Source organism: Runella salmonicolor (genome assembly GCF_024158025.1).
Classification (GTDB): domain Bacteria; phylum Bacteroidota; class Bacteroidia; order Cytophagales; family Spirosomataceae; genus Runella; species Runella salmonicolor.
In genome coordinates this window covers 115,343-230,685 of sequence record NZ_JAMZEL010000002.1, presented here as the reverse complement: position 1 = coordinate 230,685, position 115,343 = coordinate 115,343, and the positions used below count along the sequence as shown (strand labels likewise).

Here is a 115,343-nt window from a genome sequence, read left to right as displayed (position 1 = left end):
ACTTCCCAGCAAAAAATTAATCTGCGGATATTTGGGGTTATAGCGCAAAACTTTCTCAAAGCTTTTAATGGCCAACGGCAAACTGTTCCACTTCAAATAAATAGTACCGGCCTGAAAATCAGCCGCGTAATTGGTTGAGTCAAATTTAATGGCCGCCCGATACGCAATCAGCGCACTGTCTAGCCGTTTTTGACTGTGGTACATTACCCCACGCGAATAATAAAGCATCGACTCTTTGGGAAAATAACGCAAGCCCTGGTCGTTGATGTCTTTTGCCTGAATGTAATCGTGCAAACGGGTATGGATGTTGGTCAGCTCCACATATGCAGGCACAAAGCGCGGTTTTAATTCCACCGCCCGCTGCATCAGCGCAATCCCCGACAGGGTATCTCCCTGACGAGCATCCAAAAGTCCATTATAAAAATAGGCTTCTCCTTCGTAAGGAGCCATTTGCAAGGCTTTAGATAAATACAACTTTGCCTGACGGTATTGCTTTTTTTGTTGGGTCAAATCTCCCAATAAAATATACAACTCGGGCGTATCTTGTTGCAACACTTCTGCCTGCCGCGCCGCCGCCAGCGCTTCGTCATAGCGCTTAATTTGCCGCAAAATTCGGGCTTTAGTGAGCAGAAAAAGCCCATTACTGGGGCTGATTTCAAGGGCGTCATTTATGTCCGTCAAAGCCGCAGGAAAATCCTTAAGGACGATGTACAACTCGGCTCTTTTGTGGTAATTTAGAGCGTTACGCGGACTACGTCGAATGATGGCACTCAGGTACTCAACGCCGACTTCCGCCCGTTTAAGAGCATCGTCGGAAGGGAGCGGAGGAATACGGGTGCTCTGACGTTCGTCGCTGCTGCACCCGCCCAGCCACATTGCCAAACAAATACTTACTATATACGTTAGGGCTTTCAAGTTGCTCTGTACTGTTATTGATGTTTTTAAAAAAGTCATTTTATTACTTCAAAAACACCTGACAATGAATGCATTATTAAAATCAGCAAGTTACAACGGCACATCATCCTGACCGTTGACTCACTCATTGATGCAAAGTACGGGAAAGTTTTGGGGAAATGCACGATTAACCACCGCTTAAACGGAAGCGAAACGATAAAAAATACCCAGGGGAAGTTTGCGTTGTTTGTGGTCGGCAAGGTAGAGTTCACCGCATTGGGCATTCGTCATTTTACCAAATCGGTCCAGCACCAAATTTTCGGCCATCAAAGCCGAAAAGCCCAACGAATACAAATTTAGAATAAATACATGGTGAACAGGGTCCAACAACTCAGCACAGGATTTGAGTAGCTCATTCAATTGCTCCTCCAAAATCCACTTTTCACCCGCAGGCCCACGGCCATAAGCAGGTGGGTCGAGAATGATGCAATTGTATTTTTTTCCACGACGCACTTCACGCTGAACAAATTTAAAAGCATCTTCTACCATCCATCGGATATTGTCGGCGTCGCTTGCCTCCATATTCTCCCGCGCCCACGTGACAACTGGTTTAATTGAATCAACGTGTGTTACGTCAGCCCCTGCTTGTCGGGCTGCCACCGACGCTGCCCCTGTGTACGCAAAAAGATTTAAAACGGCAGGTTTCTCGACGGGCAGCGCGCGGAGTTTTTGGTCTAAATAATCCCAGTTAACGGCCTGTTCAGGGAAAATCCCCACGTGCTTGAAGGAAGTAAGCGAGCATTTTAGGCGCAACGACAGCCCCGCATGTCGGTAGTTTATCCACCATTTTTCGGGCATCCCTTTTGTTAATTGCCACTCGCCGCGTTCGGTAGCCTGCTTATCACGCACAAAAGTAGCGTGGGCCTTTTTTTTCCAATCAGCGTCGGAAAGAGATTTATCCCAAATAGCCTGAGGCTCAGGACGCGCTAGTATATAGTCACCAAATCGTTCTAATTTTTCGAAATTACCGCTATCAATCAGTTCGTAATCTTGCCAGTGGAGAGGAGTGAGAAGTTGCATTTGTGCGTTAAGGCGAAAGTCAACCGCTGGTACATTCAGGAAAAACCTAATTGACCAGCGATTGACCCCCTATCCTATGTTATTAAAAAGATATTTTATTCAGATAAAAAACATTTCGGCGACCATCATCGCCAGTAATCCGCTGATAGCCAAACGCCAAGTAATAATTATCAAACCAGTACAGCACTTCGTCGGTGTTGGTTTGACGCACTTTATCACTGGCATCAACGGTCATAATCGGAATCGGCTGTCGGTCATTCAATACGCGGTCTTTGTCAAAAACCTTGGCTTTGATAGCCCCTTTATTACTGTAAAACATGGAAACCGTCTGGTCCTCGTTGGGCTTTACCCTTACTTTTTCTTTGAGCTCCATGCTTTTCAACCCTTCAAAAGGCAACGAATTATCCCATAATAAATCACCTTTGGGGTTAAAGCCCGCCACAATCGCGTGGGTATACACAAAACCATTAAATATCTGCCCGTTGTTCATCCTACGTGAGCCAAACCAAGGGTCCCAATAGTATGGATTATAAAGTCCATACGATGGAAACATTCCCATGCCACCAATTCCCCAAGGCGACATGATAGGCGAGCCCCACCACGAGCTCATACCATACATCCCGTTGTTGTTGTTACGATATTCGGGATAAAAGACCTCTCCCGAAATCAGGTAGTTGCCGTTTTGTTCAATGATATCATGAACCAAAAGTCGATAATTAAGCTTTACTTCGTCTCCGTTTTCTTTTTTTCGCTCTATCTTACGCAGCATTCGTTCTTGCTCGCGCTCGCTCATGAAGTTGAAGAAATTCTTAAAATCGGTAAAACTGTGATATTGCGTAAACTCAACCTCGTCGTAAACGATTTTACTCAGAAAAAGCCCTTGCGATGCGCTGTTGTTGTTCCCCTGCATATTACGAAAACCGTAGGTTCCAATCATCAGTTTGGTGGAATCGTTCAGCGTAAACAGGCGTCCGTTAAGCAATGAATAATCAGGCTCTGGCTCTACCATCACCTGCCCCACCGATTGTCCATATTCATCAAACGTCCGTGAAATAAGCTTGATTTCTCGCCCCTTACGGGCGGCATAACAGACATTTATCAAATGGTGCGTGGTATCAATATCTACGGATTGAATCACGGTGTTGGGCTGCGTAACCCCAGGCAGAATCTTACTTTGTTTGGAAGCCAAATTGGTGTAAAGCAGCATTGGCTCGTCTCGTACTGTCCCCGCCATAAAAACCGAATAACCAATTGTTTGGAAATCAGTAATTTGAAAACGGTCCACGGAGCTAAGGTAAAATGTCTCCATAAAACCCGCGACTCCCACCTTTACGACCTGATAAAAGTCAGTTCGGCTACGCGTAAATAACAGATAAATGGACTGGCCATCGTACGAAGACTTTACAAAATCAAGGTTATCTTCAATCGTGCCGTTGATTGACCAATCGCGGTCCAAATCAACGTTAAATTTCTGAATATTAAACGCATTTTTTGAAAGCTGCGAAACCAGCACCACGCCTTTTGCACCCAACGAAATCGTGTGATACGACTCATTGGCTCCTGGAACAGGGAGCTCTATCCGCTTGACAGTCTGTGCCTTTATCTCAGGGGTTACTAAACCAATGACCAAAAACAAAACGTAACAAAAAGAAACCAAAACGGCACTTAGCGCCGCACCAGCCCTGCGCACTACAAAAGATTGGTAATGCGCCCGCGGGCTATTGACAATAAATTCATTAGGTGTTTTCATCGTTGCTAAAACTTAAGATTAGGTCGAATTCCTCCCGTTTAATCGGCATGACCGACAAACGAGATTGCCTAATTAACGCTATTTCCTGCAATCTATTATCTGACTTAATTTCCTGCAATGAAACCGGTCGTTTTAACTTCTGAACAGGCACCAATTCAACCACTACCCAGCGGGGGTCGTCGGTGGTTGGGTCAGGATACGCTTCGCGGTCTACCTGTGCAATACCCACCACGGCCAGCCCCTCATTGCTGTGATAAAAGAACACCCAATCGCCTTTTTGCATGGCTTTGAGGTTGTTACGTGCCTGATAATTACGAACTCCATCCCATACACTCCTTCCCGCTTTCTCAAAATCATCCCAACTGTAAACAAACGGTTCCGACTTTACTAACCAATGATTCATTCTTAATTTCCCATTTCTCAGGCTGAGACCGCATCAAAATGACGCAATCTTTGGCAGCCTTTCAACCTAATACTTTTATTATATGGACAACATTGCCGCCCCAAACACTCCTGCACTATCTCCTAACTTTGGACGAAGAATTTTTGTTTCCACCCGGCCGCTATTAAAAATGTATTTTTTGGCCCGTTCCAAACCTTCAGTGTAAAGTAAGTCAATGTTTCCAACACCACCACCCAAAACAATGGCATCGGGGTCGAGAATATTCATTAGTACCGAAACCGCTTTCCCAAAATGTTCTAACATACGGTCGATGGTTTGGGTAGCAAACGGATCAGTACCAGCATAATGCCGCGCCACAATGTCTTTCATCTTTAACTCTTGACCACTAATCTGCGCGTAATAGCGTTGCAATGCGGGTCCAGAAAGTACCTGCTCTACACAACCTTTTTTACCACAATAGCAGCCATACCCGTTGGTTTCCAGCTCATTATGCCCCCATTCACCACCGATTCCCTGGGTTCCGTTCAAGACAAATGACTGTCCGTCTTTTCCTTTAATAACAACACCGCCACCAACGCCAGTACCCATGATAACGCCAAATACACACTGGTAATCCGGAACAACATCTGGAACGATTCCCATTGTTGCTTCGGCCAACGCAAAACAATTGGCATCGTTGGCAATAAAGACCGGAATCCCCAAGGTATTTGCTAAATCACTCTGCAAAGGCATATCATTGAGGCAGGTAGTATTGCAGTTTTTCATCAAACCGTTGGATGGTTCGACCGTACCGGGCGTGCCAATCCCGATGCTTGGGGCTTTGAAGCCCGTTTCTGCTTCCAGTGCACGTACCAGCTCAACAATCCGGCCCGCAATGTGCTCATACCCTTTATGAGCCTCTGTATCAATTCTTTTACGGATAATCACCGCATCAGGCGAGGGTGACGACAATACAACGCCTTCAATTTTTGTTCCGCCGAGGTCAATTCCCCAAATGGTTTGCATACGTATTATGATGTGTGTTAGTGAAAGGTAAAATCCGCTGTTGCGGGGTTTAGGTATTGATATAATAGTTTACTTATTGAGTATCCTACTACTGCCAACGGTAGTTTTTTTGGCATAATTACGAACATTTAATGATTTAGCAAGTTTTCGAGTTGTATTTATATTTTTGCAAAAACAAAATTAACTTCAACAACCATGTCATTAAAAAAAGGCGACAAGGCCCCTTCATTCACCCTGTTTAATACCGAGAAAAAAAAGGTTTCACTCGAAGATTTTAAAGGAAAAAATCTCATCATTCATTTCTTTCCAGCGGCTTTTACGGGAGTGTGTACCACACAACTCTGCACCATGCGCGATGACTTAGCCTATTATACCAAACTCGGGGCCGAAGTAGTGGGTATTTCGGTAGATTCACTTTTTACCCTGAACAAATATAAGGAGGAACAAAAATACAATTTTGATTTACTGTCCGATTTCAACAAGGAGACTTCACAGGCTTTTAAATCCTACTACGATACATTTGCGTTCGACATGAAAGGCGTAGCCAAACGTGCCGCTTTTGTGATTGATAAAGAAGGAGTTATCCATTATGCAGAAGTACTGGAAAGTGCGGGCGACCTACCTGATTTTCTGGCGATTAAAACAACCCTTGAGCAAATTTAGCGTTGAAATTCCCGTAGGTATTTGCCCGAAAACTGCATTTACTATCAAGCATAAAAAAGCCCAGTCAAACGTTTGACTGGGCTTTTTTATTGTCTTTTTTTTTGGTTCTTTCAGCATTTATTTTTTACTTGTAAATAATTTAACAGTGTAAAGTCTACTCTAATCCATCGTTAATCTTATGGGAATCGTTGAACGTCGGGAGCGTTTGCGGAAACAAGTCCGTCACGACATCCTCAAAACTGCCCGCGACATTGCTCGTGAGGAAGGCTGGCAGGCCGTCTCCATTCGAAAAATTGCCGATGTTATTGAATATAGCCCTCCTATTTTATACGAATATTTTGACAGTAAAGACAAACTCTTGGAAACCATCCGCAACGATGGCTTTGCTTTTCTGCACGAAGAACTACTGAAACTGCGGACTTTGTACCGTAACCCTGAGAAATTAATTACGGAATTTGCCCAGATTCAGTGGAAATTCATGCATTCCCAAACCGAAGTTTTTCAGGTGATGTTTAACATGGAAGGCGGGATTTGTCAGTCAAAACAGGCTTATCAAATTGAGTTTGCCATGCTCAACAATCACCCCGTGTGGGAAGCCATGGCCTTGATACGCCCGCGCTCGGCCGATGCCGTTTCCAAAACCTTTTATGAATGGTGGTGCCTTACGTACGGTTTTTTGGTGGTCACCTCCGTTACCCAACCACGCCAAACTTTATCGAATTTCGAACCTATTTTTATGGAAACCGTTCGAAGGTTTGTGCGAGGATTAGCTTGATATTCTCCATTAAGAAGCAACTAAGAACTGGTTCAGAATACCAAGCCAGTTCTTAGCCAAAATCTTAAAGGATACTCTGTCTAATTTTCAATTCGCTTTGATGATACACCTGCGAAAACGCGGGTACGCTTGTCGTCAGCCACGCATTGCCACCGATGATAGAATCACTGCCAATGACCGTTTTGCCTCCCAAAATGGTAGCGTTAGCGTATATAACTACGTTGTCTTCAATGGTAGGATGACGTTTGGTTTCGGCCATCGACTTAGAAACACTCAATGCACCCAACGTCACTCCTTGGTATATTTTCACGTTATTACCAATATCGGTCGTTTCACCAATCACGACGCCAGTTCCGTGGTCAATAAAAAACGATTGTCCGATATTTGCCTTGGGGTGAATATCTATACCCGTCAGGCCGTGAGCGTGTTCGGTAAGCATTCTTGGCAGCAAAGGCACGTTCAAATCCACCAACAAATGCGCCACCCTATAAACCGCAATGGCATAAAAACCTGGGTAGACAGAAATCACCTCTTCAATGCCCACCGAAGCGGGGTCGTTGTCGGCAATTGCCTGAGCATCCAGCAAAAGGTTTTCATAAATCTCGGGGAGCTTGGCCAGGAATCGTTCCATAATGACGTCTTTATCAGCGTCAAGATGATTGGCAAGCGGGTCCAAAAGGCAAGACAAACGGTTTTGAAGACGGCGATAGGCTTCGGGCAAATCTAACGATGTTCGTTCGCAGTCTTGGGTAACGGGAAACAGAAAACACATCATTTCTTCCACAAACTTCCCTACACTGCTGCGGGGAGGTAGCCGATGCCGATACTTGGCATTTTGCTCGGTAAGACGCGTTAAAAAGGAGACCGAAAGTTCTTGCTCAGTTAATGTCATGGCATTGATTGAATTACAAAATAAAAGCCCTTTCTTCAGGAAAGGGCGGCTCAATTTCTTAGTTTTGAAGCGTAAATTATTCCCTTTCCATGTCTTAGTCACGGATACAGCAACAACAAACAGCGGCACGTTTGGTTTTCACAGGAATGATTTTTATAATTTTGATACCAAAAACCGTGCAAAAAGGTTCATTAACCCTAAAAAAGTTAGCATTTATTTGCAGATTGTACAATTCCACCGAATGATAATGTTTAAATTTAAAATACACTCCTCTTTAGTTTTGCTTCAATACGTATTCTTTTTTTGTATTTTCTCTTGCTGTACCGCCTTCTCGGGTCATACTCAGAATCGGTACTCATACGCTTGGAACGCGATGGGCTCAGAATTCAATCTTGTTTTTTATGCTCCCCATGACTCAATCGCAAAAGTGGCTTCCGATAGTGTTTTTAAACGCATTGATTACCTAAATACCATCTTGAGTGACTACTTAGACGGCAGCGAAACCAATCGTTTATCGGCAACGGCTGGCTCGGGCAAAGCCTTTTTAGCGGGTCCAATACTCTTTGATATTCTTCAGCAGTCGGTTCATTATAGTAAACAAACCAAGGGTACTTTTGATGTGAGCGTCGGGCCGATTGTTCAACTCTGGCGGCGCGCTTTGAGGCGCAATTATTTCCCCGACAGCGCCCAAATTCTGGAAGCAAAACAATGCGTTGGCTACAAAAAAATCCGTTTGAATGCTAAAAATAGTACCGTGATACTTACCCAAAAAGGGATGCGGCTGGATTTTGGCGGTATCGGAAAAGGCTACGCCGCCGATGATGCCTTACGCATATTACGCTATTTTGGCATTTCTGCCGCTTTTTTAGATGCTGGTGGAGATTTGACCATTGGCGAGGCTCCGCCTCAAAAAATGGGTTGGGAGATTGAAGTGAGTTCGGGCGGGAAAGACAGTACGGCCAAGCGAGTATTGACACTAAAAAATTGCGGGGTGGCTACTTCTGGCAATACCTACCGTTTTATGGAGCATAAGGGAGTCAAATATTCTCACATCGTAGACCCGCGAACGGGCGTAGGTCTCACCACCCATACACGCACCACGGTGATTGCCCCCAATGGAACCGCGGCCGATGCCCTAGCCACGGCGTTTAGCGTATTAGGAATAAAAGAAGGGAAAAAAGTGGCAAAAAAATTAAAATCTGTTCGCATCTGGCTCTTGGAGCAAAATGGGCTTGAATGGAAAACAGCTAATTTCTAACCGACTGGTCCGAAAAATACAAAAGGCAAACCGTTTCCGATTTGCCTTTTGATTCTTACATCGTTTTAAGCTCCCTAAGTTACTCTAAACAAAATGTATTTCGTTTGCGTGAGTATTACGCACGTTTCACTTTCGTAGCGTTCAAGCCTTTCTTGCCTTGTGCAGGCTCGAAAGTAACTACGTCACCTTCACGTACGTTGTCGATAAGACCTGATACGTGTACAAAAATTTCTTCGCCTGTGTTACTGTCTACGATAAAACCGAATCCTTTGGTTTCATTGAAGAACTTTACTGTTCCTGTGTTCATTGAAAAAAAAATAAAAGAATGAAAAAAATGGTAATTACCGTTACAAAAGTAACCTTTTAAAATCAATAATTGCTATATTGGTTAAAATCATTTCAAAAATTATGCTTTTTTTACTAAAAAAAAGCATTTCACCCCTCTAGGTTTACCTAGCTATCCATTTTTTTGGTTCAATATCGCTCATTTTAACGTTTCTAAATTACTTTGTTTCTACCCCAGACGCGCCAACCTACCGAGTCAAGGCCGAGAAAGATTAAATCATTTTTTGTTTTAACTTTTAACGTTATTTTAGCCCTATCAAATCAATCAGAATGGATTCTTTAGAAATTCTTCAGAAAATCGGAGCCAGCATTTTCATTGTTTTAATGAGTATTTTGCTGCTTTTCTGGTGTCTACCCGAAGGATATTTTTTTAGACAGATTCTTCACAACTATTTCAGTAAGTACATTTGTTGGGCAGGACTTGACAATTATTGGGCGTTGTTTGCGCCTCAGCCTGTTTCTAAAAACTTTTTGATTGGCTTTGAAATTGAATTTAAGGACGGAACCATTCAGCCTTGGAAACTACACGAATATACCTTAAAAAATGATTATCAATGGGCACCGCATTTTAGATTTATTAAGATGCATAATCAGTTGCTTTCTCAAAAGGATGATGTTCCCAAAGAAGCCGTTTGTAATTTTATTTTACGCGAGTATCATAAGACCAACCTCTCATCCAAAACTCCCCTTAAAGTACACATTATCAGGTTTTATGAACCTCAAAAACCCCAACAACGAGCGATGTTTCCTTGGCTAAGTCAACGAGTGTTCACTTATGAACTATCTGAACAATAAGACGCAGTAAAATCAATGACGGAATTTATCACCCTGAACCAACTGTTAAATTCGTGGAATGACTTTTTTTTTGAAAATCAATCCACGCTATCCATTAGCGTGTTACGCCTGTTGACGGGTATTTTGGTATTGATTGAAACGTTGGTTTGGCAGGGCAAAAACAAGGTACTATTGCAACCCAAAGGCTGGTTTGGTTATGACGATTATAAAAGAAACAAAAAAGACCTTCGCTTTTCACTCCTTAACTATTTACCTCCAACTACCGCGTCCCTTAACCTGATTTTCGGTATTCAGTTTATGGCAGGTCTTTGCTTGACTTTGGGAATTTTGCCAAATTTGGCGGCATTTGTCTGTTTTGTTACCCTTGTTTCGATTCACAATCGGAATATTTACGTGTTGAGTTCGGGCGATACAGTCTATCGTTTTTTTTGTTTGTTCCTTATTTTCTCTCCTTCCGACGCACAACTCTCCATTTTAGACACCAAGCATATTTTACGACCCGAAGCAACAGGCTGGCCTTGGACATTGATCATGATTCAGCTTTTCATGGCCAATATTTACGCAAAAAACGTGCTGTTTAAATTAAAGGGAGAATGGTGGCGCGATGGCTCCGCTACCCAAAAAGTACTGAAGGTAAGGATTTGGAATCGCCGCGAACTACCTAAAGCATTGGACCGTACATGGTTTTTTAAGTGTACAACCTACGGAACCTTAGCGATAGAAGCAGCGCTTTTTTCACTGATTTGGATTGAAGAATTCAGGCTTTCTGTGCTCGCCTTGGGCGTATTGCTCCACATAGGCCTTTGGATTTTTTTGCGGTTTGGATTCTTTCAGCTAACGATGATTTTTGGTTTATCAGCATTCATTACGCCAAAGGAATACCGCCTTTTTTTTGAATGGCTGTCTCATTTTTAAACGCTTACCCTCCTTTGAAATCATCATCTTCGCGACTTCTTGCCTGATTATTTTGATAAAAACGTTGGGCAGCTCCCTGAGCAAGCTTCAGAAAATCTGGGGAAGAATAAAGTTGTCCTGCTACAAACCCGTTAAAACATGGCGCAATTGGGATAAAAAAGTCGTTATCCCGTTGGTCAGCCCGAAGCCAAATAGTATTTATTCTGAGGGCAAATATTCTGAGATAGGCAAGCTCAAAATCTTCATCTTTTAGTTTTTTCAATTCCTTAAGTTTAGGCAACAATGACTTATGGTCAAGGGCCATGGGCCCAAAATGGGCTTCCTGCAAAATATGCTCATCTTCCTTTTCTCCAATTTTTATTTCAACAAGGGCGTGGTTTCCTTTGGCATCGGTATGGAAGTGCCGCCATGCAACCAGTTGGGCATTTACTAATCCTTTTCCTGAAATAATATCATTCAATCCTGCATGAAAAACTTTATGAGGAACGGATTCTTCAAAGGAATGGGGACGTTTTCGGGGCCTCCCTTTTTTCTGTTTCGAAGCCCAATCTTTAAATAGCTCGGCTGACTTAAGAGGGGCATAAACTTCTTTGATGGGCATAAATCACGTATTTTGAAGGGGAGATGTAAAGAAGCTATGGGTCACTCTGCAACCCGTTACACTGTCTGTACCATTTGGGCTATTAGCATCCGCAACCACACCACCGTGACATTTGTAGTTGGTTTGAAAAACTTCATAGGTCATGGTGGAGTATCCTTTTTCAAGACTGAAAGGGTCGTGTACATACACCATAACGTTTTGGTCATTGGGGGAAGAAGTAGAAGATTCGTAGCCCGCAATAACTACAAAATGTCCAAATTTTGGAATTTTGATTTCTTGACCATCTATGCTAAAGTCTAGCACGTGTTCAAGCGTTATTTCCAATTTAAATGCCACCAATCTTCCCTGATCAATTTCAGTCATTAATTTAGCAACAGGGAGCGCTCCTGTCACAAAACTGCTGGGGATATGGGTAGTTACAAAAGAGCCTTGGTTGTTTGGCGTAATCAAGTACCAAGGTTTATCACAATTAAGACTCTCTGGGTTGTCACAGCAATTTCCTGGCGAGGGCTCGATAGAAGCACTTGCCAATTTGCACTGTGTCCAGGTACTGTCAGGGTCATAAAAATGAGCACAGCTTGTCCCAACCGCAGCCCAACACCAAGCAAATTGCTGCTGGGGCTGCATGATGAAATCCAGTACGTTTTTTTTATTTTTTTTGGTAGCCATAAAGTGTTACAAAATACCGAAAAAACATGGTCGCAATTAAGCGCTTACATGGTTTTTCGGTAATATTAACCTTTTTCAAGTAAAGCCTTGGCAATGGTTAGTTATAAACTACCAAGTCCCCCCCCCCATATTATCGTCTGCCTCATTGTGCTGTACATCCTCCATAGATTCATAGGGGAACGCACTTTTACCCTCAATGATCCGCTGCTTTGAAAGTTTGCGAAGAGAACGTATTGTCCCTAGGGTCAGCTTATCATCGAGCTTGTTGTTAAGCAAATCGGTAATGTCGTCTTTGGTCAGGTTTTTAGCCTGTGTTGTCAAAAGGTCAATGTGTTTTTTGTCGCCTACGCGAATGAGTGCGTCTTTAAGTTTTTCTGAAGTATCCATAGTAGAGTGTAGGGTTTAGGTAAAATAAATAAGGATTATATAAAGGAGAAACAGTTTCGCCACTATGTAAATGAATCTAAAAATATATTGTTTTCCAAAAATATACCATTTATTTTTTTATTAGCTTTGATTTTTACAAAACCTAGCCTAAAACCATATCGTATGAGGATTTTTACTGTATTTTTTACCTTACTCCTTCTTACTTTAAAACCTTCCTTTTCGCAGCAGATTACTTTGAATCCACAACAAGCATTGACTATTACCAAAGATTTTCAAATATTACTGGATTCAAACAAAACGTTTACAATTAAGGATATTTTAAAAAAAGAATTCAGCACCAGATTCAGCGCAGCAACTAGCACAACAATCAAAAGTCAAAACATTGATGTGTATTGGTTACGATTCACCGTCAAAAACGATACCGACTTCGACCAAGAATGGATTTTTGATTTTGAAAATTGGGCATACGTCGATTTCTACCACCGAGACCAGGCCCGATTTTATTTAAAAAAAACAGGACATCTTTACCCTCAGTCGAAGCGGGATTATCCTGTAGCCAACAAAAACTATATAATTCTGCCGCTGAAATCCGGCCAAACCACGGTCTGCATAGTTAGGTTGGATTACCGTCTGAGTATTTCCAAAATCCCCAAAGATTTAAGCTTTGGGGTGTCTCCTAGGAAAATAACTGATGCACAGAACGCACTTTCTGGCAAAATTATCTTTGCTTTTTTGGGCATTTTTGCAATTATGTTTCTCTATAATTTATTCATTTTCATAGTCACACGCCTTAAAAGCTATGCTTATTATCTTTTAGTATTACTATCAGCTTTTTATTTTACTTCCAGCAATTCTGGGTATCTCCTTTCACTCTTCACTAACATAGATAACTTCCCTGTTTGGGCCTCAAAATTTGAATATATCGGCTCTGGTTTAGGAAATATTGCCTATTTTCTTTTTGTTCAAAGCCTGATGAACACCAAAGTGAGGTATCCAAAGCAGAATAAAATTTTGAATATTTTAGTGTTGTTAAACGCAATCATTTGTATTCTTTTTTATATCTTTTTTGAAGCTGCTTTTGTCCTTCTATTATTAGTCACCATCATTGGTTTTGTATTCATACTTGTATTGGGTATTAGATGTATAAAGGATAAAATCCCATCTGCGGGTTATTTTTTAGTTGGATATTTAATCAACATGATGGGGGTGATATGCATCATACTAGTCCTAACGGGTGTATTACCCAAGAATGAACTTACTTTTGAATTCTCTGTACCCCTCGGCTTATTGGGAGAAGTAATGCTGTTTGCGTTTGCTTTGGCAAATATGATCAATGTATTAAGAAAGGATAACGAGGAAAAACAAAAGAAAAACATAAATCAACTCCTTGAAAATCAGGCGTTACAAACTAAAGTAAATAGAGAACTGGAGCAAAAAGTGGCGGAAAGAACTGATGAACTCAATCGGTCATTGAATCAGTTAAGAATTACCCAGGATCAATTAATTTTAAAAGAAAAGTTGGCCTCACTCGGAGAGCTTACCGCCGGAATTGCACACGAAATTCAAAACCCACTCAATTTTGTTAATAATTTTTCAGAGCTTTCCATTGATTTAGCGCAAGAACTGAAAGAAGAAATAGTGAAGCCCACCATTGACTATGGGCTTGTCAACGACCTGATTGATGATTTGACGCAAAACCAGCAAAAAATACATCATCATGGTCAACGTGCAAGCGGTATTGTAAAGGGAATGTTGGAACATTCACGTACAGGTACTGGCGAAAGGCAACTTACTAATCTCAATGGGTTGGCCAATGAATACCTGCAAATTGCTTATCAAGGAATGCGAGCAAGAGATGCGGCTTTTGAGATTGAATTGATTACAGATTTTGAACCCAATCTACCCAAAACTGAAATTGTCCCCCAAGAATTAGGTAGGGTTTTGCTCAACCTGTATCAAAACGCTTTTTATGCTACCCACGAAAAAAAACAACACCAGCATAACGAGTACCAGCCCACAATAAGGGTAAGTACCCAAATTGTTAAAAATAAGATTGAACTAAGGATAAAAGATAACGGAACTGGAATTCCAAAAGAAAATATCACGAAGATTTTTCAACCTTTTTTTACCACAAAACCAACGGGAGATGGCACCGGTTTGGGACTATCCATCAGTTATGATATTGTCACAAAAGGCCACAGCGGCGAATTATTCGTTGAGAGCGAGAAAGGAAGTTACTCAGAATTTATTGTCAGACTTCCTATTTAAGGAGTTTTCAAAACCGGACGCAAGAACAACGGATAGGCCTTCGCTACGGGAGGTCTATCTGGTTCAAAAATGATTTTGATATAACTCAACATCTTTTTGATTTTTACCCTATTGGGGATATTTTCTGGCTCTTTAAGTATCCGATCTGGCCATGACCAAAATTCAGAAGGAGTTTCTACCTCAATGTATCCATTCCACTCCAAAACTGCCTTTCTTTTGGCAATAGAACAAAGCCCTAAATCACATAAATTTTGGGTAAATTCTGAAAGATGTAGTTCCAAGTTATCAAGATGAAAATGCCACTCTATACCGATTTTCGGGGAAAAATTTCCGTCAAAATCCATGGCGAGCCCATATATACGGCAGGATTTTGACCAGGGTGCCCAAGTAGCTTCCAATTCTTCAATATTCCCAGGCCATTCCAAGAAATGTAAAATTTGGATTACCTCTTCAAAAGTGTAGATTTCTAGATAAAGCCTGATTGTGGGTTGGTTATTTCGTTTGTTGATACCAATCGTCCCCACCCTGCATGAGGAAGGAAGTGAACGTACAATTGCATAAAATTTTTCCTTCACCTCAGCTGAAAGCTCATTATCAAGAAGAGAAAGCGTTTTTGCAATAACTTCCGCTTTTATATCCTGATCACGATCCAAGAAATTATTCAAAAAAGAGATATAAAGCCAAGGTACCGGCGGTGACGGTATTTGTAAATCTGCGATGTCATACACTTCAGATAGTTCTCCCAAAAGCGGCTTCAGAAAAAAATGTTCTTGTGTCCATAAAACGCAAAAATCCCGAATTTTGTCACGCATTCCCCAGTAGGCTTGATTTTCAATCAATGCTCCTTCGAGTTGCCAATCTCTTATCGCAATGTGCTCATTTAATCGCGGATTGATGCAAATATTAAAATCCACCCTTGGTTCTTTTGCATCCAACCAACACTCAAAAGCTCCAAACGATAAAACGGGCAGCTGCTCCGCAATGGCTTGAATGCGATTCATATAAAGCGGCGATATCAAATCCGCAGAAATCCACGGCGTAAGAAAATCAAGGTAATTGGCAAGGGTTGGTTTCATCAGCGACGTACTTTTACTTCCTAAAGTAAAGAATTGTCTTTGACTGACAAAATTCACCCAACGGTTAATTTCTTTTTTTACTTTAGAGCATCAATTCAATAACTTATGAGTCAGTTCGACTTTCCGCGTATCAACTTTTACGGTCAAGCTTTCATCAATCCAGCAACGGCCAATAATAATCTTTTGTTTCCGTTGCTCACCTACGACCCCATTGAGGTAAAAGCAATTTTACCACCAAGGATTTACCTTTCGTCTGATTTGCTTTTGTTGCATAAATTGGGCGGATTGCCAGTTCCTGAAGATTCGCCTGTTAATCATGACGAAAGTACCCACCCTTACATCGAAATTCTGCCGATTGATACCCCTGAAAAATACAAAACATGGGCAAAAACTCCTCTAGGCAACTTCTCATTGGACAAACCTTACCATGAACTTTACCAATTGGTAAAGACAAAACGAACCCAACAACCTTTGACGGGTAACCTGCCCGCAGGCTGGAATTACTACGGTGGAATGGAATTTGGTTTTGAAAACGTGAAAGTGGGAAGTATCGCAGTGCCCGTTTCCGAAACAGAAAATCAACATTTTACGTCTAATGACCCCGATTGCCCCGCCGATGTGGCGGCTATTTTGGGATCTACAATTGACTTAAAAAACGACCGAGGCCGAAACTCCGCCGTAATGATTGATATTCTTCCCACGCTCGCCTTTTATTCTCAGGTGTTTTGTGACGCTTTTCACGTCCAAAAAAACGGTTTATCCCTGCTCAAAGGCACTCCTAAAAAAGCTTCTTTACGTTTTTTTAATAAGGAAAGAATCCTCAACCAAGAAGGCGTTTTTGGGGCTTCAGGTACATTTTTTTCGGTTATTCCAGTAGAAAATTTAACCAATGGTGTCCACTCACCCATCTTTTCTTTCTTTCAAAAGTACCAACCCAAAACGACCCGCGTCAAAGGCGTATTCATTCAATATACTTTGTTTGAAGTGAAAGAAGACCGCACGATAGACTACATCACTTCGGGAGAAAAAGCCAATCCTGCTACGGCGACTTTGACGGGTTGTATAACGCCATGGTATGAGGACGACATGATGTCGATTGCGATGGGCAGACAATTATTGCCCGAAATGCCTTTCTTCAATCAAAAAAAACTCGCTTCTTTTGTTTGTCGCATAGATACCAAACGCAAGGTGGTTGCCTTGGATATGTCGGGAAGCATTCCTGAGCAATTGGTGCAAGAACACCCCACCCCCGTCTATGAAACCTATCCGTTGGGGGAGTTGACGTTGAAGTTATTGGAAGACGACAACCAAGAGACCTCACTGGGGACCTTCCACCTTTCTCCACGTTATTTTGACCATAATCGCCTGTTAATCAACGGTGGCCTGATTGAAGTCTCATTTAAAGACAAGGATTTTTTGACCGACGAAAGGCTGAAAAAAGGGACGTTGTTGCTCTATGGGCCCTCTAAATCTTCCGAAGATTCTCCCGAAACAGCTGTTTTATTAATGAAAGAAAGTCCGTTTATGGTTGCCTCCGACCAAGCAGGCCTATACGCCGACCAAGGACAAAAGGAGGAAGCGTACCGTTGTTATGATTTACAGAAAGAGCCGTGCCAAGTCAGGGTATATCAACGGGGGAAACCATTCATTGGTGAGTTTCCACTGACAATCATGGAGCTAAAAATGACGGGGGTGAGTGCTTCGGCCTCCGTAAAGCCTTTTTTGATTACCCATCATTTTCGGGACAAACAAACGCTGACTTTCCCGACTGAGCAGGCCGCCAACGCGATGTACGTGTTTTATCCCACGCCACCGCCTGTTATTTCCGAAGATTTAGTGTCAGAAATACAGCGAACAGGTTTCTTCGTCAGTCTTCGGGTATTGCCCAAAAAGGAATTTGGAAAGTACCTTGACCCAGCGCACATCGACTACCCGACTCCCGCCACGTTTGAGGTTTTGTACAAAGAATTGCTCCAAGTCTCCGACCTCATCTTTCCGATGTCGTCACTGATTACGCCGTTTACGGAGGCATATTTTAAAAAAGGAGGAGCGTTTATCAAGCAAAGAATGGCTCCCGAAAATTGGGCCAATGCCACGTATATGCCATCAAGCAGAGATATGTCGATGGCTCAGTGGCTGCTGTTTTGCAAATGGCTGAAAGATAATAAATAACAAAAACGGTTTCCTCGTGTCACTGGATTTTATCTTATGACCAGAGAAAACCGTTTAGGTATTTTAGTCTCTACACTCCCTTCGCTATCTTATCTAACCGCACAATGGACTGCACCATCGAGCGTACATCGTGATAGTTGATTTTCCAAGAGTGGCTCATGTGCTTCCAGATGGGTTCGCCTTCGCGGGTCATCAGCGGCCACCATTCGCCCAAGGAATGGTTAATCATTTTGTCGAATACAAAACGGTGGATATTTTCATAGGCTTGCAGGTATTTCTCATCTTTGAGGAAACGATAGGCATCCAACATCCCGATGAGCATTTCGGCCTGTTGCCAAAATTCCTTTTCTTTATCATATACCTGTCCAGCGTGTGAGCCTTCTACGTATACCCCACCAAATTCCCAATCGACGCCGTTTTCCACCGCATGGGTGTACGATTTCGTGATTTGGTCGCGGTAAGTATCATACGGCAATCCTAAAATATCTAAGGCGTGCATCAGAAGCCACGCAAATTCCGAATTGTGCCCGTAGCTGGTATTGTCTTCGGCAGCTGATTTAAGGCCATCGGGATTGAAGCGGTCCCAGCCCCAAACAATGTCGAACTTGATTTGCGGAGCCACGCTCCAATCAGCCCAAAACTGCGGAATGCCCGTTCCATATTCAGGATGCATTACACGGTTTACCAACAACTCAATGGTTTCCAGCAGTTTACGACGATGAATTTCCTTGCCCGTACATTCATACAGCGTCGTGTAAGCCTCCATTAGGTGCATGTGTACGTCGAGCGTTTTGCGGTCACCGCCCGCAGCACCAGGCCCTTTGAGTGTCCAATCGCGGTTAAACATCTCAAAATAACCACCATAGTGCGTATCAACGGCGTATTTTTGGAGCAAATCAAAGGTTTTTTCGGCGTATTCTTGTCCGCGTGGGTCACCCGTAGCGAGGGTGTATTCGCTCAATGAGTAAATGCAAAAACTGAGTCCATAGACGATTTTTTGGTCAATGGTCACTTCGCCCTTGCGGTTGGTCATCCAATAAAACCCACCGTACTCATTGTCCCACATGTTGTTGATTAAATAATCTACCCCGTGGCGGGCCATTTCGGCCAAAACCCCATCTCCATACCCGGCACGGTGCGCAGAAGAGTAGGTAAAAACGGAGCGCGATTGCGCAATCAACGATTTCTCATCTTCGCCCGAATCGTGCCCAAACTGGTCAAAATGAGTGAGGAAACCCCCGTTTTCTTTGTCAACGGTACGGGTAATCCAAAAGGGCAGCAAGCCCCCGGTAAGATACGTTGCAATTTCCTGACGGAGAGACGCAATTTTTTCAGAAGTCATAGTTTAAGGTAATGATTTATGTATTTATTGACTCTAAAATGCCAAATAGTGCATAAAATACTGATTCAACCTTTATTCAGGCTATTTCATTACGCATAACTTTCAAGCTATGACTCAACTATGGCTTCGCACCATTTCACGCATTACGATTTCGGCCTGAATACCTTTATAACCGTCTCATTGGCTTCCAAAAAAGGTCCCCCAATCAAATCAATACAATAAGGAATGGCTGGAAAAACGGCGTCTAAGCACTGCCGAATGGCCGATGGTTTGCCGGGCAGGTTCACAATCAGGGTTTTACCACGAATACCCGCCGTTTGGCGCGACAGAATGGCGGTAGGAACGTACTGCAAACTTACTTGCCGCATCAGTTCGCCAAAACCGGGCATCATTTTATAGCAAACGGCTTCGGTCGCTTCGGGGGTCACGTCACGCGGGGCGGGACCAGTGCCGCCGCAGGTCACTACTAAACAGCAGTCTTCTCGGTCAGCCATTTCCACAAGCGCCTGACTGATAAGATGTTGCTCATCAGGAATAACGCGGTAGACGGGCTCCCATTGGCTGGTTAGATATTCATTAAGGGTAGAGACGATGGCCTTGCCCGGAATGTCTTCATACACTCCTGCGCTGGCACGGTCAGAAACATTGATAATGCCGATTTTTATCATGAATTCAGAAATTAAACGTGGTAATTTTGATAACTTCCCGAAAGTTGAGAACTTTCGGAGGGTTTAAATTAGTTTAACAGTAACAAGGCTGACGTTGGAAAGTTTATTGGTATAAATTTCCCAATCCCATTACAGCCACCAATCACTGGTTAAGGGATTCCATCCTATGAATACATTCGCCAAAGATACATTACGTTTACACGAATTGCGCCATACGGGCTGCCGTGAAGACATTTTAGATATACTGCACAACCGCGATTCAGCACTTTCGCACGGAGATTTGGAAAACGGCTTGCAGGACCGCTACGACCGCGTGACGATATATCGTACCCTAAAAACGTTTGTTGATAAAGGCATCATTCACAAGGTATTGGACGAAGATGGCCTCCGCTACGCGCTTTGCAAAGAAGTATGTCATGACCACGACCACCACCACGACCACGTCCATTTTAAGTGTGAACTTTGTGGAAAAACAACCTGCTTAGACCAAGTGCATATTCCATCCGTAAAACTTCCGCAGGGATTTGCAACCAAAGAAGTAAATCTGCTGATTCAGGGAGTTTGCCCCATTTGCAGTGCATAGAAATGCAATATTCTGCATCTTGACAGATTGAACCTTTTGTAATACAAGCGTTTTTCAACCTGCGCGTTTCGTCGTGCCATTGGCCGAAGCTCAAATTCTTAGGTGCTCAGCGATATGTTTTCGTCTAAGGGGCAAACAATCTTAACCATCGGAATGTTATGGTCTTTAATGTCGTGTCTTTCAGTCAAAAACCTAGCACGATTACTGATGTTTGTTACGTTCTTTCACCTCATCCTCTTACTTACGTTAAGACAATGATAACTTTCCGAGATTGGCAATTAAACAATGAAAAATGGTTGGATCAGGACCTTAAGCTAATGTCAACCGATGAAGGCTGGAAAGAAAGAGGTAAAAAGAATGACATTACTATTTGGCAACGCCCATTTGCCGATGATAAAAATGACTTATTTAGGTGGAGAATCCCCAAAGTAGCCGCCAATCATAAAGTCGTATTTGATGTATTTGTCAACAAAATGATAGATTATCACCAGTATTGGACTGCCGAATATACGGGCGGCTTTGTAGTGGAAGAAATCGACGACAATACCCAAATCATTTATCAACAATTCAATCCAAACATCCCGTTTATTTCAAAGAGAGACCTTTTATATATTCAATGGTCGAGAAAAATAGACGACAAAACGACACAAACTAGCTTTAAATCAATCGTTTGGAAAAGTATGCCCGTTCCAAGTGGTTTTGAGAGAATAGACTGGTGGGGAGGGCATCTTTTTGAAGCAAACACCGACGGTTCAAGTCAATTGGTGCTCATTGACCGAGAAAACCAAGGAGGAAATTTCCCTTCATTTATCATGAATAAAATCATGCCCCAATACCTCACCCACCAATTTGAAAGTATCATCCATTTTTTTAATAAAGGGGGCACTGAAGCCCATGAAAAATTGCCTGATTCAAAAAATACTGCCCTTAAAATGAAACACTTATTCATGGCAACTTAGCCGTCTATTCTAAGCAAACCCTAAACAACCTAAACCTTTTCTATGATATCACTAATTAACCGTTTGTTTGATTTTGAAGCGGTGATTGACCAAATATGGTTGATAACACTTATTGGGATGGCAGTCCTGTATGTTTTATGTAACATTCTGCCCGATAGAATTATGGGTGTTTTTTTGCCCCTGCACAATGTATTTAAGCCCCAAACAAATGTTGATTTAGATTACCAATCCATTGGATACGCTCTTTTGCATACCACTTGGGTAACCCGCATCACCCATTCTACGGTTATTATTGATGCCGTTTTGTGGTTTGTTATTTTTGAGAGTTGGCATTGGAGTGTTTCATTGATAGTACTGCTCATCATGCTGGTACAATCTGTGTTTATTGGGGATAAAAAATTTGGCGTTTTTTTTATTTTAATGGGTATTGCCACTTATATCAGCGCCCTCTATCTCATCCAATTTTTAGGTTTACCCAGTGCCGTTTTGCTATCTAAAGTTGTATTAATGTTGGGCGGTTTAATGCGGATGTTAAGTCATTCGGCGGAACTAATACCTCCGCTATTACTTAACAACTCAGACCAATTCCAAAAATTATCGGCTAAAAATATCAACTGGAAAATTCCTCTTTCGTCGGTCATTGGCTATGTCGGAGAGTTTGGCAGTGGCTTGCCCAATCGAATTTTACCCGTTCAGGTGAATTATTTGTATCAAAATGTTTTTGGCATTAAACCTGAAACCACACTGGCTTGGAAAGAGATAGAAGTGTCGGCTCAAAAAGTTTTAACGGGAGGTTATTCTCAACTAAACTCCTTAAAAAACTACTTCAATAGTGTTGTGAAGGGCCAATAAGGTATTGCTGCATTGTTAAATAACACAAAACCGCCTCAGTAAGAGGCGGTTTTGTGTTATTTAACAATATAAAAAATATATCCTCTTCTCCAGAAAAGTAGAGGGGTAGCTTTTTATCGACTTCTCTTAAACCAAGGCTTCTTATCCCGGTCAGCCGTTGCGCCAGAAGGCTTCGACTGATTTTGTGAATGCGAATTCGGTCGACTCGGACGATTACCTCGGGCAACATTGTGCGGCTTGGGTGCTTCGTTACCAGGCTTTTGACTTAATGGAAAAGGATGCTCTTCCACCACCGGAATCACCTTGGCAATCAGTTTCTGAATATCTTTCAACGAACCTCTTTCTTCATTGTCACAAAACGAATAGGCCGTGCCTTTGGCTCCTGCCCTCCCCGTACGTCCAATCCGGTGCACGTAAGTTTCGGGAATCTCGGGAATCTCAAAATTAATCACATACGCCAATTCATCAACGTCTATTCCGCGAGCCGCAATATCGGTTGCCACCAACACTCGGGTTGTCTTTTCCTTGAAGTTATTCAAAGCATTTTGACGAGCGTTCTGCGATTTATTGCCGTGAATGGCTTCTGCCTTAATCTCATGACGTAATAGCACTTTCACAACTTTGTCGGCGCCGTGCTTTGTACGCGTAAAGACCAAGGCTGTTTCAATGGATTTATCCTCCAAAATATGGAGCAACAACGCGTTTTTATTGTCTTTATCTACAAAAAACACCGATTGTTGAATGATATCAACGGTCGAAGAAACGGGTGTCACTTCTACTTTTTCGGGTTTAACCAAAATGGTATCGGCGAGCTTTACGATTTCGGGGGGCATCGTTGCCGAAAAGAACAAAGATTGACGTTGGGGAGGAATCACGGCGATGATTCTCCGAACATCGTGGACAAAACCCATATCAAGCATCCGGTCGGCTTCATCCAATACGAAGATTTCTAGGTGCTTTAAACTTACAAAACGTTGCGCCATCAGGTCAATCAAACGACCCGGGGTGGCAATTAAAATATCTACGCCATTTTGCAGAGAATCCGTTTGACGTAATTGTTTTACCCCACCAAAAATCACGGTATGCTTTAATCCCGTATGACGGCCATAGGCCGCAAAACTTTCACCGATTTGGATGGCTAACTCACGGGTTGGGGTCAAAATAAGGGCCTTAATGGTGCGCTTTTCGCGGCGCGTAGCGTGTGTTTGGCGCTGCACCAACAACTGAAGAATGGGAATGGCAAAAGCCGCCGTCTTGCCAGTTCCTGTTTGGGCGCATCCCAACAGGTCTTTTCCTTCAAGTACGATCGGAATGGCTTGTTCTTGTATGGGTGTGGGGGTAGTGTAGCCTTCTGTTTTTATTGACCTCAGAATCGGCTCTATTAAATTTAATGAATCAAATGTCATAAGAATGTGATAAACGACCTGCCAAATCAAAAGTTAGGACGAAGCAGATCAGCATTAGGTACTGTTTTATAAAAAAAACCTTCCATATCTTACAGGCAAAGTTACCCGGAGATGGAAGGTCTTTCTGCGAATTGCGTTCAAAGATAACGCATTTTGGGATGAGATAAAAATATCCCGCCCCCTAAAATACTATAACGGCTTAATTACCAAGTTTTTCCAGTTTACTTTTATTCCACCACCGTCGTGGATTTGGAGCGCGATTGAGCCATTTCCAGCCCCCAATTTCTCATCTGTCAGATCGACCATCTCGTGTCCGTTGAGCCAGGTTTGTACCCGCGCTCCTTCGGCGCGAATTTTGAGGGTATTCCACTCGCCGAATTTCAAAAATCCTTCTTTTTCATCAGGGATTTGAATAATCCAGCCCCGGCCATAGGATTCATAAATACCGCCCGTATCGTGGTTTGGCGGCGCCACTTCTACCTGCCATCCGCTAATTTTGGTGCTACCATCGGGGATATTCGAACGGATGAATACACCGCTGTTACCGTTGGCTCCCTGTTTGAAATCCACACTCAACTCAAAGTTTTTGTAAGTTTTTTCGGTCGCCAAATAACCGTAGCCTTTGTCGGGGCCGCTTTCGCACACCAATTCTCCCTTTTCAACGAACCATTTTTCGGTTCCGTAAATTTTCCAGCCTGTCAAATCCTTACCATTGAAAAGCTTTTCCTTCTTTTGAGCCAAGGTTGAAAAAGCGAGCAAACAGCATGGAACCGTTAACAATAGATAGACGCGTAGTTTAGATAACTTCATTGCTTTTAAAAATAAAGTGTTTAATTTCATAAATTAAGTCACCACTAAACGTTATTTACCGTGAAAACTTACATTTTTATTCTTAGCCTTCTCAGTTATTGCCTCTTCACTCCCGCTTTTTCTCAAGACAGAGCCCCCGTCAGTTTGAATCAACTATGGAAATCTGATACGTTATTGCGAACGCCAGAATCTGTACAATATGATCCACAAGGAAAACGACTTTTTGTCGCCAACATGAATAAAGTCAACGTTGAAAACCCTGACGGTGACGGTTTTATTTCGGTTTTGAGCACCGATGGCAAAATCAAAACCCTGCAATGGGCTACCGGACTCAACGACCCAAAGGGTATGGGGATTATCAAAAATTCACTGTTTGTGGCCGACTTGAAAGACTTGGTAGAAATTGATTTAAAAACGGGCAAAATTCTTAATCGACACGCCGCCGTAAATTCAATCATGCTCAACGACGTAAGCATAAGCCCGAAAGGCGAAGTGTTTGTCAGTGATTCGCGCGGCCATAAACTCTACCGCTACGCCGACGGCAAAATGGAACTATTTTTGGACGACCCCAATTTGCAGGGGCCCAACGGGGTTTTTGCCGAAAAAGAACAGCTCATTGTGGCTTCGGCGGGCTCAGGAAACCTCTGGAAAATGGATTATGCCACAAAAAAATACACATCTTGGGCCATGACCAACAAAACCGCCGACGGCATCCTTCGCTTCGGCGACGATTACTTGATTTCGTGCTGGCACGGGGAGGTTTATTATGTAAAACCAGATGGTAAAGTCTGGAAACTTATCGACAGCAAAAGCCCTCAGGTCAACACCGCTGACTTCGGCTATATTCCACAAACAAAAACGGTTCTTATTCCCAATTTTTACAAGAATACCGTGACGGCGTATACCATAAAGTAAAAGTATGGAAATCTTCCTCAGCCTTTGTTTGGGCGTTGGTTTAGCCGCCTGTTCGGGATTTCGGGTGTTTGTACCACTTCTGCTGAGTAGTTTGGCGGTTCACTTTGATTTGGCCAATGTCACCACGGGCTTTGAATGGATGGGTACGTGGACCGCCATCGGGATTTTAGCCACCGCCACTGTACTCGAAATTGGGGGATATTACATTCCTTGGGTCGACAACCTACTTGATACCATTGCTACACCCGCCGCTTTTGCCGCAGGTACGCTGTTGACTACTTCGTTTGTGGAGATTGACAACCCCGTTTTGCACTGGGGACTTGGGCTCATCATGGGCGGTGGTACGGCTGGATTTATTCAGGCTGGCACGAGCATGGTTCGGCTGGCTTCCACAAAGTTTAGCGGCGGAATGGCCAATCCTGTCGTAGCTACGTTTGAGAATATTCTATCCGTTTTGTTCACTTTTTTTTCGTTTTGGTTTCCCCTCATTGCGTTTGTGTTAGTTGTTCTATTTATAGGATGGCTTTTACGGAAAATCACTCGTCGAAAAAGTAAGGTAACCACATGATTGCCTTTTAGTTACTAGCTATTTATTTTACCAACCCTCGATTCACCTTTAGACCCATTGAAGTATGAAAACTGACCGCCGCACCTTCGTCAAACAATTAGGTGCTGTTACTGCCTCAACCGCTGTTCCTCATTTTAATATCATCAAAAGCCTGAACGACAATAAAATCCGTATTGCCACTATCGGGATGGGAATTCAGGGATTTTCAGATACCAACGCCGCACTACGCACTGGAATGTGTGAATTGGTAGCCGTGGCCGACTTATACGATGGCCGCCTAACCCACGCCAAAGAAGTATTTGGGAATCATGTAGTTACGACCCGAGATTATCGCGAAGTACTCGAACGCAAAGACGTTGATGCGGTACTCATCGTTACGCCCGACCACTGGCATGACCGTATTTCGATTGCGGCCCTCAAAAAGGGCAAGCACGTTTATTGTGAAAAACCAATGGTGCAACACATCGAAGAGGGAGCGGCGGTCATTGCCGCGGCCAAAGCAGCTGGCAAAGTGATGCAAGTAGGCAGTCAACGCATCAGCGGGGCGGCTTTTAAAGAAGCCAAACGACTCGTTGAAGCAGGCGACATCGGTATGATTAATTTTATTGAATCAACAAACGACCGTTTCAACCCCATTGGGGCGTGGCAATACTCCATCCCATCCGATGCCTCTCTCAAAACGATTGATTGGGAGACATTTTTGGGAGATGCCCCCAAACGGGCTTTTGACCCCGTACGCTTTTTCCGCTGGCGCAACTACCGCGACTACGGTACGGGCGTAGCAGGCGATTTGTTTATCCACCTCATTACGGGCGTTCACTTCGTAACGGGCTCGTTGGGGCCTAATCGTATTTTTTCGTCAGGTCAAATTTCCTACTGGAAAGACGGCCGCGACGTGCCCGACGTCATGGTTGCCACCATGGAATACCCAGCAATGGGCAAATTAGATTCCTTTCAGATGGTGTTGAGGGTGAATTTTGCCAACGCAGGCTCTATCAAAAACGTGACCCGCATTGTGGGCAACGAAGGTGAAATTACCTTTGGCGGCAACTCTCTCACTTTAACCAAACGCAAACTTGCCGCCGCTCCCGGATACGGTAACGGTGAGAGCTTTGGTACGTTTTCAAACGCACAGCAACAGGAATACCTCGCCGCTTATGACGCTAAGTACCCCGCCGAAACGCGTACGCCAGAACCCGTCAAAGAAGTACTTTTTGACGCACCTAAGGAGGATGACGCGCACAAAAACCATTTTGCCAACTTTTTCGAAGGGATATTAAATAACACCCCGGTTGTTGAAGACCCACTTTTTGGATTCCGAGCGGCCGCTCCTGTGTTGGCTTGCAACAAAAGTTATTTTGAGAAAAAAGTGGTGAATTGGGACCCCAAAAACCTCAAATTGACGTAGAAAAAGCAAATGCTTTTATTTTTAATATCTACTACCGCCTTGGCGATTGGGGTTAGGATTTTGGTAAACCCAGTATCTAACGTTTTCCAAAAGTACCTAACCCAGCGCCAAGCCCATCCCCTTTTTGTGGTTACCAGCACCTACGGGATTTTGAGCATCGGTTGTCTATTTTACCTTTTGCCTAATTTCCCCAAAAACTTGCCCATTTCATTTTGGTACAACTCCTTCATTTTTAATGCTTTAGGCGTAGCTGGAAACTATTTTCTAGTCAAATCACTTCATCGAGGCGACTTGTCGGTACTGGGGCCTATCAATGCCTATAAAGCCCTAGTAAGTCTTGTATTTGGATTATTTTTATTGGGTGAAATCCCCAATGCGTGGGGTATTGGGGGGATGTTGTTGATTATAGCGGGCAGTTACTTTGTCATCAGTCAACCTTCTTCTACGAAAGGTTTTAGTTGGGCTATATTCAAACAGAAGGATGTACAATACCGTTTTTTGGCCTTATTTTTCTCCGCCATCGACGCACTTTATCTCAAAAAAATTATTGTTGCCACCAGCCCCAACCTTGCTTTTGTTTCTTGGTGCATCGGCGGTTTCTTGTTTTCTTTCGGGGCGTTCCTTTATACCCAAAAAAACGCGTCTTTTCGACCTCACTTTCGTATTCTAAAAAATTACAAATGGTATTTCTTGGCGCTCGGGCTTTCATCGGGGTTGATGCAACTTTCAACCAATTATGCATTTGAAGGAATTCAGGTGAGTTACGCTTTGGCGTTGTTTCAAGTATCAGCCTTGGTGAGTGTGTTTTTTGGCGTACAGTTTTTTGAAGAGAAACAGTTATGGCGTAAACTCGCTGGGGCCGCCGTCATGGTCGTTGGGGCTGTTTTGATTATCTTGTTCAAGTAAAACCCTTCTACTTTTCAACACTAAAATCTGGGCTATTAGATTCGTACATCAAAAACAAGAAAAGCATTGACGACAGAAAAATCTGTCGTCAATGCTTTTTATTATCTTTTCAAAAGTGAAAACAAAAAAGCTTTCTACAATTGAAAATTATATTCACAAGAGACTATTTTTTGATGGCCTTAGGAGTCAAAATCATGCTCATGCGTTTTCCTTCGAGTTTGGGTTCAAGTTCGACTTTCCCCATTTCCTCCAATGCCTTGGCAAATCGTTCCAAAAGCTTGTAGCCTTGGTCTTTGAACACAATTTCACGACCTGAAAACTGCACATAAGCCTTTACTTTAGCCCCTTCTTTCAGAAAGTTAATGGCGTGCTTCAATTTGAAGTCATAGTCGTGATCGTCAGTTGTGGGGCTGAAACGAATCTCTTTGATGACCACTTTTTGGGCATTGGCCTTGATTTCTTTCTGCTTTTTCTTTTGTTCGTATTTGAACTTGGAATAGTCAATTACTTTACAAACGGGCGGAACTGCATTGGGCGAAATCTCCACCAAGTCAAGGTTTTGCTCTTCTGCAAACTTGATAGCTTGTTGAATATCGTATATACCTTGGGGGACATTTTCACCAACTAAACGAACTTGGGGGACGCGGATACGTTCATTGATGCGGTACGGTTCTTCTTGTCTAACGGGTCGAAAAGGTCTGCGTTGTTGTTGAGCCATTCAGTACTTAAATTATGATAGTTTTATGTTTGATGCGAAAACTAATGAATTGTTGAAAGTTCTACAAGATTTCGCGCAAAAAAGTTTACTTATCTACAAAATTAACGTTTAAATGTGATTATTAAGGGGTTAGTCCTAAAAAAGTTAAGAGTTAATGGATAACGAGTTAAGCAACAGGGCTTAATCATTATCCATCAACTCTTACAGCACTATTATTTACCAATAATAATTCTATTTGACTTTGAAGGTAGTTGAACCAATTCTAAACCCTTGGCAATACAACTCAATGGTATGTTCGCCTTTTTTAAGCGGAATTCCACCCCGTGAGTAGATGATAGACCCCTGCGAGCCTTCGTTGCTGTAATTCAAGGTTTGTTTTGCAGTATAAACTGTTTCACGGCCTGAGTACACAAAAGTACCTGAACCAGTAGCCATATCGGCCATCACGGCACCTTCAGGGTCAAGGATGCGAAGGTAAACTTCACGCTCGCCGTTGGGTGAAATAGGATTGGCCGCAAGGTCAAAATCAACTTTGAGTTTGTCGATACGTTTGGCTCGGTAAGCTCCACCATCGCGTTCTTTTCCTTTGGAAGAAACGGCGTTTACCGCAATCTTTTCCGCTTTTAGCGCCGATGCAATCGTTACTTTCTCCGCCAATTCACGGTTTTTGTTGCTCAACTGACCAACCGAATCTTCGAAGGTTCTCTGCAACGTTGCTTTTTCACCTTCGAGCCCCGTAACTTTCGAACTAAGTTCTTGGTTTTGGGCCGTTACAATCCCTAGTTCCTCCTTCAATTTGGCAATATCCGAGTCTTTTTGGACCAAAATAGCTTCATAGTTGGCAATTTTCTGTTTGTATTTAGAAATATCTACCGATGCGGCACTTGAAGCATTTCTTAAAGCTGCTTTATCCTTTTCAAGTTGTTGTTTCAATGATACCAATGAATCAACTTGGCCACCTAACTGCTGAATTTCAGCTATTTTTGCATCCAATTGGGCTGAAATGGAGTCAAGTTTCATTTTTGCAGCTACCACTTCTTCGGTCTTGGCGGCAATTACGGTTTCTTGTTCTTTGTTCTTTTCCCGTTCTTTGTAAAAGAAATAGATAAGAACCACGTTTAGAAGGGCCAAAATTGCCAATGCAGCTAGAAGTAGGCTTTTACGATCTTTCTTTTGTCCTTGGTTGTAGTCCATAAGTTAATCAATTATTAAGAGTAGTTATCAGCCCAAGAAACGCAATTCTCAGGAAATTATTGCGAAATTTAAAAAAATATTTCAATGACGGAAAATCAATTGCTTACAACCGACGAAGAAGATGAATTGTATGAACATCACCGAATCGTTGTGGACCGTGGGCAAACCTTAATGAGGATTGATCAATACCTCAAACATCATCTTTCAAACGTTACGCGTACCAAGCTCCAAAATGCCATTGAAACTGAGTCGGTTAGGGTAAACGAGAAAGCGGTAAAATCAAGTTATAAAGTGAAGCCCTTTGACATCATAACGGTGTCAATGCCGCATCCCCCGCGCGAAACCGACATTGTGGCCGAAAATATACCGCTAAACATTGTCTACGAAGATGATGAGGTTTTGGTACTCAACAAACCCGCCGGAATGGTCGTTCACCCCGCTTATGGCAACTGGTCTGGAACGGTGGTCAACGCGTTAGTGTACCATTTCCAACATTTACCCACGGGTAGAAACGGCGAAGCAAGGCCTGGGCTGGTTCACCGAATCGATAAAGATACTTCGGGGCTGTTGGTCATTGCTAAAACTGAATATGCCATGGCGCACATTGCCCGTCAATTTTTCGAACATACCACTGAGCGTACCTACCAGGCGTTGGTGTGGGGAGAACCCAAAGAAACCGCAGGAACAATCGTAGGACACGTGGGCCGCAGCGCCCGCGACCGTAAAGTGATGGACGTGTACGAGGATGGAAGCCAAGGAAAACACGCCGTAACGCACTACAAAGTATTGAAATCTTTTAAGTATACTTCACTGGTTCAGTGCAATCTCGAAACGGGGCGTACCCACCAAATCAGGGCGCATTTTCAGCACATTGGACATCCGCTTTTTAGTGATTCTGTCTACGGCGGCGACAAGGTTTTGCGTGGCACTACGAGCGGCAGCTACCGAGCCTTTGTCGAGAATTGCTTTCAACTCATGCCGCGCCAAGCACTGCACGCTAAATCACTCGGATTTGAACACCCCCGTACCAAACAATGGATGCAGTTTGAATCAGAATTACCAGAAGATTTTATGGCTGTTTTGGCCAAATGGGAAAAATTTGCGGCTGAATAACGCAGTTTTTCTACTATTATGACTCTATTAAATTGGTAAAAAGATAGAGCCATATCAGTCGTGCCATTCGGAAATTAAACGGAAAAAGCACCAGCACAAGGGCAATACAAACCCCAAGATTTAAGAAATCAAAAGCATCAATCCCGATTGAAATCAAAAAAACGTAGGTCAGCGCCATTTCTAGCGTGGCCAATCCATAACTTACGTACATGGCCCCCCAATAAAAGCCCGGCTCTTTGCTGAAATTTTGACGACAATGCGAACACTCCTCCTGCATCTTTGCGGGTCTGAAACTAAACAAGTTTGTGGTACTAAACACTTGCCCCTGATGACATTTGGGGCATTTATTTTGCATTAAATGGATGAGAGACATGGTTGTTGTATTTTTTTAGAATACAAAATTAAAACCATTCATCACTTTTATTGACGCATATTTGTAGCTAAAAACAGGACTATTCAGACATTTCTTTTTTTATCATGAAACAACTACCCATTTATGGCATTAATGCCTTTTTGGAATCAGGGATGGTCCATTCATTTTATGCCAATGAATTAAAAACCCACCTCGAAAGCCACCGATTTGTCAACACCCCGCACAAACACAGCACATTTATTACCATCTTATTCACCGCGGGCAGCGGTTCGCACAACATTGATTTCAATACGTACGAAGTACGGGCGGGTAGCGTTTTTTTACTCACGCCGGGCCAAGTCCACAGCTGGGAGTTGTCAGAAGATGTGCAGGGATACGTCTTTTTTCATACGCAGGCTTTCTATAACGACGTCTATCTTACTCGTAAGTTAGAACATTTTCCTTTCTTTTATCTGCAAACCAATTACCCCGTGATTTATCTCCAAGCGCAGGAGGTATTGCGTTTCGAAACGCTCTTCAAGGCGATTTTTGATGAGCATCAAGGAAACTTAGCTTACAAATATGACCAACTGGTTTCGTTGATTGACATGGTGTATATACAACTGGCGCGGTTATATAAAGAAGAAAGTTTAAAGGTTAACAACCAACACAGCCACTATGCTCGAACGAAGCAGTTAGAGAAATTGATTGATACACACTATAAAACTAAAAAGCTCCCCAACGAATACGCAGATTTGATGCACATGACCACTCGACACCTAAACCGAATCTGTCAAGAAACCCTGCATCAAACCACGGGAGATTTGATTTTGAAAAGGGTAATGATAGAAGCGCAACGGATGCTGATTTACAACGACCTCACTGTATCTGCCGTGGCAGATGAACTTGGCTACGATGATTATTCCTACTTTATCCGACTCTTCAAAAAATACGTGGGCGAATCCCCTAAAAAATTCCAACAACGAATGACGCGGTTAATTTCTCAATAAAAAAAGGTATTAATTCAAAAATAATTTGTACTTTATTTGGATTTGTTAACAAAATAAAAGATATTCATTGCATCGTCAAACGCCACTAAAAAGGCTCTTTGGCGGGCTACAAGGGTAAGTGCATAATCTTTACATTTAAAAAATATGTATTTATGAAAACAACACTTTTTGCCCTGTTAATCGTTTTTTGTGCTTTGACCGCCTGCAATGATGTCGATAGCAAAACCAATTCTTCCATGACTCCGATTGATGAAGAAAAGGAAACAAAAGCTATCATGCAGACCATTGAAAATGAGACTTCGTGCTTTTTCAAGGGTGATTACAACTGCTGGAAAGAGAACTTCGTTCAGGCAAACTATGCGTTCCAAGTTTGGAGTAAAGATGGCTATTTTGACCCAAAAATCGGGTGGGAAGCAGTAGACGACAAAATTGGACGATATATTGAAGACAACAAGCCGGGGGCTGGCGGAAGCAACAACCCCAAAGTTGTCCGCAAAGACATGATTGTAAAGTTTTTTAGCAGCGATGTAGCGTATCTCATTTGGAACCAGTACAACAGTGACCAAAAGATGACACACTACACCCACAGCACCGAAACGCGCATCATGGAAAAGCAAAATGGAAAATGGAAAATTGTTAACGTAACGGCTTTATGGGACCGAAATCAACCCATTCCAATCGAAGACTTGAAATAAAATAAACAACATTGTAAACGGCTGAGCCATCTTGAAAACAAGGATGACTCAGCCGTTTTTTTAATCCTTCACTTTGCCCCAACCCAGCGTAGCAACCATCCAATCAGGCAGATGCGTTTGTTTTTTGCGCTTTTTGAGGTTCAAATAAATTCCTAATTTTTTCAGAATCGGCACGCGGTGGGTTTCCACAAATTCAATCAGCGTACCATCAGGGTCTTCGACGTACGAGAAGCGCCCCGCCGCCTCGCCCATGTCAAACGAATCGGCGCTGTCGACCGTAAACGGAAAACCGTTGGCTTCGCAACGCGTTTTGAGGGCATTCATATCAAGGGCATCAAAACACAAGTGAATAAAACCCGCATCGCCCCAATCACGGTCTTCAAAGATTTTGCGCGGAGAGCGGTCAAGCGCCTGCACCAATTCTATTTCAATGCCTCCCAACAGTTTTCCAAAAGCGCCCGTTTCTCCAAGGGTTTTACGAAGTAACACTCTTCTGAATTTTTGTTGCTTGGTGTCTACAAAATCAAAATCATCAAATTTGCCCGATTTATCGTACACAATCTGGTCAATCTGCAAGGTATTGGCGTAAAATTGAATGGCTTTTTCCATGTTACTCACGCCAATCACCGCTCCGCACACACCACCCGTAAGCGAGCCGTTGGGGCGAAACCAAGACTCATTTGGTACAATTTGCAACAGGTTGCCACGGCAATCTTTCAGCCAAAAATTCGCCCGTTGTTCAGGCGAGTTTTCAGGAGAAGATTTATATTCAGAATCAGCCAATTGTGCATAAAACTTCGGTACATCAAGGCATTTGATTTTGATGGCAAAAATTCCTAAATCTCCCAATTCAGGAACAAACGAAGGCTCTACCGGAATCCTATTTTTGTATTGCCAGATTTCAACTCCGCCGCCACCAGCCATATTTAGGGCCATAATGGCGTGACGGCGCCGTACCTCCCCTGAGGTATAACTCGTCATTAATTTTGCATCTGCTTCATCATTAAAAATGGGTACATTCAATCCCAGCGTTTTCCGATACCATTTCCACACTTCGTTGGCGTTCGGAACGCCAATGCCCACTTGCTGGATTCCACTAATTAGGTTGTTCATATTGTTAGAAAAGGAAGTAAGTTATTGCCGGACAATTTACATTATTTTTTAATACGTCCGTCGAGAATGAGAATGTTCCCTTTAAAAATCAGATGACAACTCAGGCGCATTGTCCCCCCATGTCTCATTGGGTTTCGGCCCCATTTTCAACACCAACGTTCCTCCTTTTGTCAGTTGTTCATGGGTTAAATAAGGCTTTGAAAACGGTTTTCCGTTCAACGAAGCCGACTGTATGTAGGCGTTGGCAGGTGAATTATCCGCCGCAATTATTTTAAACGATTTACCATTCGGCATTGTCACCGACAGCTCATTGAAACTCGGACTTCCCAAAATATAAACGGGTTTTCCGGGGCATACGGGATAAAAACCCATCATACTAAATACCAACCATGATGACATCTGTCCGCCATCTTCATTGCCGCTAAGTCCACCAGGGTCGGCCGTGTACTCCTCTTTGATTAGCTGACGAACCCAACGCTGGGTTTTCCAAGGAGCGCCGCCGTAGGAATACAAATAAGCCGTATGATGGCCCGGCTCGTTGCCATGCCAGTAGTATCCTTTTTCAAACATTGAATCCAATTTAGCGATAAAAGGCGCTCGGCCGCCCATGATTTTCATCAATCCCCCAACATCATGCGGCACAAACCACGTATATTGGGCAGGGGAACCTTCGGTGATAAACGAGGCCCTTAAGGCAAATGGGTTAAAATTAGGGCTCCAACGACCGTCGGCATACCTTCCGCGCGCCCAGCCAGTTTGCGGATCAATGACGTTCCGAAAATTGGCCGCCCGCAACGCCAACGTTTTTTGATCTTCGGTATGGCCTAGTGCCTTGGCAAGGGTACTGAGGCAAAAATCATCGTAGGAATATTCGAGCGTACGGGAGGTCTGCTCCCGCTTGTGAAAAGCCTGCCAGACCGAATCTTCGAGCGGAATGTAGTTGTATTTTAGATAACTTTCCATACCCCTCCTCCCTTTACCAGACTCGTAGCTTTTGGGGTCTTTGTTGGCCTCAAAAGCATTTTTACGTAAATACTGGTAGGCCGACTGCACATCAAAATTCCGAATTCCTTTGGCGTATGCATCGGCCACGACCGAAGCCACATGGTCGCCTATCATAGCAGCGGTGTATTGATTCCAACACGGAAAAATAGGCATCCATCCGCCCTGCTCAGCCTTTTTGGTCAATGACTGCATCATGTGGCCGGTACGTTTCGGCTCCAACAACGCGTGCAGTGGCATGGCCGCCCGGAAGGTATCCCAAAGACTAAAATCACAGTAATAATCAAATCCGTTGGCGGTATATATTTGAGTGTCGTCCGCAAAACCCGGATAGCGCCCGTCAACATCCGAAAAAAGACGCGGCGTATGTTTGGCGTGATACAAAGCAGTATAAAAAACGGTTTTGTCTTGCTCGGTTCCTTTCACCTTTACTTTGCCCAATTCAAGGTTCCAGGCCTGTTCGGCTTTCTGCTTTATTTGGTCAAAATTCAGGGTTGAAAGTTCGGCATTAAGATTCCGTCGCGCACCTTCCAAATCAGTAAATGATGACCCTACCCGTACATTTATGACGAGATTTTCTTCAGACTCAAATTCTACGTAAGCTCCCACGTTCTCACGCCTTCCATCTCCTTTAGCCTGTTTTTCAGACTGTTGAACACCGTTAGATTTCCACGTTCCGTAAGATTTAAAGGGTTTCTCGAAAGTAAGCACGTAAAACCCACTGAATCCTGCGGGTTGACCTGCTCCTTGATAAATCCGGTGCACGGGATTGAAAACCACGATTTCTTTACGCTCAGGAAAAATTTCAACGTAGCCTTCACCTTCATCGCTGTTGGGCTCAATGACTAAATAAGCAGCTTCTTTTTGACGAAAGGTAAACCTTAAAAGCCCCGCCCGTTGGGTAGCGGTGAGTTCGGCTTTGATTTTTGATTCAAGGAGTTCTACGGAATAATAAGCAGGCGTAACCACCTCCTGTGTGTGCGTAAAACTGGCAGCTCTTTCGTCGGCCAAAACTTTCAGTTTTCCCGAAACTGGCATAACCGCCATACTACCGTAATCCTGAACGCAACTGCCGTTGAGCCAATGTGAAGCCCGGAATCCGTTGATTTTAGGGTCGTTATAATAGTAAGGAGCAATGCATTTTGTTTCTGTTGACCGGGTTTGGGGCGTCCAAGTGGTCATCCCATGAGGATGACCTATAACGGGGGAGATTTGTCCACGCAATTCACTGGCTCCTTCGCTGTGCCGACGGGCACTTTCAGTAACCGCAGGGGCTGACCCAATGTAAGGGTTGACGTACTGAATGGGGCTTTTTTGGGCAAAACACAGGGAGGGTAAAAGAAGGATTGCGGCTAAATTTAGATAGTTCATACGGCAGAATTGATGATAGCCATAAAAAAAGATAAAGGCTTTTTTATACTCAAAAGCCTTTATCTCTATGTTGATTGGGGCGATTATTCCCTCAAAGAAACGGAAATATTTAGTTTTCGCCGATAGATTTCATAAACTCTTCTACGTATTGCTCACCAACGGGGATAATAGCCTCTCCGATGTGAATTTTCAGGTTACGCACCGACTGAATTTTATCCAACGAAACAATGTAAGATTTATGTACCCGCATAAATTCGTGCGAAGGCAATTTTTGCTCAATCCCTTTCAAGGTCATTCGAGTAATAACCGGATGTCGTGCCGAGGTAAGGTAGATTTTTACGTAATCCTTCAACCCTTCGATGTAGGTGATTTCATCGTAACGAATTTTTACGAGTGCATAATTGGCGTTAACAAAAAAATGCGTCGATAATAACTCAGGAGCCGGTGTCTGTTGACGCAATTTGAAGAGTTCGAATGCTTTATTGGCCGCCTTCAAAAACCGCTCAAACGAAACGGGTTTAAGCAAATAGTCAACCACATCCAATTCAAATCCTTCTAGTGCGTATTGCTCATAGGCCGTGATGAAAATTACCATGGGAGATGACGATTGCCCCTGCAACGATTTCAAAAATTGGACACCCGTAATTCCGGGCATTTGAATGTCTAAAAAAATCAAATCCGCATTCTGTTCGTGCAGTATATCCATTGCCTCAAAAGCGTTTTGGCTGCTTGCCACCAGTTCCAAAAAAGGAACCTGGCGTATATTATCTTCCAAAAGTTCGAGCGCCAAAGGCTCATCATCAACGGCGATACAGCGAAGTTTATGCATAACTCAGTAGTTAAAATTGATACTAGACGCTTCAAAAAGGCGGATTATTACTTTAACGTAATTTCTACTTCCGTAATGAAGATGTCCTTCTCCTTAGATATTTTAAGTGTATGTTGTTCTGGATAAAGCAGTTCCAATCTACGACGAACATTGGCCAAGCCTATCCCCGAACTTCCATCTTTGGATTCCACAAAATCGCTGTTGAATCGGTTTTGTACTCTAAAATGCAGTTTATGTTTGTTGGTTGCCAGCGCGATTTGAATGTAGGGTTCCCGAATAAAACCCGTCCCGTGTTTAAAGGCATTTTCCACAAAAGGAATCAACAGCATAGGCTCAAGCGCTAAGCCATTGGTGGGCGTTTGGAAGTCCATTTCCACTTTAACTTTATTACCAAAACGCATTTGTTGCAGTTCAACGTAGCTCTTGAGGTAATTCATTTCTTTATCCAACGGTATTCTGGCATCATCAGAATCATAGAGCATATATCTCAGCAAATCCGACATCTTGACTATCATCGGTTCCAATAAATCTGACTTTTTACGGGCCAATGCCGCCAAGCTGTTCATTAGGTTGAACATAAAATGAGGGCTTATCTGCGACCGCAAAAAAGACAGTTCCGATTGTAAACGTACTTTTTCCTGTTCGTTTTGGAGACGATGCTCGCGTTGGTAATCACTCAATAATTGAAAACATGTGCTGATTCCAATGACCGAAATAAGCGAATAAAAAGTTGAATACGTAAACCAAGTCCTTGGCGCAAATCCCATCATCCAATAACGAAAGAAATAGGTAATCGTCAGAACAACGATAAAGGTAGTCAGAATGATAAGCAAATAAATACCCAAGCCATGTTTTTTAAAGACTTTGGGAAGCAAAACTTCTGAATTAGCGTAAAATATCAATACTGAAAAAAACTGACTAAAATAGAATGTCATTTGCCAAATTCGTTCTTTTTCCTCATTCGTTAGCTTAGAAGGCGTATCCGCAGCGGGTTGCTGCGATTGAATCAAAATAAAAGGCAAAAAGATAAAACACGCCCAAAAGAAAATATGGGTGAAGACAACCAGAAGTTGCCGCCAGCGTATTTTACCGGGAGGAGCAGGCAAAGTAAGTGTTGGGGCCGACATAACAGTACGATTTAAATTCGGAAAAGAGTCGATGAGCCACTAAATTTAATAAAATTTTAATCAAGCTCTAGCTGAAAGTTAGCAAATAACGGTTTCTCTCTTTAAAGGAAGCGACGTCTCGTAAGAATTTTTAGACGAAATTGCATCTGACGGGGATAATCAGGGCATAAAATTATTAGGGTGTCTTTAACCTAGTTCTATCACCTTTCCCGAAATGTTCTGTTTCATTTTTTCGGGAATAACGTTCAGGATTTCGGTTTTCATTGCTTCAATGATGCTCTTTTTGAGGTGATGCCGGAGCATTACCAGACTGACCTCTCGGGTGGGCGTAGGAACGTGAAAATGACGAACCTGCAACCGTTGCTTTTCCGTTAAATCCCGCAGTGACAATTCAGGTAAAATCGTTATGCCACCGTAATGTTCCACCATCCGTTTGAGGGTTTCGATACTTCCTGCCTCGTATTCAAAATTTCGCATGTGCGAATTCTGCTTTCGCAGTTCACAGATATTCAGGATTTGTCCGCGTATACAATGTCCTTCTTCCAAAAGCCAAAGATGGTTGGGGTCAATGTCTTCAGAAAGGATGAATTCTTTTTGGTAGGCTTTTTCTGATTCTGAAAGGTAGGCCACAAACTCCTCGTAAAAAAGGGGGTACTCCGTAATTCGATCATCTTGCAAGGGGGTCACCACGATTCCCACGTCGAGCAAATCCTTGTTTAATTTAGAAATAAGCTGTTCGGTGGTCAATTCGATTACTTTCAGCTTTACCTGCGGGTATTTTTTGATAAAATTATCCAAAAACAACGGCAAAAGGTACGGTGCCAGCGTTGGGATGATTCCTACCCGAATCTCCCCCGCTACGGTTCCGCGATGTTCGTCCACAATGTCCTTAATTTTGGCTGACTCGCGCAGCAAGAGTCGCGCTTGTTTAATGATCAACTGGCCTATTTCAGTCGGGACGACGGGTTGTTTACTGCGGTCAAAAAGTTTTACGCCCAACTCATCTTCCAATTTTTGGACTTGCATACTCAGGGTCGGCTGCGTGACGCAGCAGTTTTCGGCCGCCATTGCAAAATGCCGATACGTATCCAAAGCAACCAAATATTCAAGTTGTACGAATGTCATAGGTTTTATCTATCAAAACATAAATAATATTGATTTGATTCACTAAAGACATAAAGGTACATTTGTATTCGACAAATTAATCAACAACCTAGGCTATCTTTAAATGTCATTTTTGCCAGCGCAGACCTAGATGCCACAGCCTCCCAAATACGAATTAACACTTGCCTAACGTATGAGATAAACAGTAATAAGAAGGTCTGGTATGATTACCAGACCTTTCTTATTTTTTACACAAAAACCGTTTTCATTCTCCTCAAAACTTCTTCCAGTGTAGCGCGGGTACAGGCAAAATTGAGTCGGATAAAACCTGGTTCTCCGAAGATTGCACCATCATTGATGCCAACCCCTGCCTCTTCGAGTCGTTTGGCTACGTCGGTTAGGCCAGTATCACGAGTATCAATCCACGCCAAATAAGTAGCTTCCAATGGTCTCATTTTCAATCCCTTCATTTGATTGACCGTCTCCAAAAGCAAATCGTGATTCGCTTTTAGATATTCCAACAACTCCTGATGCCACGTAGCCCCATCACGGTAGGCTGCCAACGCCGCTTCGTACGCATACGCCGAAAGCATGGGCATCAACCCTGCTTTGGTACGGACAAACTTAGCGCGCAACTCCTCATTGGCAATCACCACCAGCGAACAACCCAAGCCCGCCAAATTGAAGGTTTTGCTGGGGGCCAATAAGGTTATGCTGTTTTGGGCGGCTTCTGGACTGAGTGTAGCATAGGAAATGTGTTTTTTGGTATCGTCCAATATCAAATCACAATGGATTTCGTCTGAACAAACCACAATACCATGACGTTGACAAATCTCATGCAAGCGTTGCAGTTCATCCCGCGTAAACATTGTACCCACAGGATTGTGGGGATTGCAAAGCAAAAACAATTTGGTGTTGGGCATAATGGCCGCTTCAATAGCCTCAAAATCAAGCGTCCAGCGCTCATTTTCTAATTTTAAAGGAACTTTCTGCAACTCACGATCGGCCATTTCGATTTCAATCATAAACGGATGATAGACTGGCACCGCCGTCATCACACCCTCACCCACCTTCGTGAAGGCCCTAATGGCAAGGCCGATGGCCGGCACTAAACCTCCCAGCCATACCATCCAATTTTTATCAATTTCCCACGCATGGCGCGTACGAAGACGCCCCATCATAACCTCATTCAGTTCATCAGGACAGCGAGAATAGCCAAAAACTCCATGTTGAGTAACTTTATTTAACGCGTCAAGAATGGGAGGTGCGGCCTGAAAATCCATGTCGGCCACCCACACTGGCAGGACATTTTCTGGATATTTATCCCATTTATAACTATTGGTGTGGCGACGGTTGATTTCTATATCGAAAATACTCATTATTAAAAAAGATTGATTTTTGTGCAATACCTCACCAATCTAATGGGTAGGTTTATCCTGCGCGGGGGCAGAGGCATGGTAGTCATGCCGTATCATCTGGGCGTATTTTTCCATTAATTCAAGTACTCGCGCCCGACTTGTGGATTGAACAATGAGGCCGACGTGGTATTCTTCGTTCATTCGCCACACAATTTCGGGGTCATTGAACGGCGATGAATCCGGCCATTGCTGACGAGCCAACGAAATGATGATTCCAGAATAATCGTCTCTGACATCGGGCAACGAATAACTTTCTCCCTTAGCCAAGGCATTTTCTACTTTGGCCCATTCCTTCCATAAGTTAATGCCCGATGACATTTCTACCATTTCGGCCAAGTGCGCCCCTCCTACCCGCGATGCCGTTTCCAGAAAATAAAACTCTCCGTCTTCGTGGCATTTGATAACTTCTGTATGCGACGCGCTGTAATTCATATTGAATGCTTTCAGCACCTGTTCATTCATTTTTTTGAGGGCTTTGGCATCTTTGGAATTAAATTCTACCGTAACGGAGCGAAAGATTCCGCCCCCGTGTGCCACTTCAAACGGCGTATTGAGGTACTCACTACTGCGATGAAATATAACTTTCCCACCCAGCGTAAGCGCATCGACGTGGTAAACGGCACCTGGTTTAAATTGTTCAATCAAAAACAAGTGTCTTTCTTCCCCTAAGCTATGAATGGTCTGCCATGCTTCATCAAAACTATACACTTTTTTTATACCGGCGGCCGAGGCTTCTGCACGCGGTTTGATGACCCACGGCGGAGTAGATGCCCGCAAATAATCCGTAATTTCTACATCATTAAACAAAGCACTAAACACGGGCACTTTAACACCCGCATCACGGGCCTGCACCCGCATGGCCAACTTATCACGAAAATAACGAGCCGTGGTTTGTCCCATGCCCGGAATCCGAAAATGCTCCCGTATCGTTGCCGCTTTTTCCACGTCAAAATCATCCAAGGCCACCACCCGATCTATTTTTCGGGTACGCATCACGTAGGCCATACCTTTAATCATGTTCTCAAAGTTGGAAAGCGTATTGGAATCATCTTCCAAATAAAAAATCTCGTCGATAGATTCGTAAGGCCATGCTTTGCCTTCGGTTCTTCTGGCCGTCAGCAAATAGACCGTGTTGCCGGCTTCCTTGCAAGCCCGCATAAAATCCCCTCCTTTAAAGTAACAGGTGATACAGAGAAACGTAAGACTCATAGGTTCTCAAAGTTTGTGTTTTAGGACAATTTATGACCACCCCCAACCAAGCATAAGACTAGGTTGATTAAAAAGAATGTGTTTCCTTTGCGGGGACTTTTCAAACATACAAACTATCAATCTTTCAACCAAACGTAGGCTGTGAATTTCCCCGTTTTCGTGGCTCGTCGCATACGTCAGCCCCAGCAAGCCACTTTTTCGGCTACGGTTTCCCGAGTAGGTATTGCCTCCATCGCCTTAGGGGTTGCCGTGGGTATTGTGGCCCTGTCCGTCTTATTTGGTTTTAAAGGCACTATTTATCAAAAGGTTTTTCTTTTTGGCTCCCATATTCAGGTCTCCAAACTATCACTCAACCAATCATTTGAAGAATCCCCGATTTTGCTCCATACGCCCGTCTATGATCAATGGCAAAAAATCCCGGGGATTCGCCACCGACAGGCCGTTGCGCACAAGGCGGGTATTCTCAAAACCCCTGACGAACTGCAAGGGGCCGTCATTAAGGGTGTAGGTCGTGATTACGACTGGGATTTATTGAAAGAAAGTTTGGTTGAAGGCCGCCCCATTCAATTTTCGGATACGTCTTACGCCGAAGAAATTATTCTGAGTCGGGTGATTGCCCAAAAATTAAACTTAAAAGTAGGCGATAACGTCGTGATGTATTTTGTCCAGAATCCGCCGCGCGTCCGCAAACTTAACATTGTTGGCATTTACGAAACCAACCTCGAAGAATTTGATAATCAACTGGTTCTGGGAGACATTGGCTTGGTACAGCGTCTCAACGGCTGGGGGGCAGATTCGGTCGGAGCCTACGAATATTTTGTCAATGATTTTGACCAATTGGAGTCTTCTGCCAAAACCTTATACAGCCAACTCCCCTCCGATATGCGCATGGAACGGGTCACGGACCGCTTCAGACCTTTATTTGAATGGCTCCAATTATTGGACCAAAACACGAGTGTTTTGTTGGTCTTGGTGCTGTTTGTGACGTGTTTCAATATTGCGTCGGTTCTGCTCGTGATGATGATGGAGCGCACACCGATGGTGGGCCTTCTCAAAACGCTCGGCAGTCCCAATGCACAAATACGGCGCATCTTTTTTTTCGTGGGTATTCAACTGTCTGTCAAAGGGTTGCTCATCGGGAACCTCATTGGTATTGGCCTCTGCTGGGTTCAATCCCGATTTAAAATCATTCCCCTCGATGCCACCAATTATTTTATGAATACGGTTCCAATCGTCTTTGATTGGAAAGCAATTTTATTGCTCAACGCGGGTATCATTTTGCTCATTGCGCTCATTTTACTCCTACCCACCATGATTATCAGTCGAATTCGGCCCGTTCAAGCATTGGTGTTTAAAAAGTAAGAAACCAGTCAATAGAGTCATTCCTGCAAAGAACGTTTAATAAATCAAGCAGAAAATCGGGCCGTTACGTAGGCGAAATCATTAATTTGGTTGTTTGATTTTAAACAGCCATTTAACAATGAAATTACCCCACGCCATTCTCGTTGCACAGGCTACTGCGTGCCTTGCTTTTATCGGTTGCAAAAGCCCCCAAGCCCGCATTGGGGCACCCGAACAACTAACCGTAAACCTCACTCCTGAGCGCATTCAACGCGGCGAATACCTCGCCAACCACGTCGCCGTTTGTATGGATTGCCACTCCCGCCGCGATTATTCGCAGTTTGCTGGCCCCATGATAGCTGGCACTAAAGGCGCAGGAGGCGAGGTATTTGACCATAAAATGGGCCTACCGGGTACTTTTTATGGGAAAAATTTGACGCCTGCTGCCCTAAAAGCATGGACCGACGGCGAACTCTACCGCGCCATTACTACGGGCATTTCCAAAGACGGAACCGCCTTATTACCGATGATGCCCTACCAAAACTACGGCAAAATGGACCGCGAGGACATTATATCCATCATCGCCTACTTGCGGACCATACCTCCCATCGAAAACCCAGTTCCTGCCGCTAAACCCGATTTATGGTTAAAGCCCATCCTCAAAAAAATGCCACAAAAAGCCGCTTTTCAATCCAAACCCGCTTTGCAGGATTCTATCGGGTACGGCCGCTATTTAGTTACGTTTGCGGGCTGTGCCGATTGCCACACCAAACGGCACATGGGCATTCCCGTTAAAAAGAAGTCACTTGCGGGAGGAATGTCCTTTCCGTTGCCCAGCGGCACCGTACAATCGGCCAATCTAACCCCCGACCTGGCCACAGGAATCGGCCATTGGACAAAAAAGGCATTTATCGCTCGTTTTAAGTCGTTTGACCCTAAAACCTTCCATTCCTTTGCCACACAAGACGGTTTTAATACGCCTATGCCGTGGCTTTTTTACAGCGGAATGAGCGAAGAAGACCTCGGAGCCATTTATAGTTATCTCCAATCACTCAAACCCATCAAAAACAAAACGGTTGCTTTTACCCCCAAAAAGTCTAAAATCTTGGAAAAAGATACCAAAATCGAAACAGTAGGTTTGAACAAAATTTAGTATTTTAAAACCTCCTCTCCCCGATTTTACTCTTTTTTAGAAGGGGTCAAACAGAACTATTTTTCGGATACATAGGTTCTAATCCTTAACTTTGTAGGATTAATAAGGAAACAAAACCAATGGCACAAAAAGAAATAAAATTTACCATAGAGCAGGACGAGGAGAAAATCCCCGAAAAAATTTATTGGGAAGCGACCGACAACCCCAACGAAGGACTGGAAGAAACCAAAGCGATTGCCGTAGGAGTTTGGGACCATTTTCACCGGGGGACGCTCTTCATCCCCTTGTGGTCAAAAGACATGGAAGTGCTTGATATGAAGCGCTTTTGCATCGAAATGCTCGGCTGCGTAGCCGACACACTGCGCAATGCCACGGGCGACGAAATCATGGCCGCCGAAATTGACGAAGTTGGCATGGCGTTGAGCAAACGTCTTCAAAAAGAAATGCAAGCTGTACAACAAGGGCAATAAGTTGCTTAGATTTATCTAGTGAAATGTGTTTTTGGTTTTTTACGACCAAAACAGGGTTGCTCACAACCCAGTGATCAAAAAAACAAAATGACTGAAATAAAAATCGGAATCGTCGGCGCAGCGGGATATACCGGGGGCGAATTATTACGTATTTTAATCAATCACCCAAGCGCTGAAATTGCCTGGGCGCACTCCAAAAGCCAAGCAGGCAAACCCATTTATGCTACTCATACCGACTTATTTGGGGATACTGAATTAACTTTTTCGGGGGAAGAAATCGCAGATTTATTGGCAATAGAAGGCTTAAATGCTATTTTTCTTTGTTCGGGGCACAACGAATCCAAAAAGTTTTTGGAAAGTAATCCCGTACCTTCTTCCATCAAAATCATCGACCTGAGTACTGATTTTCGTGATCAATCAAACGGCTTCGTGTACGGTTTGCCCGAATTGCAGCGCGAGCGCATCAAAACTGCTGATAAAATCGCCAACCCTGGTTGCTTCGCCACCAGTATCGAATTGGCATTGTTACCCTTGGCCGCCGCAGGTTTAATAACCGACGACGTCCACGTAAGTGCCATTACAGGCTCCACGGGTGCAGGTCAGGCGTTGAGCGCCACAACGCACTTTACGTGGCGCAACAACAACATGTCTATTTATAAAGCGTTTACGCACCAACACCTCAAAGAAATCAAGATGAGTCTGACGGCTTTGCAAGCGGATTTCAGCAAAGAGGTGAATTTTATACCCTATCGCGGAGACTTTACCCGTGGGATTATGGCCAATGTGTACACCAAATTTTCGGGTACGTTAGAGGAAGCCCTTTCGCTTTACCAAAGCTATTATGCAGGGCATCCGTTTACGCATGTTAGTACCCAAGATATTGACCTAAAACAAGTCGTAAATACCAATAAGTGTCTGATTCAACTCCAGAAACACGGAGATAATCTACTGATTACTAGCGAAATAGACAACCTAACCAAAGGTGCTTCTGGACAGGCGGTACAGAACCTAAACTTACTTTTTGGCTTGCCCGAAGATGCAGGCCTGCGCCTAAAAGCCGCCGCATTTTAGAGGGAAATATTCTCATTTTTCAACTGTTTAAGCAGCATGAGCAAAGTCGTTTTTTGTATCGGCAGTATAGCGCTCGTGCTGCTGTCCATTGCCTGCGGTGCAGTTGAAGAACTGAAAGAAAGTTCATGGGAAAAAGAACATTGCGACACTACTCAGCGCCTCGAATCATTTAGCGTACTTGATTTAGTGTTGCCATTTTCGCAAGCCGATACCCTCAAGGAAGCCCTCACTTCCGTCCCGCAGATTTATGTAACGACCATCAAAAATGGGCAAATCCAGCCTTGGCAAGCCCTCACAGCACCGTCGTTTCAAGGTCAACCTTATGAACTGAAACTTCCTCAGGCGTCGTTTAAAGTTGACACCCTTTCGACCCTCGACCTCACCTATCTTTGGTCGTTGGCCGATCGCTACGATTATCCCTACCTTCGCTACGAGTCAATTTTAAAATCGGTCAGAGATTCTTTTTTGGTAAAACGGGACGCAATGATGCAGGCCTATTTACGCCAATTCCCTCACTATAAACTTAGGGTGCAGTCAGATTTGCGAGGAAGCGGAAAGCAAAAACGCCACCTGACCATGGGCAAAAGTGTATCTCCCTTGTCTCAGCATCAATTTGGCTTGGCCTCCGACATTGCCATCCTCAGCAGGGGCAGGCAATTGCAAAATATTACCCATTATAAAACATTTTTGGGACAAATAGGCCAGCAGTATTCGCTTACATGGGGCGGCAATTTTTTAGGTTTTGTTGACCCCAATCACATTCAATTTTTTGCAAACAGCGCTGAACTTTTAGCGAATATTCCCGCCTTGCGCTTTGAATATGAAGCCTATGGTCGTTATTTCAAAAACCGTGTGCGGGCCATGACCGCCGCTGGAAAAGCGGCCAAGGTTGAAGATACCAAAGCATTGCTTGCCGCCCTCCATCAATTACACAAAGGCCAAGCCTGCGTGTGCGACACGTTAGCCGAGCGCCCAACGCCCCTTTTTATTCGCAATCTTGCATTGGAAGCCACCAAAGCGGGCTATCAATCTGACCGTGACATTTTAATTATCGGCAATCTTGACCAGCATACCACAAGCTTAATCCACCCGACGGGAGTTCAGAAAACGTTTAGGTTGGGGGTTTGGCAATAACAAACGCTATTTTCTCCCAAATTCTTCCCTCAATACCGCTTCGGCAGGTTTTTGTTGGGGTGAAAAAGCGTCCCTACGAGAGTCGCGCGGTTGGTGCAAAAACCATTTCCACGCAAAAGCCCCCGCCAACCATTTTCGGGGCCATACTTCCTTAAAAAAAGCCCGGTAAGCATCCGCTTGTAATGCAGGATTATCGGTTTTGGTATCGTGCGATTCCCAAGGTTTTTCGGTGGCAAAATCAACGCTTCGATAGCCAAATTCTGTGAACAAAATGGGCTTTTGAAGTTTTGCCGCAAATGCCTCCAACTCATCTAAGTGCGTCAACCAGCCTTTTTGCAGGGTCTCTATCGAAGGGTGTTTTTCGGACGAAAGAGGAAAATAGGCATCTACACCAATAAAATCCAAGTCTGCCCAAAAGGGATTTCGCGGATAATTATTCCAGTTATCGGCGTACGTCAACGGCCCTTTGTAAATTTCTCGTACCTGCCTAATCATCGAACGCCAAAAAGGGGCGCGTTTAAACGCGAAGTTGTCCATTTCGGTCGCAATGCAAAACAAATCTACTTTCATTGAATCCGCAATGCGGGCATTTGTAAGAATATAATCACCAAAATCTTTTTCAAAAGTTTGCCAATCGGCTTCGGTTTTGAGGTCAAAATCGCCCGTATACATCCCCCTCCCCACCCACGCGTGCGGCTTAAGCATTACTTTCAGGCCGCTCTGGTGTGCGAGTTCTATCGTTTTGGCGGTTCCATCTTTGGTTTCTCCCCACCACATTTTGTTCATGTTGAAATGAAAATGCGGCTCCCCTTCCCGACAAAAACCGTACGGAATGACCGCCACCCATTCGGCATTTACTTGCCGAATAGGACTAAAGACCGACGAATCAATTTCTTTGGAAGGAGCTACCAAGTTCACTCCCCGCATTTTCTGTCCGCTATACACGGGAGGCGAAGGGCGGGTACAGGCGACAGTCAGCAGTAGGCAGCAGGCAGTTAACAGTTTGCAGCAGGCGGCGTTCTGTTTTACTGTTTGAAGTTTACAGCTGGCAGTCCATCGTTGGTAGCGAATAAGTTTTTTCACGATAAGGAGTCGGGGTTTAACAAAAAAGCCACCTTTGTGGTGGGCTTACTGTGTAATGAGTCTCATTGCCCAAAAGTAAATTGATATAAACTCACTTTATTAGACCTACTTGGTGCCATGGTATCACTGTTGCGCTACGACGAATTTGAGATTCATTCCCTGCATACCACAAATAAGCTTCCAGTACAGGCACATCCGTTTGCTGCTGAAACCATGCTAAATTATCAAAAAATGAAGCATTGATGGTACCTGCTGATTTGATTTCACCAATGAGTACTCCTCCACTTTTTTCTAATAAAATATCAATTTCGTGTCCGTTACTTTCTTGCCAAAAGTAAAGCTCGTTGGGGTCATTGCGGTTGTAACCTTGCTTAACTAACTCTGCCGCGAGCATATTCTCAAACAAATTGCCTCGAAAATGATGGGTAATTAGCTCTTCTTCCTGTTTAATTCCTAAAAGATAACTGGCTAAACCTACGTCATAAAAATATAATTTCGGGGATTTGATGAGGCGTTTGCTAAAGTTCTTGTAATAAGGTGGCAGCATAAACACTAAATGACTCGTTTCCAAAATGCTCAACCACTCACGGGCAGTTGTAGCAGCTATGCCTACATCTGAAGCCAATTTTTGGTAATTAATCGGTTGTCCAACCCGCCCTGCCGCCAACCGAACAAATGTCCGAAAAAGCGTCAGATTTTGCACCGCCTGAAGCTCCCGAACATCCCGCTGCACGTAAGTTTCAAAATAGTTGGCGTAAAAGTCAGAAGGATGCAATCCTCGGTCAAAAATGGGTGGATAAAAGCCCGTAAACATCGCACGTTCTGGAGTCGTTGCCAATAAATCAACGGTTTGTAACTCTCCAAATGAAAATGGGAACAATCGAAAAATAGCAACCCGCCCTGCCAAGCTTTGCGTAATACCTTTCATCAATAGGAAGTTCTGCGAACCCGACAGTATATATTGTCCCATCTGTCGAGATTCATCTACCCGCTGTTGTAGATAATTAAACAACTTTGGGGCACGTTGTACTTCATCAAAAATAACCTGCCCAGAGTAGGTATCCAAAAAGCGGCGGGGATCTGAAAGTGCAAAATCCAACTCATCGGGATTTTCTAAAGACACGTATCGGTAATTCGGCAAAAGTTGACGCAACAGGGTCGTTTTCCCCGACTGCCTCGGGCCAGTAAGCGATAGTATGGGGAATTTAGTAAGAAGCTCCGTAAGACGAGAAGCCAAGGTTCGCTTGATCATTTCCTGGAACGATTTTTATGTAAATCTAAGAATAAAAAGTGGATTTACATAAAAATACCCCTAAGAATACAAAAAGCCGCCCTAAAAAGGCGGCTTCATTTATTATCATCAAAATAATTCAAAGAGATATTATCCCAAATACGTCTTCAACGCTTTGCTGCGTGAGGTATGGCGCAAACGACGAATGGCTTTTTCCTTGATTTGGCGTACACGTTCGCGGGTCAGGTTGAACTTCTCCCCGATTTCTTCCAGCGTCATGGGATGTTCGCCGTTCAGTCCGAAGTACAACGCAATCACATCCGATTCCCGTTGGGTCAGGGTAGAAAGCGCGCGCGCTACTTCTTTACGAAGCGAATCGTTGATTAGCCCTTGGTCGGGCTTCTCTTCCATGTCGTTTTCTAGTACGTCCAAAAGGCTGTTTTCTTCCCCTTGTACAAAAGGCGCATCCATCGACACATGACGGCCCGATATTTTGAGCGTATCAACCACCTCATTGGCAGAGATGTCCAACACTTCGGCTAATTCTTCGGGAGAGGGCTCACGCTCGAATTTTTGTTCGAGATCCGAAAATGTTTTTGAAATTTTATTGAGAGACCCTACGCGGTTGAGCGGAAGGCGCACAATACGGGACTGTTCGGCCAATGCCTGTAAAATGGATTGACGAATCCACCATACGGCATAGGAGATAAATTTAAAACCACGCGTTTCGTCAAAACGTTGCGCGGCTTTAATTAATCCTAAGTTACCTTCATTGATAAGGTCACCAAGTGATAACCCTTGGTTTTGATATTGTTTAGCCACGGAGACCACAAAACGTAAGTTTGCTTTGGTCAATCTCTCCAGTGCCTGTTGATCACCTTCCCGAATTCTTTGCGCCAAAGTCACCTCCTCGTCGGGAGTCAGCAAATCTACCTTTCCAATTTCCTGTAAATACTTATCAAGCGATTGGCTTTCTCGGTTGGTAATCTGCTTACTGATTTTTAGCTGTCTCATTTTATAAACTTTGGTGCTATCTTAATACTATTTGGTAACGAAAAAAGAGTATCAAAAGTTGATTTTCATACCAACTTTAAGTTAAAAAACCTAAAATCTACTGAGTTTCTTGGATTTTTAGTAAAAATTATCAAAAAGGGCCAATTTAGGCGTAGAATCAAATTGATTTTTTCGGCTTTGGCCCTTTTTGATACCCTTTTTTATCGACGGTTATCGTCTCTACGACGTTCTCCCCCTCTGTCATTGCCGCGCTCGCGACGGTCACCGCGATCTTCACGCGGGGGTTTTTCAACGTAGCCTTCTGGTTTAGGCAACAATGCCTTACGTGAAAGGCGATATTTCCCCGTTTTTTTATCGTGCTCTACCAGTTTTACTTGTATTTCTTCACCCACTTGCAAAACTCCGTCCATGGTTTCAAGTCGCTCCCACGTGATTTCTGAAATATGCAGTAAACCATCTTTACCCGGCATGAATTCAACAAACGCGCCAAATGGTTGGATTGTTTTTACAACTCCCGTGTACACTTCATTTACTTCTGGAATGGCAACAATACCTTTGATGCGTTTTACCGCAATGTCCATGCTGTTGCCATTGGTGGCAAAAATGCTGACATAACCCGCACCGTCGCGTTCTTCGATGGTTACGGTTGCACCCGATACGCGTTGGATTTCCTGAACTACTTTACCACCTGGCCCGATTACGGCCCCAATTTGCTCTTGTGCAATCTGAATAACCACCGCACGAGGAGCATGAGGTTTAAGGTCTTCACGACTTTCAACAATCGCTTTCTTCATCTCACCCAAAATGTGTAAACGTCCGCGACGCGCCTGTTCAAGTGCTTCGGCGAGTACTTCGTACGAAAGTCCGTCTACTTTGAGGTCCATTTGGCAAGCCGTAATTCCCTGTTCAGTACCCGTTACCTTAAAGTCCATGTCACCAAGGTGATCTTCATCCCCTAAGATATCTGAAAGCACGGCGTATTTGCCAGAATTATCGGTAATCAATCCCATTGCAATTCCTGCTACGGGGGCTTTTATCTTAATCCCCGCATCCATCAATGCCAGTGTACCTGCACAAACAGTTGCCATTGATGACGAACCATTTGATTCTAAAATATCAGAAACGATACGAATCGTATATGGATTTTCGTCATCTGGAGGCAATACTTTTTTCAATGAACGGTGGGCCAAGTTTCCATGTCCTACTTCACGACGGCCAGGTCCACGATTGGGCTTTACTTCACCCGTTGAAAAACCTGGAAAGTTATAGTGCAACATGAAACGGCTGTAACCATAATACATGGTAGTATCAATGATTTGCTCGTCCATTTTAGTACCCAACGTAACGGTCGTAAGCGACTGCGTTTCGCCACGGGTAAACAACGCCGAACCGTGGGGTGATGGCAATAAATCAACCTCACACATGATGGGGCGGATTTGGTCCAGCGCACGTCCATCTAAGCGGCTGCGCTCATCCAATACCAGACGGCGCGAAGCTTCCCATTCCAAATCATGATAATAGCGCTTGATAAGCCCTACTTTGGCATCATATTCTTCGGGGTTTTCGGCCTTGTATTGTTCTAAATATTCGGTAATAACGCCTTTGAAACCATCTTTACGGAGTTGCTTGTTTGCACTTCCTTGACGGGCCACGGCGTAGATTTTATCGTAACAAGCTTCACGAACTTTCTGACGAAGTTCCTCATCGTGAACTACATACTCAAACGTACGTTTCTCTGTTTTACCTGCTTCTGCTTCAAGTTCTTTCTGAACCGCACATTGCAATTTAATGACTTCGTGAGCGGCTTTGATTGCCTCAATGACATCCTGCTCCGACGCCTCGCTCATTTCTCCTTCTACCATACAAATATCTTTGGCAGAACCCGCCACGATAAGATCTAAAGTAGCGGCTTTTAATTGTGAAGAAATGGGGTTAATAACGTATTCTCCATTGATTTTTGCCACTCGCACTTCCGAAATAGGGCCGTTGAAAGGCACGTCGGTCAGCATCAACGCTGATGATGCAGCCAAAGCGGCCAAGGCATCGGGCAATACTTCGGCATCGGCCGAAATTAAAAATACGTTTACCTGCGTATCTGCGTAGAAATCATCAGGAAACATCGGGCGCAGGGCTCGGTCGACCAATCGGCTAACCAACACTTCGTGATCCGATAATTTGCCTTCACGCTTCTGAAAGCTTCCGGGAATACGTCCCGCTGACGCGAATTTTTCTTGGTAATCAACCGACAACGGCAGAAAATCAGTACCGGGCCGGGCATCGGGATTGGAAACCACCGTAGCTAGCAACATGGTGTTACCCATACGCACAACAACAGACCCGTGGGCCTGTCTGGCTAGTTTTCCCGTCTCAATTGTGATGGTGCGACCATCAGGAAGTGTAATGGTCTTTGTGATGATGTTAAACATGAAAGAAGAATTAAAACCGCTTTGTGCCTGCGCTTCCGCTTAAGACTGTTATTTTGTTATCTATTAAATGTGAATCGAACAATTCGTTTACACTTAACTTCATTAAAAGACAACAACGCAAGCTATTTATTGAATAAACCGCAAAAATTTTGTACTTAATTTTGTAAGGGAGAGAAATGACAAACAGGGAATTCAATTGAATGAAATTCCCTGTTTGAGCGTATCGCGTTACTTTCTGATATTCAGTTCGGCGATGATAGTACGATAACGACTGATTTCAGTTCTTTGAAGATAATTCAGCAATCGTCTGCGCTTACCTACCAATTTCAAAAGACCAAGACGAGTGGCACTGTCGTGTTTGTGCTGCTTCAAGTGCTCGGTCAGGTGGTTGATACGGTGTGTAAATAATGCAATTTGTGATTCCGGAGAACCCGTATCGCTTTCAGACTTGCCATACTTTTGAAACAAGTCTTTTTTCACTTCCGATGTTAAATACATGATTGTAACCTCAGATTAATTTAGATGGAACATATATACAAAAACGGCTGCAAAGGTATGCAATTAGTTTGAATAAATAGCCTTATTGCCGCGCCATTTTTTAAGGGCACTACTTTGTTGCCACTTTTTTGTCATTCGTTCCCACCAGATGATGTATACATCTTTGTCAAACAAGCGAGAATCCTTCAAAGCACGGTCGGCAAAATAGATTCCGACAAATATCAGGAGGGTATTGGAAAACCAAGCCCCAAATGGCACCCAAACCAAGCCATCTTTGGCCCACTTATCGCCCTGCAAGGTAAGTACATACGATAAAATAAAGAAAAGAACCGACACCAACACGGGAATACCAAAGCCCCCCTTTTTGATGATGGCCCCCAAAGGTGCTCCCAACAGAAACATCACAAAACAGGAAACTGCCTGGGTATATTTATGGTGCATCTCCAAATCATACCGATACCAAGTTTTTCCCTTATCTGTCAGGTACGTTTTGTTACTTTGGGCGTACGATTTAACATTTTGGGCCTGCGTCAGTGCACTTGCGATTACTTGTTCTTTTTCGGAGGGCAATGCTACGGGCTTTTTCTTCAACAAAGAATCCACCCATTTGCCGTATTTGGGGGCCGTTGCTTTGGGGAGGGTTTCGGCCCGAAAGGCATAACTAAAGTACTGTTTCGACTGTGGGAAAAGCCCATCTTTGGTCTTTTTATATTCCTTTTTGAGCGAATCTGCCACTTTTTGCAACTCTTTGGCATTTTTCATGTACTCGTGGTATTGGAATTGGTTCTCATCGGTACGTTTTAGTCCGAATGACTCCAGACTTACCACCATTTTATAATGGTCAAAATAAGAGCGCGTAAATTGTCGGTTATCGCTCGGCGAATAGCTCCCCCCTCCTGTTTGACCATTTTCAGAGTATTGATTTCCTTTATACAATTCAAAAACCAAATAGCTTTGATTGTTGATGGTGTACATCAGGCCCGAATCGGCCAAAATCACTTCGCGGTTACCAGCGTTGTAATCGGAGGTCGGATGTCGATAAATGACCAACCCCTTTAGGCTCCTTTGGTCAGCAAATTTTTTATCTACTTTTATATTATAGCCCGGCAAATCATTATAGAAAATCCCTTCTTTAATATTTAGGGTTGCCTTGGCAGTTTTAATGTCATAGAGAAGGCTATACCCCTTAAGATTGGCCCACGGGGCCACCTCATTATTGTACCAAAAAGAGAAGAGCGTAATCATCGCCACCATGACCATCACCGACCGCATGGCGCGCCATGTAGAGATTCCCGCGCTTTTGATGGCCGTTAATTCAAAAAACTCCCCCAAGTTCCCGAAGGTCATCAATGAAGAAAGCAGGACGGCCAAAGGTAAAGCTACTGGGACGGTAATGAGGCTAAAAAAGCCGAGGAGTTTAACATAATTTAAGAAATCAATGTCCTTACCCACGAGTTCGTTCAGATACTGAGAGATAAGCCGCATCAAAAATATAAAAACGACAATGCACAAAGTCAGCACGAACGGGCCTAAAAATGACCGTAATACCAGTTTATCAATTTTTTTCATTCGTATTTACTCAACTTCCCACAATTTCCTTGAGACTCTCTATTAAACCGTCCCAAAGGTCTTTTAGTTCTTCCACGTCGGCGTTGGCGGAGTAGTCCGTAATCCTTAAATATGTTGAGCCCGTCAAGTCACTTACATCAATTTTAAATTCAATATAATTGTTATCCCGATTATTTTCGCTCGTATTAAGAAACTCAAACTTGACACTTTTATTGAGGCGGAGCGAGCTTTGTTCGGCAATATGACTCTCTTTATCCCAGATAAAATCAAAGTTATGGTCAGGCTTGGTATTGACTTTATCACAAAACCATTCCGACAGGCCAGAAGCGGAACTTATGTAAGGGAAAAGCATCTTTGGCGAAGCCCTTAGTTCATATTCATTCGAGTATTTAAACTTTTGCATAGTGTTTGGCTTGTTTAACTTGTTAAAAAAAGGTCGGTTGAATTGGCTTTGGTAGGGTAAGCCGTTGTTTTTCCTCCTAAATTTTCAATTTATTTAATCTTCCAATAAATTACTTAATACTGCTAACCCTCTCAACGGCAACGGCAAAATAGAAACTTCCTTTAATTATTCAAAATCTGTTTGCGTAATAAAATTTTTTCTTCTACTTTTGCACCACCAAAACGATGGCGGGGTAGCTCAGATGGTTAGAGCGTAGGATTCATAACCCTAAGGTCGGCAGTTCGATCCTGCTCCCCGCTACAAAAAAAATCCCACTCAAAAGTGGGATTTTTTTTGTTTGAAAATATACCATTCACTTCATTTTAAGGTATAAATATCTTAACTTAGCGCTTGTTAAGGTATAAATTCCAGTTAGTATGAAGGGATTGGTGCTATTTATTTTAATATCTTTTTTCTCCCCCTTTTCTTTGCCATTAGTAGAGAAAAGCACCCATTCTGTATGCTATTTATATCCCAAATCAGCTTCTGTTACAGATATTACCCCTGAATATGAGTACTTCAAAGCTTATCCCAACCCTGCTTACGAACTGCTTACCGTCGAAATCGGCATGAAATTACCCGCCCGTATCAGCCTCAAAATGGTCAACCTGGAGGGAGAAATGATACGCACAATTGCCGATGACCTTTTTCCGCCTGGAAGACATTTTTTTGAAACCACGCTCAACAGCGTCCCCTCAGGCACTTACTTGATTCGCTACGAAAAACTCGACAAGGTATTGGTCAGAAGAGTGGTGGTCAAATAGTTTTCGACCACCAAACTTCAAGTAATTATTTTTTAGGCATCACAAACACACTTTCGTCGATGGTTGGGTTTATCTCCACTTTTGTGATTGTGGTCATGATAACGCCCGCCTGAGGATTGTTGATTTCCGTGGTTGTAGGGAATGAAATTCCATCAAAGACCTTATAGTTTGACATTTTGGTTTCTACCTCTACATCTTGTCCACTCACATTAACTTTAATGGCCGTTCTGATGATGTTAAAGTTTTTGGTGTCAATAGAATGCGTCATGCTCATCCCATCTTTCGAAACCATTTTTACTTTATATACTTCCGTGCCATCAAGGGTTTCTTTGCCCAAAAGCTCAGTTTTGGTACCTGAAGATTTGTAATTGGTAATTCCTGATAAATCAAGTTGGCTTACCGACGCCTTCAATTGTTCTTCGGGCAAAGGTGTGGGTTCTGGACCAGCCATTGGATTGATCATCCAGCCCTTTTCTCCGTCTATTGCCATGATAATAGACTGCCCCATGGCTTCCATTTCATTTCTCATTCCACGTCTATGCATAATGACCGATTTTGTCGGGATTTCCATACCCATCACACTGACTGTCCCTTCCATGCGCAGAGATTTGAGGCTATTGAGTTTTTCGGCTCCTCCCCGCGCCTGAATTGACTTGTCCAGAATCTCTTCGGCACTTTGGGCCATCACTGTCAACGCGGTACTTGCGAGTAGCGCAACTATCACAACTAGTTTTTTCATGTCTTTACAACGGTTAAAATGTCAATTTTGGACGAAAGGTAAAGCGAAAATGGTGAGCAAAAATAAGAACTTTAAAAAATTGGATGAACGGTCATTTCTCTCAGTCAGATGGACTTATAAACCTTGCTTTACACTCGAAACGTATGTAGTAATTGCTTCCTCTAAGTTTTCATTTTGTTGCAAAACCCGAATAAAGGCACTCCCAATAATCGCACCAGCGGCGTGCTGACAGGCGGTTACGAAGGTTTCGTGGTCTTTGATACCAAAGCCAATCAAACGAGGATTGCGCAAATTCATGGCGTTCACCCTGGCAAAATACGCTTCCATGTCGTGCGTCACGCCCGTTTGAGAACCTGTTACGCTGGCCGAAGAAACCATGTAAATAAACCCTGCGCTATTCTCGTCAATCTGACGAATACGTTTGTCCGACGTTTGAGGCGTGATTAGGAATATATTTAATATACCATATTGATCAAAAATGGGCTTGTACGTTTCGAGGTATTCGTCTACGGGCATATCTGGCAAAATTAGTCCATCTACCCCCACCTCAGCGCACTGCTGGCAAAAATTCTCCACCCCAAACTGAAGCACTGGGTTGATGTATCCCATCAGTAACACGGGCAATTTTATCTCTTCGCGCATGTTGCGGAGTTGGTCAAACAACTTTTTGACACTCATTCCATTTTCGAGCGCTTGTTGGTTACTGATTTGAATGGTTTCACCGTCGGCAACGGGGTCAGAATAAGGCATTCCGATTTCGACGAGGTCGGCCCCTGCGTCTTGAAGTGACTTTAAAATGCGGCGAGTATCTTCCAATTTGGGAAAACCTGCCGTAAAATAAACGTTAAGGTTATGGTTCGGATGGTGTTGAAAAAGAGAGACGATGCGATTCATGGAGTTCTTAAAATTGGGATTGGTTACTTATCAGCGGAGCATTAGAAACGTAGTTTTGGTTACTAATCAACAACACGCTGCGGCAAAAGTAATTTTTTATACGCCCATAGCCAAAGTTTAACCAACGTTCTGTGGTTTACTTTTTTTGCAAAAAACTACCGCCACCGAAACGATTTATCATCAATGGCCCGCATAGTGCACAAAACACCATCGAGGTGATCATATTCGTGTTGTAGCAATTCAGACAGACTGCTATCGTCCATTATCCACTCACGGGACTGCCAGTTTTCATCCAAGTACTTTATGGTAAGCGACTTATGACGTTTCACTTTGACCAACAAGTTGGGGAAGCTCATGCAATCGTCCCACAATTCAAACATCTCATCGCTGAGATGGGTCAATTCAGGATTAATAAAAACCACTGGTTTGTCGATATTCATGTAAATCAAGCGTTTCATGATGCCCAATTGCGGCGCCGCAATGGCCCGACCAAAACCGTATTTGGCGCGTACTTCCTGCATCACATTGTGCAAATCGGCCACCCAGCCTTTCACCAAGGGCTTTTCTTCGGGTAAAATTGGCGAACAGGTTTCGTACAAACGAGGGTCGCCTAATAAAAGTAAATCGGCTAAGGTTTTCATCATTCTATCAAAATGCTACATGGTGGGCAATTTACACAAATAGCCACAATCCTATTCAAAAAAATATACTTTTCGCACACTCTTTATAATAAGTTAAGAGTATATTTTACCAGAATGTGTACTTTTAATTTTACAACCTCAAAACCGTTTGTTAAGATGCCAAATGCGCCTTTGAAAATCATTGTTGCCATGAGTTTGGTCTCGGTTCTTTCGTTTACAGGAACCAATACACTCCAAAACGAATACCGTGCAGAGTCGCCATCTGATTCCAATCAAGTGTTTGTTCCCGATGATTTAGAGGCCACGTTGTGGGCGGAGGCACCGTTATTTTATAATCCAACCAACATGGACATTGATGCCAAAGGAAGGGTTTGGATAACGGAGGCGGTCAATTATCGCGAATTCAACAACAAACCCGATAAAAAACTCCACTTTGACCAAGGCGACCGCGTGGTCATTCTGGAAGATACGGATGGGGATGGCAAAGCCGACAAATCAAAGGTTTTTGTACAGGACAAAGATTTGGTAGCACCGCTCGGCATTGGGGTCATTGGCAATAAAATCATTGTGAGCTGCGCCCCCAATATCATCATGTACACCGACGAAAATGGCGATGATGTTCCCGATAAAAAAGAAATCTTCTTAACGGGTTTTGGGGGGCTTGACCACGACCATTCGCTCCACTCTCTCACCGCTGGCCCCGACGGCCGATGGCATTTTAATACGGGCAATGCAGGCCCCCACAACGTAAAAGATAAAAGCGGCTGGAACCTGCGTTCGGGCAGTATTTATACGGGCGGAACGCCCTACAACGACAAAAATCAGGGGAATCAAAAAAGCGACGACGGGCGCGTGTGGGTAGGTGGCTTGGCCTTAAGAATGAATCCCGACGGCACAGGACTGAAAGTGATGGCGCATAATTTTCGCAATAGTTACGAAATCGCGATTGACAGCTACGGGAATTATTGGCAAAATGACAACGACGACCAAGTGGTTACGTGTCGTACAAGCTGGGTGATGGAGGGGTCGAATGCGGGCTATTTCAGCGCCGACGGTACGCGCACTTGGCAGGCAGACCGCCGTCCCGACCAAGACATGTTTACGGCGCATTGGCACCAAGAAGACCCTGGCGTACTGGTAGCGGGCGACAACACGGGGGCAGGCTCTCCCACGGGTATGCTCGTGTACGAAGGGGATGCGTTGGGCGCAAAATACCGAGGCACCGTACTGAGCTGCGAAGCAGGCCGAAACGTGGTGTGGGCATATTGGCCACAACCCAAAGGCGCAGGCTATGACATGAGCAAACGCGTTGATTTCATCAGTTCATTTCCTAAAGTAGAAGCCCATTATGTATGGAACGACACGGGCGTAGATAAGCGCAAATGGTTCCGCCCCAGCGACTCCGCTACTGGTCCCGACGGTGCCATCTACGTAGCCGACTGGTACGACCCCATTGTGGGAGGGCACGCCATGCACGATAAAAAAGGCTACGGCCGCATCTACCGCATTACCCCCAAAGGCAAGAAATTAACCACGCCTAAATTCGACCTTTCAAGCATTGACGGACAGATTGAGGCGCTCAAAAACCCCGCAATCAACGTCCGTAACCTTGGATTCGTGGCTTTGAAAGCACATGGTGAAAAGGTAGTTCAGCCCGTAAAAATGCTTTTGAATGACCCCAACCCTTTCATTCAGGCAAGGGCCGTATGGTTATTGGCCCAGTTGGGTGACCAAGGAAAAGCGGAGGCCGAAAAGGTGTTAAAAGAAAGCAAAGACGAAAACCTAAGAATAACGGCGTTTAGGGCATTAAACCCTAGCAATTTTTCTGTTCAAAAAAGTTTAGGGAGTGGGCTTTTACGCGAAATGGCCATTTCGCTCCGCGATGTTCCTTACGAACAATCCAAAGAAAAACTCAAAGCGTTATTTACCGCTTTTGACGGCGGAGACCGCTACTTTTTGGAAGCCTTGGGGATTGGGGCCGACGGAAAAGAAGAAACATTTTACAAGGATATTCGCCCAAGTTGGCCCAAAGACCCCATCGGCTGGACACCCAAACAGGCAGAATTGGCGTGGCGGCTGCACCCTAAAGCCGCACTGAGCGATTTACGAACTCGGGCCACGGCCAAGGCAATATCAGCCGCTGACCGCAAGCAAGCCCTCACCGCCATTGCGTTTATCAAAGACAAAGCTGCCGCATTAACGATGCTGGAATTATCTAAAAGCCCGTTGAAAGATGTGTCGGAGCAGGCGTTTTATTGGGTAAATTTCCGTAAAACCAACGATTGGCAAGACCTCATCAACTGGCAGCAAGCTACGGCGGCTGTTCTTTCTCCCGTTCAAAAGAAAATGCTCGAATGGCAAAAAATAATGATGGATACCTCGGTAGCCAAACCACAACGCGAAATGGCCGCCAAGACCCTCGCCTCCGATCTCTACGGCGGTCAGCTTTTATTAGCGGCGGCGGGAGAGTCCAAAATCCCCAAAGAATTTAAACCCGTGATTGCGGAAGCTATTTTTAATAACCCCGACCGAAGCATCCGAATGATGGCGGGCGACTATTTTCCGCGCCCCAGTGGCAAAGGATTGTCGGTCAATTTGGCCGCCAGTCTTCCTGCTGATGTCATCAAAGGCAAGCAATTGTTTCAAACCAACTGCGCTACTTGTCACCGTTTTGAGACCGACGGCAAAGACATCGGTCCCGATTTGAGCATGATTAATAAAAAGTTTGACAAAAATGGATTACTCGACGCCATCATCAACCCCAGTGCTGGGCTGGCCTTTGGGTATGAGCCGTGGATTATCCAAACCAAAGACAAAAATACGTATTACGGATTTCTCGTAGGAGATGGCGCAACGGTGGTGCTGAAAGACGCCGCTGGACAAACTACGAGCCTTAAAGCCACCAGCATCATTTCGCGTAAACAACTCAAAAACAGCCTCATGCCCGAGGCTTCATCGTTGGGATTGAAAGAAAAGGATTTGTCGGACTTAACTGGCTATCTATTGAAATTACCAGCGGGAGAGTAACATTTTACCCTGTCTGACAAAGCGAACCAACTCCCCGTCCGACGGTTTCAAACCGTCAGACGGGGAGTTTTTGCGGGCATTTAAGCCAAACCGGCCACCTTAAAAATACGACAATTCAAGTAGTACAATTAACCATTCGCCCCGCCTAAGCTGGCGACTAAAAAAGCAAAGATGAAATTTTGTGGTGTCAAATTAACCAACAGTCACCATGAAATATTTTTTGCTCTTTTGTTTATCAATTGGCCTATTACCCTCACTTTCAGCCCAAAACCAAACACTGGTTGATGTATCAGCGGGCGTTCAGGCCTTTCATGTTCCGCTAAAAGGATTTTCGTATAACAATCCTCAACCCGTTGTGATGGCGGGTGTTCACCAGTCATTCAATACGCGTCAAACCCTCGGACTTACCCTCCGCATTGGCTACGCCCGCCATAAGTACCAAGGCGATGCACTTTCGCTTCAAGCAATGTTTCAATACACTCCCGTAGTAGCAAATCATCTGGAACTAGGAATCGGCATTGGCGGCGGGTATCGGTGGTGGTTCCATCCTTCGCGTTCGCTCCAATGGACGGACTCGGAGTGGAAAAATGGCCGCTCCTATAAAGGCGTCATTCAGGTACCGTTGCAGCTAAGCATGGGCTATCGGGGTATCTCAACCGTTCAGGGAGAATTTAGACCCTACATTGCCTATCAACTAGGTGTCCATTTTGGGTACACTCCCGACCTTACTCCCATGCCTACTTCTACCTTTTTAGTCGGGTTAAAATACGCCCCCAAACAGCATTAATTAGTATTTTTATAAATTCATACAGACATGAAAAACCACCTAATCGGATTTATTTTTCTCATAATTATCACCACCGCCTGCCAGAAAAACCTCTATGACGACATGGTGGCAAACATCCCCGGCACCATTGCCGTCAATGCCGCGCACCCCATGAAAGACTCCCTGACGGCCATCGTCAACCGTCACGTTGCCAAGGGAGTTCCAGGCATTCAGATCATGGTCAAAAGCCCTGCGGGTTGGTACGTTGTCAACGGTGGCTACGCCCGAATTGAAGATAAAACACCCATGCAAGACAACATGGTGGCTTGGTTGTACAGCCTGACAAAAACCTACACCGCCGCGCTCACCATGAAACTGAAAGAACGGGGCTTGGTGGCCTTGGACGCTCCCATTACGACGTATTTACCCGCTGATATTACCCAAAACCTCGTCAACAGTGACAAAATTACGGTTCGAATGCTGCTCAATCACAGCTCTGGTTTTCCCAATTTTACGTCGTTGCCCGAGTTTCAACTACGACAATTTAACAACCCCTTTGACCAACAACCCTTGTTGGAACAACTGAAAACGGCCTACCATAAAAAACCCCGTTTTGAGCCGGGTACGGATTATTTGTATTCTAACACCAACTATTTATTATTGCAACTGATTATCGAAAAACTGTCGGGCAAACCTTACGGACAATTTTTAAAAGAAGAAATCTTGCAACCGTTGGCGTTGAACAAAACGTACTATGGCCTTACGGATCAACAAATCCGTACATTAGGCTTTCCCAATTATTATTTTGAACGCTACAACAACGGACAATTGGAAAATATCACCCAATGGAACAACGCCATCGGCAAGTCGATTGAAGGCTACGGCGGTATTGCCGCCAACGGCACCGATGCCATCAAATTTCTGGAAGCATTGAACGCAGGAAAAGTGGTTAGTCAAACATCGTTGAACGAAATGCGAACGTGGATAAAAGGCAAAGAATCGACGGTGCCCGACTATGGTTTGGGGTTGGAATACTTTGAATACAACAAAGGTGTGCCCACCTACGGACATGAAGGCGACAACATCGGGGCCACGACTCAATTGATATACGTGCCCGCTTCCGATACTTATTTATTCATTTCCATCAATGCGGGTCGGCAGCTTTTTGGGCAATATTTATTCCGAACTACCGATGCCAAAATTGACCTTTGTCGGTTTGTTTCAAAACTGAATTAGTCTCGACTTTAAACTCACCAAAATCCCTCATGGATAGACCCGACGACCGAAAATTACTCTTACTGGGCCCTTTAGCTCTCTGGACAATTTCGACGATTTTCTTTAATCTAAACATGTTCAATGGGGTCGTGCCTTCGTTTAAATTTCTGATTTTTGGACTACTTTCGGTCTATTTTACTTGGATTTTGGTGCGTTTTTTGGTCTTTCGGGTACGACGACGTTTTCAGGGGATTCCCAACACCCGCAAACGAATTTTAACGCTCATTGCGCTGATGTTTCCGGGAACTGTGGTCGCAGTGGGTTGTCGGGTCATTGCCCTCAAATATTGGGTTTATAAGAATACCTCGCTCACCGACGCCGACATCGACGTTTTGTTTATGACGGGACTGAGTTTTTTCAACTTTACCATCATTTATTCCCTCTACGAAAGCCATTATTTTTTTCAGCAATGGAACATCGTCAACCGGCAGAAGGAAGAACTGGCCCGTGCCAATTTGGAAATGCAGCTGGATTCGCTGAAAAATCAAGTCAAACCCCATTTTTTATTCAATAGCCTCAATGCCCTTCAGGCGTTGGTCAAAACTCAACAGACCCAAACGGCAATGAAGTTTATTACTGATTTGTCGCAGGTATATCGGTATTTGTTGCAAAGCAACGAGCAGACGCTTATTTCGCTCCAAAAAGAACTTGATTTTATGCACGCCTATTTCAGTCTGCTCAAAACCCGGTTTAGCAAGGGGCTATATTTGGAAGTAAAAGTCAACCCTCAATGGCAGAATTACCAACTCCCACCCATGACGTTGCAGCTTTTGGTGGAAAATGCGGTCAAACACAACAAGGTGTCAAGCCAAAATCCATTGACCATCAAAATCGAAAGCGTTGAAGATGCTTATATTCAGGTATCGAATAATTTACAACGCAAAAACAATGACTCGCTGCCAACCACCAAAAAAGGGCTTGTCAGTATCAGCGCCAAATACGAATTGTTACAACTACCGCCCATTGATTTGTACGAGGACACCGAAAATTATGTCGTCAGAATTCCGCTCATTAAACCCCAAGAATAATGAAAGTTGTCATTATCGAAGATGAAGAATTGGCCGCCGAACACCTCAAAGTGATGGTCACGGAAATTGACGCCAACATTGAAGTAGTGGCGATGCTAGAGAGTGTCGAAAGCAGCGTAGATTGGTTTCGTACGCATCCTGCACCTGATTTGGCGCTCATGGACATCGAGTTGGCCGACGGGCAAAGTTTTGAGATATTCAATCAAATTCAGCTTAAATGTCCCGTTATTTTTACCACCGCCTACGACGAATTTGCCATTCAAGCCTTTAAAGTAAACAGCATTGACTATTTGCTCAAACCCATCGAAGAAGAAATGCTCCGACAAAGTCTACGGAAATTTCAACACTTACGAAAGACGTTCGGCGCTCTCGAAAACACCCTCAATTTGGACGAATTGAAAGCAATGCTCAGCTCGCAGAAACACGTCAGGCCCAATTACCGCGACCGTTTTTTGCTCAAACAAGGAACTAAGCTGTTGCCGCTACGGGTGGACGACATTGCTTATTTTGAAAGTAAAGAAGGACTTACGTTTGTTAAAACCCACGATAAACGTTCGTATTTGATTGAATATCCGCTTGAAGAATTGGAAACGATGGTGAACCCTAAGGCATTTTTTAGGGCTACTCGGCAGTATTTGGTGGCGCGGCAATCCATCGACAAAATTCAGGTTCATCTCAACGGTCGCCTCAAAATCACGCTTAAACCCCTCACCGAAGACGAATTAATCATCAGTCGCTACAAAGCGCCTGAGTTTAGGGCGTGGATGGGAGAATAAAAAAGGAGTGCGCTTAACTGAGCGCACTCCTCAAAATTTAGTTTTATGAATTACAATCTTACCACTTCACCCGTACGCACAGACTCGTCGCAGGCAAATGCAATTTGGAGGCTGTTGACGGCGTCGTTCATGTGGTCAGTCAAGTCAACGTTTTCCACGATGGCTTTTAAGAAATAGCTTTGTTCGCGGTTGCAAAGCTCCTGGTGGTCTGGCTCGTCGGTCAGGTTTATCCACTCATCTTCTTTGACAAACTGGTTGTTTTCGTTCAACTCGGCGTGATGAAAACGCAAAGATTCGGTCTTGGTATGCGCATCTACATTGTCAGATTTGCCGCTGCCGCCCGCTTCTTTGGCCACGATAGAAACACAGCCTTTGGGTCCCACTACGTCTTTGACGAAGAAGGCGGTTTCGCTCATCATCGGGCCCCAGCCTGCTTCGTACCAACCCACAGAGCCATCTTCAAAACGGATTTGCAACTGTCCGTAATTATAATTTCCAGCGGGGATTTCCTCGGTCAGTCGGGCACCGATGGCCGATACCCAAACGGGTTTTGAACGGGTCATCTGACACATCACGTCGATGTAATGAACACCGCAGTCCACAATTGGGCTGAGGCTTTTCATCAAATTACGGTGTACATCCCACATGTAGCCGTGGCTTTGCTGGTTGAGGTTCATGCGCATGACCAAAGGCTTACCAAGTTCTTGCGCCAGTTCCACAAATTTTTCCCACGACGGATGGTGCCGCAAAATATAGCCCACCACGAGTTTTTTATTGGCTTTAACGGCCGCCGCTACCACGCGTTTTGCGCCTTCGACCGTATCGGCAACGGGTTTTTCGATAAATACGTGACAGCCGTGCTCGAAGGCCATCACCGCAAACGCTTCGTGGGTGTCAGGATAAGTCGAGATACAAACCGCGTCGGGGGTTGTAGCCTTCAGGGCTTCGGCATAATCTGAGAAAAGCGAATAGCCGCCGCCCAGTTTTTCATTCAGGACTTCCTTGCTTTTTCCGGTTGAAACGATTCCGCAGATTTCGAAACCTTCGGCGTTATGATACGCCGTTGCGTGGGAGGCTCCCATGTTTCCGCATCCTACCACCAGAACGCGCACGGGTTTATTGAGTGTTGACATAGATAGTTTGAAAGGAAAATGATTCTTGCCGTAAAAGTACAACTTAGTACTTTACCTACTACAATTTCTTGGGGGTTTGAATTCCCGACATCCTCAGAGCGAATAGAATCATCGGCTTAGGCTCTTTCACAATTCAAGCGGTGTTTTTCTCAATTCATTCACAAAAATCTCTAAATAAAGGCCGATGATTTCCGTGTTTAGGAAATTGCCGCTTATCTTCATCCCGCAATGCATTATGGCAACATCATGTAATTTAACCTAAACGTGTTTAGACCCCGCTTTTTTTCACCTGCTGAGTGGCGCTATCATCTGTTGATGATGCCCTTGCTGTTTACCATCGGCAATTATTTTTTCATCGGAATGGATTATTTCCGTTCTCTTGATACGTTTATCGCGGGTACGGTCGTGATTTGTGGGCTTTATTGGTTTTCAATTGTGTTGCTGACCATTGCCATTCGAAAAGTGCTCGCCATTGTTCCCGAACAGTTTATTCTTAGGCGCATCCTTATCATGATGGGTGTAGTAGGTGCGCTGACGGGACTATTGGCCATTTTTGATGTGTGGGTGTATAGCGTAGTCCCGCGTCTTTCCATTCCTTTCAGTTGGGCCAAAGTAAAACCGATTTGGATATTGGGAGCCGTATTTGACGTTTTTATCTGCGCGGCCCTGAATTTGTTTTACGCGGAGTCTTGTCGAAGAAAAAAGGCTGAAGCCACTCGCCCAAACTCGCCGCCCCTCAACTCGTCTTCAAAAATAGACGACCGCTTGGTGCTTACTTATCAGGGATGGTGGTCGGGAGTGAGTCCGCTAGAATGGGGATTTCATGGTTTGGTCTTGTTGATGTTGGTTCCGTTGACCAATTACCTGATTATCGGGCCAAATTATCTGTCCGACCCATTGCTACTCAGCCTTGGCTCCGCGTTGGTCGTGATGCTATACATACCCTGCGCTGTATTATTGACGTTGTCGGTTCGGCTGGCTATTCGTACATTTCCTCTTCTTCGTCAAACCCTTTTTCGGGTATTGTTAATGCTTTTCTTGACGGTAACGGTTTCTTCCACGGCGGTAGTATGCTCGTTGTGGGTCATTAGTGAAATCGACATATTTGGCGTTACATTTTCCATCATGACGGCCAAAGCGTTCATCCTGTTGGGGTTATGTTTTGATTTTTTGCTTTGCCTCACCCACGGTTATTTCTACGCTTTATCCATGTGGCAACAAGAACAGGTCGAAAAAGAGACCCTCAAAAATGAAGCACTCCAAAGACGCTACGACACGCTGAAGGGGCAGGTAAATCCGCATTTTTTATTTAACAGCCTTACCTCTCTTTCCTCCTTGATTCAGGAGGATGTAAAACAGGCCGAAAAGTTTGTGGATGAACTGGCCAAAGTCTACCGGTATTTGCTCCAAACCCACCAAAATCCACTCACCACGCTCGAAAAAGAAATCAATTTTATCAATTCGTACGTCTTTTTACTCAAAATACGCTACGGAAATGGCATTTCAGTCACCATTGATGTCGACAATAACGAAAAATCGGGTTATTTGCCGCCCCTTACCTTGCAAATGCTGCTTGAAAATGCCATGAAAAACAACACAATTTCGGCCAAAAAACCACTGAATATACTCATTCAAAGCACCGAAGAAGGCCAATTAATGATTCAGCACACGATTCAAAAACGAATGGTCAGCATTGCAGACCCGCAAGCCGAATTAACCAACCTAATGGGCAAATATACCTTCTTGACGGTAGAGCCCGTTTCCATATTTGACAACGGAACAACTTTTACGGTACTCCTCCCCTTGTTGCCCAATTTGACCGTCAGCGAAGATAAATGAAGTTATCATTGAAGCATATTCCCCTGCCTGGTTTTCGCATCCGCCAACAGACCAAACTGCATTTTTTGTTGTTGTTTTCGTGGTTTATTCCATTACTTACCTTTTGGATGGTTGGCCCCGACTATCTCAACAAACCCTTTGTTTTCATTGCAGCTACCAGCCTTAACTTAAGCATTGCGGCGACCTGTCTCATTACCCTCGATTATTTTACGCAGCAAATCATTCAACGGTACCCCGACCTCAACCAGACAAAAAAACGGGCAGGATGGTTACTACTTACCTTTATGATTGTCACTCCCATATTCATTCTGGGGGGCATTTTCTTGTACGATTATTTTCATCTGTTTGGCTATAATCACAATCCTCGCATCACTATACAAATTTTTATTCTGAATATCGGGGCAAACCTCCTCTCGGTGGGAATCGACGAAACGGTATATTCGATCAATAAATGGCGAGAAAACGCGCTTGAAAAAGAGAAACTGCAACAAGAAAACCTACAAAGCCGATTTGATAGCCTCAAAAGTCAGGTCAATCCGCATTTTCTCTTCAACAGCTTGAATTCGCTTTCGTCGTTGATTGCCGATGAACCCGCACAGGCCGAGATTTTTGTGGACGAAATGGCCAAAGTATACCGCTATTTACTGCAAACAAATTCGCAGGGGGACCTGACTAGTTTGACTCATGAACTCAAATTCATTGAATCTTATTTTCACCTGCTCAAAACCCGCTACCGAAACGGGATTCATTTGGAGGTTAATATTCCAGAATCTTTTTATTCCTGTCAAATCCCGCCTCTTACCTTACAAATACTGGTCGAAAATGCGGTAAAGCACAACGTCATTGTGGCAAGCCGTCCTTTGCATTTGGAGATAACAGGACTTGACGGTCATTTGTTGCAAGTTCGAAATAACCTCCAACGCAAAAATACCCGCGTAGCATCTAATCAAATCGGCCTGTCAAACATCATGGCCAAATATCAATTATTAACCCAATCAAAACCCGTTATTACTGACCATGATGGGTTTTTCACTGTTGTATTACCCCTAATTGTTGCGACGAAACATGAACGTATTAATCGTTGAAGACGAAGAATTGGCCGTCAAAAAACTGCAAAAACTCATTGCCGAGGCCGACGCATCACTCACCGTAGTGGGCATCACGGCAAGTATTGAAGAATCGGTCGATTGGCTAGAAAACCACCCCGCCCCCGATCTGATTTTTATGGACATCGAATTGGCCGACGGACAAAGTTTTGAAATTTTTGAACAGGTCAATGTACAGAGTACCGTCATTTTTACCACCTCCTACGATGAATACGCTTTGCAGGCCTTTAAGGTCAATAGCATTGATTATCTGCTAAAACCGATACAAAAGGAAGATTTACAGCGGAGCCTGAAAAAATTGCGTGATTTGCGCGGAAACCAACCGACTGAGGGCGTGCCGTTTAGCATCGAAAAATTAATCAAAGAATTGCAGTTGCAACAGCAGCCCGTTGAGTTTCGGAAACGATTTCTGGTACGACAAGGCCAAAGATTGTTGTCCATCGAAACGTCAGAAATTGCGTATTTCTTTACCGATGAGCGCTTTAGCTTCTTCAAAACGCACAACAATCAAAAATTTCTGGTTGAATATACCCTCGACGAATTGGCGGGAAACCTTGACCCACACCAATTCTTTCGGATAAGCCGGAGCGTCATTGTTACGCACCAAGCCGTCGAACAGATTCAGCCTTATTTCGGCAATCGTTTGTCCCTGAATTTACACCCAACCTTCGAGAAAGAAGCCATTGTTAGTCGGGAAAAGGTGAGTGATTTTAAAAAATGGATGGGTAAATAAAATGCCCTTAATTGACATTTTTTCCTGCTTTATGAGGGCAAAGTTCGTCGGTGCAATGCCCATAAAATACAAGTGAATGTTGTAAAACTTGCGTTTGAAACCAGTCACCAACGGTATTTTCGATGGAACCCATGCGCGGGTCACAAAATTCTTTCACGCAGTGACAGTCCAAACAAACTACGTGGTCGTGTTGCCGACTGCCGAGCGTGCGTTCATAATGCGACGCGGGCGAATTGCCAAATTGGTGTTTTTTAATCAGACCCGCTTCCGCAAACAGTTCAAGCGTGTTGTAAACGGTTGCCATGCTGAGGTGAAATCCTTTTTCCAGCAGGATTTCACGCAGTTGGTTGGCGTCAAAATGATGATGGTCGTGGTGCGAATATATTTCTTCCAATATCGTATACCGTTCTTGGGTACGGCGGAAGCCTTTCAACTCCAGAAACTGGTCCAGTCGCAACGTAGCTGCTCGAAGGTGTGAAGTGTGCATAATCTATAAATAAGAATAGCGGGTGCATCTATGTCACAAATTTACTTTTATTTAGATTAATTACAAACAATAGAAAAGAAATCTTTAATTCAAACGCAAAGAACGTCGGCGAGGTTTGGAACCTCGCCGACGTTGTAAATGAAAGATACATTCCAAAACCAAAACGCCCAATTATTCTACTCTTCCCCCCCCGCTAAGCAGCTACTTACTTTTCTTACCCTTGTTGAGAGGGTCTTTTTTTCAAATCTTTAAAAGATAAAATGTGTTATTTTATAAGAAAAAAGGCTATTTTTAAATTACAATACAATATTAATATAGACTTTTTATCTATTCTTATTCATATAATTAGTTTTTATGTCTTCTAATATTTTCTTCCCTTATTTTTGCCAAAGTTCTTTCATTATAATTGCCGTTTGGAGGTTTCTGACTTACTTTTTAAAGTGTCAGAATTAAAAAGGAATCGTGTGTAAATCACGAGCTGACGTGCAACCGTAAGCAGCACCTTAGAGCGCTGCGAGCCGAGACACTCGCCCCCAAACGTTTTGACCCATGCTTTCACGACCTAAAGCAGTAGTCAAGCAAAAGGGAAGGACAATAAGTTACCCAAAATTTATTGTTTCAATCAACTCCTTTTAAGCAAATGCTAAAAAACAACCTTGGCTACCCCCGCATTGGTAGCCAGCGCGAGCTCAAAAAAGCCTGTGAATCCTACTGGACAGGCAAAATCTCCCAACAGGAATTGCTGGCTGTGGGTGCATCCCTGCGCCGTCAGCATTGGGAACTGCAACGAACGACGGGTATCGATTTGATTCCTTCCAACGATTTTTCGTTGTACGACCATGTGCTGGATCTGAGCCTTACACTCGATGCCGTACCCGAGCGCTATCAGGCCGTCTTATCGGCTCATCCCCAAAACAACGCCCTCGACATGTATTTTGCCATGGCACGCGGATACCAGAAAGATGGACTCGACATCAAAGCCATGGAAATGACCAAATGGTTTGATACCAATTATCACTACATCGTTCCAGAATTTACCAAAAATCAATCCTTTCGTCTCGCATCTAACAAGATTTTCAATGAATTTGAGGAGGCCTTGCAATTAGGTATTTTGACCAAGCCCGTTTTGTTAGGACCCGTTTCATATCTGTTGGTGGGCAAAGAAAAAGAGGAAGGCTTTCATCGGTTAGACCTGCTCCCCCAGCTGCTCCCCGTTTATTGTCAAATACTCGAACGGCTCCACGCCGCTGGTGCCGAGTGGGTTCAGTTTGACGAGCCTTGTCTAGCGCTGGATTTGACGTACAAAGAAAAGGATGCATTACGATTGGCCTATGGAACCATTCGGGCCCAATTTCCAACCCTAAAAACGCTGCTAACCACTTATTTTGACGGCTTACGCGACAACATCCTGACCGCTTCTCATCTATCCGTCTGTGCATTACACGTTGATTTGGTTCGTTTTCCGAGCCAATTTGACGACCTATTGATTGCCCTGAAAGAGCCCATGTCGCTGTCGCTAGGAATCATCGATGGGCGTAATGTTTGGAAAAATGACTATGCTAAGTCGTTGCAATTCATCCAAAAAGCCGTGGCAAAACTGGGCCCAGACCGGGTCATGATTGCCCCTTCATGTTCGTTATTGCATTGCCCGTCAGACTTAGCATTGGAAAAAGACCTGCCCCAAGAAATCAAAAACTGGCTGGCCTTTGCCAAACAAAAATTGCAGGAAATAACTGATTTATACGACATTGCTGTAAATGACAACCTGAATGCATTGGCAGAGAATCAAGCAGCGCTTATGAGCCGTAGAACTTCGCCGTTGATTCATAAACAACACGTAAAAAAACGAGTGACGGAGCTTAAAGAGAAAGATACCCAGCGCAAAAGCCCTTTTGAGGTACGACAAAACAAGCAAAAGTCCCTGCTGAATCTTCCACTTTTTCCTACAACCACCATTGGGTCTTTTCCGCAAACGGAAGATGTGCGTCAACTTCGAGCAAAGTATAAAAAAGGGGAACTGACACCCAAACAATACGAAGCAGCCATTGAAGAACACATTCAAAAAGCGGTAATGTGGCAGGAAGAACTAGGATTGGACGTTTTGGTTCACGGTGAGTTTGAACGTAACGATATGGTAGAATATTTCGGAGAACAACTCGAAGGCTATGTTTTTACCCAAAACGGCTGGGTACAGAGCTACGGCTCACGCTGCGTAAAACCACCGATTCTTTACGGCGACATTGAACGTCTACAACCTATGACGGTTCGTTGGACGGTCTACGCGCAGTCACTTACCCAAAAATACATGAAAGGTATGCTGACGGGCCCGATTACGATATTACAGTGGTCGTTTGTACGCGATGACCAGCCCCGCAGCGATACCATGATGCAGTTAGCGCTGGCTATTCGGGACGAAGTAGCTGATTTGGAAAAAGCGGGCATCAAAATCATTCAAATCGACGAAGCCGCCATCCGAGAGGGATTACCACTTCGTAAAAGTGACCGCAAAGCATACCTCGACCACGCCGTGCAAGCGTTTCGTTTGTCGGCGGCGGCAGTGCGGGACGAAACCCAGATTCACACCCACATGTGTTATTCGGAATTCAGTGATATTATTGAAAATATTGCGGCCATGGATGCCGACGTAATCACGATTGAAACATCCCGCTCGCAGATGGAGCTGTTGGATGACTTTGCTGGTTTTAATTATCCCAACGAAATCGGGCCTGGCGTGTACGACATTCACAGCCCCCGCGTGCCCACGGTGGAAGAAATGGTTGGATTGTTGAAAAAAGCATTGACGGTACTCCCCGCCACAAACCTGTGGGTCAACCCAGACTGCGGCCTAAAAACCCGTAAATGGCCCGAAACCGAAGCCGCTCTCAAAAATATGGTGGAGGCAGCTGGCAGAATACGTAGGTTGGTAGAACAGGAATCTTATTCGTAATGATTACTTTTCATTGGCAAAGTTGAAGGCTTTGCCAATGAAAAGTTCACCCATCGCCCCTTATTGAAAAAAATCAATTCAAATTTCGCTCCAATTCCAACGCCATCGGCACCAAGACGTGGTCTTCAATGATGGCGTGTTTGCGCAGTTCCATCTCAAACAACTCAACCTGATTGAGAAAAATTTTATACGGCAACGGCAGCGCCTGATTGCCCGAATAGCGCTTAATCAAGGTACTTACTTGTTCTAATTCATCTTCAATGCACGCGTGCGCCTCCATAAAACCACAAATACTGAAGTCGGGATTTGAGGCCAATTTCAGCGTGTTTTGTACCCCCTTGGAGGCCTTGATTAACAGCTGAATGTACGGGAATAAATCTTTCTCTTCAAAGCGAATATGGTCAATTAATTTTGCTTTATAATTATTAAAAAAGTAGGCCAAACTCGCCAATAATTGATAACTCTCGCTGTACTTACTGAAAATATCCACCAACGACTGTTCGATTTCGGGCAGCTTTTTCATAAGATAATACCGATGCGTTGCCTGTAAATACGTCAAAATTTCCTCAAGCGAAAACTTATACATCTTTTCAAATGGAAAGCCCTCTGAATTAGTATACAAATCCTGAATGAGTTCCACTAATTCAGGATCCATATCCATCGTTTGGTGCAGCTCTCCCGCCACCATACCAGGTTGATTCGAAGGTTTTACTTCAAACCGTTCTAATACAAGCTGATGTACCTTTTCAGAATCGATAAACTCGTTTATTGCGGTCATTATTTTGGGGTTTGAGTTTAAGCAAATTTAAGAAAAAACAACCCAAAAAGTATAATTATATCAATATTTTTTTTAATTTTTCTTTACCCCCTTCCAAATTGGCCACAATCGTCTATTTTACCCCTATTAATTGCTAATTATTTGATAACCATTGGCTTTACTATGTTTCAACATATAATTTTTTCCTACTCACTCACAAAAGAACAACCTCATACCGCTTTAGTCAACCATTATCCTAGGGATATTTTTTAACCAAACTCTTACCCATATACGCTACGTACTTAAAAGTTGAAATACAAAAAACCCAGTGAACTGGCAGAAACACCAATTCACTGGGCCGGTTGAAGAAATCCTAAAGGCGAACGGTGCTAACTTTGATTGTATTCAATTTGTTGGCCTGCTTCACTTCATAAGCAACAATGGCCTCATTGTCGGTCACCAAAACGCTCGCATTGGTTCCGTTTTCGGAGTTTTCAACCCAACGTGTTTCAGAAACATTGTTGGGGCTAATTTTCCGAAGTCCAATCAACGTAACCCCTTCTTCACTTTTTTCTTTGACTTGTTCCCACACCACCACCGACGCATTGGGGGCGGTCACGAGGTACGAATTTTTGGCCGTTGGGTTATCCAAAACAAACAGGCGTTTCCCTTCGTTGGTCACCACGCGCAAACCAGACGAATTGGTGGCGGTTCCCGAAAACCAAGAAATCAGGACACTTTCGCCAAAAACACTGGAACTCGCTCCGCTGTGCGGGCAACCTTTCAGTTGCCATTGGTCGTTGAAAAGAATTTGCGATTTTGAAAAAGTAGCGCCATTATCGGCTGAGGTCATTTTGGCAATGTCCCGAATATCGTTGTTATTGTCACGGTAATAAACGTTCAGAATGCCTTTTGAATCAACCAACAAACTGATATTGCAGCAATCGCACACCACGGGGTCAATGAGTTTTTCTTCCTGAAAAACACCATTTTTTGTAATCACCATCCGCAAATCTCGCTCTTCGTGTTTGGTGCTGTTTTTTACATCTTTCAGATAAGCCACCGCAATTTCGTCATTTGGCAATACCACGGCGTCGAAAAAACCTCTCACCAAAGGCGTTGGGTCACTGTCGACCGAAACTGGCGCTGTCCAAGTATTTCCTCCATCTTTTGAAACGGTGTATCTAATTTGCGACTCTCTCTTGGGTCGGCCGCCACTCGCAGGAGCTGCTGCGGGTTTATCATGGTTTGCGTGGCCGCCTTCGTGGGCCGTTGGAGCGGGTTTTTGCTCTCTAGGCGGCGTAGCTGCTCCCGAACGGAAAGAAAAAACCGCCGCCATCGTTCCATCTTTTTTGAACAACAATTTCGGACGAGCCAATCGGCCATTGCCCAAACCAGCATCGGCAAAAATCAATTTCTTGTCAGAAAACGTTTTTCCACCGTCTTTCGACACCGATAAGTAAAGATAAACCACGTTTTTATCGTCTTTCTCGGTCCAGTAAAGCACCGCCTCGCCTTTGTTATTTTTGGCGAGCGTTGGCAAAGCGTAGGCACGACTTTCGTCGGCAAAAAGCGGATTATTAGCCCCTGAAGGGACGTTACCCGCAAGCAGGAACATAGTGAAAACTAAAAAAAAGAGACTTTTCATTTTGTATATGTAGTGATGAATTAAACGCTAAAAAGCTTTTCGTTTGGACTCAGGTGGCCGACAAATGTAGTGTCTATTTATAATTATTCCAAATAAATTCAAGGCCACCTTATTAAACTATCTGAACGGTTTAATCAGAAGATACCGATGTAGTGATTACCTGCTTTGTTGACAAGCTTTGCTCCTTTTGTCACCGCTCCCGTTTTTTTGTTAAAGATGTAGATGTTTCCGTCTTTGCCAACGGGCGTAACGGCCACAAAAACTTCATCACCGCTCACCAAAATACCCTGGTATTGTCCAAAATTCAAATCAGCATCGTATTCAATATTGACTTTGGTGGCCGTTTTGGCATTCAAGTCCAAGCGAGCGATGTAGCCTTGCTCGGTGCCATCGTGGGTATAAAGCGCATAAGCGATACCGTCACCCGCATATTTCCAACTATCAACGTATGCGTTTTTAACGCCCAGCGCGGCATCTAAACTAAAGATGTACGAGTTATCGTACTCGTTGTTGGTATTAATTTTGAGGATGTGCGAACCTTTGCTGTCACGCTGAGTAGCTTGGTAGATATTTCCATCTTCTGCCACAAAAGCATTAGGACTACGGTAGCCGCTGTTGTCGCCAAAACTTACCGTTGAAGTAATGACTTTCGGGTTTTCGAGTGACGGATAATCCACAACAACCGATTTGGTCCCTAAGCGGTCAAAAGTACTTTCAGTAAGGCCCGTAGCAGGGTTGTACTTACGCATCCATGTGCCGAGAATGAGTTTATTTTGTGCTTTGTTGAGTAATGGAGCATCGAAACGAAAAAAACAGTGGCCTTTTAATTCTTCTTCGGCCAATAAAGGAACTTGGTATTGTTTATACCCATTTATCAACACTTTTTGCAGGTCAAGTGATAGCACAGTTGCTGTACCTCGATAATATTGAAACGGCTTGGTTTTATCGGTAGCGTTGTTGGCGGCAATGTTTGCAATATTTAATGCAACCCCCGTTTTATCTCCATCCATCAATTTTGACCAACGGGGCGTTGTGGTAGCATATTGAGAAATATTTACCGTAACGTCTTCTTGTACAAAACTTCCTGCTCCACCTACTTTGTAGCGGGCAAATTCTCCTCCATTATCTCCCGAATAAGCAATATTGAAAAGCGTATTTCCATCTTCCGAAGATTGTAAACGAGCAGTTCTGGTAGATTTTACGGGAAAACCTTGATCATAAACGCTTATTGACACATTCGGGTTTCTTGCATCTTCTTTACTCACCGAATACACGACCGTGCCGCCGTTTCCATCGCCTGCGGTGGTTCCCATCAAGGCACCCGCCACCGTAATCCATCGACTTTGGTTGGTTACGGGGTCAACATCATCGGCCGAATCCGATTTATCACAACTCGCCAAGGTAAATGCCGTAATAACTGTGGTATAGCGTAAAAAATTTGTTAACTGAGTTTTCATTGGATTTTGATATGGATTGGTTATTAAAAATGATTGATTAAATAGTTGATTTTCAGATAAAAAGCGCGACCAGGCTTCTGAACGGCAAAGTTGTCGTACGCCTGACGATCAAAGAAGTTTTTGGCATCGGCGGTAATGACAAACTTATTATTAGGAAAGGCGTAGCTCAAACCAATGTCCTGAATGTACTGGCGTGGGGTTCGGAAGTCTTCAATTTCTAGCCACGAAGTATAAAACCGCTCGACAAAATGGAAACTGTAATACAGATTCAACGCGGAATTTTTCAGGAACAGGTTTTTAAGCGTGTACTGAACATTGCCGTTGGCGGTCCAGTAAGGTTCGTTGGGAAGCTGCTTATTGAAGTAGGGATATTCTCGCCCGTTTTCGTCGAATTGAACATTGAAAACTGAGTTGAATTTTGACATATTTACCCCCACAATCAGCTTATTATCAAACGTATAGCGAAAATCTGACTCAAAACCGATGGATTTGTTTTTCCCAATGTTTTCGTAAGGATTGGTTTGCAGGGCATCATTCACCCTTGGGTTGATTCTTTGGGTTATTTTGTCGCGTGTGTCACGAATAAAGCCCGAAACAGTGAACGAATATTTGTGTTTTCCCGCGTAAAAAGTGCCCGCATTCAGCCCGACATTTAGATTATTGCTCACCTCAGGACGAATCCCAAAGTTTTCTACGATATTTTCTCCTGGGCTTCCAAATACCTCATTTTCAGAAGGCAAACGCACCGCTTTTTCGGCGGAAGCCAAAAGGGTATATTGGGGCGTAATCGCGTACGATAAAGCCATCCCGTATCCTTTGGCGGTTTTATGGCTATTGGTTCGGTTTTCAGTACGCGTGCTTTGGCCATCCACCATTCGCAGCACAGGGTCCATGCGGTCGATTCCCTGCCCATAGTACTTATAAAAGAGATTGTTTTTCAACTTTGCTTTGAAAGCCTGCAACTCATAAGCCACAGAAGTGATGTTTTTTTCCAGATTACGGGTCCCGATAAACTCCCGCTCGATTTCAGAACGCATAAAATCCTGTTCCCTTCGGTCAATGGCATAATAGATGTGGTTCACCACAAAACGATGATTTTGAGTAACTTCGTAATTAAAACCCGCTCGGAATGTGCTCACATTTCTGTTGATGTGATTTAGGGTTGGGGCTGCTTGCTGAGCGCCCGTTGGCCTCAAAATAGGGTCGCCGTTGAGGCCAACGCTTATTTGACCGTACCAATTATAATTCCACTTGACCGTATCGCTCACCACCTGACCGCGTTTGCTGTACATTCCGTTTACGTTGAATTCCAGCCCTTTAACTAGGAAATTTTTCTTGACATAATTTAGGCTGAATACATTGGATTGCGACTCACTGGTGCGGCCTTTGTAAGGAATTGACATATAGGTACCATGCTGGATTTCTTTGTAGTCATTTGAGCCATTATAGCCAATCAAAAACTGGTCAGCCCACTTAACATTGGTAAATCCCGCCTGTAATTGTCCACCCGTTGAGCGGTAAGCGTCGTCAAATCTTCGGGCCCTAACGTACTCGTAGCGGCCATTCGGAAGAATATTTCTGACGAATTTGCCCCACACCTCGTAGTCATTGTCTGAATAGTTGTGAAAGGCCGACGCCCTCACCGTAAAACCCGTTTTTTCGTCACGGTAAGTACCGTTGAAATTGGTTTGGAAGGTGTTGAATGACCCATACGAAACAGCGGCCGTTAGGTTGTTCATTGACCCTTTTTTGAGAATAACATTGATGGCTCCCCCCAGGGCGTCGTCGGCCAAATGGGCAGGAATAACGCCCTTGTACACTTCGATTCGCTCAATAAGCGCGGGCGGAATGCTATTTAGGCTAAAAGACTCCCCGTAAGTCGAAATCGAAATGCCGTCAATAAAAACCCGAACTGAGTTGCCCGACATCCCGTTTAGGTTGTAATTTACGGCCGAACCCAGCCCGCCATTTTGACGCACTCTGATACCTACGGTTCGGTCTAGCAACTCATTGGTTTGGAAATTGCGTTGCGCCACTTCTTTGGTTTCGATGACGTTGACGGCAAATCCCTTGGTTTCAATCTCCTTTTTCTCCGATTTCTGAATAACTAGAACTTCATTCAAATCAACGTTTTTGGGTTTGACAACGATGGATACGTCAATCTGTGGCTTATTGACGTTCACTTTTATCCTTTGGGTCTCAATCTCAACCGATGAAACAATAAGCTCGTCTTGCCCAAAGGGTACGTTTTTTAACACAAAAAATCCATTGTGATCGGCAATGATGGTTTTATTGCTTTGGGTCAACTTTATGCCAGCGTAGCTTACGCCGCCGTTTTCTTTGGAGTACACCTTACCTCTGATGGTAGCTGTTTGTCCCCACCCACTGAGATAAATCAGCGTAAATAATATGGTAATAGAAACGATTCTCATGCCTCCTATTTGGTCAACACCGGTTTTGTTGCAGTTCTGTCAGTTGTGTTCAGTACTTTATTTGAGTCGCTTTGAATACGGCGGCCATTTCCACTACGGCCGTTTCCACGGCGGCCCCACCAAATGTAAAATCCCGTGATGGGCAAACTCGCCGCAATCAGGCTGACAAAAAAAGCGAGTACTTTGCCCGCCAATCCACCGATGGCCCCCACATGAATATCGTAGTTCATCCGAAAAGTTTTATCGGCCAACGTCGCGTCTTTGAAGCGTCCGTAAATGTGATTGACGGGCAACTCCTGCAATGAGTATTGGTCAAAATAGCGATAATCCGTTTTCCAAAAGGTGCCTTCTTCTTCGTTGATATTCACCGCAATAGAAGAGGAATCTGTTTCAGGAATGTGCACTTCCAAGGTCTTGGCGTTGGGGTGTTCTTGTTGCATTTGATGCCAAATCCGATCAATGGCGGGGGCTGGAGAAGAAGGCAAAATGGGTTGGGTGATGGCGGAAATAGGCTCCTCAAAAAGCAGTGATTTATCTCCTCCCAGCCTAGTATAAACCGAACTCGCAAACCACTGAAACCCCCATACCAAGCCCGTTGCGGCCAAAATAAGGATGAAAAAAGCCCCATAAAAACCCAAAATGTTGTGCAAATCGTAGTTTTTACGCTTCCACTGCATTCCTTCTCTCCACCGAAACCAAACGCGTTGTTTGGCCGCTGCTCGGTTTTTGGGCCACCACAGCATAATCCCCGAAATAAGCATCACCACAAAGGCCAGCGTGAAATACGCCACTACGGGTTGGCCAATATTGGGAGGTAACCACAGATAAAAATGCCCCTGCAACACAATCCGAAAAAAGTCTGCATCCATATCTTTGACTTTCAGCACTTTCCCCGTATAAGGATCGAGGTACACGATGTAATAATACGACGGGTCGAAGTGAAAAAATATGGCTTGAGCGGCTTTGGCATTGCCCGAATACATGATGGCATGAAGATGCTTGTGGGGCAACTGTCGGGTGGCTATCTCCTTCAAAACAGAAGGAGATAACTGAACAGAAGCCCTCGGCTCAACGTATCGGAAGGACTCGGTCGCATTCAGAATTTCTTCCTGAAAAGCGTACAAACATCCCGTAAAGCTGATGATAAACACCACAATCCCCGACGCCAACCCAAGCCACAGGTGCAGCAGTCCAATGATTTTTTTGAACTTCATGGTTGATTAAAATTTATAACCAATGCTAAGACGGCTGTTGCGGAGCGGCTCGGTTTGCCAATAGTACGCGTTCAACCACGTATAGGGCGCGCCCGAAAACAAGTACTCATTCAGTAAGTTGTTGACATTGAGCGCCACCGTCAGGCGATTGCTCTGCCACGACACGGCTCCGTCGAGGCGGAAATAATTGGGGAGCGCCTGGTTCGTTCCGTCAAATACGTACCACGACGAACGGTTTACCTGCCACTGATAGCCCAACGAAGCGCCCAAACCTTTCAGGTGGCCATTGCTAACGCGGTACGAAAGCCACGCGTTGGTGATGTGCTTTGTTGCCCCCGCTACGGCCACACCCACCTTCTTTTCGTCGGTATCTTTGGTCACTTTTGCGTCGGTGTAAGCATAATTTAGGGTCAAATCGAGGCCTTGGAGCAGTTGGCCGCGCAAATCAAACTCCACTCCTTTGGTTTTGGTTTGCCCCAATTGAATTGAAAAATTCGGGTTGTTTGGGTCGGCGGTCAGGACGTTATTTTTGGTAATTTGGTACAGCGAAACGGTCGAATTCCAACGCCCACCCATCCATTCTTTTTTCAAACCCGCTTCGGTATTATTGCCCGTAATGGGGTCAAAACTCTTTCCATTCACATCCGCCCCTGCCTGCGGGATAAAGGCCTGGTCGTACATTGCGTAGGCAGAAGTGCTTTTATTCAAAGAAACGCTCATACCTATACGTGGCGTAAATTTACTGCTTTTTACACTGCCCGAATACGGGTCATAGTCTTTGGCAGTGGTGTATCTTCCCGCCAGGGTCAGCCGAATTTTTCCATCCCAAAAACGCAGTTCATCTTGCACGTATAAGCCCGAATAACTTTGTCCATAATTCACCCCACGGCTCCGAAGGCTCTTCGAACGGTCAAATACGGGTAATGAATCTGCGGGTACTGTTCCGTAGACGGGATTATAGATATTGAAAGGAACGGCCCCTTTCAACGTACTGCCCTGCGCCCAATCGGCAAAATATTCTTTCTGCCCCATGTCCAGCCCCGCCAGAATACGATGCGTAACACCACCCGTTTTGACGTCTCCGTTCACAAAAATCTGCCCTATTCTATTGATTCCCAAGGCATCCCAGATACTAATACCGCGCAGAATTGTCCCGTCGATATTTACCGAACTGGGCCACATACTTGTCCCGATTTGGTTGTAATTATAGTACGCCAATTGCCCCGTCAGTTTCCAGTCTTTGTTAATTTGGTGATTCAGTATCAATAATAAACTGTGGTCATTGATGTTGGTTGGGTCTAAATTAGGCTCCGTCAGGGTAAAGTTTACGGGCAAGTGCTCGTAGGGCTTTTGCGAAAACACGTAGGCCGAGCCAATCATCGACATTTGTGAATATTGATACGTGTATTCGGCCGTCAACGAGGTTTTCTCGTTGATTTTGTACTTAATCACGGGTACCACCGAATAGCGATTGTTAAATTCATAGTCGCGGTGCGAGCCTTTCATTTGGCCCATCAAGTTGAGGCGGTACTGCAATTTTCCGTCTTTGCTCAGCAAGCCGTCAAAGTCGGCGGTGGCGCGGTAGGTGTCAAAACTTCCCAACGTCAGCGTCATTTCTCCTTTGGTAATGCCCGTTGGCTTTTTCGTTACCACGTTATAAAACCCGCTAGGCTCGCCGTTGGCCATCATAAAACCCGCCGGGCCTTTTACAAATTCGATGCTTTCTACCATGCTCATGTCTTCGGCAAGCGGTCCCCAAGGCATCTGAACGTTCATACCGTTGCGAAAAGCCGCAATTTGCGAGCCGCGCATGTTCAGCAATGCGTAGTTGTCCCAATGTTCGAGGCGGGTCACCCCGCTCACGTTGCGGGTTACGCCTTCGAGCATGTCAAAAATTTGTTGGTCGTTAATCAACGCTTTGGTCAGTACCTGAATATTTTGGGGCGTCTCAATCAACGGCGTCTTTAACCGCAGCGAAACCGAAGGCATATCGGCATTGTATTTATTGGGGAAAGCCGTCACGACCACTTCTTCCAATTGGCGCAGATTTTCTTTCAATACTACGTTTACGTCCGACACCTGCCCCGCCGTGACCGTCACGCTTTGAGTTTGGGTCTCTAGCCCGACAAAACTCACCTGAAGTGCGTAATTGCCCGCTTTCACTTTTTCAAATAAGAATTCACCTTCTTGGTTGGTCACGGTTCCTTTGCCCGCTCCTTTCAGGTTTACGTTCACAAATTCGGCCGCTTTGCCGTCGCTCGTTGTGATGCGGCCTTTGATGGTTGCGTGTTGGGCCATTGCCCAGCAGGATAGGAATAAAAATGCAAGGGAAAGGTAGATTTTCATTGTTTTAGTGGGGATACAAATAAGGTTCATTTTTATAAAAAGAGGTATGACTGATTGGTAAAACAACTGGTAAAAAATAAGTAAGGTAAAGTATAGTACGACAAAACAAAACCGCGTTGAAGCCAAAGCATCAACAACCTAAAAAATTGTATTACAGCTAGATAACTAAAATACTAAAGGCATCAATTGACATGTTTGAGCATTTTCCGCGCCTCTACCGTGAGGGCTACTTCATTCATTAGTGTGAGCAACTCACGCAGTTCGTCGTGAGAAAAAAGGAGATAAAAATTGGATAAAGGCGTGTAATGAATCAACTCTTTACCATGTGGCGTTTCATAGGTTTCCATCATTCTTTTTTCGGTCAATAATTGCCGAAACCACTCAAATTCACTTTCATTCAAACAAAACATAATGTTCTTAAAAGCAATGTGATAAACCTTACAGATTTCACATACGCCTACGTATCCGTACTCTTTTTCGAGAAGGGTTTTAAAGGGATGTTGGTGTGTCATAAGAGTGCTGTTTTTAGGTAAACGCATAGCAATGGCAGGATGGATTATATCATTTCTCAATCACTCTCCTCCTTTTTCAAAAGTTAAACGAATGACTGTATTTATTTAGATTAATTATAAATAATGGACAAAGGAATAGACTATTTAGATTCAATCCAAATAATTTCGCTCTTTTTTTAAACCTCTTATTAAAATAACCAGTTTTGAGCCACAACTAAAATCGGCGACTTTTCATATTGGTACTTGTAGAAATCTTAATTTATGCAACATTGTTGCATAATAAAATTAATCCATCCATATTTGCAACATTGTTGCAAATAAAAATCTAAAGTATGAATAAGCAAAAGAAACTACCCGTTACGGTACTGAGTGGCTTCCTAGGAGCGGGAAAAACCACCCTACTCAACCATATTTTACACAACAGAGAAGGGCTAAAAGTGGCCGTGATTGTCAACGATATGAGTGAAGTAAACATTGACGCTCAACTGGTTGAACGGGAAAGTACCCTTTCCAGAACTGAAGAAAAACTCGTTGAAATGTCAAATGGCTGCATCTGTTGCACTCTACGCGAAGACTTGATGATTGAAGTGGAAAAATTGGCCCAAGAAAACCGATTTGATTACTTATTGATTGAATCGACGGGAATTTCTGAACCCGTACCTATCGCGCAGACTTTCACGTTTAAAGACGAAGAAAACGGCATTGACTTGTCCCGTTTTGCCCAAATTGATAGCATGATTACGGTCGTCGACGCCCTAAATTTTGCCAAAGATTTTGGTTCGGTCGATACCCTGCATACCCGAGCCCTCAATGAAGACCCGCAAGACCACCGCACCATTGTCAATCTTTTGACTGACCAGATAGAGTTTGCCGACATAATCATTCTTAATAAAACCGACTTAGTTTCTCAAGCTCAATTAGGTGAATTAAAGGCGATTATCTCGTCTCTCAATCCAGTCGCTAAAATCATTCAATCTAGTTTTGGCAACGTATCTACGTCGCACATTCTAAATACGGGGCTTTTTGATTACGAAAAAGCCGAACAATCGGCGGGGTGGATTCAAGAGTTAGAAAATCTCAAAACGGGCAAAACCCATACACCCGAAACGGTTGAATACGGCATCAGTTCGTTCGTCTTTCGCGAAAGCCGCCCGTTTCATCATGAGCGTTTTTGGCATTACCTCTCCAACGATTGGCACGCGGGCATTCTTCGTTCCAAAGGATTATTTTGGATTGCTTCCCGCCCCAATGAGGCCATCAACTGGAGTCAAGCGGGTGGTTCATTGCGGGCCGAAAGCGCCGGGGTCTGGTGGGCAAGTATGCCATTCAATCAACGCATTCGCTACGCGGCTTATGTTGACAATAAATCTATCATTGAAACCCGATGGGACAAGCGCTTTGGAGACCGCCAAAACGAGTTGGTCATTATCGGACAAGACCTCAATCAAGAAATCATCGAAAAAGAATTGCAAGCCTGTCTGTGTACAGATACTGAAATCAACGCGATGGAAACAAAACAGGTTTTTCCCGACCCTTTCCCCCTTTAAAGGGGACGGCTTCTCCCCTATTATTGGGGTACCTAATTGGCCAGAAATGACAATTGGCCGGGTTCCCCCCCTGAATATTGAAGCACCTTCTAACGTATTGTTTTATAAAGCCATTTAATTGATAATCAACGGGATTGTAAAAATAGAAGCACTCATTTTACTTTACTTTTCAAAAAAAATGAATGAATATTTTAAAAATAGAAGTTGACAAACGGATTCTTTTGCTCTACCTTTGAGCCAGTTATTGGTGCCTGATGTACGCCTCAGTGCGTGCCGATTGGCTTAATAGGGAATCCCGTTCAATTCGGGGGCTGTTCCCGCAACTGTATGTTTCAATACATTGTCGCTCACCTTTTAGTCACTGTTCTGAATTTAAAAAGAATGGGAAGACCAGCGCCAACGAAACAAGCCAGGAGACCTGCCAACAATCATTCTTGACGAGTCCTTACGGGTAATGAGGCAACGTCGAGCGTTCGATTTCACGTTCACATTTTCGGCAAAATACCTTGATTTACAAGCTCCTGCGGTTTGTTAGCTGCATACCTTTCATGGTATTAATGGCTATTGCTCCGCACCTCTACGCCCAAAAAGAGCAAAGCCTCTGCGAAGTAACCGTGCGGGGAGTGCGGCCCGAGCGCTTCATGGTGGGACAAAAAGTGCAGGAAATTGATTCGGTCCAACTGACACGCTTTCGTTACAGCACGCTGGCCGATTTCCTACAGTTTCAAAGCCCAGTGGCGTTCAAAAGTTACGGAGCAGGGCAGGCCACAAGCATTGCTTTTAGGGGAACTTCCGCCAATCATACAGCGGTGCTTTGGAACGGGGTGAATATCAATTCGCCGTCGTTGGGGCAAAGTGATTTTTCGACGATTCCCGTGGCGGGCTTCGACCAAATGAGCGTGCAGTACGGGTCGGCGGCAAGCTGCGTCGGTACCGATGCAGTGGGGGGCAGTATTCAACTACGCTCCGTACCCGATTTTAGGCAAAAAGGGCTTCAAACCTTGGCCGCTTTTCGCCTCGAAAGCTCCGAAAATTATACGGGTCAGGTAGGGCTACGTTTCAATCAGAATGCAGGCAAGAATTGGACAATTTCGGGCAAAACCCTTTTATACGGCAGTATATTTAATAACTATTTCGGGAGCGAACCCCAACGCACCCGCCAAGGCGAAAGCTATTCGTTTGAGCCCACCCGAACTACCCAAAAAGGCGCGGTGCAAGACCTGTATTGGCAACATCAAAAAGGCAATCTATTCTCGCTTAATCTCTGGCTGACCGACAATACCCTCACCATTCAGCCCCATCAAGTTCCGTTGCGTGAAGTCACCCGTACGCAGGCCTACCGCGTGCTGGGTTCGTATCAGATTGGCAAAACGCTGATACGAACGGGCTTCATCCGGGACGTGATTGATTACGGAAAAGGAGAAAATCTAACCCCCAGCCATACCGAAATCGACCGTTTTATTCTCCGTACCGAGCACGATTTTTCGTGGATTCAAAGCTGCGACAAAGGCACTAATCTCAAAATTGGGGCCGAATTGGTGCATTATAATGCCCGGGTGGATGGCTACGGAGATGAGGTAAAACGAGAAAATCGGGCCGACTTTTACGCCTTACTCCGACATCAGTTCAACGGAAAACTCAGCGCATCGCTCAACCTGCGGCAAGCCTTCGTAACCCGATTTAGCCCCCCCTTTACCCCGTCGTTGGGGGTGGAGTACACCGCGTTTACGCGTCCGCTTACCAAAATCAGTTTAAGCGGAAATACCTCCCTCAGTTACCGTGTACCAACGCTGAATGAGCGTTACTGGGTCAATTTGGGCAACCCTGAACTCCGCCCCGAACGCGGTTTCAACAAAGAAATCGGCGTGACTTGGAAACAACGGCTGGCCGAAATGAATCAATTTTCGGTATCCATCACCGCGTTTCATAACCTCATCGACGACTGGACTTATTGGAATCCAGAACGCAATTATCGGGTCGAAAACCTCCAGCAGGTACTTTCCAAAGGGCTTGAATTTACGTTTGGCTTAAAAACCCAATGGCATAAAACGCAGTTGGATGCCAACCTAAATTATGGTATGACCGATGCTTCGCAACAAAAAACCTACGGGCCTTACACCCAAGACTTTATCGGAAAACAACTCATTTATGTGCCACGGCACACGTTTGGAGGAACACTTACCGCCACCCACGGTAAAGCCTCTCTCACTGTGCAACAGCAATTTAATTCGGAGCGTTACAGCACTTTTGACCACTCGGGTCGGCCTTTTGCCCCCTATTATTTGCTGAACGCGGTGTTGAATTATCAATTTCAAAAAAGAAACTTTCGCAGCGATGTCGCGCTTCAGGGAAACAACCTAACCAACACGGTGTATCCCAATCTCAAGAAAAACGCGATGCCCTTAAGAACACTATCACTCAACGTTATTTTTTATTTTCAATCAAAACAATCCACAAATGAATCGTAATTATCTGCTTATTATCAGCCTTTTAAGCGTTGGCTTCTCCGCCTGCAACACCCCCGACCCCGTGCCGTCGCAACCCTACGACAATGGTGTACTCGTCATTAATGCGGGAAATTTTCTGGACAACAACGGGTCTATTTCTCTGGTACAACGAACTTCTACGACCGCCTCGTATGACATTTTTCAGAAAGAAAACAGTCGTACGCTTTCGGGGAGCTTGAGCGGTTATGCCGAAGTCAACGAAAAGGGCATTATCCTCGTCGATAACTCCACGGCGGGCAAAGACGGCATCGAAATCGTCGACGCCAGAACGTTTAAAAGTCTGACGTCAATTCCATCCACCGAAGTGGAAAACCCACGGGCGGTGGCCAAAGCAACCGATACCAAGGCCTATGTTACTTGCTGGGATGCTACGGGTGATTTTTCTAATTTTTACAAAAACCCTGGCTACGTGGCCGTGCTTGATTTGACCGCCAACAAATTGACCAAGAAAATCCCCGTCCAAAACGGCGCCGAAAGCATTTTAGTCATTGGCAACGAAGCCTTTGTGGGAAATACGGGAAGCGGAATGACAAAAATTACCGTTATCGACATTGCCACTGATGCCGTTAAACAATCCATCGAAATTGGCCGAAATCCTGACTTGGTGGGTCTTGATGTCAATAACAAACTTTGGCTGTATGCGGGAGGAGAAATGGTACGGCTAAACACCCAAACCAAAACGGTGGAAACACGTTTTAAAATTACGTCGCCCAATGCGTCAAAATCGCCCAGTTCGTTCACGTTGAGTGCCGACAAAAAGACCATTTATTTCACCAATTCATTCTACGACGCGGCCGACGGCTACCTCCAAAAAGGCGAAACCTATAGCTTTTCCATCGATGCGGCGGCCGTAGTGGCTGATAAACCTTTCATCAATCGGTTATTTTCAGGTGGGTTGGGCGTTGACCCGCAAACGGGCGTAATTTATGCCGGTTTGGTGCCCTCTTTCAAACAAGCTGGCTATGTTCTCCGCTATCAACCCAACGGTACATTGATTGATTCGGTCAAGGCCGAAATCGCACCGAGTACTTTTTTCTTTAAAAAATAATACCCGAAGCCCGTCGGACGGTTTTGAACCGACTGACGGGTAAGTCAATACCCATTAACAGCCATGATATTTTAAGTCCGAAGGGCAGGCCGTGTGGGTCTGCCTTTTTTTGCTTAAAGTTGAATAATAACTTCTTGCCAATAGTGTAGTCATTACCCGTCGGTCGGTTCAAAACCGACTGACGGGTAGACGGGTAGATACAACTGACGGATAAATTAATACCTTAATTTAGGTTCGACCCAAAGGGCAGTTAGGCAAAGCAAAAAAAGCCCAAACCACGCCCAATCTGGCAATTTGGCGGTCATCTGTTGCGTCGTTCCTGTCGAATATTTCGACTGATTGCTCTTGTGCGCTTGCACGCTCTCCGCCATTCGGGCCGCATTTGATACTGTAGTTTCATTTTCCTCTACGTACACTTCCAACGAATCCTGAAAGGGCTGCCAACCCGATTTTCTGAAGGTATAGTCCGTACCATAACTAAGCGAGTTGAGGGCAGAACGTTGGAGTGAAACCGTATCTTCAGCCACCGAAACGGTCGGGAGAGGTTGCGAAAATTTATTCAAAACCAAGCTAGCACGCGTGTCTTTCCAAAGCGGGGCAGTCACTACAATATTCCCTTCTTGCGCGGGCACCAACGCCTGCAAAATACCCGACCAAATTTTATCATAAGCCAAGCTATCGCCGCTTAATTTCAACGAAAAAGTTTCGTTTAATAAACTAAGACCCACCATTCCACCCGTTTTTTGCACGGCGACGGGATAGCCCAAAATATTTTTTTGGTTTGGATTTTCTGCCAATCGGTACGGCAAGGCCGTGAGTCCGTTTCCTACCAAAACACTTTCATCATTGGAGCTCTTCTTTAGATTCCATTTTGTTCCCAGCGCGGCATTCACCTTTTTTGCAGCTTGCTCAGGATTCGTTATGTTGTAAAACAAAACACTTTTCCCATCCGAAGCGGCCTTTTTCACCAACGGATGGCCCGCATTTTCGGGGTCGGTAAAGACAATATCGGGCACAAAATCTTTTTTATTTTTTACCTGATTCATAGATACACTCATTTGAGTATTCTTAGCTACGGCCGTTACCATTTCTACCCTACTACCCTTTTTTCCCAACCACTCCGCCACGGCTTTACTCTCAAAATCAGGGCTTTGCAAAACAAAATAGGCCGAAATAGGCTGCGGTTTTCGGGAATAAAAAGCCACTTTCTGTAAAGGTTGATTGTCTAACAGCAAGGTGGTTTCGGTTCGTCCAATGGCAAAAGAAGGAAACGTAAGACGAAAAGTTTGGCTTCCCTTGCGCAACAACAAACTGTCCAGTACCTGATTGGCATAGTTGATTTTGAGCACCTTAGGTGCATCCAAGGCGATGGCTCCCGAAACTTCCTGCAATTCTCCTTTTCGGAGCATGGCCTTCCACTGAATCGACGCTAATTCGTTATTTTTAAACCACGGAATCCAATGAATCTCGTGCTGGCTCAGGCGGGCGAGCGTGTGCGGGCGAGCATCCTGCCCCAGCACATAAACCGTCCCCAATTGCGCCACAAAATCAGCCGTTTCTGACGTGCGGCGCTCAAAGTCCTCTAAGGAAAAAGTTTCGGTAATTTTCAGGCTATCTTGGGCTTTTTTTACCGCCTCTAAGGGTATATTTTCGCTGACGAGCAATACGCGGCTGGTATCGGCAGAGGTTGTCCAATGCGGTTGAATAACATAAATTAAAAGTACAATTCCCATCAAAACGTTGAGCCCCAAACGGATTTGCTTTCTTTTTTTTGACAACGAGTTTGACCTCAAAAGGGCTCCTATTTGCACGGCTGTTAGCGCAATCAAAGCGGCAATAATCAGCCCATCAAGCAGCGTTAGGGATGAAAAAAAAGTCTGAAAAAAGAATAAAAAGGCCATTCAGCAATCAGGATTGTGGATCATTTCATAAAAATAAGCAAGAAATCCCCAAAGACAACGCTAAACGGCCCATAAAAAAACCCTTTTCCGTCGGAAAAGGGTTTTTGTTTCACTTCCACTCATTGTCAAAGAGGAGGGTTGCGGTGAAATGAGCCCGTTAAAATGCCTTGGGGTCTCCCTTCACCATGTTGTAAGCAGTACGGAGTACAATCTGAAAATCAAGCACTAAGCTCCAGTTTTCAATGTACCAAATATCATAATCGACGCGTTTGCGCATCAGGCCAATTTCCTGCGTTTCGCCCCGAAAACCATTCACCTGCGCCCATCCCGTAATGCCCGGCTTGAGGCGGTGACGAATCATGTAATTGTCAATTTTTGGGAGCGTTTCTAAGCTATGCTTTACCGCGTGTGGACGCGGGCCCACCACCGACATACTTCCCAGCAGCACATTAATAAATTGCGGAAGTTCGTCGAGGTTGGTCTTCCGTAAAAACCGCCCAACTTTTGTGATGCGGGGGTCATCTTGGGTCGTTTGGTTAAATCCGCCATCTGCCCTCACCGTTGATGCGTTGTGGTACATGGTTCTGAACTTCCAAACCCCAATGTTACGTCCGCGTTGTCCCCAGCGGTCCTGGACAAAAAATACTGGTCCTCGCGAATCCCAACGGATGGCCAGCGCAATCAAGGGAAATAACCAAGAAGCGACCAGCACCAAAAATACCGCACTGAAAAGCACGTCAAACGCCCGCTTGAGCATCCACCACGAATCCATTTCGAGCGGGGTACTGCGTACGGTAATCAACGGATAATTACCAAACAACTCCAGTGAATAACGAGACGCGCTGAACTGAAAAAAGCCAGGTGTAAAACGCACCAAAATTCCTTTTTTGTCTGCCCAGCTGATGATGCCTTTTACGTAACTTTCTTCGAATTGACTCGGCGCAATCACCAATTCATCAATCACTTTGCCGAGGGCAGTTTCGTTCAGAAAATCAATGGTTTCGATGAGCGGTGGCGTTCTCCGGCCCGCTTCTTTGTAGCCCCATGCTCCCAAAATGGTGTACCCAAACTGCGGATTTCGTTGCACCAAATCGCGAAAACCATCGACTTGATTCATTTCCCCTACGATTACTAGGTTCCGCTGGTTTACGCCCTTTAGGTTCCAGAAGCGAACTATCTTTCGGGTACTGTACATTTTGAGTACCACATTTGCCCCCAAAACCGCCACATACGCAAGGGTAAAACTGCGGGTGTAATCGTAGTCTTTCAAGAAGAAAAGCGAGACCACCAAAACGATAAATTGGGTAAGCAAATTGGGCAATAATGCCAGAATCTCATCAATGAAGGTCACCGTTCGAAATTCATTGTACAGATCTGTGAGTTTGGAAGAGAAGTACCAACCCATTCCCATTCCGGAAATAATTAAAACATCTACCTGTTGTAAGGTACGGTTGGTAAAATTGGCGGCCAGCATGTAAGACAGCATAACCAGCATAACATCAGCCACAAAGCGTGGGTGATTTTTCCGTCGATTAATTTGATAAGTAATCGTAGACGGTAGTAACGAGTGTTGAGACATAACGTTGAATTTTCAATGGTTGATACTCGACCAAAGCACTAGTAATATACCTTTATCAAAATGCCAAAATAATAAATATTAATATCGGTAAAATTATAAAACTACCTTACAATATATATGATTTTTGTCATCTCTTATTGGTATACCAAATATAGAAGAATTCCGTAAAATAAACCATACAATTTTATCTTTTTTAAAAAAACTTATCAATTAATATTCTATTTCTTGAATTTCTAAAACGGATAAAAGTGAGCATGGGCCATCTTACTTTAAGTAAAATCTAAAAATATTACAAAATTTATTTGTTTATTTTATAAATAAATATCCTAAAAAACTACGCATTTTTAATACATAATCAACGCATAAAATCTGTTTAAATCTCAGAAATACAGTTTTTGAATAGTAAATAATGAAATTAAAGTATACCAATAAGAATTACAACTTTACATTCACTGCGACCTAATATCCCTTAAAGCATGTTTATTAATATCGGAACCTTCATCCAATTTACGCCCATTTTCTGGGCTTAAATGTACCATTCCGTAGATACATCAACGCGGTTCAATATTTATAATTTACAATATTCAGTCGTTTCAATCTCAATCACCCAATCCGCTTTTCGAAGCTTGTAAGCTGACTCGCTGAATGAGAAATAGCCGGGCGCTGGCCCCACCTGAAAATCGTAAGTTTTTCCTACTTCCAGCAAATCCGTAACGATACTAAAGGCCGTCTGACCTGAGATATATTTCATGCTCGGAAGGTTCTTCCATTGCAGTGTGCCCGTTTCCCTAAACCGCCCAAACAACTCCCGCGTGGGCAATTTATCTTCATCAAGGGCTTTGCAAGGAAACTGGAGCGTAATCCGAACCTCTCCGGGTTTGATGTTCGGCGGTATTTTAAACGATGTCACGTCAATCGCCTGATTTCCAGTAGCACAAGCATCTACGGCCGCCGAAAGCGCAATGGCCGAACTTTGCGAATCATAAATCCGCAGGCGAACTTTTTGGTCGGCGTCCAATCCGCTTATTTTTATCAGATTTCCATTGTTCAAAGTCGACTGGAAAGACTGGATTTTTGCCTTCGTTACGTCATTAATCACTTCACAATTGTACGCCCTATCGCTGGTAGGCAAAGTGCTTTTTACACTGAAGACCAAAGGATTAGCACACTTCAAAATTGGTTTTTTGAACGATGTCACATCAATCTCCTGAACGGTCGCCGTGCAGCCACCCACGGCAGCCGACAGCGCCACGGCTCCGCTTTGATTGTCCATAATTTTGAGTCGAACGGTTTGCTCACTGTACAAACCATTGATTCTGATGATTTCACCGTTATTTACCGTCGTGGCAAAAGTCTGCATTACGCCATTGGTGGCGGCATTGATAACCTGACACTGGTACGTTGCTCCACTGTTGGGCAGATTGCTTTTTACCCTAAAGCCCAACGGAGAAGTACATTTTGGCGGGGGAACTTTAAAATTTTCCAACACCAACGGGGTCGTTACGTTGGTGCAGGCATCCAACGGATTGGACACGACCTGCGCAGAACTGAGAAAGTCAAAAACCCGCAACTGAATCATTCCCGTATTTTCGTAAAACCCACCGAGTCGAATCACATCGCCGTTGTTGGCCGACGACTGAAAAACTTGAAGCCGCGCTTTGGTATCGGCCTTGATTACTTCAAAAGTATAACTCCGGTCGCTGTTGGGTAACGAGCTCGAAATCCGAAAAACGGGAGAGTTGGCGCAGCGTTGCGGCGGCACTTTGAAGGAGCTGATGTCTACTACCAACTCCGCATTGCTGGCGCAGGCATCCACTGGTTCGGAGGTCACCACGGCCGAGCTTACAATGTCTGTGATTCTCAAACGTACCTTCTGGTCACTGTCTAGCCCGCTGAGTCTGACCACCTCGTTGTTGTTGGCAGTGGTCTGAAAACTCTGCAATTGGGCATTCGTTTCGGCGTTGATGACCACAAAACTATACCGATAATCGCTGTTGGGCAGCGGGCTTTTGATTTTAAAACCTGGCCCATTGGGACATTTTTGAATCTGTTTTTTAAACGACGAAAGATCCATTTCCTGCACTTCGCCACTGCATCCGTTGACCAATTGAGAATTGACCACTGCCGTTCCCAACGCATCCGTGATGCGCAATCGCACAAACTGATCACTTTCTAACCCATTGATTTTTATGATCTCGCCATTATTGACGGTTGATTTAAACACCTGTAAGCGCGCTCCCGTGGCTTCGTTGACCACCTCACATTGGTACTGGAGGTTGGTCGTGGGTAGGCTGCTTTTGATTTTAAAACTTGGCCCAGTGTCACATTTTTGCTTGGTAAACCCTGCCACCCACAGCGACAAATGCGACAGCTCCGCCACGTATTCCAAGTCGCCGTTGCTGGCCTTTTGCACTTTTCCGGGGGTTTCGGTCTGCCATTTTTCGGTCGCGGCATCATAACTAAACAGGGGAATCTCGTCGCCCGCCTGAATCACCCGACGCTCCAAAGGATGGTATAGCTGGGGCGACACACTGAACCGAACCCGAATGGGCTGCGAAGCCGTTTTTACCAGTTGGTACTGTTCGTTGTGAATCTGCAATAAAAATGCCCCCACCACCTGCGTCAACTGCTGATTTGTGCCTTCCGCAGTTCCTCCCCGTAAAATAGGTTTCGTAATTGTCTGATTAACAATGGGATTGATTAAAAAGGTATTATTGGACTTATTGATGTCCACCGCCTGAAAACGCGCCGTCAACGTCCCTCCTACCTCCTTGGCCGCTACATCTTTGAGCTGCGTGCCTTTTGCGATGCTTGCCTGCGCCACCGACTGATTGGCAATAATGGGCGTCGGGGTTTCTACGCTCCAATCCCGGTCAACGCTCCCCGACCTGCTGGCCGTACTTTGGGCCACCTTCACGGCCGACGTCGTACCCGTAGGTTGCAAAATCAACGCCACCGAGCGTTGGTTTTCGTTGCCCATTTCAACGGGTAAAACGGCATCCACAAAACCCGGCACTTTGGCTACTACCGTAAACCTCAGAGGATTTTGGGCGGTAGGTCTCGGCCCCAGTGAGTCAATGGACAAAAACAACGCGCCGTCGGATGAAATTCTAAATTTCTTGGTGTTGACCGTGGTAATCAGTCGATTAGCATCAGGCCCCGCCAAAATCACTTCCATGTTTTCGGGGGGAGCCTTGCCTTCAACGGTGTAATATTGAACATCCAAAGCTACGGGATACGGCTTCTTAAAACGCAGCTCTAAGCCATCCAAAGGGTTTTTACAGGCACTCACCACTCCCAGCAACAGCCCTATAAAAAGTAAGATTCGTTTCATCAGCGTAACGATTTTTTGACCAATGCGTACGTAATCACCAACTGAAGATTGGGTAAAAACCGATACCCACGCATGTTGCGTTCAATCAGCGGAATCTGCTCCTCCAACGTGGTCGTTTCCAGAAAACCATCAAATTCCATGTTAATTTTTGGGGCTCCGAGGTAATAACACCCGAGTTCGACTCCTACGCCCCAGCGTCGTTTGGGAATAGAGCGCCCAAACCCAAACCCTGCATAACCTACCACGGGCGACCATTTTATGCCTAATCCTATGGTTCCAAATTCATCGGGTTTCATCTGGATTCCCCCCAGTTCGATGGGCGACAGGGCACTGAGTTCCAGTTGAATATCAGGCCGCCACGTATAACCCAACCCTCCCGTCAAAAAAAAAGCACTCCGTGGGAAAGGGTGCCATTTAACCGAACTATGTACAACGCCGATGACAAAGTCGGGGCGAAACTCAATCAGGGAACTATCGCCTAAATCAATTTGAATCTTTTTTTTGTAAGCTAAGTAAGTAGCTCCCACCCGCAACACCAGTCTGGGTTGTGAGCGCAGCTTCCAAGCCCATTGCACGCCTACGCCCGTCGTTCCTGCCTGAATGCCTACCGCACTTGGCCACCATCGCACCGCCGAGTCTCCTGGGTTGCCCGTGGCGAAAGCTCGCCCCAGCGCGACGAAATAAATAAGCCATACCGCCTTCTTCATATCGTTGAGTTTTGTTGGACTATTTTTACGAATGGGTAAAATCCTAAATAAAGTTAGAGTATGTTATAAAATTGACCACCTCTGTGCCCCGATTCAAATTAGTTCTATTGATAAATTTAGTTTGGTGAGCCCCTTCATTTCTTTTGCTTGCCCAAAAGAAACGAAGCAAAGAAAAGGGCCGCCTGTCCAATGCTTCAACGCACAACCTTGCGCGCCCCACGCTGGACAGGCATACCTCTCGCGCATTGACTTATTTATTAGTAGTTTATTAAATTCAAAAATTCCGTTAGAGGACTGAACAAGTCCCTTGACTCATTATGGAAAGAGGAGTTGTGCCTCAAATAAACCCCTATTTCGTTTGCTGATACTGCCGATTCAGGTAGTTCTGATGGTACTGTCGCAAACGCTGATCAAGTTGATACCCCGTTTGGTAGCGCTCTCCCATTTTATATCCCCCCGCGTAGAGGTACTGCCACCTAAACTCCTCCGTGGTGCGCAACCTCATTTTTGAGGTCTGCACTATTTTTCCAGGGGGAATGGGAATGGCAAAGTTAAAACCCGCCGTTGCGCCATTTTGAGTGGCAACCACAAAAAGCCCGATTTCTACGTTGGTATATTGACGAATAAAATCAAATCTTCCGCCTTTGTCTCCCCACAAAAACTGGCCTCCCGAAACCTTCAGCAAAAGATCTAATTTGCTGAAACGGTATTCGACATCGGCCAGCAGCAGGAGTTTATCCATTTTTTCGTAATAAAGCCCTCCTCTTGGGTAGTAGTACATCCCCGTCAGCCCTACTTCTAGCCCGTACGACCAAGGAGATTTAAAATCCGTGTGGCGGTACTGAACGTTGACGCCATATTGGTCATTGTGAAAAAGCCCCGCCGACGCACTTACAAAATGATTGTCTTTGGCATAAAACTGATTCAGAAAAACGGGGGCTGGACGAATCATTTTCGGGCGGTTGTCCAAGTCGTTGGACACGGGAAAAAGAATTCCCCAGTTGAGCGCCATGCCCGGCCATAAATACACTTGACTTTGTAAAAGAACACTCGTATTACTCCTGACGGGTTTGGAAAAATTACCAAATTTGGCCCAAAAAACGGGTTGTAACCAAAAATCAAACTTATAATTTCGGCGCTGTAACGAAAAAAAGCCCCATTTTGTCATGGCCGAGCGCTCGGCCTGCGTCAATGCGTTTGCCTCCAACGATGCCCCCATCTTGTAGCGGGCCACCGGAATGCCTTGTATCATCGGAACGTAGGTCAAAAGATGGGCCGAATCATTTACGACCTTTTGTATTCCGTACAACCCAATAAAAGGATTGCGGTACAATCGCTGTTCATACACCACCTGCTGCTTATCGACCTGAACGTTTTCAAAATTCAAACCCTGTCTCCCCTTCCCCTCTTGACCCAAAAGCGGGCCCACGGAAGTAAACACCAATCCAACACCCCAAAAAAATGAATATAAATCTCTTAATTTCAAAGCCTTACTGTTGATTTCCTGACTGATTTATTAAAAAATCATTTCTCACTTTCCTTCCTCAACTGCCGGGGTAGTTTCAATAAATTCACCCCAAATGAAGTCCCAAACATGAACTGATCTCCGTTCAACAAGCCTGCCTGCACCGTCCAGCGTTTAAAGAGCGTGGCATAAGCACCGACATTAATGTTTTGTGAATCATACTCCACCATCAACCCCGCCTGTTTGCGAAAATGCAACACCGCTCCCCCAAAGGGCCCTACCAAATAATTGTTTTTAAAACGCCACTCACTTTTCTTCTGAATGGCAAAATTATTAAGGAAAGTAGAATTAAGATCGGTTGCCAATACTCCGTTATTTCGATAAACAAAATAAGGGCTCCCATAACCCGCACTTACTTCTAAGCTAAACGTGGGGTTAAACGTAAAATTCTTGGTGGCCACCACTACGTGGGTGAGCATGGCCCCGTCAATGGTAAACGGAACGGTCATCACCACCGCCACCGAAGGCCGTTTTTTGGTTTCTTTTAACAACAAATACCGAACATCCATGGAGCGATCCCCAATTCCTTCGCGCACATCCCGAATCTTCGTATCAATCATTTGGAGTAACGTGGCCGTAATCTCCAAACGCGGCAGAATGGCTAAATGCGCAAACCAAATCCGCTCGGGGTTTTTGTTGCGCCCCCTCATCCCGTAGTGAATGGGGTTATAATTGTACCCAAACCGAAACGCCCCATCTTCTAAGGCCACCGCCGAGGGAATATATATAAGCCCTGGTTTGCCCGAGAGATTCGTCTGGGCCACTCCCTTCACCATGAGTAAAACCAAAACAAAGGATAGCGCAAGGCTACCCTTTGTCAGTTGTTTATTCAGTGGATGAAACATCTTAGCCTTGGTTGTGGCAGCTTTGAGCAAGTTCGACTCTGGCAGCATTGGCTTCGCCCAATGCCTTATTATAAGCTGCATTTACCGCTGCCGTGTTGGTGGTACGGGCCGCCTGGGCTGCTGCGGTAGCCGCCGTAGTAACGGAGCTACAAGCTTTTACATCGGCCGACTGCAAGTTGTTGAGCGTGCTCAAATATCCTAAGTAGCTGATGGAGTTCAAGGCTTTCAGCAAAGCATAATCAGCGCCTAATACTGATTGGGCCGCATCCAGTGCCGCATTGGTTTGGTCAAAAATAGTTTGCGCTGCGGTACGTAATGGCGTGTATTTTGCAGGAATACCCGCAGTACAGGTAGCTTCGTTACCCGCCAGAGCCGCAATCACCGTCTGATACGCCTGCTCTACTTTAGCCATTTCTTCGGCCTTGGTACCATCAAGCTTTGCTTTTACGGTGTTAAACGCTTCTTCCGCTTTGGCAATACACTCATCCGACACGGCCAAACCCTCTAAGCCATCCGTTTGCGCAATGGTTTCAGGTACTGAAGCACCAGAACGGCCATTGACCGCCTGTCCATTGACCGAAGGTAAGGTAAATGTAGGCAAATAAGCCCGCAAGGCTGGATTGGCCGACGCTTTGTCGAGCACTGCTTTCAAATCAGTTGGAAGCGCTCCACCTCCTGCTACTGCCGCAATGGTTGCGGGGGTAACCGTGGCCATTGCCGATACTTCAGTGGGAGATAACGCACCTGATACTTCTGCCGCTGAGGTTTTTACCGAAGCAGGCACCACCCCAGTGCTTGCAATGCTACCAATGGCCGTAGCTACTTCAGCCGTTTTAGCGGAGGCTGTCACGGAAGAAGGGGTGGTTGTAACGGGCGTTGGCGCAACAATCGTTACGGGTGCTACTTCGATGTCATTGATTTTTTCAACCAAATCAGCATCGGGCTCCAAGGGATCGCCTTTTTTACAATTGTACATGAGGAGCGTCAAAGCCAGCCCAAATACGAAGAGTGAAAATGTACTTTTTTTCATTGTCATTGAGTGATTAAGTGATATTATTTGTTTTCTGTTTAATTTAACTTCAACCACATCCGTGGCTTGCTCCTCTTTAAATACGCTCTTTTTGATTGATTTTACTGTATAAAATTCCCTAAAAGGCAAGCTATAAAAATTAACGATACCCACTATACGTCAACAGAGTAAGACCTTAAATCTCCTGTGTCCTGAAAGATTTAACTTTTGGACATAATAAGCATACGGAAAAAAGATTTTTCAGAAATCTCGCCTCAAAACAAGGGGAATCAATAGACGGAGAACCGCGTTGGAGTTATGTTTCATAATTTATTAACGTTGAGTACTACATTCATTAACTATAAACCAGAATGAAGGATTGGTGTTTATAGTTAACGATTAAGCTATAACAAATGTACGAAAAAAAACGATAAATAACAACCCAAAATCATCAAAAAACACTAAATAGCTAATAATCAAACCTATAATATTACAATTTATTAGAAAATAACAATCTAATCTTCATTATTTTCAACAAATCCTTCTCGAAAATTGTTATTTTTTACAACAAAAAGCCCAATACTACAAAATTAGATACCTTTTAAATACATATAAGATACCATTAAGAGTAAAATATTTTATACATCTAAACCAGCAGTCATATTACGTATGACTCGGAAACCAACTCAAACGCAATTTTTCACGAAGAACCATAAAAATAAATAGAGAATTCGTTACAAAATAGCGTTTAAAAAGTCGACGAGGCTCTTGTACAAGCCGATACAGCCATTCCAGGCTAGCATCCTGCATCCATTTAGGTGCACGCTTTTGGGTACCCACAAAGACAGGGAATGCCCCTCCTACTCCCACCATTACCGACGAAATTCGTCCTTTCATAGCCGACATCCATTTTTCTTGTTTAGGGCAACCTAACGCAACCAAAACAATCCCAGCACCCGATGCATTAATATCATCAATAATTTTTTTGTCTTCGTCAGCAGTGAGTTTCCTAAATGGTGGGGAATACATTCCTCCAATCTTCAATGAAGGGTAAAGAACAGCACATTTCTCGCGAATTTTTTTTAGCACCTCATCAGTAGAACCATAAAAATAGACTATAACACCCGACTTAGAAGCCTCATTCAGAAGAGCTGGCATCAAGTCCATTCCAGCAACTCGCTCTTGCCGAATACCGTATAAAAAATGTAACGCTAAACAAAGGGGCTTCCCATCAGGAGTAACAATATCAGCTTCTTTGAAAAGTCGTCCAAAAAGAGGATCAAGAATACTTTCTACAATCATGTGAACATTTGCCACAAATACAGTACTTGATACCCTATTTTGTCCTAATAATAGAATAGCCTTAACAAATTCAGGATAACTAGCAGATGAAATCCCATATTGAAACAGTGCTGTCTTGTTCATAACTTTCATTTATATTTTTAAAGGCTTATTGTTATTTTTATACATCAAAATATTTCTGCCACGTATCGTTGATAAGGCAAACAAGTTTGTGAACATATTTTACCTTCTATATTATAAAGCTTCAAAGTATAGTATATATAAAAACCAACAATTTACACATATAAACAGTCTTAAAAAGTGGTTGTTAGTCCATTATTTTATTTGTTTATATATTATATTCAAGTTTTCAATATATTCATTTACATCATATTTATCCTTAATAGTTTTTGATGCATTAATAGAAAGTACATTATACAACATTGTGTCTGATAAGATGCGCTTTAATTTTTTATACAAATCAAGAGCGTCAAATTTATTAACCATTAAACCATTAACTTCATGTTCAATAATGTACGCCATAGAAGCATCATTTGTCACAACTGGAACTACACCCGCTGCCATAGTTTCTAAGAGAGCCATTGGCAGCCCTTCACCATATCTTGAAGGTAATAAAAAAAAATCAGAATCGGCAATCGCCTTCATTTTATCATTACCTGAAACCACTCCTCGATATTCAAAATCGTCACCTAATAGTTCCTGGCACTCATCCACACAATATGCTCTCAAAGGGCCATCGCCGCAAAGTACAAATCGAAAATTAAGCTCCTGCTTTAAAATTCGAAAAGCAGCAACAATATCTTCTATACCTTTACTCTCATGTATACGGCCCATAAACAACAGAACTGGTTTATGATCATCTTTATTTTTGGATATTGCCGAATAAAGCGAAGAATCGATGCTATTCAACAACACTAAGGAGTCTCTAAAGTTATAATGTTTCGCAATAGCTTCATTCTCTAGTCCGCTGAGTACCACAACAACTTTACTGTGTCTAAACAGTTGTTTAGCGATAAAGCGATAAAATAGATTTTCTGGAGGATTCATTAAGTAAACTCCACCATGTACGTGTAACAATACAGGTACACGTACCAAATAACACCAAAAATTAATGATTGATTCTCTTAATAGTCCTTTTGTATTAAATGGGAGATTTTGATGAACAAGCTGTATTTCATTTTTCTTAACAAAAAAGGGGAAAATAAATAGCTGTTCAAGTATGGTGTAAAACCATTTTAATTTGCCCATAGGGCTATCGGGACGCCCTAATAAATAATGAAAATACTTGTGTAGACAATTATGCTCTATAATAGTATTGACCACCGTAGCAACGCCGCTTACATTTTTTTTTACATCCAAGCTTGGTGCAGTTATAAGTATATTCATGATGGTATTTTTTTACTTAGCTAACTGGTAACCTTCGTTAAAGAATTATTTATTAAAATCCTAAATTTAACAAGTACTAAGATAATGTATGTTAAAACTGATCGGGGAGAAAGAAATATTAATGAATACTTTAATTGTAACCCTAAAAAATCAAATATAATAGTACCTAAATCAGATATAAGGTTATAAGAGTAAAACAACTTCCTTTTTATCAATGCCTTTTTATATTTTCTATAATCAGGATTGCTGTTGATATAATCCTCAACAATTACGGTTGCGTAAATTTGGTCTAAAGTTGATTTAATTCCAGAATTTCGCGTAAGGCTGCTTTCGGTAATCTTATAATTATAATGATAATTATAAAGGTCAATAGTCGCAATTTTATTGGTTGATAACAGCAATTTCACACAAACAATGTAGTCCTCTCCATGGTTAATGCCAACAGGAAAAGAAATTCCAAAATTTAGAAACAAACTTCTCCTTATAAAAAGTTTCCATACAACGCCCCACTCATTAGACAATACAGCTTTTATAAATTTTTCACGGCTAGGATATTGACAGATTATTTTCTTACTTTTATTTTCTAAATCCATAATAAAGTTGCTACCCAGAATATCCAGATTACTATGTGTTGCATAATTGTAAAGTTCGCTAAACATATCTCCTTCAATCCAATCATCGCTGTCTATAAATTGAATAAACTCTCCAACTGAGTGATCGATGCCAAATTGCCTAGTATAGCTTATCCCTTTATTTGTTTGGTGTAACACTCTTATCCTTGAATCTCTTTTTGCAAATTCATCGCACATTTCACCAGAGCGATCAGTACTTCCATCATTAATTAGTATAATTTCTAAATCTTTAAAGGGTTGCTCAATTATACTATTGATGCATCTTTCTAAAAAGTATTGTGCATTGTATACAGGAACAATGATTGAAATTTTAGGGATATTCATACTTTTAGAAAATATTTATTCAATTATCAATTCTAAATTTTTTATTTTCTCTACTCAAAAATGAGGTTATTTTAAATACCAAAAGCAAAATTTTTTTATTTAAAACCTTTTTAATAAAACTCTTAACTGTTCCTTTATTTTCAACATCAATCCATGAACCCGCATACATATGTGAACAGTAGGATTTTTTATTTTGTATTATACCCAGCTGATTTCTTGAATTAAAAAAATGAAAATTAAACACATTTAACGTGTCATTTTTAAAAGCGAATTCAGAAGTGTCATTAATTTTCTTAAATTTTAGTTTTCCCTTTAGACATAGATAAAATATTGCAGGCAATGGCAACATTTCAAACGAGCCATCAGGTTTAACAAAGTCTTTTTCTATGTAGTAATCCAAACACATCTTTATCCAGCTATTTCCTTTCTCTGCACCGATTATAGCAGGCTCAAAATAATGAGTATAATCTTCGCCAATAAAATAGGGAAGCTCTAATAATGGGTTAAAAGATTTATAAACAAAAACATCTGAATCTAAGTATATACCACCATAATGATATAATGCATATAATCGGATAAAATCAGCAGCAAATGCATATTTCTTCACTCCATAGGATTGCATTACCCACCTAGAATTTAACTGTTCTAGATCTTTATGAGTCCACGTCCTTATTTCATAATCACTTAAATATTCAGACCAAGTTGATAAACATTTTTTTATATCATCAGGATAAGGGTCACCTGACAACCAGCAAAGGTGTATTACTTTGGGAATCATATTTTAAAATTAGAATCATTATTACTAAATTAGATAGTGTAACTGATCCACCTGCTAATGATATACTGGAAAGAATAGAAATAGCTGATGGGGTAAATAGTATAATTTTTTGATGTCTAGTTAACCCCTTAGAAATTCTGGAGAAAAAGGTAATATACGTAACAACCAAAATAAGTGTCATTATCAACCCAATTCGAAAAAGATAGTCTATTATAGGATTCTCAATTATTATCTCATCGCCTTTATTGCCAACAGTTTTTATTGTTCTACTCAGAAAAGAATTATCCGGCCCCCACAAAAAATCATTGAGATCAAAAAAGTCGAATACCCGAAATACTGTGGTACGAGTTTTTGAACTATTATCCCCAAACATCTCAAGCATCCTCGTTCCGATACCTAATTCACTTATTCCATAATAAACAAGGATCGTAAAGCCTACTCCCATTGAGATTCCTGCCAATACTTTCTTTATACTAAAATGGTCAAAATAATAACACAGAAAACCCACTCCTGTTAATAAGGTAGCAGTTCGTGCATTAAAACACATCATACTAATAAGCACAAAAAAAGTAACATATATTTTTTTTGTGCTGGATACAGATTTCATTGCTAAAAATGCCGTATATATTAGTAAAACAAACTGGGCGCTACTCAATGGATGTCCAAATAAACCATTGCTTCTAAATTGCGACTCATTGTATAAGTCAGTACCAATAATTGAGTCATCCTTAATTGTGATTAGTTTGAATCTAAAGATTCGTTCAATGTAACTTTCAATAATCAATGCAACAAAGAATACCAGAATTATTGTGAGAACAGTTTTGTATGTTTTATAATTTACACTATTGTTCAGGGATAAATATACCACAAGTGGCAGCAATAGGGCATTTATATATCCAATTAGGTATAAATCCTTTCCAAACAGGAAGGAATAAACAAAAATTGAAAGAACTGCATAAAACACCCTCATCTCATTCTTATACACTTTTACATTATTTAGGGTAAATAAGTAAATAATTAAAATGAATAGTGCAGAATGTATCCACACAGTAAGCCCAAGGAAACTAAAAAGTAGTGGCTGTAAAAATATTGATAAAATTCCAACTATTAATATTATTCTCATTTTTCGAGCTTTATTAATTTTTTTTTACAAGTTCCCCCATAGTCAATAAACTTCATCTTTATTAATTTAACAAAGAGAAATAAATTTTAAAAAAATACCTTAAAATAGCTTGCCATTTGCAGCCTCTATCAATTACTTCTCAATACTTCATTAAGTTTTACTATTAGTTTAAGAATTTCTATTGTAATTTAGTAGGCAATCAATATTTACATACTATTAGCGATTTCATTTCAATGAATCTAGCAGAAACTTGTATGATTCTTTTCTTACACTTTCTAATTTAATATTGGCTTCATAATAATCAATCTCTTTAAAAACAGGCGAAGTGTCAATTGATATTAGTCTATCAGAAAGGCCAAGATTTTGCAATAATGAACCCGACCTGCTGTCGGCACCATCATGAAGGCTTATTGTATAAAATGGTCTGTTAAATATTGAAGCAAATACGGTTCCATGGAAAGAGGTTGTAACAACACAATCTGCATATTTAATCCACCCCAGAAATTCTTCAACCGAAGCTGATTGATACTTATACTTTTTGATTTTCCAGTCTACATTGGCAGCTAGTTGTATAACTACACCACCAATTTGTTTAGCAACATCATTAGCAATCTTTAAGGTTGCCTCATTAACCCGAACTTGATAAACCAAAACGTATTTTTGCTTTATTTTAGGCTTAACCGCAATTTTTCCCCACTCATTACTTTCCAGCAATAAAGTTGGGTCAAGAACAGTTGTAATTGGCTTAGCACTAAGCGGTTGTAGTAAATTTTGTAGTTGAAACTCCCTTACACCTATTGAATCAAAATTTTTTAATGCATTTGCAAAAAATTCTTTTTGCTGGTCTGAAAGCTCAATAGCTTCCATACTTGCAGCATAAGCTATCTTTTTTGAGCCTTCTTTAGCCGCAAAGTCACCAAAAAAAACTTTATCAAAGCCATTTGTAATTTTTGGATTCCAAATTTGGTCACTTCCAAAAATATAAGCATCATAACTTGGAGGAATGGTACTTGAAACACTTTTAGATAGTCGAAGCTTTTTACTTATAAAGTTGTTGAACCTTGAATATCTAATTGCAAGCCTGCGAAATGTCATTATTTCACCCAATAATCTTTTGGCTGTTTTTATAGGGTTTTTATAAAAAACCCTTGTAGAATCAATTAGTTTATATGGCGATACGATATATTCGGGTCTATAATCTATTATTTCAACCTCATGCCCTAAAGATTTTAAATATTCCTGAGTCCCATAAGCCTGAAGAACCGCTCCGTAGTTATGGGCAGCATGAAATGTCAAAACACCAATTTTCATATTTATCTTGTATTTAATACTAGCGCCCAAAAATTTTCTTAATCCCTTTTAAATTGCTATTACCAACAAATTGTTTCAGGGTTTCCTTTGCTTTCTCTTTTACGTCGATTTCAATATTCATCATAGCTTTCAAAGCTTCAGCTTCTTCTTCGCTATTTGTAAATACTTCAAACAATATGGATTTTTCAGTAACCTTATTTACCAAGAACTTATCCACAACTTCATCAAATCCATCCTTACTTTCAGCAGATAGATAATCAAATCCCAAGTCTTCAGCATAATGCTTGGCCAGTTGCCTTGATTTATTGCCAAAATGCCCAGCAGCTGCTACAAACTCGTCAGCTTCATCTCCCAAACCAGATGCATGGTGCTTATATTGCCTAAACTCGGTCCCCTTACCATTATTTACCAAAAGAATGCGAAGATTATTACCTACACTCCTATTACCCAACACGTTCATATCATAGAAAAATGCTAAATCACCAATTACACAAAAATATAGCTTATTTCTGTTAGCAAAAGAAGCGCCTATCAAACTCGAAAGCCCCCCGTCTATTCCAAAGCCGCCCACATTTGAAGCTGACCGAACCGAAAGAGGCAATTCAAAGAAATTCCATGAACGTAGGCTATTCAGAATACCAAAATGTATTGTAGAGCCATCAGGTATACGGTGTGCCATTTTTGAGGCCAACCATATATTTGAAAAAGGCAGTTCTGGTATTTTTCCAGATAATTCATCAAACTTTGATTTACAATTTTTCAAATATTGATCTTTTGGTACCTCAACACTATTTGTGTAATACTCAAAGAATTGCTGTTCTGACATTTCAAAAACATACCTCAATTTTTTATAGGTATCCCGAAGCTCACCGTCGTCACTTACTCTCCAAATTTGTTTGCTCTTTACGGCCATATTATAATAATCTCCTGTAATTTCACCAATACTGATAACAATATCAGGAGCAAGTGAGGAATCAAAACTATGTTGACATCCAAGTAAAGAAGATAATACTCTGTATCTTCCCTTATAGCCGCTGGTATGGTCACAAAGTACTACAGCATCATTTGCAGCACAAAAAGCATCTAAAATCCTCGCTTCATTTTTACTAAAACTGCTATGAGAGCCGATAAAAACGGCAACTCTGCCACCTAGTTTGGGGAAAATATGCCCATTAGTAATTCGCTCAATTTTTTTTACCGAAGGAAGTTCGGTAACACTAAATAACTTATTATAAGTTGTTGGCAAATTAATATGTACTGGCCCCCCTCCGCGTCGGCTTAGCTCTAATATCGCCTTATTTACTTTTATCTCACAATCCCAAAAGTCATCATCATCTTTAACAATAGGCAACGCCACACTAAAATTAACAACATCATTTGGTAACGAACTTCTGTCAATAACCTGTGCAACATGATGCCCCACTTTTGAAACTGCCTGTGATGAAGTAATTGCCAATATTGGAAGTTTACGGTAATAGGCTTCTGTCAATCCTGGTAAATAGTTTCTTGAAGCAGTTGCGCCTGTACAGCTTATTACCACTGGCTCACCTGACTCATCAGCTAATCCACAGGCTAAGTAAGCGGCAGACCGTTCATCAACTGAAGGATACATTTCAAAATAGGGGTCATTTTGCAGACTTATCACAAATGACATATTTGTAGTACCTGGAGAAGCTATTATCTTTTTTATACCATACCTCTTTAATAATGCAACTAATATTTGCACATTTTTTTCGTCTGAATAATGATTAGCCATAGTATTTTAATTTTTAATGTATCTGTGTATTAAATAGCTTATCTTTTGTTTATATCCAGCAATTTCTCTCAAAGGTGTATGCTCCTTTGTATGCTTATCTTTTATTGCCTCAAGCTTCCAGTTTATGGTGTCAAATTTCCCATAGGATAAAAAGTCAGTTAGGCAATTTCGCAATCCCTCTTCAACGGGCTTAAATGTTGTAATATCAATAAATCTATTTATTTTAGTATTGTTAAATTGTCTATTATAAAGTCTGTCATAAATTATCTGGTAATTAGATGAATGAATTTTTTTAAATTCACCTAATTCATTAAGTAAAACTTTAGGGCGAAACCCTAAATTGTTTTCTAAAACATTTAAGTAAATACCCAATACATCACTCCATCTAATATCCTGACTTGAAGTAATGTGAAAAACTTCACCCAATGCACGTGCTTCTCCAATGATGCTTACAATACCTTTAGATACATCCAACCCATAAGTTAATGTGCTTACCCTATCATTTATATCTTTAGAGAACACAATTGTTCTACCTTTTACAGCCCTGTACAGCCAAGACTCTTTTTCAAGTACACCCAGTTGTAACCTGTTCTCACTATAAGTTATATATGGACGAATAATAGTCCAATTACTTTGTCCGGAGCTTTCCAAAATATTCTCCTGCCGGGCTTTTGTTAAAGCGTATTCATCAGATCTTAGATATTTTTCATCTTTTGAAACATCTAGTAACCTATCAGACGCCTCAATTATAGGGCTTTCAGAATTAGCATATACACGAGCAGAACTTAAATAAATATATTGACCAGTTGCGCTTAGTAATAAATTTACCCTACTCTTAAATTCTGCAGTAGTATAAACCATAAAATCAACAATCGCATCCCACTCCTGTTGTAAATGCGTTTCCAGAAAATCTATATCACGGGCATTCCCCTGTAAATAATGCACATTACCTCTAGACTGCTTTTTAGATCTTGTTGTAACAAAAATTTCATTATTCTCTTTTCCAAGAAGTTCAACCAAATGAATTCCCATGGCCCCAGTTCCACCCAAGATCAATATTTTCATAAGGGATTTAATTTATATTTCTTTAAAATCTTGTTTTCAAATATTTCCTTAATTTTTTTTCTCATTTCCTTATCTAAGCCAATGAAATACATACTTAATGAAGAAAAAATAATACTAAAAAAAATATTAATAAACGAAAAAAGAAAACCAATAGGTAACATCCATTTTATTAAATAAGAAAACGTTATTGATACTATTGAAACCAGTAGTATAGGCAACAATACTTTCATAGAAAATGATCCTAAAGGCAAAGCAATTAACCCTCCTACAATTATTAAACGAACCACAAGCATTAGCAAATTTGCTACTATAGCCACTATAAAAACAGAAGCAGCATTACCACCCATCATAAGAATAATCCATGACGCAATAAATATTCCTATTTGAATGGTTCCAAGAGCAAGTTCATATCCCCTCATTTTCCCTGGTGCCCTGGCAGCAGTTGCTATTGGTAAACTAATAGACATAATTACCGATTCAATTAATGCTAATCGGGTAAATAACACCGAATATTCTGGAGGCTCTTTAAGCCATAGTTTTAATATTGTATCCATTTCAAGATAAAATGGCAACGCAAATATCCACATTAAAAAGAAGGTAATTTTTGAGCCATTAAATAACAAAGCAAACATTTCCTGCTTGTTTCCTGAAGCATAAGCTTTAATTAAAGGTGGATAAAGCCCAGTATTGAAGTTATTAGAAAATAAATTAATTTGAGAAGTTATATTAACTGCTATTGAGCGTGCTGCAACAGTAATAGGGTTAAAAAACTGATTAACCAAAATAGTTATAGCCTGATTTCGTCCTACAGTTGTTATTTGGCCAAACAACGTCCAGCCCGTAAAGCCGAGAACCTCTCGAAAAATATTTTTATCCCAGTAAAACTTATTGAACTGACATTCTTGATATTTATATATACATATAAAAAAATAGCAAGTAAAATTGATGAGTGATACAACTAAAAGTAAAATACTATAGAGCTGTAGTTTATCAAAGTCCACATAAACAAGCAAGAACACTACGCATAACTTTAGAGAGGTTTCTAAAATTGACATATATGCATAGATATGCATGTCTTCATGTGCAATAATAATAGATGTTAACGGTGTAGTAACAATAGTTGCAACAAAAGTAAATACAGAAAAATGATATATATAAAGTATAGTTTCAAATCTTTCATTAGGCAACTTTAAATAATTTTTTACAAACCAAAGCCCAACAGTATCCAAAAGAATAAATGCAATAAAAGCAATTGATATATATATTGTGAGGTTTACTGTAAAAGTTTTCTTTAGCCGTTCCAAATCATTCTGCCCCAATGCAAAAGAAAAAAAACGTTGTGTTGCTGATGCCATAGAGCCACTTAGAAAGGAAAAAAATGATACAATTCCTCCAACAACATTATAAATACCATAATCTTCAACACCAAGTACGTCTAAGACTATTCTTACGGTAAAAAGACTAACAATTAATACTAATACCTGCCGGAGATATAGCATTAGAGTATTTTTCGCAATTTTTTTGGTATGGTTTCCCGTTAAACTCAATTACTTATCAATATTAAAACTGTTATATATAACTATATATTACACGAAACTCTACCCCACCAAATGTTCTGCCTGTACGACCAAGGTTTGGCTAATGATTTTGAGGTCGGATTTTACCATTTCAGCACATAAAGCCGCCACATCGTACTGGGGCTTCCAGCCTAATCTAGTTTTTGATTTAGTAGGATCGCCAATCAACAAGTCTACTTCAGTAGGGCGATAATACTTGGGATCTATACGTACTACTACTTTACCTATTTCCAGTTGGTATTCAGGGTTGTTGCAGACCACAACTTTGGCAGTTTCGTTTTCCGCTACTCCTTCAAAAGCCAGCTCTATTCCTACTTCAGCAAAAGCCATTTTCACAAAATCACGGATATAGGTGGTAACACCAGTGGCGATCACATAATCTTCGGGCTGATCTTGCTGTAAAATTCGCCACATTGCTTCTACGTAGTCTTTGGCATGTCCCCAGTCACGTTGAGCGTTCAGGTTTCCAAGATATAGACATTCTTGTTTACCCAAAGCTATGGCCGCAGTGGCCATAGTTATTTTACGGGTCACAAAGGTTTCACCTCTTCTTGGAGACTCGTGGTTAAATAAAATACCGTTGCAGGCATACATATTATAGGCTTCGCGGTAGTTTTTGGTAATCCAGAATCCGTAAATTTTGGCTACACCATAGGGAGACCTGGGATAGAAGGGGGAATTCTCATCGTAAAACCCTGCAGCGTTTTTATTTTCTTCCAATCCGCCATACAGTTCAGAGGTAGAAGCCTGATAAATACGGGTTTTCTTTTCCAACCCTAAAATCCTTACGGCTTCCAGTATCCTTAAAGTACCCAGCCCATCTACATTGCCAACATATTCTGGTGAGTCGAAACTTACCTTTACATGACTCATGGCACCCAAATTGTAAATTTCATCGGGTTGTACTTCCTGAATAATGCGAATCAGGTTGGTCGAATCCGTTAAATCGCCATAATGGAGCTTAAAGTCTACATGCTGCTCATGTTGGTCAATGTAGAGATGGTCAATACGGTGCGTGTTGAAAGAGGAAGCACGGCGTTTGATACCATGCACCGTATACCCTTTTTCTAATAAAAGCTCGGCTAAATAGGAGCCATCTTGACCGGTTACGCCCGTGATGAGGGCTACTTTATTTGTCATAACGTTGAGTAATAAATATCAAACAAATTTTGCGCTTTTTCAGCACAAGAAATTCAAAATCAAGAATGATTCAGAAAAGCAGCTTGTCATTAATTAGCAATAAAAGGACAAGTTTTATCTAATCATTTGTGCATTTTTTATAATTTAACAAAAACTTAAAATAATCCTAAAAGCAAAAAGATTACTATAATTTTTGTACTTTTTTTAGCTACTTTGTCGCTTATCTTCCACTAAAGTACAAAAAAAAGGAATAATGACAAATACTTATCTAAAAAAATTACAAATCATTTACTTTCTTTTTGGTATACTTGACAGAGAAAAGATTGATTTGTACTATTTTAATATTCATACAAGGTGAATCACGCAAAGTCACTAAGGAGCAAAGGTTTTATTTGACATAAATGTATATTTGCATCTCATCCCCAAGTTGAATCACGCAAAGTCGCTAAGGAGCAAAGGTTTTATTTCATGTTTCTTTGTGTCTTTGCTCCTTTGCGTGAGAAAAATCAAGCTTTGTTCAACACCCGTTTCCAGAGGGGTTTGGGGGTATCGCCGTAGTAACCCTGTCCGTACCCGTAACCATAACCGTAACCGTAGCCATAGCCGTAACCATAGCCTCCCGAACCTTTTACCCCGTTGTAAATGATGGCCATAGAAGGCATCTTCTGCTCACGGTAGAGGATGGCCAAAGGCCCCAAGGCAAATTTGGGCGTTTTTTCGTGGCGAATGATGTAAAGGGTCGCGTCCACCAAAGGGGCAATCAGTAAGGCGTCGGTCACCAGACCGTTGGGCGAGCAGTCAATAAAGATGTACTCATAACGGCTTTCCAGCTCCAGCATCAAATCGGCCATTTTCGAACTGCCAATCAATTCAGCGGGATTGGGAGGAATGGGCCCACTCGGAATAAAGCTGAGGTTCTCAATCTTGGTCTCAAAACTTACATCCTCTACCTTCTTTTTGCCAATCAGGTAATTGACCAAACCCACTTCATTGTTCATGGCCAGGTATTCGTGCAATTTGGGTTTACGAATATCGGCGTTGACCAAAACCACTTTGTGCCCCGCTTTTGCCAAGCTTGATGCCAAGTTAAGCGCCACAAAGCTTTTCCCTTCGCCGGAGATGGTGGAGGTAATCAGGATTTTCTTAGATGCTTTTTCGGTCTTCAACAAATAGCTCAGGTTGGTGCGTAGGGTACGAAACTGCTCGATGATGATATTGCGGCTATTGGTATCCAACAAAGGCCCCTCCACGTTTTTGGGCTTTTGGGCCACTTCGCCCAAAATCGGAATTCCTTTCACCTTGTCTTCAATTTCAATGCGGGACTCAATCTTGTCGTTGAGCATACTACGCACGTTGATGAAAGCAAACGGAATTCCTAACCCCGCCAACAGAGCAATCAGGTACACAATGTTTCCTTTGGGTTTCACGGGCGATGGCGTGCTGTAAGGTTCATCTACCACCCGGCTGTCGGTCACGGTTGAGGCGTAGGAAATGGCGGTTTCTTCGCGTTTTTCCAACAAAAGCAGGTACAGGCTTTCTTTGATTCCCTGCTGCCGCTTAATATTCACAAACTCCCGTTCTTTCCGCGGAATGGTACGGATAGACGACTCAAAACGCGTATTCAGGTTTTGCAGGCTGTTGCGGGTAATGATCAGGCCCTGCTTTTGGTTCATGATGTTTTCCCGAATGGCCGCTTTGGTATTGGCGATTTGGGTCGTTACCGTTTCCAACAGGGGGTTGCTAGCTTGCGTGGTGCGGGCGTATTTTTCGCGTTGGTTGTCGAGCTCGTTTAATTTAGAGAGCAGGCCCGTCAGTACGGGGTCGGTCACCATCAACGTAGCGGGGGCAATCCCCAATTGGCTGCTTTTGAGGTAGGCATCCACCCCCTCAAGTATTTTCAACTGAATGTCTACCTCATTGAGCTTGCCGTCGTTTTCTTTCACTTTCTCCAAAAACAGGTTGGCTTCTGCGCTCAAATCAGTGATTCCCTGGCTACTTTTATAGACTTCTACGTCTTTTTCTACGTCACCCAATTCCCCCGTAATGAGCCGCAGGCGATCATCGATGAAGGTCATGGTATTGGTGGCTTCGCGGTTTTTGTCGGTCAGGGCCGAATAGGTGTACGCGTCCAGTAGCTTGGCTAAAATCGCCCGTCCTTTATTGGGTAAGGGGTCTTCTATAGTAAGCTTTAGAACTGTACTTTTTTGGTTAAGTAATTCAACTTGAAGCAGTTCCTGATAGTACTGAATCAGGGATTCTTTATGGGCAAAACGAATCTGAATCAGGTCGTTGTCTTTACGGTACAGAGAATCTACCAAATAGACCCGAAACTGTCCAAATTCACTTTTTACATTTTGACTAAAGGTATACTGTC

General features: G+C 43.2%; 97 protein-coding genes, 1 tRNA gene and 2 riboswitches (2 of these 100 running past the window's edge). Of the genes, 36 read left to right on the top strand and 62 right to left on the bottom strand.

Going from position 1 to position 115,343, the window contains the following annotated elements; all coding sequences use genetic code 11:
• The 5 genes from NCI00_RS06810 to NCI00_RS06790 all read right to left on the bottom strand — a co-directional run.
• Positions 1-915, bottom strand: partial view of a tetratricopeptide repeat protein gene (locus NCI00_RS06810; RefSeq protein WP_253526230.1) — the 5' portion only. 303 nt of this gene lie to the left of the window's left edge; 915 of the gene's 1,218 nt are visible here — the first part of the coding sequence; it begins with the start codon at positions 913-915; the stop codon falls past the left edge of the window.
• Positions 916-1,092: 177 nt separating this feature from the next.
• A complete protein-coding gene (locus tag NCI00_RS06805; RefSeq protein WP_253526229.1) occupies positions 1,093-1,974 on the bottom strand; it encodes a class I SAM-dependent methyltransferase in 882 nt (293 codons plus the stop codon).
• An 82-nt stretch (positions 1,975-2,056) separates the two neighbouring features.
• Complete coding sequence (locus NCI00_RS06800; RefSeq protein WP_166557347.1) at positions 2,057-3,724, bottom strand: hypothetical protein; 1,668 nt, start codon at positions 3,722-3,724, stop codon at positions 2,057-2,059.
• Positions 3,711-4,127: an EVE domain-containing protein gene (locus tag NCI00_RS06795; protein WP_253526226.1), complete on the bottom strand. Its 417-nt coding sequence runs from the start codon at positions 4,125-4,127 to the stop codon at positions 3,711-3,713. The genes NCI00_RS06800 and NCI00_RS06795 overlap by 14 nt, the downstream gene beginning before the upstream one ends.
• A gap of 78 nt (positions 4,128-4,205) precedes the next feature.
• Positions 4,206-5,132 carry an ROK family protein gene (locus tag NCI00_RS06790; RefSeq protein ID WP_253526225.1) on the bottom strand — a complete coding sequence of 309 codons (927 nt, stop codon included), beginning with the start codon at positions 5,130-5,132 and terminating at the stop codon, positions 4,206-4,208.
• 195 nt (positions 5,133-5,327) lie between these two features.
• Here NCI00_RS06790 and NCI00_RS06785 point away from each other — a divergent pair, with 195 nt between their 5' ends.
• The gene (locus NCI00_RS06785) at positions 5,328-5,795 is read left to right on the top strand and encodes a redoxin domain-containing protein (protein WP_253526224.1); all 468 of its coding nucleotides are present in this window, start codon (positions 5,328-5,330) and stop codon (positions 5,793-5,795) included.
• A 178-nt stretch (positions 5,796-5,973) separates the two neighbouring features.
• Positions 5,974-6,570, top strand: coding sequence for a TetR/AcrR family transcriptional regulator (locus NCI00_RS06780; RefSeq protein ID WP_253526223.1), 597 nt, complete (start codon positions 5,974-5,976; stop codon positions 6,568-6,570).
• A 64-nt stretch (positions 6,571-6,634) separates the two neighbouring features.
• Here NCI00_RS06780 and epsC read toward each other — a convergent pair whose 3' ends face one another.
• A complete protein-coding gene (epsC, locus tag NCI00_RS06775) occupies positions 6,635-7,462 on the bottom strand; it encodes a serine O-acetyltransferase EpsC (RefSeq protein WP_253526222.1) in 828 nt (275 codons plus the stop codon).
• Positions 7,463-7,835: 373 nt separating this feature from the next.
• On the opposite strand from epsC, the gene NCI00_RS06770 reads away from it, so the two are divergent.
• Positions 7,836-8,720, top strand: coding sequence for an FAD:protein FMN transferase (locus tag NCI00_RS06770; RefSeq protein ID WP_253526221.1), 885 nt, complete (start codon positions 7,836-7,838; stop codon positions 8,718-8,720).
• 115 nt (positions 8,721-8,835) lie between these two features.
• Here NCI00_RS06770 and NCI00_RS06765 read toward each other — a convergent pair whose 3' ends face one another.
• Positions 8,836-9,027, bottom strand: coding sequence for a cold-shock protein (locus NCI00_RS06765; RefSeq protein WP_013930127.1), 192 nt, complete (start codon positions 9,025-9,027; stop codon positions 8,836-8,838).
• Between the two features lie 308 nt (positions 9,028-9,335).
• On the opposite strand from NCI00_RS06765, the gene NCI00_RS06760 reads away from it, so the two are divergent.
• A complete protein-coding gene (locus NCI00_RS06760) occupies positions 9,336-9,860 on the top strand; it encodes a hypothetical protein (RefSeq protein ID WP_253526220.1) in 525 nt (174 codons plus the stop codon).
• 15 nt (positions 9,861-9,875) lie between these two features.
• Positions 9,876-10,775, top strand: a complete 900-nt coding sequence (locus NCI00_RS06755) for an HTTM domain-containing protein (protein WP_253526218.1) — start codon at positions 9,876-9,878, stop codon at positions 10,773-10,775.
• Positions 10,776-10,779: 4 nt separating this feature from the next.
• Here the strand turns inward: NCI00_RS06755 and NCI00_RS06750 are convergent, their stop codons facing one another.
• The 3 genes from NCI00_RS06750 to NCI00_RS06740 form a co-directional block, all read right to left on the bottom strand.
• The gene (locus NCI00_RS06750) at positions 10,780-11,376 is read right to left on the bottom strand and encodes a hypothetical protein (protein ID WP_253526216.1); all 597 of its coding nucleotides are present in this window, start codon (positions 11,374-11,376) and stop codon (positions 10,780-10,782) included.
• Positions 11,377-11,379: 3 nt separating this feature from the next.
• Positions 11,380-12,045, bottom strand: a complete 666-nt coding sequence (locus NCI00_RS06745) for a C39 family peptidase (protein WP_253526214.1) — start codon at positions 12,043-12,045, stop codon at positions 11,380-11,382.
• Between the two features lie 108 nt (positions 12,046-12,153).
• Positions 12,154-12,432 (bottom strand): hypothetical protein, encoded by a 279-nt coding sequence (locus tag NCI00_RS06740; RefSeq protein WP_253526212.1) that lies wholly within the window; start codon positions 12,430-12,432, stop codon positions 12,154-12,156.
• 162 nt (positions 12,433-12,594) lie between these two features.
• Between NCI00_RS06740 and NCI00_RS06735 the strand changes: the two genes are divergently transcribed.
• Positions 12,595-14,700: a sensor histidine kinase gene (locus NCI00_RS06735; RefSeq protein ID WP_253526211.1), complete on the top strand. Its 2,106-nt coding sequence runs from the start codon at positions 12,595-12,597 to the stop codon at positions 14,698-14,700.
• Here NCI00_RS06735 and NCI00_RS06730 read toward each other — a convergent pair.
• Complete coding sequence (locus tag NCI00_RS06730; protein WP_253526210.1) at positions 14,697-15,776, bottom strand: hypothetical protein; 1,080 nt, start codon at positions 15,774-15,776, stop codon at positions 14,697-14,699. The two genes, NCI00_RS06735 and NCI00_RS06730, sit on opposite strands and share 4 nt — an antisense overlap.
• A gap of 105 nt (positions 15,777-15,881) precedes the next feature.
• Between NCI00_RS06730 and NCI00_RS06725 the strand changes: the two genes are divergently transcribed.
• Positions 15,882-17,948, top strand: coding sequence for a hypothetical protein (locus NCI00_RS06725; protein ID WP_253526209.1), 2,067 nt, complete (start codon positions 15,882-15,884; stop codon positions 17,946-17,948).
• A 70-nt stretch (positions 17,949-18,018) separates the two neighbouring features.
• Here the strand turns inward: NCI00_RS06725 and NCI00_RS06720 are convergent, their stop codons facing one another.
• Positions 18,019-19,290, bottom strand: coding sequence for a beta-1,2-mannosidase (locus NCI00_RS06720; RefSeq protein WP_253526208.1), 1,272 nt, complete (start codon positions 19,288-19,290; stop codon positions 18,019-18,021).
• Positions 19,291-19,433: 143 nt separating this feature from the next.
• A complete protein-coding gene (gene mog / locus NCI00_RS06715; RefSeq protein WP_253526207.1) occupies positions 19,434-19,958 on the bottom strand; it encodes a molybdopterin adenylyltransferase in 525 nt (174 codons plus the stop codon).
• Between the two features lie 166 nt (positions 19,959-20,124).
• Between mog and NCI00_RS06710 the strand changes: the two genes are divergently transcribed.
• The 3 genes from NCI00_RS06710 (at position 20,125) to NCI00_RS06700 (ending at position 22,352) form a co-directional block, all read left to right on the top strand.
• Positions 20,125-20,541, top strand: coding sequence for a Fur family transcriptional regulator (locus NCI00_RS06710; protein WP_114065746.1), 417 nt, complete (start codon positions 20,125-20,127; stop codon positions 20,539-20,541).
• A gap of 254 nt (positions 20,542-20,795) precedes the next feature.
• Positions 20,796-21,500, top strand: coding sequence for an SRPBCC family protein (locus NCI00_RS06705; protein WP_253526206.1), 705 nt, complete (start codon positions 20,796-20,798; stop codon positions 21,498-21,500).
• 42 nt (positions 21,501-21,542) lie between these two features.
• Entirely contained in the window at positions 21,543-22,352 is an 810-nt protein-coding gene (locus NCI00_RS06700) for a hypothetical protein (protein WP_253526205.1), read from the top strand.
• A 113-nt stretch (positions 22,353-22,465) separates the two neighbouring features.
• Here NCI00_RS06700 and NCI00_RS06695 read toward each other — a convergent pair whose 3' ends face one another.
• Entirely contained in the window at positions 22,466-23,758 is a 1,293-nt protein-coding gene (locus tag NCI00_RS06695) for a DEAD/DEAH box helicase (RefSeq protein WP_114463532.1), read from the bottom strand.
• 189 nt (positions 23,759-23,947) lie between these two features.
• Positions 23,948-24,568, bottom strand: a complete 621-nt coding sequence (locus NCI00_RS06690; RefSeq protein ID WP_114070142.1) for a 3-keto-disaccharide hydrolase — start codon at positions 24,566-24,568, stop codon at positions 23,948-23,950.
• 60 nt (positions 24,569-24,628) lie between these two features.
• Here NCI00_RS06690 and NCI00_RS06685 point away from each other — a divergent pair, with 60 nt between their 5' ends.
• The 4 genes from NCI00_RS06685 (at position 24,629) to NCI00_RS06670 (ending at position 28,365) form a co-directional block, all read left to right on the top strand.
• Positions 24,629-25,483 carry an SMP-30/gluconolactonase/LRE family protein gene (locus NCI00_RS06685; RefSeq protein WP_253526204.1) on the top strand — a complete coding sequence of 285 codons (855 nt, stop codon included), beginning with the start codon at positions 24,629-24,631 and terminating at the stop codon, positions 25,481-25,483.
• A 4-nt stretch (positions 25,484-25,487) separates the two neighbouring features.
• Positions 25,488-26,051, top strand: a complete 564-nt coding sequence (locus NCI00_RS06680; protein ID WP_253526203.1) for a DUF4126 domain-containing protein — start codon at positions 25,488-25,490, stop codon at positions 26,049-26,051.
• 64 nt (positions 26,052-26,115) lie between these two features.
• Entirely contained in the window at positions 26,116-27,459 is a 1,344-nt protein-coding gene (locus tag NCI00_RS06675; RefSeq protein ID WP_253526202.1) for a Gfo/Idh/MocA family protein, read from the top strand.
• A 9-nt stretch (positions 27,460-27,468) separates the two neighbouring features.
• Complete coding sequence (locus NCI00_RS06670) at positions 27,469-28,365, top strand: EamA family transporter (RefSeq protein ID WP_253526201.1); 897 nt, start codon at positions 27,469-27,471, stop codon at positions 28,363-28,365.
• 163 nt (positions 28,366-28,528) lie between these two features.
• Here the strand turns inward: NCI00_RS06670 and infC are convergent, their stop codons facing one another.
• Both infC and NCI00_RS06660 read right to left on the bottom strand, forming a co-directional pair.
• Positions 28,529-29,083, bottom strand: coding sequence for a translation initiation factor IF-3 (gene infC, locus NCI00_RS06665; RefSeq protein WP_166557324.1), 555 nt, complete (start codon positions 29,081-29,083; stop codon positions 28,529-28,531).
• A gap of 231 nt (positions 29,084-29,314) precedes the next feature.
• Positions 29,315-30,277 carry a DUF8428 domain-containing protein gene (locus NCI00_RS06660; protein WP_253526200.1) on the bottom strand — a complete coding sequence of 321 codons (963 nt, stop codon included), beginning with the start codon at positions 30,275-30,277 and terminating at the stop codon, positions 29,315-29,317.
• A gap of 84 nt (positions 30,278-30,361) precedes the next feature.
• On the opposite strand from NCI00_RS06660, the gene NCI00_RS06655 reads away from it, so the two are divergent.
• Positions 30,362-31,390, top strand: a complete 1,029-nt coding sequence (locus NCI00_RS06655; RefSeq protein WP_253526199.1) for an RluA family pseudouridine synthase — start codon at positions 30,362-30,364, stop codon at positions 31,388-31,390.
• A 16-nt stretch (positions 31,391-31,406) separates the two neighbouring features.
• Here the strand turns inward: NCI00_RS06655 and NCI00_RS06650 are convergent, their stop codons facing one another.
• Positions 31,407-31,763: a zinc finger-like domain-containing protein gene (locus NCI00_RS06650; RefSeq protein WP_253526198.1), complete on the bottom strand. Its 357-nt coding sequence runs from the start codon at positions 31,761-31,763 to the stop codon at positions 31,407-31,409.
• Positions 31,764-31,867: 104 nt separating this feature from the next.
• Here NCI00_RS06650 and NCI00_RS06645 point away from each other — a divergent pair, with 104 nt between their 5' ends.
• Positions 31,868-32,752, top strand: coding sequence for an AraC family transcriptional regulator (locus NCI00_RS06645; RefSeq protein ID WP_253526197.1), 885 nt, complete (start codon positions 31,868-31,870; stop codon positions 32,750-32,752).
• Between the two features lie 152 nt (positions 32,753-32,904).
• Positions 32,905-33,447, top strand: a complete 543-nt coding sequence (locus NCI00_RS06640; protein ID WP_253526195.1) for a nuclear transport factor 2 family protein — start codon at positions 32,905-32,907, stop codon at positions 33,445-33,447.
• 60 nt (positions 33,448-33,507) lie between these two features.
• Here NCI00_RS06640 and NCI00_RS06635 read toward each other — a convergent pair whose 3' ends face one another.
• The 7 genes from NCI00_RS06635 to NCI00_RS06605 all read right to left on the bottom strand — a co-directional run bounded on the left by NCI00_RS06635 (position 33,508) and on the right by NCI00_RS06605 (position 42,620).
• Positions 33,508-34,560 carry a VOC family protein gene (locus NCI00_RS06635; RefSeq protein WP_253526193.1) on the bottom strand — a complete coding sequence of 351 codons (1,053 nt, stop codon included), beginning with the start codon at positions 34,558-34,560 and terminating at the stop codon, positions 33,508-33,510.
• A gap of 81 nt (positions 34,561-34,641) precedes the next feature.
• A complete protein-coding gene (locus tag NCI00_RS06630; RefSeq protein ID WP_253526192.1) occupies positions 34,642-36,933 on the bottom strand; it encodes a GH92 family glycosyl hydrolase in 2,292 nt (763 codons plus the stop codon).
• A 109-nt stretch (positions 36,934-37,042) separates the two neighbouring features.
• Positions 37,043-37,762, bottom strand: coding sequence for a LytR/AlgR family response regulator transcription factor (locus NCI00_RS06625; RefSeq protein WP_166557316.1), 720 nt, complete (start codon positions 37,760-37,762; stop codon positions 37,043-37,045).
• A 47-nt stretch (positions 37,763-37,809) separates the two neighbouring features.
• Positions 37,810-38,889: a sensor histidine kinase gene (locus NCI00_RS06620; protein WP_253526191.1), complete on the bottom strand. Its 1,080-nt coding sequence runs from the start codon at positions 38,887-38,889 to the stop codon at positions 37,810-37,812.
• Between the two features lie 186 nt (positions 38,890-39,075).
• Positions 39,076-40,014 carry a hydrogen peroxide-inducible genes activator gene (locus NCI00_RS06615; protein ID WP_166557314.1) on the bottom strand — a complete coding sequence of 313 codons (939 nt, stop codon included), beginning with the start codon at positions 40,012-40,014 and terminating at the stop codon, positions 39,076-39,078.
• 227 nt (positions 40,015-40,241) lie between these two features.
• Positions 40,242-41,372, bottom strand: a complete 1,131-nt coding sequence (locus tag NCI00_RS06610) for a MalY/PatB family protein (protein ID WP_253526190.1) — start codon at positions 41,370-41,372, stop codon at positions 40,242-40,244.
• A gap of 39 nt (positions 41,373-41,411) precedes the next feature.
• Positions 41,412-42,620 carry an ATP-grasp domain-containing protein gene (locus NCI00_RS06605; protein ID WP_253526189.1) on the bottom strand — a complete coding sequence of 403 codons (1,209 nt, stop codon included), beginning with the start codon at positions 42,618-42,620 and terminating at the stop codon, positions 41,412-41,414.
• A 141-nt stretch (positions 42,621-42,761) separates the two neighbouring features.
• Between NCI00_RS06605 and NCI00_RS06600 the strand changes: the two genes are divergently transcribed.
• From NCI00_RS06600 to NCI00_RS06580, 5 genes are all read left to right on the top strand, one after another.
• Complete coding sequence (locus tag NCI00_RS06600) at positions 42,762-43,982, top strand: ABC transporter permease (RefSeq protein WP_253526188.1); 1,221 nt, start codon at positions 42,762-42,764, stop codon at positions 43,980-43,982.
• A 118-nt stretch (positions 43,983-44,100) separates the two neighbouring features.
• Complete coding sequence (locus tag NCI00_RS06595) at positions 44,101-45,114, top strand: c-type cytochrome (RefSeq protein ID WP_253526187.1); 1,014 nt, start codon at positions 44,101-44,103, stop codon at positions 45,112-45,114.
• A gap of 119 nt (positions 45,115-45,233) precedes the next feature.
• Positions 45,234-45,584 (top strand): gliding motility protein GldC, encoded by a 351-nt coding sequence (gene gldC, locus NCI00_RS06590; RefSeq protein ID WP_114065768.1) that lies wholly within the window; start codon positions 45,234-45,236, stop codon positions 45,582-45,584.
• Positions 45,585-45,671: 87 nt separating this feature from the next.
• Positions 45,672-46,655 (top strand): N-acetyl-gamma-glutamyl-phosphate reductase, encoded by a 984-nt coding sequence (gene argC, locus NCI00_RS06585; protein WP_253526186.1) that lies wholly within the window; start codon positions 45,672-45,674, stop codon positions 46,653-46,655.
• Between the two features lie 36 nt (positions 46,656-46,691).
• Positions 46,692-47,789, top strand: a complete 1,098-nt coding sequence (locus tag NCI00_RS06580) for a M15 family metallopeptidase (protein ID WP_253526184.1) — start codon at positions 46,692-46,694, stop codon at positions 47,787-47,789.
• 6 nt (positions 47,790-47,795) lie between these two features.
• Here the strand turns inward: NCI00_RS06580 and NCI00_RS06575 are convergent, their stop codons facing one another.
• From NCI00_RS06575 to NCI00_RS06545, 7 genes are all read right to left on the bottom strand, one after another.
• Positions 47,796-48,872: a glycoside hydrolase family 113 gene (locus NCI00_RS06575; protein WP_253526182.1), complete on the bottom strand. Its 1,077-nt coding sequence runs from the start codon at positions 48,870-48,872 to the stop codon at positions 47,796-47,798.
• Between the two features lie 91 nt (positions 48,873-48,963).
• On the bottom strand, positions 48,964-50,124 hold the full coding sequence (locus NCI00_RS06570) for an ATP-binding protein (RefSeq protein ID WP_253526181.1): 1,161 nt from the start codon (positions 50,122-50,124) through the stop codon (positions 48,964-48,966).
• Between the two features lie 129 nt (positions 50,125-50,253).
• A complete protein-coding gene (locus NCI00_RS06565) occupies positions 50,254-51,117 on the bottom strand; it encodes a sigma-70 family RNA polymerase sigma factor (protein ID WP_013930257.1) in 864 nt (287 codons plus the stop codon).
• Between the two features lie 200 nt (positions 51,118-51,317).
• On the bottom strand, positions 51,318-53,543 hold the full coding sequence (gene pnp, locus NCI00_RS06560; RefSeq protein ID WP_253526180.1) for a polyribonucleotide nucleotidyltransferase: 2,226 nt from the start codon (positions 53,541-53,543) through the stop codon (positions 51,318-51,320).
• Between the two features lie 228 nt (positions 53,544-53,771).
• Positions 53,772-54,041: a 30S ribosomal protein S15 gene (rpsO, locus tag NCI00_RS06555; protein WP_114065773.1), complete on the bottom strand. Its 270-nt coding sequence runs from the start codon at positions 54,039-54,041 to the stop codon at positions 53,772-53,774.
• A 63-nt stretch (positions 54,042-54,104) separates the two neighbouring features.
• Positions 54,105-55,610, bottom strand: coding sequence for an LptF/LptG family permease (locus NCI00_RS06550; RefSeq protein ID WP_253526179.1), 1,506 nt, complete (start codon positions 55,608-55,610; stop codon positions 54,105-54,107).
• A 10-nt stretch (positions 55,611-55,620) separates the two neighbouring features.
• Positions 55,621-56,013, bottom strand: a complete 393-nt coding sequence (locus NCI00_RS06545; protein WP_114065775.1) for an START-like domain-containing protein — start codon at positions 56,011-56,013, stop codon at positions 55,621-55,623.
• A 226-nt stretch (positions 56,014-56,239) separates the two neighbouring features.
• Here NCI00_RS06545 and NCI00_RS06540 point away from each other — a divergent pair.
• Positions 56,240-56,313, top strand: a tRNA-Met gene (locus tag NCI00_RS06540).
• A 167-nt stretch (positions 56,314-56,480) separates the two neighbouring features.
• The gene (locus NCI00_RS06535) at positions 56,481-56,816 is read left to right on the top strand and encodes a T9SS type A sorting domain-containing protein (RefSeq protein ID WP_253526178.1); all 336 of its coding nucleotides are present in this window, start codon (positions 56,481-56,483) and stop codon (positions 56,814-56,816) included.
• Positions 56,817-56,841: 25 nt separating this feature from the next.
• Here NCI00_RS06535 and NCI00_RS06530 read toward each other — a convergent pair whose 3' ends face one another.
• The 3 genes from NCI00_RS06530 to NCI00_RS06520 all read right to left on the bottom strand — a co-directional run bounded on the left by NCI00_RS06530 (position 56,842) and on the right by NCI00_RS06520 (position 59,090).
• Positions 56,842-57,555, bottom strand: coding sequence for a LolA family protein (locus NCI00_RS06530; protein WP_253526177.1), 714 nt, complete (start codon positions 57,553-57,555; stop codon positions 56,842-56,844).
• Positions 57,556-57,669: 114 nt separating this feature from the next.
• On the bottom strand, positions 57,670-58,449 hold the full coding sequence (gene trpA, locus NCI00_RS06525) for a tryptophan synthase subunit alpha (protein WP_253526176.1): 780 nt from the start codon (positions 58,447-58,449) through the stop codon (positions 57,670-57,672).
• A 155-nt stretch (positions 58,450-58,604) separates the two neighbouring features.
• Entirely contained in the window at positions 58,605-59,090 is a 486-nt protein-coding gene (locus tag NCI00_RS06520) for a peptide deformylase (RefSeq protein WP_253526858.1), read from the bottom strand.
• A 156-nt stretch (positions 59,091-59,246) separates the two neighbouring features.
• Between NCI00_RS06520 and NCI00_RS06515 the strand changes: the two genes are divergently transcribed.
• From NCI00_RS06515 to NCI00_RS06495, 5 genes are all read left to right on the top strand, one after another.
• On the top strand, positions 59,247-62,117 hold the full coding sequence (locus tag NCI00_RS06515) for a PVC-type heme-binding CxxCH protein (RefSeq protein ID WP_253526175.1): 2,871 nt from the start codon (positions 59,247-59,249) through the stop codon (positions 62,115-62,117).
• A 208-nt stretch (positions 62,118-62,325) separates the two neighbouring features.
• Positions 62,326-62,904 carry a hypothetical protein gene (locus NCI00_RS06510; protein WP_253526173.1) on the top strand — a complete coding sequence of 193 codons (579 nt, stop codon included), beginning with the start codon at positions 62,326-62,328 and terminating at the stop codon, positions 62,902-62,904.
• Between the two features lie 27 nt (positions 62,905-62,931).
• Positions 62,932-64,119, top strand: a complete 1,188-nt coding sequence (locus tag NCI00_RS06505; RefSeq protein ID WP_253526171.1) for a serine hydrolase domain-containing protein — start codon at positions 62,932-62,934, stop codon at positions 64,117-64,119.
• Positions 64,120-64,148: 29 nt separating this feature from the next.
• Positions 64,149-65,186, top strand: a complete 1,038-nt coding sequence (locus NCI00_RS06500; RefSeq protein ID WP_253526169.1) for a sensor histidine kinase — start codon at positions 64,149-64,151, stop codon at positions 65,184-65,186.
• Positions 65,186-65,962 carry a LytR/AlgR family response regulator transcription factor gene (locus tag NCI00_RS06495; RefSeq protein WP_253526167.1) on the top strand — a complete coding sequence of 259 codons (777 nt, stop codon included), beginning with the start codon at positions 65,186-65,188 and terminating at the stop codon, positions 65,960-65,962. Before NCI00_RS06500 ends, NCI00_RS06495 begins: the two co-directional genes overlap by 1 nt.
• A gap of 50 nt (positions 65,963-66,012) precedes the next feature.
• Here NCI00_RS06495 and NCI00_RS06490 read toward each other — a convergent pair whose 3' ends face one another.
• A complete protein-coding gene (locus NCI00_RS06490; RefSeq protein ID WP_253526165.1) occupies positions 66,013-67,095 on the bottom strand; it encodes a Gfo/Idh/MocA family protein in 1,083 nt (360 codons plus the stop codon).
• 264 nt (positions 67,096-67,359) lie between these two features.
• On the opposite strand from NCI00_RS06490, the gene NCI00_RS29495 reads away from it, so the two are divergent.
• From NCI00_RS29495 to NCI00_RS06475, 3 genes are read left to right on the top strand one after another with little or no spacing between them, the layout of a single operon-like run.
• The gene (locus tag NCI00_RS29495) at positions 67,360-68,934 is read left to right on the top strand and encodes a sensor histidine kinase (protein ID WP_253526164.1); all 1,575 of its coding nucleotides are present in this window, start codon (positions 67,360-67,362) and stop codon (positions 68,932-68,934) included.
• On the top strand, positions 68,931-70,019 hold the full coding sequence (locus NCI00_RS06480) for a sensor histidine kinase (RefSeq protein ID WP_253526163.1): 1,089 nt from the start codon (positions 68,931-68,933) through the stop codon (positions 70,017-70,019). The genes NCI00_RS29495 and NCI00_RS06480 overlap by 4 nt, the downstream gene beginning before the upstream one ends.
• Entirely contained in the window at positions 70,000-70,773 is a 774-nt protein-coding gene (locus NCI00_RS06475) for a LytR/AlgR family response regulator transcription factor (protein WP_253526162.1), read from the top strand. The genes NCI00_RS06480 and NCI00_RS06475 overlap by 20 nt, the downstream gene beginning before the upstream one ends.
• 7 nt (positions 70,774-70,780) lie before the next feature.
• Here the strand turns inward: NCI00_RS06475 and NCI00_RS06470 are convergent, their stop codons facing one another.
• On the bottom strand, positions 70,781-71,260 hold the full coding sequence (locus NCI00_RS06470) for a Fur family transcriptional regulator (protein ID WP_114065789.1): 480 nt from the start codon (positions 71,258-71,260) through the stop codon (positions 70,781-70,783).
• A gap of 400 nt (positions 71,261-71,660) precedes the next feature.
• Positions 71,661-71,809: riboswitch (cobalamin riboswitch) on the top strand.
• 91 nt (positions 71,810-71,900) lie between these two features.
• Here NCI00_RS06470 and metE point away from each other — a divergent pair.
• Positions 71,901-74,207, top strand: coding sequence for a 5-methyltetrahydropteroyltriglutamate--homocysteine S-methyltransferase (metE, locus tag NCI00_RS06465; protein ID WP_253526161.1), 2,307 nt, complete (start codon positions 71,901-71,903; stop codon positions 74,205-74,207).
• A gap of 73 nt (positions 74,208-74,280) precedes the next feature.
• On the opposite strand, the gene NCI00_RS06460 is transcribed toward metE, so the two are convergent.
• The 7 genes from NCI00_RS06460 to NCI00_RS06430 all read right to left on the bottom strand — a co-directional run bounded on the left by NCI00_RS06460 (position 74,281) and on the right by NCI00_RS06430 (position 84,573).
• Positions 74,281-74,985 carry a hemerythrin domain-containing protein gene (locus NCI00_RS06460; RefSeq protein ID WP_253526160.1) on the bottom strand — a complete coding sequence of 235 codons (705 nt, stop codon included), beginning with the start codon at positions 74,983-74,985 and terminating at the stop codon, positions 74,281-74,283.
• 352 nt (positions 74,986-75,337) lie between these two features.
• Entirely contained in the window at positions 75,338-76,612 is a 1,275-nt protein-coding gene (locus NCI00_RS06455) for a sialidase family protein (RefSeq protein WP_253526158.1), read from the bottom strand.
• A gap of 134 nt (positions 76,613-76,746) precedes the next feature.
• Positions 76,747-78,069 (bottom strand): DUF4374 domain-containing protein, encoded by a 1,323-nt coding sequence (locus NCI00_RS06450; protein ID WP_253526157.1) that lies wholly within the window; start codon positions 78,067-78,069, stop codon positions 76,747-76,749.
• A gap of 23 nt (positions 78,070-78,092) precedes the next feature.
• Positions 78,093-80,501, bottom strand: coding sequence for a TonB-dependent receptor (locus NCI00_RS06445; protein ID WP_253526156.1), 2,409 nt, complete (start codon positions 80,499-80,501; stop codon positions 78,093-78,095).
• 5 nt (positions 80,502-80,506) lie between these two features.
• On the bottom strand, positions 80,507-81,715 hold the full coding sequence (locus NCI00_RS06440; protein WP_253526155.1) for a PepSY-associated TM helix domain-containing protein: 1,209 nt from the start codon (positions 81,713-81,715) through the stop codon (positions 80,507-80,509).
• A 6-nt stretch (positions 81,716-81,721) separates the two neighbouring features.
• A complete protein-coding gene (locus NCI00_RS06435) occupies positions 81,722-84,061 on the bottom strand; it encodes a TonB-dependent receptor (protein ID WP_253526154.1) in 2,340 nt (779 codons plus the stop codon).
• A gap of 182 nt (positions 84,062-84,243) precedes the next feature.
• Positions 84,244-84,573: a DUF6686 family protein gene (locus NCI00_RS06430; RefSeq protein ID WP_253526153.1), complete on the bottom strand. Its 330-nt coding sequence runs from the start codon at positions 84,571-84,573 to the stop codon at positions 84,244-84,246.
• A gap of 332 nt (positions 84,574-84,905) precedes the next feature.
• Here NCI00_RS06430 and NCI00_RS06425 point away from each other — a divergent pair, with 332 nt between their 5' ends.
• From NCI00_RS06425 to NCI00_RS06415, 3 genes are all read left to right on the top strand, one after another.
• Entirely contained in the window at positions 84,906-86,120 is a 1,215-nt protein-coding gene (locus NCI00_RS06425) for a GTP-binding protein (protein ID WP_253526152.1), read from the top strand.
• Between the two features lie 228 nt (positions 86,121-86,348).
• Positions 86,349-86,560: riboswitch (cobalamin riboswitch) on the top strand.
• A 117-nt stretch (positions 86,561-86,677) separates the two neighbouring features.
• The gene (locus tag NCI00_RS06420; protein ID WP_253526151.1) at positions 86,678-88,588 is read left to right on the top strand and encodes a TonB-dependent receptor plug domain-containing protein; all 1,911 of its coding nucleotides are present in this window, start codon (positions 86,678-86,680) and stop codon (positions 88,586-88,588) included.
• Positions 88,578-89,675 (top strand): DUF5074 domain-containing protein, encoded by a 1,098-nt coding sequence (locus NCI00_RS06415; protein ID WP_253526149.1) that lies wholly within the window; start codon positions 88,578-88,580, stop codon positions 89,673-89,675. Before NCI00_RS06420 ends, NCI00_RS06415 begins: the two co-directional genes overlap by 11 nt.
• A 215-nt stretch (positions 89,676-89,890) precedes the next feature.
• Here the strand turns inward: NCI00_RS06415 and NCI00_RS06410 are convergent, their stop codons facing one another.
• From NCI00_RS06410 to NCI00_RS06325, 18 genes are all read right to left on the bottom strand, one after another.
• Positions 89,891-91,576, bottom strand: a complete 1,686-nt coding sequence (locus tag NCI00_RS06410; RefSeq protein WP_253526147.1) for a hypothetical protein — start codon at positions 91,574-91,576, stop codon at positions 89,891-89,893.
• Between the two features lie 157 nt (positions 91,577-91,733).
• Positions 91,734-93,155 (bottom strand): exopolysaccharide biosynthesis polyprenyl glycosylphosphotransferase, encoded by a 1,422-nt coding sequence (locus NCI00_RS06405; RefSeq protein WP_253526145.1) that lies wholly within the window; start codon positions 93,153-93,155, stop codon positions 91,734-91,736.
• A gap of 568 nt (positions 93,156-93,723) precedes the next feature.
• Positions 93,724-96,489, bottom strand: a complete 2,766-nt coding sequence (locus NCI00_RS06400) for a hypothetical protein (protein ID WP_253526144.1) — start codon at positions 96,487-96,489, stop codon at positions 93,724-93,726.
• Positions 96,489-97,196, bottom strand: a complete 708-nt coding sequence (locus NCI00_RS06395) for a hypothetical protein (RefSeq protein WP_253526143.1) — start codon at positions 97,194-97,196, stop codon at positions 96,489-96,491. The genes NCI00_RS06400 and NCI00_RS06395 overlap by 1 nt, the downstream gene beginning before the upstream one ends.
• Positions 97,197-97,545: 349 nt before the next feature.
• Positions 97,546-98,682: a YjbH domain-containing protein gene (locus tag NCI00_RS06390; protein ID WP_253526142.1), complete on the bottom strand. Its 1,137-nt coding sequence runs from the start codon at positions 98,680-98,682 to the stop codon at positions 97,546-97,548.
• Between the two features lie 38 nt (positions 98,683-98,720).
• Positions 98,721-99,566: a YjbH domain-containing protein gene (locus NCI00_RS06385; RefSeq protein WP_253526141.1), complete on the bottom strand. Its 846-nt coding sequence runs from the start codon at positions 99,564-99,566 to the stop codon at positions 98,721-98,723.
• Between the two features lies 1 nt (position 99,567).
• Positions 99,568-100,596: a hypothetical protein gene (locus NCI00_RS06380; protein WP_253526140.1), complete on the bottom strand. Its 1,029-nt coding sequence runs from the start codon at positions 100,594-100,596 to the stop codon at positions 99,568-99,570.
• Between the two features lie 642 nt (positions 100,597-101,238).
• On the bottom strand, positions 101,239-102,000 hold the full coding sequence (locus NCI00_RS06375; RefSeq protein WP_253526139.1) for a WecB/TagA/CpsF family glycosyltransferase: 762 nt from the start codon (positions 101,998-102,000) through the stop codon (positions 101,239-101,241).
• 192 nt (positions 102,001-102,192) lie between these two features.
• Positions 102,193-103,263, bottom strand: a complete 1,071-nt coding sequence (locus NCI00_RS06370) for a glycosyltransferase family 4 protein (RefSeq protein ID WP_253526138.1) — start codon at positions 103,261-103,263, stop codon at positions 102,193-102,195.
• A gap of 20 nt (positions 103,264-103,283) precedes the next feature.
• Positions 103,284-104,219 (bottom strand): glycosyltransferase, encoded by a 936-nt coding sequence (locus tag NCI00_RS06365; RefSeq protein WP_253526136.1) that lies wholly within the window; start codon positions 104,217-104,219, stop codon positions 103,284-103,286.
• Positions 104,220-104,238: 19 nt separating this feature from the next.
• Positions 104,239-104,997 (bottom strand): glycosyltransferase family 32 protein, encoded by a 759-nt coding sequence (locus tag NCI00_RS06360; RefSeq protein WP_253526134.1) that lies wholly within the window; start codon positions 104,995-104,997, stop codon positions 104,239-104,241.
• Positions 104,957-106,120, bottom strand: a complete 1,164-nt coding sequence (locus tag NCI00_RS06355; protein ID WP_253526133.1) for a hypothetical protein — start codon at positions 106,118-106,120, stop codon at positions 104,957-104,959. Before NCI00_RS06355 ends, NCI00_RS06360 begins: the two co-directional genes overlap by 41 nt.
• Positions 106,121-106,345: 225 nt before the next feature.
• Positions 106,346-107,431, bottom strand: a complete 1,086-nt coding sequence (locus NCI00_RS06350) for a polysaccharide pyruvyl transferase family protein (protein ID WP_253526132.1) — start codon at positions 107,429-107,431, stop codon at positions 106,346-106,348.
• A gap of 19 nt (positions 107,432-107,450) precedes the next feature.
• Positions 107,451-109,187 carry a thiamine pyrophosphate-binding protein gene (locus NCI00_RS06345; protein WP_253526131.1) on the bottom strand — a complete coding sequence of 579 codons (1,737 nt, stop codon included), beginning with the start codon at positions 109,185-109,187 and terminating at the stop codon, positions 107,451-107,453.
• Between the two features lie 6 nt (positions 109,188-109,193).
• Positions 109,194-110,252, bottom strand: coding sequence for an NAD-dependent epimerase/dehydratase family protein (locus tag NCI00_RS06340; protein WP_253526130.1), 1,059 nt, complete (start codon positions 110,250-110,252; stop codon positions 109,194-109,196).
• Entirely contained in the window at positions 110,249-111,799 is a 1,551-nt protein-coding gene (locus NCI00_RS06335; protein WP_253526129.1) for a lipopolysaccharide biosynthesis protein, read from the bottom strand. Before NCI00_RS06335 ends, NCI00_RS06340 begins: the two co-directional genes overlap by 4 nt.
• Positions 111,800-111,850: 51 nt before the next feature.
• Complete coding sequence (gmd, locus tag NCI00_RS06330; protein WP_253526128.1) at positions 111,851-112,969, bottom strand: GDP-mannose 4,6-dehydratase; 1,119 nt, start codon at positions 112,967-112,969, stop codon at positions 111,851-111,853.
• Positions 112,970-113,475: 506 nt separating this feature from the next.
• A protein-coding gene (locus tag NCI00_RS06325) for a GumC family protein (protein WP_253526126.1) crosses the window boundary here: on the bottom strand, positions 113,476-115,343 show its 3' portion. It continues 505 nt past the right edge of the window; the window shows 1,868 of its 2,373 coding nt (coding positions 506-2,373); its start codon lies off the right edge, out of view; the stop codon is at positions 113,476-113,478.

What these genes read in the sequence shown, in the direction of transcription:
- NCI00_RS06805 (WP_253526229.1), bottom strand. Translation starts at nt 1,974, where the DNA reads ATGCAACTTCTCACTCCTCTCCACTGGCAAGATTACGAACTGATTGAT.
- NCI00_RS06800 (WP_166557347.1), bottom strand. Translation starts at nt 3,724, where the DNA reads ATGAAAACACCTAATGAATTTATTGTCAATAGCCCGCGGGCGCATTAC.
- NCI00_RS06795 (WP_253526226.1), bottom strand. Translation starts at nt 4,127, where the DNA reads ATGAATCATTGGTTAGTAAAGTCGGAACCGTTTGTTTACAGTTGGGAT.
- NCI00_RS06790 (WP_253526225.1), bottom strand. Translation starts at nt 5,132, where the DNA reads ATGCAAACCATTTGGGGAATTGACCTCGGCGGAACAAAAATTGAAGGC.
- NCI00_RS06785 (WP_253526224.1), top strand. Translation starts at nt 5,328, where the DNA reads ATGTCATTAAAAAAAGGCGACAAGGCCCCTTCATTCACCCTGTTTAAT.
- NCI00_RS06780 (WP_253526223.1), top strand. Translation starts at nt 5,974, where the DNA reads ATGGGAATCGTTGAACGTCGGGAGCGTTTGCGGAAACAAGTCCGTCAC.
- epsC (WP_253526222.1), bottom strand. Translation starts at nt 7,462, where the DNA reads ATGACATTAACTGAGCAAGAACTTTCGGTCTCCTTTTTAACGCGTCTT.
- NCI00_RS06770 (WP_253526221.1), top strand. Translation starts at nt 7,836, where the DNA reads ATGGGCTCAGAATTCAATCTTGTTTTTTATGCTCCCCATGACTCAATC.
- NCI00_RS06765 (WP_013930127.1), bottom strand. Translation starts at nt 9,027, where the DNA reads ATGAACACAGGAACAGTAAAGTTCTTCAATGAAACCAAAGGATTCGGT.
- NCI00_RS06760 (WP_253526220.1), top strand. Translation starts at nt 9,336, where the DNA reads ATGGATTCTTTAGAAATTCTTCAGAAAATCGGAGCCAGCATTTTCATT.
- NCI00_RS06755 (WP_253526218.1), top strand. Translation starts at nt 9,876, where the DNA reads ATGACGGAATTTATCACCCTGAACCAACTGTTAAATTCGTGGAATGAC.
- NCI00_RS06750 (WP_253526216.1), bottom strand. Translation starts at nt 11,376, where the DNA reads ATGCCCATCAAAGAAGTTTATGCCCCTCTTAAGTCAGCCGAGCTATTT.
- NCI00_RS06745 (WP_253526214.1), bottom strand. Translation starts at nt 12,045, where the DNA reads ATGGCTACCAAAAAAAATAAAAAAAACGTACTGGATTTCATCATGCAG.
- NCI00_RS06740 (WP_253526212.1), bottom strand. Translation starts at nt 12,432, where the DNA reads ATGGATACTTCAGAAAAACTTAAAGACGCACTCATTCGCGTAGGCGAC.
- NCI00_RS06735 (WP_253526211.1), top strand. Translation starts at nt 12,595, where the DNA reads ATGAGGATTTTTACTGTATTTTTTACCTTACTCCTTCTTACTTTAAAA.
- NCI00_RS06730 (WP_253526210.1), bottom strand. Translation starts at nt 15,776, where the DNA reads ATGAAACCAACCCTTGCCAATTACCTTGATTTTCTTACGCCGTGGATT.
- NCI00_RS06725 (WP_253526209.1), top strand. Translation starts at nt 15,882, where the DNA reads ATGAGTCAGTTCGACTTTCCGCGTATCAACTTTTACGGTCAAGCTTTC.
- NCI00_RS06720 (WP_253526208.1), bottom strand. Translation starts at nt 19,290, where the DNA reads ATGACTTCTGAAAAAATTGCGTCTCTCCGTCAGGAAATTGCAACGTAT.
- mog (WP_253526207.1), bottom strand. Translation starts at nt 19,958, where the DNA reads ATGATAAAAATCGGCATTATCAATGTTTCTGACCGTGCCAGCGCAGGA.
- NCI00_RS06710 (WP_114065746.1), top strand. Translation starts at nt 20,125, where the DNA reads ATGAATACATTCGCCAAAGATACATTACGTTTACACGAATTGCGCCAT.
- NCI00_RS06705 (WP_253526206.1), top strand. Translation starts at nt 20,796, where the DNA reads ATGATAACTTTCCGAGATTGGCAATTAAACAATGAAAAATGGTTGGAT.
- NCI00_RS06700 (WP_253526205.1), top strand. Translation starts at nt 21,543, where the DNA reads ATGATATCACTAATTAACCGTTTGTTTGATTTTGAAGCGGTGATTGAC.
- NCI00_RS06695 (WP_114463532.1), bottom strand. Translation starts at nt 23,758, where the DNA reads ATGACATTTGATTCATTAAATTTAATAGAGCCGATTCTGAGGTCAATA.
- NCI00_RS06690 (WP_114070142.1), bottom strand. Translation starts at nt 24,568, where the DNA reads ATGAAGTTATCTAAACTACGCGTCTATCTATTGTTAACGGTTCCATGC.
- NCI00_RS06680 (WP_253526203.1), top strand. Translation starts at nt 25,488, where the DNA reads ATGGAAATCTTCCTCAGCCTTTGTTTGGGCGTTGGTTTAGCCGCCTGT.
- NCI00_RS06675 (WP_253526202.1), top strand. Translation starts at nt 26,116, where the DNA reads ATGAAAACTGACCGCCGCACCTTCGTCAAACAATTAGGTGCTGTTACT.
- NCI00_RS06670 (WP_253526201.1), top strand. Translation starts at nt 27,469, where the DNA reads ATGCTTTTATTTTTAATATCTACTACCGCCTTGGCGATTGGGGTTAGG.
- infC (WP_166557324.1), bottom strand. Translation starts at nt 29,083, where the DNA reads ATGGCTCAACAACAACGCAGACCTTTTCGACCCGTTAGACAAGAAGAA.
- NCI00_RS06660 (WP_253526200.1), bottom strand. Translation starts at nt 30,277, where the DNA reads ATGGACTACAACCAAGGACAAAAGAAAGATCGTAAAAGCCTACTTCTA.
- NCI00_RS06655 (WP_253526199.1), top strand. Translation starts at nt 30,362, where the DNA reads ATGACGGAAAATCAATTGCTTACAACCGACGAAGAAGATGAATTGTAT.
- NCI00_RS06650 (WP_253526198.1), bottom strand. Translation starts at nt 31,763, where the DNA reads ATGTCTCTCATCCATTTAATGCAAAATAAATGCCCCAAATGTCATCAG.
- NCI00_RS06645 (WP_253526197.1), top strand. Translation starts at nt 31,868, where the DNA reads ATGAAACAACTACCCATTTATGGCATTAATGCCTTTTTGGAATCAGGG.
- NCI00_RS06640 (WP_253526195.1), top strand. Translation starts at nt 32,905, where the DNA reads ATGAAAACAACACTTTTTGCCCTGTTAATCGTTTTTTGTGCTTTGACC.
- NCI00_RS06635 (WP_253526193.1), bottom strand. Translation starts at nt 34,560, where the DNA reads ATGAACAACCTAATTAGTGGAATCCAGCAAGTGGGCATTGGCGTTCCG.
- NCI00_RS06630 (WP_253526192.1), bottom strand. Translation starts at nt 36,933, where the DNA reads ATGAACTATCTAAATTTAGCCGCAATCCTTCTTTTACCCTCCCTGTGT.
- NCI00_RS06625 (WP_166557316.1), bottom strand. Translation starts at nt 37,762, where the DNA reads ATGCATAAACTTCGCTGTATCGCCGTTGATGATGAGCCTTTGGCGCTC.
- NCI00_RS06620 (WP_253526191.1), bottom strand. Translation starts at nt 38,889, where the DNA reads ATGTCGGCCCCAACACTTACTTTGCCTGCTCCTCCCGGTAAAATACGC.
- NCI00_RS06615 (WP_166557314.1), bottom strand. Translation starts at nt 40,014, where the DNA reads ATGACATTCGTACAACTTGAATATTTGGTTGCTTTGGATACGTATCGG.
- NCI00_RS06610 (WP_253526190.1), bottom strand. Translation starts at nt 41,372, where the DNA reads ATGAGTATTTTCGATATAGAAATCAACCGTCGCCACACCAATAGTTAT.
- NCI00_RS06605 (WP_253526189.1), bottom strand. Translation starts at nt 42,620, where the DNA reads ATGAGTCTTACGTTTCTCTGTATCACCTGTTACTTTAAAGGAGGGGAT.
- NCI00_RS06595 (WP_253526187.1), top strand. Translation starts at nt 44,101, where the DNA reads ATGAAATTACCCCACGCCATTCTCGTTGCACAGGCTACTGCGTGCCTT.
- gldC (WP_114065768.1), top strand. Translation starts at nt 45,234, where the DNA reads ATGGCACAAAAAGAAATAAAATTTACCATAGAGCAGGACGAGGAGAAA.
- argC (WP_253526186.1), top strand. Translation starts at nt 45,672, where the DNA reads ATGACTGAAATAAAAATCGGAATCGTCGGCGCAGCGGGATATACCGGG.
- NCI00_RS06580 (WP_253526184.1), top strand. Translation starts at nt 46,692, where the DNA reads ATGAGCAAAGTCGTTTTTTGTATCGGCAGTATAGCGCTCGTGCTGCTG.
- NCI00_RS06570 (WP_253526181.1), bottom strand. Translation starts at nt 50,124, where the DNA reads ATGATCAAGCGAACCTTGGCTTCTCGTCTTACGGAGCTTCTTACTAAA.
- NCI00_RS06565 (WP_013930257.1), bottom strand. Translation starts at nt 51,117, where the DNA reads ATGAGACAGCTAAAAATCAGTAAGCAGATTACCAACCGAGAAAGCCAA.
- pnp (WP_253526180.1), bottom strand. Translation starts at nt 53,543, where the DNA reads ATGTTTAACATCATCACAAAGACCATTACACTTCCTGATGGTCGCACC.
- rpsO (WP_114065773.1), bottom strand. Translation starts at nt 54,041, where the DNA reads ATGTATTTAACATCGGAAGTGAAAAAAGACTTGTTTCAAAAGTATGGC.
- NCI00_RS06550 (WP_253526179.1), bottom strand. Translation starts at nt 55,610, where the DNA reads ATGAAAAAAATTGATAAACTGGTATTACGGTCATTTTTAGGCCCGTTC.
- NCI00_RS06545 (WP_114065775.1), bottom strand. Translation starts at nt 56,013, where the DNA reads ATGCAAAAGTTTAAATACTCGAATGAATATGAACTAAGGGCTTCGCCA.
- NCI00_RS06530 (WP_253526177.1), bottom strand. Translation starts at nt 57,555, where the DNA reads ATGAAAAAACTAGTTGTGATAGTTGCGCTACTCGCAAGTACCGCGTTG.
- trpA (WP_253526176.1), bottom strand. Translation starts at nt 58,449, where the DNA reads ATGAATCGCATCGTCTCTCTTTTTCAACACCATCCGAACCATAACCTT.
- NCI00_RS06520 (WP_253526858.1), bottom strand. Translation starts at nt 59,090, where the DNA reads ATGAAAACCTTAGCCGATTTACTTTTATTAGGCGACCCTCGTTTGTAC.
- NCI00_RS06515 (WP_253526175.1), top strand. Translation starts at nt 59,247, where the DNA reads ATGCCAAATGCGCCTTTGAAAATCATTGTTGCCATGAGTTTGGTCTCG.
- NCI00_RS06510 (WP_253526173.1), top strand. Translation starts at nt 62,326, where the DNA reads ATGAAATATTTTTTGCTCTTTTGTTTATCAATTGGCCTATTACCCTCA.
- NCI00_RS06505 (WP_253526171.1), top strand. Translation starts at nt 62,932, where the DNA reads ATGAAAAACCACCTAATCGGATTTATTTTTCTCATAATTATCACCACC.
- NCI00_RS06500 (WP_253526169.1), top strand. Translation starts at nt 64,149, where the DNA reads ATGGATAGACCCGACGACCGAAAATTACTCTTACTGGGCCCTTTAGCT.
- NCI00_RS06495 (WP_253526167.1), top strand. Translation starts at nt 65,186, where the DNA reads ATGAAAGTTGTCATTATCGAAGATGAAGAATTGGCCGCCGAACACCTC.
- NCI00_RS06490 (WP_253526165.1), bottom strand. Translation starts at nt 67,095, where the DNA reads ATGTCAACACTCAATAAACCCGTGCGCGTTCTGGTGGTAGGATGCGGA.
- NCI00_RS06480 (WP_253526163.1), top strand. Translation starts at nt 68,931, where the DNA reads ATGAAGTTATCATTGAAGCATATTCCCCTGCCTGGTTTTCGCATCCGC.
- NCI00_RS06475 (WP_253526162.1), top strand. Translation starts at nt 70,000, where the DNA reads ATGAACGTATTAATCGTTGAAGACGAAGAATTGGCCGTCAAAAAACTG.
- NCI00_RS06470 (WP_114065789.1), bottom strand. Translation starts at nt 71,260, where the DNA reads ATGCACACTTCACACCTTCGAGCAGCTACGTTGCGACTGGACCAGTTT.
- metE (WP_253526161.1), top strand. Translation starts at nt 71,901, where the DNA reads ATGCTAAAAAACAACCTTGGCTACCCCCGCATTGGTAGCCAGCGCGAG.
- NCI00_RS06460 (WP_253526160.1), bottom strand. Translation starts at nt 74,985, where the DNA reads ATGACCGCAATAAACGAGTTTATCGATTCTGAAAAGGTACATCAGCTT.
- NCI00_RS06455 (WP_253526158.1), bottom strand. Translation starts at nt 76,612, where the DNA reads ATGAAAAGTCTCTTTTTTTTAGTTTTCACTATGTTCCTGCTTGCGGGT.
- NCI00_RS06450 (WP_253526157.1), bottom strand. Translation starts at nt 78,069, where the DNA reads ATGAAAACTCAGTTAACAAATTTTTTACGCTATACCACAGTTATTACG.
- NCI00_RS06445 (WP_253526156.1), bottom strand. Translation starts at nt 80,501, where the DNA reads ATGAGAATCGTTTCTATTACCATATTATTTACGCTGATTTATCTCAGT.
- NCI00_RS06440 (WP_253526155.1), bottom strand. Translation starts at nt 81,715, where the DNA reads ATGAAGTTCAAAAAAATCATTGGACTGCTGCACCTGTGGCTTGGGTTG.
- NCI00_RS06435 (WP_253526154.1), bottom strand. Translation starts at nt 84,061, where the DNA reads ATGAAAATCTACCTTTCCCTTGCATTTTTATTCCTATCCTGCTGGGCA.
- NCI00_RS06430 (WP_253526153.1), bottom strand. Translation starts at nt 84,573, where the DNA reads ATGACACACCAACATCCCTTTAAAACCCTTCTCGAAAAAGAGTACGGA.
- NCI00_RS06425 (WP_253526152.1), top strand. Translation starts at nt 84,906, where the DNA reads ATGAATAAGCAAAAGAAACTACCCGTTACGGTACTGAGTGGCTTCCTA.
- NCI00_RS06420 (WP_253526151.1), top strand. Translation starts at nt 86,678, where the DNA reads ATGGCTATTGCTCCGCACCTCTACGCCCAAAAAGAGCAAAGCCTCTGC.
- NCI00_RS06415 (WP_253526149.1), top strand. Translation starts at nt 88,578, where the DNA reads ATGAATCGTAATTATCTGCTTATTATCAGCCTTTTAAGCGTTGGCTTC.
- NCI00_RS06410 (WP_253526147.1), bottom strand. Translation starts at nt 91,576, where the DNA reads ATGGCCTTTTTATTCTTTTTTCAGACTTTTTTTTCATCCCTAACGCTG.
- NCI00_RS06405 (WP_253526145.1), bottom strand. Translation starts at nt 93,155, where the DNA reads ATGTCTCAACACTCGTTACTACCGTCTACGATTACTTATCAAATTAAT.
- NCI00_RS06400 (WP_253526144.1), bottom strand. Translation starts at nt 96,489, where the DNA reads ATGAAACGAATCTTACTTTTTATAGGGCTGTTGCTGGGAGTGGTGAGT.
- NCI00_RS06395 (WP_253526143.1), bottom strand. Translation starts at nt 97,196, where the DNA reads ATGAAGAAGGCGGTATGGCTTATTTATTTCGTCGCGCTGGGGCGAGCT.
- NCI00_RS06385 (WP_253526141.1), bottom strand. Translation starts at nt 99,566, where the DNA reads ATGTTTCATCCACTGAATAAACAACTGACAAAGGGTAGCCTTGCGCTA.
- NCI00_RS06380 (WP_253526140.1), bottom strand. Translation starts at nt 100,596, where the DNA reads ATGAAAAAAAGTACATTTTCACTCTTCGTATTTGGGCTGGCTTTGACG.
- NCI00_RS06375 (WP_253526139.1), bottom strand. Translation starts at nt 102,000, where the DNA reads ATGAACAAGACAGCACTGTTTCAATATGGGATTTCATCTGCTAGTTAT.
- NCI00_RS06370 (WP_253526138.1), bottom strand. Translation starts at nt 103,263, where the DNA reads ATGAATATACTTATAACTGCACCAAGCTTGGATGTAAAAAAAAATGTA.
- NCI00_RS06365 (WP_253526136.1), bottom strand. Translation starts at nt 104,219, where the DNA reads ATGAATATCCCTAAAATTTCAATCATTGTTCCTGTATACAATGCACAA.
- NCI00_RS06360 (WP_253526134.1), bottom strand. Translation starts at nt 104,997, where the DNA reads ATGATTCCCAAAGTAATACACCTTTGCTGGTTGTCAGGTGACCCTTAT.
- NCI00_RS06355 (WP_253526133.1), bottom strand. Translation starts at nt 106,120, where the DNA reads ATGAGAATAATATTAATAGTTGGAATTTTATCAATATTTTTACAGCCA.
- NCI00_RS06350 (WP_253526132.1), bottom strand. Translation starts at nt 107,431, where the DNA reads ATGAAAATTGGTGTTTTGACATTTCATGCTGCCCATAACTACGGAGCG.
- NCI00_RS06345 (WP_253526131.1), bottom strand. Translation starts at nt 109,187, where the DNA reads ATGGCTAATCATTATTCAGACGAAAAAAATGTGCAAATATTAGTTGCA.
- NCI00_RS06340 (WP_253526130.1), bottom strand. Translation starts at nt 110,252, where the DNA reads ATGAAAATATTGATCTTGGGTGGAACTGGGGCCATGGGAATTCATTTG.
- gmd (WP_253526128.1), bottom strand. Translation starts at nt 112,969, where the DNA reads ATGACAAATAAAGTAGCCCTCATCACGGGCGTAACCGGTCAAGATGGC.